We start from the raw sequence: 115343 nt of genomic DNA, 5'->3' as shown, positions 1-115343 counted from the left end.
TGCGCTTCTTCTACAGCAATCGCTAAGTTTTTCCAGTCCGCTAAAGCATTTTGCCCGCAGGATAAGCCGCGGGCAAAATATGATTTAACAGGATGAACAACAATCAACCCGCTGGCTGCGTTTGCACCGTATCTTCCACATCAGACGGTTTAATTCCAAGCAGCCACAACAACGGCCCTGCAATATAAATCGACGAATAGGTCGCGATAATAATTCCCAGCGCCATCATTACCGCAAAAGAACCGATATCCGCGCCGCCAAAAATATAAAGCGGGATCAGCGCGAGCAATGTCACCAGTGATGTCAGAATTGTACGGGACAAGGTCTGATTGATCGCCGCATCCATTAGCAGGCTGACCCGTGTTTGCGGATAGCGTCGCAGATTGTCACGAACACGGTCATAAACGACCACAGTATCATTGAGCGAATAGCCAATCACTGTGAGCAGTGCCGCAAGGCTCCACAGATTATACTCGAAGCGGAACAGGGCAAAAACGCCGATCATGATGACAATATCATGGGTCGTCGCCAGCACGGCACCAACAGCGAACTGCCAGCGGAACCGCAGCCACAGATAAGCAAATACGCCGATCAGAGCCAGCCCGAGTGCAGCATTGCCGATGCGGGACAGATGATCTGAAACAGTAGGCCCGACGACCTCGACACGTTGAAAATCATAATCCTGCTCGAACTCATCACGCAGTTTTACAACAACAGTCTGCTCGGCGTCATCTCCGGCATCCTGCGAGCCGATCAGCAATTCTGCAAGGTTTTCATTTTTACCCTGCACCACCCGCGCACCGTCAATATTCAGCTCTGTCAGGCGCAGGCGAATATCATTGAGATCAGCAGGCCCTTCACGCGATTGCAGCTCCACGGAAGAACCGCCATCAAAGTCGATACCGTAGTTCAGCCCCATCGTGAAATAGAGCACGAGTGCAGCGACACAGGCCGCAACGGAAATCGTTGCTGTAATTCCGCTCAGTTTCATAAAACTGATTTTGGTATTGGTCGGCACAAGCTTGAGCAGACGCGCCGGAATTGTTGTCGGTTTCGACTGGCGCACCCAAAGCGAAATCAGAAGGCGTGAGAATGTGTATGTTGTGAACAGTGAGGTCACAACACCGATCGTTACAATGATTGCAAATTCATAGAGCGGTCCGCTGCCGAACATCAGCAGTGCCAGCGCGGCAATCAGCGTGGTCAGATTGGCATCAATCACACAGCCTTTGGCACGGGAAAAACCGGATTCAATCGCCTGTACGACGGAATAACCGTTGCGGCGGTCCTCACGGATTTTCTCAAACAGCAGGATATTACTGTCAACGGCCATACCAATCGTCAAAACCAGACCGGCAATGGTTGCAAGCCCCACTGCAATGCCGAAGAAAGACACCACCGCAATCACCAGCATAACATTGACGCCAAGTGCAATCACCGCGATCAGGCCAAGCAGACCGTAAGACAGCACCATGAACAGCGCCACAACAACAAGCGCGCTTAAAGCAGTGATCAGGCCGTAACTGGTATAGTTCTGCCCAAGAGCAGATGCGATTGTACGTTCTTCAATCACCTGAACGGAAACAGGCAACGGACCGGAACGCAACACAACGCTGAGATTGCTCAGGGTTTCCAGATCAAAATCGCCGGTGATCTGCAAATTACCGGTAGCAATGGATTCACGAATACGCGGTGCAGAAACAATCTGATTATCAATGACAACAGCCAGAACCGAACCGATATTTTTCGTGGTAAAATCAGCGAGTTGTTTCTTACCATCCTCGGTCAGAGAAATTGTAATTACTGAATCCTGATTGGTATTCACCCCGACTTCCGCATCGGCGATATCCAGACCGCTCAGAACCGGTGCTTTTTTAACGATATAACCGACCGGCGGATCATCGAAGGAATAAATGACTTCGGAATCCTGCGGAACAAGCCCCTCCGCCAGCGGATCAGGCGTTGTCACTTCTTTCGCCTGCCGGAAATTGATATCCCCTTTCAGGCTCAGAAGGTCTTTAATCAGCTGCGCATCATAAACATCAGGCACTTCAGCGCGCACCTGATTTTTGTTCTGCACATTCATGCGGGCATTATCATAGCCAAGCTCAGTCAGGCGATCCGCCATAACTGCTGCCGTTTTATCCAGATCTGCCGAAGTCACCTTCGGCGATGACAGCACAACGCGCGTACCGCCCGTCAGATCAAGACCGGTAATGATCTGACCTTTCGGAAAGCCGGTTGGCAAACCGGACAATTGCTGTGCAGAAAAGAAATTAGGCAAAGCAAAGATAAAACCGGCCAGCACAACCAGCCAGATCAGTACCGATTTCCAGCGCGGGAAATAGAGCATCGGCAATCCATCCGTAAGTTATTAGTGTTGTTTCGCAACGCAGGTGCAAAACAGACAGAATCGAACTTTCCGGCAATGTTATGAGAATAATCGCTGAATAAAACACAGGGAAATCTGCATACACCGCCTCATTTTCTGATCTTATACGTGATTCGTACAAATCTCAGCATGGCTGCGCTGAACAGATTCAGATTTTCAAAATATGATGCTGTATTGCAGCACATGACATTCGTGTTTTCAAAAAATAAACGGCAATAAAAAAGCCCCGCATTGCGGGGCTTTTATAAGTCACAAGCAATAATGCTTACTTGTTTTTGTTATCAGCAACCGGTTCGCCACGGGTACGTACATCACCGATGGAAGAACGCAGAACGCGGATTTTAACGCCGTCGGCAATTTCTGCTTCCAGTTCGTTATCATCAATCACTTTGGTTACTTTAGCGAGAATGCCGCCACCGGTAACGATCGTGTCATTGCGACGAACATTACTCAGCATTTCTGCACGTTTTTTCATCTGAGTACGCTGCGGGCGGATAATCAGGAAATACATAACCACGAAAATCAGAATAAACGGCAGAATGCTCATCAGCATATCCGGACCGAAAGCACCGCCACCGGCGGCCTGAGCATAAGCAGGGGTTACGAACATAAAAGTGACTCCTCGTCAAACTGGTAACTGTCAGATGCCGGTTAGCTGCATAATTCCTTAAATTATAGAAGATCCAGGGAATTATGTAGCCGCCCCCTGCCATATTTCACAGGCAGAGCACCAAATTCATTCACTGCGCATTACAACGGTTATACGCTGTTATGCAACCATAGATGCAAATTCTTGCTTCACTTTACCAGTGTCGCCAATAGATTTTTCACTAATCCTTACGGGAATTTAAATTTATTTTTAAACCGTACCCGTGGGTACTGTTCAAACCAAATAATCTTGTTAAAGTCAGGCTCTGCTGAAAAGAAATCAAACAGGCATGAATATGAGCACGACTGAACAAATTCTGAGCGCTAAACTGGATCAGCTTCTGGCAGTTCTGGAGCGCATGGCACCACCTGCACCCAAGCCTTTACAGGCAGAACATGCCGACACTTTTGTCTGGGAGCCTTCCCGCCTTGAGCTGACACCTGTTAAAAAGGTCAATCGTATTGATCTCGGGCTTATTCGCGGTGTCGATCTGGTGCGCGATCAGCTGGTCAGCAACACAGAGCGTTTTGCGCGCGGACTCCCCGCCAATAATGTGCTGCTCTGGGGTGCACGCGGCATGGGCAAATCCTCTCTGGTCAAAGCCGCTCAGGCAACCGTTAATCAGACAAATACTCAGCAGAAGCCATTGAAACTGGTTGAAATTCATCGCGAAGATATCAACAGTCTGCCGGTTCTGATGAGCCTCATTAAAGACAGCGACTACCGCTTCATCCTGTTTTGTGACGATCTGTCCTTTGATCATGATGACACGTCTTACAAGTCTCTCAAGGCAGCGCTTGAAGGCGGCGTAGAAGGTCGTCCGGATAATGTGATTTTCTACGCCACATCCAACCGCCGCCATCTGATGCCGCGTGAAATGATTGACAATGAGCGCTCAAGCGCCATTAACCCGTCGGAAGCCATCGAGGAGAAAGTCTCACTCTCCGACCGCTTCGGCCTCTGGCTCGGCTTTCATAAATGCAATCAGGATGACTATCTGGCGATGGTTGACGGCTATGCTGCCCATTTCGGCTTCAGCTATCCTGTTGAAAAACTTCATGCAGAAGCACTGGAATGGTCAACGACCCGCGGCAACCGCTCGGGCCGTGTTGCATGGCAATATGTGCAGGATCTGGCCGGAAGGCTTGGCATTTCTCTCAATACATAAATAAAAAAGCCCGCTGTTTCATCAAAACAGCGGGCTTTTTCAAATTCTTATCTTCGCAATCAGGTTTCGAGATATTTCGACGGATTAACCGGCGTTGAATTTTTACGAACCTCAAAATGCAGCTTCGGTGCTTTGGCATTACCACTCATACCGGAGCGGGCAATCTCTTCGCCGCGGCGTACTTTCTGCCCGCGCTGCACATTAATCTTGCTGTTGTGACCATAGACAGTCACAAGACCGTTTTCATGGCGCACCAGAACCGTCTGGCCAAATTCCTTCAGACCATCACCGGCATAGATAACCACACCATTTTCGGCGGCCTTAACCGGCGTACCTTCCGGCACCATAATGTCGATACCGTCATTGACGGTTCCGCCGTCACGCTGACCAAAGCTGGTCAGAACCTTACCGCGAACCGGCCAGCGCATCTGCGAAATACCGGTTGCAGAAGGCGCCATAGCCACATCCTGCTCGGCGTCTTCAATCACCTTATTGCTCGCCTGCGGCGGAGTATATGGCTTCACACTGCCATCCGGCACCTGCTTTGCAGCAGCAGGCGGGGTGGAAGCTGTTTTAACTGTCGTATCAACCGCAGCCGGAACAGGCTTGGCAACAGCAGCAACCTGCGTTGCAGCAGCCGCAGCAGTCACCGGAATTACCAGAGACTGACCAACACGGATTGTACCGTCAGCCATACCGTTTGCCTGCTTGAGCGCAGCAGCCGTTACACCATTGCGCTGGGCAATCGCATGCAGCGTATCACCGCTCTGCACAGTGTAGCCACCGGTTGCGGCAGCAACTTTTGCCCCTGCACCGGCAACAGCATTATTCACTTTACTCGTTGCAGCCTGTTGAGCATTGGCAACAGCCTGTGTGCCGTTTGACTTCAGCTGACCGAGGGTCTGCGTACCACCATTGGTGGCAGCAGCAACCAGTGCACCGCCTGCGGCAGCTTTCACACCCGGAATTGTCAGCGTCTGCCCTGCCCGCAGCATGTTCGGGTCAGTAATATTATTGGCAGCCATCAGATCATTCGGCGACACATTAAACCGGCGCGCAACGCCGTAAAGTGTTTCACCCGGCTGCACCATCGCATTGTTAACCGAAGCAGTGGCTGCATTGGTCATCGTGCCGCCAGCCATTGCAACCTGCTGTGACGCCTGATCGCGAACCGACTGAACAGAGTTCTGAACATTATTCTGCACAACCTGTGCAGCACCCATCGGCGCGGCAGTGCCCACCGGCGGCAATTCATTACGCTGTACATTACCCGAAGCAACACGCTGCGTCGCAGGCATGACCGGATAATTATCCGCGCTGCTATTCTGCTGTGAAGACTGATTCTGTGACTGCATAATCGAGCGCTGATTATTCGTCGATCCAGTCGTAAGGCCATCCGTAAAGCGTGTCATATCTCCGCTACAGCCCGCGACCAGTCCTGCAAGCAGAATGACCGCGCTATGGCGCAGAAGACGCTCGGACGTATGATGCAAAACAGTTTTACGCATATTCAACCCGTCCATACCCGAAACTCTAAGTAGACTTATTAAAGCGCGTTAATGTTACCTGCTGGTTAAAATTGCTGTAAAAAAATTAAAAGATTCATCAAACGGATACCATATTCAATAAATCAGCCATATTTGATGGATGGCAACGCAAAATTCGGCTTAAAAATATGCCTACTGAAGCCCTGAGGGCGAAAAGAAGGACTGCTTCTCAAAGAAAAGCAGCCGAACCTTCAATAAATGGCTGATAGCGCACGGCCAGCAGATCTTCCCGCTCGAAGCGGCTGCCAACCTTGGCCATCCGGCACATAACCTGTTGACCATCCGCCTGCCCGACTGGCGCAATCAGCACCCCGTGCGTTGCCAGCAGATCAAGATATTGGCGCGGCATCGCGTCAGAAGCCAGCCAAACTATTATGCGGTCATAAGGACCACCGGCAACACCATGCCGTCCATCTGCATGTTTACAAACGACATTTTCAATTTTATGTGCCTGAAACTGGTTGCGGGCGGCCTCTGCCAATGTCTTGTAGCGCTCGATCGTCGTCACCCGTGCCGCAAGCCGTGCCATTACGGCAGCGGTGAAGCCTGAGCCTGAGCCGATTTCCAGAACACGATGTCCGGGCTCCAGCGATAAAGCCGCAAGAAAACGCGCCTGATCGTCAAGCCCTTCGATTGATTCGCCGCAAGGCAGCGGCAGCACACGATTGGTGTACGCAAAATCCTGATAGGCAGAATTGATAAAATGCTGGCGCGGCGTGGCTTCAATTGCCGCAAACAGGCGCTGATCATGCAAACCACGGCTGCGCATGCGCAACACAAAAGAAGCAAAACCCTCTTTACCGCTCATGCGGTATTTCCCCGTACTCGCCTGCATATGAATATTCATGAACCCTGCTCAAAGTCAGATTTATATATTATCAGGCAGCATCATCGTCGAAAATTGTAAATGCGGGGATAATGCTGGTGTAATCTTGGCAAATAAAAATGCCGGAAGCGTTTTCAGCCTCCGGCATAATAAGCTTACAGCCCGTTACAATCAGGCTTTTTCGATGCGGGTCATACCGCCCATATAAGGCACCAGAACCTCAGGAATAGTGATGCTGCCATCTTCTTCCTGATAATTTTCCATCACTGCAATCAGCGCACGGCCAACAGCAACACCGGAACCGTTCAGCGTATGCACGAAACGTGTCGCCTTTTCACCGGCAGGACGGTAACGCGCATTCATGCGGCGCCCCTGAAAATCACCGCAGACCGAGCAGCTGGAGATTTCGCGGAACGTATCCTGACCCGGCAACCATACTTCGATATCGTAAGTTTTCTGCGCACCAAAGCCCATATCGCCGGTGCAGAGTGTTACGGTGCGGAATGGCAGACCAAGGCGCTTCAGCACTTCTTCAGCACAACCGGTCATGCGTTCCAGCTCAGCTTCCGAGCTTTCCGCATCAGTTACCGATACCATTTCCACTTTCCAGAATTGGTGCTGACGCAGCATACCGCGTGTATCGCGACCGGCAGAACCAGCCTCCGAGCGGAAACAAGGTGTTAGCGCAGTCACACGCATTGGCAGTTCAGCCGTATCAACAATCTCGCCATTGACCAGATTGGTTAGCGGCACTTCCGCAGTCGGGATCAGCCAGCGGCCATCGGTCGTGCGGAACAGATCTTCCGAGAATTTCGGCAGCTGGCCTGTGCCATAAGCTGCTTCATCACGCACCATCAGCGGCACCATCGTTTCCGAATAACCATGCTCTGTGGTGTGCAGGTCGAGCATAAACTGGCCGAGCGCACGTTCCAGACGGGCAAGCGCACCTTTCAGCACGGTAAAGCGCGAACCGGACATGCGTGTTGCGCGCTCAAAATCCATCAGACCGAGCGCTTCGCCCAGTTCAAAATGTTCTTTAGGCGCAAAGCCATAATTGCGGATATTGCCGACACGGCGTGTCTCGACATTATCATTCTCGTCCTTACCGACAGGCACGCTGTCATAAGGCACATTCGGCAGGCTCGAGAGAACATCATTCAGCTCTTTATCGAGGCGACGTTCTTCTTCTTCCGCTTCAGTGAGGAAGGTTTTCAGTTCGGCAACTTCTGCTTTAATGCGCTCAGCAGTCGCCATATCTTTTTCAGCCATCGCTTTGCCGATCTCTTTCGAGGCGGCGTTGCGGCGCTCCTGCGCGACTTGTACCTTGGCAATATGCTGACGGCGGGCTTCATCCAGCGCCAACACATCGGAGGATACGGCAGAGGCTCCGCGCTTCTGCAGAGCAGCATCAAGAGCTTCAGGGTTTTCGCGTATCCATTTAATGTCCAGCATTGGAAGTACCGTTATTTTTTAGGTTCAGGTTCACCGTAATCATACAAGCAGTTACGGCAGGCTCTTATATCGCAACACGATCACAACTGATCCGCTGCAATGCATGAAAAGGCAGCATAAATGCTGCCTTCAATTTTTATCACATGATACGAAAATCAGGACGATTTTTGCTCATTGTCATCTTGTGGTGTCAGACTATTGAGAATTTCGGCCTGAGCGCGTTTCTTCTCAATCATTTGTGCCAGCCAGATCGAAATTTCGTAGAGCAGGATTGCCGGTATAGCAAGGCCGATCTGGCTTGCCGGATCCGGCGGTGTCAGCACTGCTGCCACCACAAAGGCAATAACAATCGCATATTTGCGTTTGTCGCGCAGACCCTGCGCCGTCACCAGTCCGACTTTGGCCATCAACGATGTCACAACCGGCAGCTGAAACACCAGACCAAAAGCAAAAATCAGCGTCATAATCAGGCTGAGATATTCCGACACTTTCGGCAGCAGCGAAATTTGCACTTCGCCATCCATGCCAGATTGCTGCATGGCAAGGAAGAACCACATCACCATCGGCGTGAAGAAGAAATAAACCAGCGCGCCGCCCAGCAAGAATAGCAAAGGTGAAGCAATCAGGAAAGGCAAAAATGCCATACGCTCGTGCTTATAAAGGCCCGGCGCCACGAACTTGTAAAGCTGCGCAGCGATCATAGGAAAGGCCAGAACCAGACCACCGAACATTGCCACTTTTACCTGCGTGAAAAAGAACTCCTGCGGCGCTGTATAGATCAATGCGGCTTTGCTGCGATCCATCCCCGCCCAGTCAAGCGCCCATTGATACGGCAGCACCAGCAGGTTGAAGAGATGCTTGGCAAAAGCAAAACACAGCACAAAGGCAAGGAAAAAGGCCACAATCGACCAGATCAGACGACGGCGCAGCTCGATGAGATGCTCAAGCAATGGCGCAGCGCTCTGGTCTATTTCATCCTGATCACTGCTCACTGGTCAGTTCCTGTCTTTTTTATCGTTTTTGCTGCGGCTTTTGCACGAGGCGCGGCAGCTTTTTTCGCTGCGGTTGGTTTTGCCGGTGCAGATTTCACCGCAGAATCGCTTTTCGCGGTTGTTTTCTTTACAGCAGGTTTTTCCGCGGTATCAGCCACAGATTTTGACACTCTTGGCTTCGCCGCTTTTTTCACCGGTTCTGCGGTGACGGGTTCGGCAACAGCAGCTGCAGGCTTCGTTGCAGCAGGTTGCGAAACCGGAGCTGCAGCTTTTGCCTCTTCATCTTTCATTTCCGAAAGATCAAGGGGGCTATCCATAGGAACGGCAGGCGTTTCTTCCGGTTTCGGAGATGAATTATTCAGGCTGGCACGCAAATCATCACCGGCACTACGCACCGGTTCAAAAATGTCGGTTACAGTCTTGCGCGGATCATATTGCTTTACGCCGTCAATTGTCTTTTTGACCTCGTCCAGCTCTGCTTCACGCATTGCTTCGTCAAAATGCGTGCGAAACTCGCTCGCAGTCGCACGCAGCTTTCCGGTTGCCTTGCCAAAAGCACGCAACATTTTCGGAAGATCCTTCGGGCCGACAACCACGATCATAACAACCGCAATGACCAGAAGTTCCGACCAGCCTATATCTAACATCGGCGTTCCATTTCACCACATATCCGCCCTGCTCCTGCCAATCAGCAGGAGCCTCTTTGTGCCGCACAACTGCGGCACAGGTCGGCAGGATTACCCGTGATTATAGTTTTGTCGTTTTTTTAGTCGGTTTGACCTGTTCGCCGGTCTCATTATCAATGGTCTTGGAAGAGGCAACATCTGTTTCTTCAGGTTCATTCATGCCCTGCTTGAAATTCTTGATGCCCTTGGCCACATCGCCCATCAGTTCCGGAATCTTACCGCGACCAAACAGCAGCAGCACAACCGCGAGTACGATAAGCCAGTGCCAGATCGAAAAACTACCCATCTTATATCCCCTAAATGCTCTCTCGGATTATGAATACCGGAGCAGGATTATCCAAATTCAGTCTCTATTTAAGCGCAATCACAGCATTGTTCAAACACAACCGGTGAAATTTCTCTTTGTTCTACAGCATAGTTTCAAAAATAAAAAACAATTATCCGATGAAACATTTATCTGACACCGATCCGGCACATCTGCCTGCCGCAACACCGCCGCTGCTTAAAGATTTACAACCACAGAATTATGACATTTTACGGGAAAACCGGTCATCACATATCAAAGCGGTTTATCTGTCTTCGTCATTTTCCACTTTCGGCATAAACAAGCCAAGTTCCTCGATATCACCGGCCGTCAGCGGGTCTTCATCCGCCAGCAGCTCATCCGGCCGCACACTCGGCACAGGCACGGAGAAATTTGACGGCAGACGGGCAGATAGCAGCCCTGCCCCGCGTAACTCATCCATTCCCGGCAAGTCGCGAATCTCCGGCAGTCCGAAATGGTCCAGAAAACTGTCTGTCGTACCATAGGTCACCGGACGACCCGGTGTACGTCTGCGGCCGCGCAACTTCACCCAGCCGGTTTCCATCAGCACATCCAATGTGCCTTTCGACGTTTCCACACCGCGAATATCTTCCATCTCAGCACGCGTTACCGGCTGATGATAGGCAACAATCGCCAGAACTTCGAGCGCAGCACGGGAAAGCTTTTTCTGTTTGACTTGATCACGGCTCATCAGAAAGCTTAAATCCGAAGCCGTGCGGAAAGCCCAGCCGTCGCCGGCTTTAATCAGATTAACACCGCGCAGACGATATTCGCCCTGCAACACTTTCAGCACCGGCAGCAGATCAACATCCAGCGGCAAACGCTCCAGCAGCATTTTCTCCGTCACCGGTTCAGAAGAAGCAAAAATAATCGCCTCCACCATGCGCACGACATCACCCAACGCCTCGCGGCTCAGCGCGGACACATTTGCATTATCAGACGTTACAGCCAGCGCTTCAGTTTCAGAAGCGGTTATAATCTCAGTCTCGCTCACGCTTCATCCTTGTTTTCATGATCTGCGCTCAGATCACCTGATACACTGCTCAGCGGCTTACGCTCGGCGGCACGCATAAAGAGTGGCGCGAAGGCTTCATTCTGGCGCAGCTCCATCCGCCCTTCACGCACCAGCTCCAGACTGGCGGCAAAAGAACTGGCGATTGCACTGGCACGATCTTCCGGCCGCGCAATATAATCCAGCAAAAATGCGTCGAGCGCCATCCAGTCCTGCAAGTCTCCGACCATGCGCACGAGAAGTACCCGCGCCTCTTTTAGCGACCAGACTGTGCGCTTGGCAATCTGCACATGAGATATCGCCTGTCTCTGGCGTTGCGAGGCGTAAGCATTGAGAAGATCGTAAAGCGATGCGCTATAAAGACTGGTCTTTTCCACCAGCACAGTTTCCGGCATCCCCCGCGCAAACACATCGCGCCCCAACCGGTCACGATTGACCAGCTTGCCTGCCGCATCGCGCATAGCCTCAAGCCGTTTGAGCCGGAATTGTAAAACGGAAGCCAGCTGTTCACCGGTTTCGCCATCCTCATCTTTGACCTTGGGGATCAGCAGGCGGGATTTGAGATAGGCCAGCCATGCCGCCATCACCAGATAGTCAGCTGCCAGTTCCAGTTTGCGGTCACGCGCCAGCTCAATGAATTTCAAATATTGCTCGGCAAGCGCCAGCACGGAAATCTGCGTCAGATCAACCTTCTGATTGCGTGCCAGATGCAGCAGCAAATCCATCGGCCCTTCAAAACCCTGCACATCCACATGCAGGGTCAGATCTTCAGCACTCTCCGGCGGGATGATCAGCGCCGTTTCAGACTGCCACAGATCATCCATCGGCACATCGGCCTTTGGTGTCTGTGTATTGTCAGCCTTATCAGCATCCTTAGCCATCAATTACGCCTGCCAGTCGTTTGATTAAAGTTTTAGGCAATCGCGCTTTCCGAAGGAAACAGCACCTCAAACTCCGCACGGATTGCTGATTCATGGCTCAAATCAGCTTCTCCTGCATAGACTTCTGCCAGTTCCGCCCGGCGCAGGCTTTCATCTTTCAGATCAGGAATAGCTGCGGCAACCGCAATGGTTTCTTCAAGTACACCGCTGCAATGCAACACAACATCACAACCGGCCTCAATAATATCACGGGCAATGTCATCCAGATTGCCGGACAGAGCCTTCATGGAAATATCATCGCTCATCAGTAAGCCGTCATAATCAAGCATATCACGGATGACACAATTGATAACCACCGGCGACAGAGTTGCAGGACGCTCCGGATCAAGCGCCTTATAAACAATATGCGCAGTCATTGCGGCCGGCAGATCATCCATCTGGCAGAACGGTACAAAATCACGGGCGCATAGTTCACTCAACGGTGCATCAACGCTCGGCAGCTCTTTATGGCTGTCGGCAAAAGCGCGGCCATGCCCCGGCATATGCTTCATCACCGGCAATACACCGCCTGCCATCAGCCCTTCAGCCACAGCATTGCCAAGCACGGCAACAATTTCTGGATCACTGGAATAGGCTCTGGAGCCGATAACATCATGCGCACCTTCAACAGGCACATCCAGCACCGGCAGACAGTTGGCATTAATACCTACGCTCATCAGGTCAAAAGCATGAAGGCGGCCAAGCAGCCATGCGGCGCGTGTACCTTTATCTTCATCCTGATTATAGAGCGCGCCAATCTGTGAGGCAGACGGATAATTTGGCACCAATGGCGGGCGCAGACGCTGAACACGGCCGCCCTCCTGATCAATGAAGATCAGTGTTTCATCACGGCCGGTCACTTCGCGTATCTGCTTTGTCAGCGCCCGCAGCTGTTCCACACTTTCAACATTGCGCGCAAACAGGATAAAGCCCCACGGGCGAACACGACGGAACAATTCCTGTTCCGCTTCGGTCAGCATGGTTCCGGCAAAACCTGTAATCATGGCTTTAAATGTCATTGCGGCAATGCTCCTCGCCTTCCTAAGGCATTTCGCAGGTCAATGGCTTCATTCAACATCTGCGATAATGTGACAAATCAAATACTGCTATCTGCATAACCCATAAAGAGAAAATGCGCTGCGTATTTTGAACATACACAGCGCATTTCATCATTACTCACATTTTATCAGATCAGAGTGTCGGGAAGCAGCTGCCACCGGCTGATTTCAGACGCTCGCAGAGCGCTGCAGCTTCAGCCTTGGTGCCGCCCGGAATACGAACACGGTAATAGGTTCCCTTACCCGCAATATCTGCCTTTTTGATATCAACACCACGACCACCGATAATATTGCCGTAGCGCGAACTCAGATTGGCATAGTTCTTTTGTGCCAGTTCTGCACTCGGCTGGGAGGCAACCTGAATAAACCACGTACCTGCCGGAACATTGGCCGAAACATTGGCTGCAGGCGCAACCGCACTGGCAACCTGTTGCTGTGCCTGATTCTGGGCCTGATTCTGAGCCGGACGTTCCACATTACCGACAACATTAACCGGCTGTTCCGCAGGACGTGACGGAACCACAGGTGCCGCTGTAACTTCACGCGGCTTCACCTGCTCACCGGATGCGGTAAAGCTCTGTGTCTGCACCACACGCGGTGCTGCTGCACTTTGCGCAGAAGGTGCCGGTGCATCAGCGCCCAAACGCTCAGGAACCGCACTCTGGCTGATCAAGCGGGAAGCCTCATCGAGCCCGGTATCAGTTACTGCTGCGTTATTATTTGCAGGCGTAGTGGCAGCCGGAGCTTCACCCGGTACGATTGTACCATCAGCCCGCACGACCATTGTCCGCACAGTGCGCGGCGTTACCAGTTCACGTTCACCGCTCTGAGCTGCATTATTGACCGCAGCAGGCGGCGTGGCTGTTACATTTTGCTCTTCAGACAACAAACGGTCTTCTTCGGCATCCTGTCCGGCCAAAAGACCAACATCAACCGGCTCTTCTCCCGTGTTGATCAGTGTCTTCTGCTCAGGGCTGGCAGGCTTGGTACCGGAAACCTGATCATAGACAGCCTTGTCCTGATTAGGCACAACGGCGCCACCCGGATTTTCCGGCTGCATTTTAACCGGCTGGCTGTCTGCGCGTAAGATTGCAGGCTCACCACCAACAACACCGCCGGATTTCAGCAGGTAATAACCACCACCCAGAACAATCAGAGCAGCAACTGCAACCGATGCCCAAAGCGCAGGCTTGCGCAGCGGGTTTTCTTCACGCGGGCGGGTATTTTCGAACTCTGCTTCATCACGGGCAAAATTGTCGGACAGATTATAGGTGTCAAAATCATTCGTCTGCGCACCTTGCGCAGCCCAATGATTGTAATAATCATCCTGACTGGCATTGCCTGCCGCATCTGTGCGGGTTTGCGTTGCAGAACTGCGCGTTGCGGCTCCTGCGACAGCAGCTGCAGCAAGACCGGCAGCAGCGCCTGCTGCCATACCAAATCCGGTATAAGCAGCTTCAGGCTCTGCTTTGGACGGAGCGTGATAATCGGCAAAATTGTCCTGCAGAATATTTTCAAACGCCTTGTCAGCTTCACTGGTTGAATCCGGTGCAGCTTCACTCACGCTGATCGTGCTGAAAATTTCAGCAAATTCTGATTCAAGACTGTTCAGCCCCGTTGCTTTAACGTCATCACCATAGCTGACATCAGGCAAATCAAGCGCCTGTGTCTGCTCAACCTTGTTTTCTGAAACGGTGACGGATTCAATTTCCGGAGCCGGCACGAAGGATTTCGGAGCAAAACTCTGAACAGGCTCATAAGCTGGCAGCTCTGGTAGTTCCGGCTCTTCAGGCAGTTCAAACGACAGTTCTTCTTCAACCGCAGCAAAATCATCTGATGGCTGCACATCTTCATCAAAGGAGAAATCAAAGTCATCATTACTGAAGAAATTATCTGAAACAGCAGTAGATTCAGCTTCATTTACAGGCGCAACATTGTAGCTTGCCGGAGTTACGGCATCTGTCACAACATCTGCATAACTGCTCACCACATGGTCAGCAGACGCAGCGGCCGGTGTGGCTGCACCAAAAGTATAAGATGAATAACCACGCACAGCATTATGTGCCAAAGGAGCGGCAGGCTCAGGAGTTAAAACCTGCTCTTCTGCAACATAGCTTTCCTCAGCCTTATAAAAATCATCACCGAAACCGAAGCTTTCAGTCTGCAGTTCATCTTCATAGGAAGCGGCGACCTCCGGCTGATAGTCTGATGCTGCCTCTGTTTCATTTGTGAAATCAGGCTGTGATTTAGCGCCGAACAAATCTGCAAATGAATTTCCGGAAGCTGCATCATCCGCATTATCCGTATTGTCTTCTTCCCAGTTTGAATGCGCCACAGCAGTGCGGTTCGGCAAATGGGTCAGATCAGGCGCGGCAAAAAACTCATCATCAATCTGGTCATAATCAGCTACAGGCGCGGCCTGTGAATAATCATGAGCCTGATCTGCTGCTGCATAAACATCGTGCGACACCTGCTCCTGCCCGTCAAAATCGGCAACAGCTGGCGCTATTTCTGATGCCGGAGCATCAAACAATGGTGCAAAATCTGTTTGCGAAACTGCGGGTTCATCATAAACCGCAGGCGCAGCAGTATATGCAGGCTCTTCATAGGAATAGGCTGATGGCTGAACTGGTGCCTCAACAGGCGCTTCATCATGCAGCAGGAAAGCCAATTCGTCTTCAAGGCTGATATCCGCCTGTGGCTGAACATGACTTACAGGGCTGTATTTTTCGCTTTCGGCAAACACATTATCATAGGTCTGCGCAACAAATTCCTGATTCGGCTCACGGCCAATATCGGAGAAATCAAAATCATCCGTATTCAATCCGGCAGGCTCAGCGTAAGCATCATTGCTCTGACGGGACAGATCATATTCGCTATCCGCTGCATTGTGATAAACAACAGCAGGCTCCTGCGGAGCAGGATCTGCCGCAAAATTCTGGTTCAGTTCACTTTCCAGCGAAGAGAAATAATCCTCATTTGCAGCCTGCAGCGGTTCAGAAAATGCAGCGTCCTGCGGCAAGTCTGAATAAGCTGCATAATAAGCGTCGTGAGTTTGCTCTGCCGCTTCCGGTGCTACGGTGTAGTCTGGAGCTTCCGCATAATATTGCGGCATTTCCTGCGCGAACGCTGCCTGCGGCTCTGCCACCTGCTCTGCCGGAGATTCAGGCTCAGCATAGGCACGCTGCAACGGCGCATAGCCTGTGAAGCGCGGCTCAACAGGTTGCTGTGAATAGCGGCTCTCGTTAGCAGCCTGACGAACAGGGCTCTGAACCTCATCCTGCAAAGCCTGATAAGCATCGTCACTATGTTCCGGCTCAACAGAAAATTCCGCCGCGAACTCAGCGTCAAAATCTGCCATCAATTCCCGCTCAAGACTGATCTCAGAAGATAAATCCGGTTCAGCCTGCGGTTCTTGTAAATTATTTTGGTCTGCACGTTCGTCAAAGCCAAAAATGCGCGACAATTCAAACAGCGGATCATTATCCCGCGCCGATTCGTCGCGAATATCACTGTGATTCTGATTGCGGCTCGTCACGCTACTGTCAGTCATGGCGTTTTCCTAATTTCAACTGGAGCGCCCGCCGACGTCTCCCTGATCATTGCTAATATAGCAAGGCAATGTGGGCAAAACTTGACAGTAGTTTCCTGCAAAAACGGCACGAAAACGCAGCAAATGCGCCTTTCGTGCCGGTCTTTCCCTGAAAGGTCGGGGCGGATATCTTAAACCGCCCTCACCTTATTCAGCGCATTTCTGTCGGAGCATCCGCGCCGATAATCGACAATCCGGACACCAAGACATCAGAAACAACCTGCACCAGCCCTAACCTGGCAAGTGACAAGTTTGTATCGTTAACCTTAATAAAACGTAAGTCCGGGTTCTCTGAGCCACGATTCCACTGCGAATGGAACGCGCTGGCGAGGTCATAGAGGTAAAATGCGAGCCTGTGCGGCTCCTGATGAATGGCCGCAGTCTCAATCAGACGCGGATATTCAGCAAGCTTACGTACCAGCGCCACTTCACTCTCATCGGTGAGCAGTGCCAGATGCTTCGCCAGTTCTTCACGCTCAAACTTTTCCAGACCAAGCTGTTCTCTCGCCTGACGGAAAACAGAATTCGTACGTGCGGATGCATATTGCACGTAGAATACCGGATTATCCTTGGACTGCTCAGTGACCTTGGCAAAGTCGAAATCCAGCGACGCATCATTCTTGCGGTAAAGCATCATGAAGCGCACAGCATCGGAACCAACTTCATCCACCACGTCACGCAGCGTAATGAACTGGCCTGAACGCTTGGACATACGTACCGGCTCGCCATCACGGAACAGTTTGACCATCTGGCAGATCAGCACTGTCAGCTCGGCCTTGCCCTCAGCAACAGCCTTAGCCACCGCTTCCAAACGCTTGATATAGCCGCCATGATCCGCGCCGAGGACATAGATCATTTCCTCAAAGCCACGGTCAAACTTGTTTTTGAAGTAAGCCACGTCAGCGGCAAAATATGTAAAGCTACCGTCGGATTTCACCAGCGCGCGATCCATGTCATCGCCGACTTCGGTCGAGCGCAGCAATGTCTGCTCACGGTCTTCCCAATCGTCCGGCAGCTGGCCTTTTGGCGGCGGCAGTTTGCCTTTATAGACATGGCCTTTCAGCGTCAGATCGTTGATCGCGGTGCGGATCAGCTTCGCATGGTCAGCATGCAGGCTGCGCTCTGAGAAAAACAGATCATGATGCACGTTGAGCGAGGCCAAATCATCACGGATCAGCGCCATCATCGCATCGATCGCGCGGTCTTTTACCAGTGGCTGCACTTCGTCTTCCGGCTTTTCCAGAAGTGCATTGCCGAATTCCTTGGCCAGAGCCTGACCAAGCGGAACCAAATAATCGCCCGGATACAGACCGGCCGGAATTTCACCAATATCTTCACCCAATGCTTCGCGGTAGCGCAGCATCACGGATTTGGCCACAACATCAATCTGCGCACCGGCATCATTGATGTAATATTCTTTGGTCACATCATAACCGGCAAATTTGAGCAGGTTCGCCAGCACATCGCCGACAACCGCGCCACGGCAATGGCCGACATGCATCGGGCCGGTCGGGTTTGCGGAAACATATTCCACATTGACCTTACGCTCACCGCCCATTTTTGAACGACCGTAATCGGTGCCTGTTGCCAGCATCACGCCAAGCTGACGCTGCCAGTAATCATCATTCAGACGCAGATTGATAAAGCCCGGGCCTGCCACATCAACAGAGGCGACATCAGCATCGCCCTTCAGCGCTTCGGCAATTTTTGCCGCCAGTTCACGCGGATTAGCGCCAACTGCCTTAGAGAGCACCATAGCCGCATTGGTGGAAATATCACCATGCGTTGCATCGCGCGGCGGCTCAACACCAACACGGGACACATCCAGCTCGCCACCGTCTTTGTCTTTTAAACCAAGATCTTGCAGTGTCTTTTTAATTTTAACATCGAAATCAGCAAAGATATTCATAATCTGTCCTGTCGGAACATAAAAAGCGGAAACCAGCCGCAATTCACATTCAATCAATTGAACGTCGTACAATTCTGAAGCATTTCACTTCGCAAATCGCACAGTCATTAATGGCAGTTTTGCAGCCCGTTTAAGCCAAGTCGGGCGTATGGTCAAACAATCGTCGGTGTTCACGCACGGCATAATTATCCGTCATGCCCGCTAGAAAATCCGCAATCTGACGCGCAAAGGCCGAAGTTTCGTTACCGGCAATCCCTGCCCGCCAGTCGGCAGGCATGGCATCCGGCGCCCGCATATAGGCATCAAACAGGTCTTTCACGACCTGCTCCGCATTTTTGCGGATCGGCACGACCTGCGCATTGAAATAGAGATTTTGGTAGAGAAACTTCTTGAGGGTTTTCTCGGCAACAGCCATTTCCGGCGAGAATCCGACCATCATCTCACTGGCCGCACGCACATCATTCACAGTTTGTGGATCAAACTTTTTGATCTGCTCCTGTGCATGGGAAATCACATCTTCCACCATACGCGTGATCTGTCTGCGCATCAGCTCATGGCCGCGGCGCACCGGATCAAGCTTCGGATAAAGGCGCTGCACTTCCTGCAGAATATCGCGTGTCAACGGCACTTCTTCCAGTTGCTCAAGGGTAAGCAGACCCGAACGCAGACCATCATCAATATCATGGGCATTATAGGCAATATCATCGGCAATAGCCGCGCATTGCGCCTCAAGACTCGCAAAGCCTGACAGCTCCAGATCAAAACGCTCATTATATTTGAGGATGGAACCCGGCACCGGTTCACCGTCTGAATAAGGGCCTGACAGCGGGCCGTTATGTTTGACCAGCCCCTCCAGCGTTTCCCATGACAGATTGAGGCCGTCGAATTCCGCATAGCGTTTTTCAAGCAGCGTCACGATACGCAAGGACTGCGCATTATGATCAAATCCGCCATAGTCCGCCATTTTCTCATTCAGCGCATCTTCGCCCGTATGACCGAACGGCGTATGGCCGAAATCATGCACCAGCGCCACGGCTTCCGCCAGATCTTCATCCAGCCGCAGCGCGCGCGCTAAAGCACGGGCAATCTGCGCCACCTCAATCGTATGGGTCAGCCTTGTGCGGTAATGATCGCCTTCATGCGCGATAAACACTTGTGTTTTGTGCTTTAATCGTCGGAAAGCGGTAGAATGGATAATGCGGTCACGGTCACGCTGATAAGGCGTGCGTGTTCGGCTCTCGGTCTCATGCACCAGGCGTCCGCGCGTTTGCGCCGGATCGCAGGCATAAGGAGCACGTTCACGATAACCGAAACCAATACTGTCCATCATTTTTCCTGTTATGGCTGAATTTATTCTAAAAATGCGAAATCATCTGCAACAGTTCACACCGCTGAAACGACTACATCATGCTGCAATACCACAATAACGGCGCAAAATAACAGGTTTGATACACGATGCATTATAAAACTTTATAGGCAATTGTGTTTGCAGCAGTGATTGCGCCCTCTGCCCTGCTGACCTATATTATAATCCTATCAACAGTATCCTGTGCGGAATTTGAACCGCTCAAGATTTTAGGGTGAAGAATATGACGGACATTTCCGTATCGGACTCCGCAGCAAAGCGGATTGTAAAAATTTTACAGAAACAAACCGACAAATCAGCCTTACGTATTTCGGTTGAAGGCGGCGGCTGCTCGGGTTTTTCCTATAAGTTCGATCTCGTCAGCGACAGCAATGACGATGATATGGTCATTGAAAAAGACGGCGCCAAAGTGCTGATCGACAGCATTTCCGTGCCTTATATTGACGGCTCGGTTATTGATTTCATCGACGACCTGATGGGGCAGTCCTTCCAGATCAACAATCCAAATGTCACATCTTCCTGTGGCTGCGGTGTCAGCTTCGCAATCTGATCAGTTTCTGCTCATCTTATAACTGCCGCACAGATTGATCTGCGGCAGAATTTATTTAAATTACATACGGGGATACGTCTTTGAAAATTGCCACATGGAATATCAACGGCGTCAAAGCGCGTATCGAAAATCTGCTGCATTGGTTGCAGGAATGCCAGCCTGACGTGGCTTGCCTTCAGGAAATCAAGTCCGTTGATGACCTGTTTCCCCGTTTAGAGATCGAAGCACTGGGATATCACGTTGAAACCCACGGCCAGAAAGGCTTCAACGGCGTTGCCATTCTCTCCAAGGTCTCACCGGTTGAGGTCAATCGCGGATTGCCCGGCGATGACAGTGATGAACAGGCTCGTTTCATTGAAGCCGTTTACACGACTGATAAAGGCGTGGTGCGTGTAGTTTCGCTCTATCTGCCGAACGGCAATCCGGTCGATACGGAAAAATACCCGTATAAGCTTGGCTGGATGCAGCGTCTTGAAGACTGGGCGAAGGATCGTCTGGAACTGGAAGAACCACTGGTGCTGGCTGGCGACTATAATATTATTCAACAACCGATTGATGCAAAACATCCTGAAAACTGGGTGAATGACGCGTTATTTCTGCCACAAAGCAGGCAGGCTTTCCGCCGCCTTGAAAATCTCGGCTTTTATGATGCTATCCGCAATGTCAGCGATGAGCAGATGTTTACATTCTGGGATTATCAGGCAGGTGCATGGCAGAAGAATAACGGCATACGCATCGACCATCTGATGCTTTCGCCGGAAGCGGCCAATATGCTTGAAGGTGCCGAAATTGAAAAACACACACGCGCATGGGATAAACCATCAGACCATGTGCCGGTTGTTATTCAGCTCGCCTGCTGACGATAAAATACGGTCACAACAGCCTTAAAAACTTGATATTTTAAACACTTAACGCCGATGGCTGAATCATTTCATGAGGCTTCGGCGTATGAAGGACTGATTGTCAGGCAATCAGTCACGGACAGACTTACGTTATTAATGCTGTCCCATAAGTGCAATAGCATTACGGCGATCGGCCTCACCGGCAACTGAAAACGCCTGCTCCTGCATGCTCCGGATCCATTCGCAATCCTGATCTGTGCAGCGTTCAAAGGCTGCTGTCAGCATTGCAAGTCCGCGAACAGTCTTACCGGCCTGAAACAGCATATTGCCAAGCATGGCCTGTGCGTTTGCATTGCCTTTTTTGGCTGACAGCTGAAACCAGCGCGCAGCCTGCGTTTTATTCTTCTCTACCCCGTCGCCCTTGAGCAGCATAGCACCCAGCTCATATTGCGCGGTAGGATCGCCGAAATTGGAGGCCGCCTGCACATAAAGATCACGCGCCATATCCGGATTGGAAGAGACAGGCGTGCCAGGAATGCCGCGTTTCATGTAGCGTGCCAGCTGCACCAGTGCACCAGCAACATAGGATTCATTTTGCGAACCCGGCTCAGCGCCTTCATGAACGATTTTCTCAAAAATTTTGTACGCTTCGTAGTCGTTTTCCGGAACCCCGTCGCCCTGAGCATACATGCTGGCCAGTTTCCAGTTCGCACCTGTGTGACCTTGATCTGCCGCATAACGCAGCGCTTTCAGCGCTTCATCTTTATGGCCGCTTTTAAAAGCAGACAGCCCGAATTTGAAAACCTCAAACGGATTGCTCTTCTTGTCAGCAGATTCCTGAATATCGAATGCAAAGGCGCTGCTGCAAACAACATACAGCGCAACACCAACACCACAGACTGAATAAGCGATTTTCTTAAACGACCCGATCACGACAGCATTCTTTCATTATCGTTTGCCAAAACAAGTTTGGTAAAGGACAAGTTAACAGGATGAGAAAAACTAGCCATTTTTTCAGGCAAGATTACGACCCGTGGTAAAGGCAGATCCGGCAGATAGTCTTCACAATATTCCATAGCTGCAGTCAGAGCGCAGAAACTTGCGCTAACCGCTGGAATTTTTTGAGAAAAACTATAATTCTGCAATGACTGACCTCAATAAGGGGCAAAGATTGTACCGTGTTTTTTCAAGACTGAACTTTGCCTGTTTACTATCGGTGCTCCGCATTTATGGCGGGAAATAGGCCAAGCTCGTCTGCTTGAACCTTAGCCTGCCTGAAAGCTAAATACTGTTACCTAAACAACACAAATTTACGCTGATATATAAACTTTCCCGCCCGAAAGCATAGGAAACACTGGATTCAGCGCACCATAGTTGTCAGCGCGTTGCCAAATATAGTTAAGCAAGTGATTATAAAGCAGCCATTCCAAGCAAGCGCATTTCAGACAAGCCGGTAGAAGCAGAATCGATTCTCTGCAATCCGGTCTTTGATTTAGGCCTGCATTTCCTCCGCATTTTTAATGCCGCGCTGAATACCCCTTTTCTTCATGACCGTGCTCTTTATAGTCCGGATCATGAAACCACCTGCTTCGGGGCGCAGACCTCACTCTTACAGACAACAGCCGCAGCGCCGCAGAAATCGCAGGCGCCATCGTGCGCCTTATTCCTTTTTGCGCCGGTCAGGCATTGCCGCCGCATTACTGCTCTTTGGTATCTATGCGGCTATGCAATATTTTATGCCGCAACGTATGGAAGCAGCTCTCAGCAATACGCCCCCGCGTCAAAGCAACGGAGCCACACCCACACAATTGAGCGGGCGCGGCAGCAGCCTGTATATCTATGACGGCGATACAATTGCCATACAGGGACAGCGCATTCGCCTGAAGGGGATGGATACTCCTGAGACGCAGCAAATTTGCCAACTGGGCGGTAAAGATTATGCCTGCGGACGCGCAGCGACGAACGAGCTGCGTAAATTGATTGGCAATCAGACGGTTACCTGCACAGCAGACGGCCGCGATCGCTACGACCGCATTCTGGCTTTTTGCAAAGCAGGAGAAACCGATCTGAACCGCACTCTGGTTGAACAAGGGTGGGCTGTGTCTTACGGGCTCTACCAACGCGAAGAAGCGGATGCCCGCAAGAACAAGCGCGGCCTGTGGGCGGGAGACTTTGAAAAGCCTGGGAAATGGCGGCAGATTAATCAGTCACGCACCAATGACCGCAACCGGAGCAATTAAAATATGGCATCCGCCTTGCGCGAACTTCAACAGCAAATAGACCAATGCACGATCTGCCGCGATCATCCACTCAACGGCAAGCCGCTTGAACATGAGCCCAATCCGGTCTGCATATCATCAGCCACAGCCAAAATTGCCATATGCGGTCAGGCACCGGGTATTCGCGTACACAACACAGGCATTCCGTTTAACGATCCTTCAGGCATACGCCTGCGCCAATGGCTGGATGTGACACCGGAGGAGTTTTACGATGCTGAGCGCTTCGCGATTATTCCTATGGGGTTTTGCTTTCCCGGTTATGACAAACACGGCGGTGATCTGCCACCGCGTCGCGAGTGCAAACTGACATGGCATGACCAGCTTTTTAAGCTGATGCCTCAGCTTAAACTGATTATTGCTATTGGCAGCTATGCCCAGAATTACCATTTAAGGCGCAACCCGACTTATCGTGATTATTTGCAGGCTCAGCAAAAACCGCTCAACATGACCGAGACAGTGATGAACTGGCGACGTTATATTGAGAGCAACCAGAATGACGGCCCTGCCGTTCTGCCACTCCCCCATCCGTCATGGCGAAACAGCGGCTGGCTCAACCGTAACCCGTGGTTTGAAAACGAACTTTTGCCTGCACTTCGTCAAAAAATTCGCCCCTTACTATCGAGATAAAAATAATTTCCAATAAAAATAAAATTCGTAGTATTTTATTCTTCGCGTTTATTCCCCAGCTCATCCATAAGGTATACAGTTTCAAAATTATGTTATTTGGCGCTTAATGTGAGGCAAAATGGACAGACTTGACAGAAAAATTCTCCGTCTGCTGCAGGAAGATGCAACGCTGGCAGTCGCAGATATTGCCAAAAAAGTTGGCCTCTCAACCACTCCATGCTGGCGCCGGATTCAGAAACTGGAAGAAGACGGCATCATTAAGCGCCGTGTGGCCGTGCTCGATCCGGTCAGAATTAATGCGCGGGTCACTGTTTTTGTATCCGTGCGCACCAGTTCACACAGCCATGAATGGCTGAAGCGCTTTGCCGAGGTTGTGCAGGAATTTCCGGAAGTCGTGGAATTTTACCGCATGAGCGGTGATGTGGATTATCTGCTGCGCGTTGTTGTACCCGACATTGCGGCCTATGACGCATTTTACAAACGACTGATCAGCAAGATTGAAATCCGCAACGTGTCGTCATCATTTGCTATGGAGCAAATCAAATACACGACAGAATTGCCGCTGGATTACATGATCCTTGATAAGGACGGCAATTAATTCAAAGCCAACGGCAATATAATAAGCGGCACCATCTCTTTTGAAAGACAGTGCCGCTCACAATACCGGCGACATAAAATACAACAAAATATAATTTATAAAAAAGACAACGGACATACCAGCATAACATACATCCCCCGACTGATTACTCAGTGAATATTATTTTCGATACAACAGTCACCAGTCTTTTAAAATTGTCTGCACCTCAGCAATGTCAGCATCATAAAAAACAACTGATAATGCACAACCGCAATTTCTTGCAGTATTTGCAAATAAAATACCCTGATTACGAAGTTTCTCTGAAAATGGATGCAAAAAATCCGGTCTGCTTGCGCAGCCGGATTTTTTATTATCAGCAATTATTTGCAGGTTCAGGAAACTGTGCGCCCGTTCATGCCAGCATCTTCGGCAGTCGCTGTGCCTGTGTGGCATTGTGCTGCGGTTTTCACAATTCCGGCAGCCAGTGCGGCACCAACACCGGAACCAAGGCTGATATTCAGATTGAGCAATGGCTGCTTGTCCATTTTTTCCAACAGCAGGCGATGGCCTTTTTCTGACGAAACATGAGAGAACAGGCAGTGATCAAGCGCCTCGCCGTTCATTGCCAGCAGAATTGCGGCAGCAGCACTGGCAACATAACCGTCGATCAGCACTGGAATTTTCTCTGCGCGTGCAGCCAGAAGTGCACCGGTGATAGCCGCCAGCTCACGACCACCAAGACGACGAAGAACTTCCAGCGGATCACGCAGCTGGCCGTCATTGAGAGCAACCGCCTTTTTCACTGCTGTGATTTTTGCAGCCAGAATACCTTCATCTTCACCGGCACCAAGGCTTACCCAGTCCTCAGCCTGACCTCCGAAGAGAGCAAGGCAAATTGCAGCAGCAATCGTTGTATTGCCAACGCCCATTTCGCCAATGCACAGCAGATCTGTACCGCCTGCAATTGCTTCCATGCCGAAAGCCATCGTGGCAGCGCAACTGCGTTCATCCATAGCGGCGCTCACGGTGATATCTTCTGTCGGATGTTCCAGCGCCAGATCAAAAACCTTGAGTCCCAGATCATTGGCAATGCAGATCTGATTAATAGGCGCGCCACCGGCAGCAAAATTATTGACCATATCCAGAGTCAAAGATTGCGGCTGAGAACTCACACCCTGCGCCAGAACACCGTGATTACCTGCAAAAATTGCCACCAGCGGACGCATGATCTGCGGCTTGGCCTTACCGCTCCATGCGGCCAGCCATTCGGCAATATCCTCAAGCTTTCCCAGAGAGCCGAGCGGCTTGCTCAGACGGGCTTCACGGTCACGAACTGCTTCACTTGCAAACTCGCTTAGCGACGGAAGCTGGCTGATCAGTTCACGAAAATCATCAAATGGCAGTCCGCTGGTACTCAATTTATCAATCCGTCTTTTAGTCGTATCGGGGGAAACTCATCTGCGCCTGCTATACGCCCTGCTCACAGTTTTTCAAAGTGCTGAAAAATGAAATTATTGTGCCCGCAAGCCAAAGCCTCCATATAAGAAGCAATAAAGCCCGCTTGGGCACGTTGTCCGACAGTTTCAGGAACAATAACTTCATGAACCGTTTATTCTGGCTGATTATCGCAGCGATTGCCATTCTTCTGCTCGTGCTGATCGTCAATGATCAGAGCGGCACCACGCTCGGCCTTGCCAATGATGATTTTGCCGATGCCGCCTATATGAGCATTTTCGGCGTTGTTGTTGCGGCTGGCCTGCTTGGCTCCGGTATTCCGCTCAATCATATGATGCGCAATATTGCGATCTGGGCAGTGATTATTCTCGGCCTCGTCACCGTCTATCAATACCAGTATGAGCTGACCAATATCGCCAATCGTGTCACCGCGGGGCTAATACCGGGTAATGCCATCAGCGGGAATAATGCCGATGGTACGGAAACAGTCAGCATAGGTCAGTCTGCCAACGGACATTTCGAGGTGAATGCACTGGTGAACGACCAGCGCGTGAATTTCATGGTGGATACCGGCGCCTCCACAATCGTGCTGACACAGGCCGATGCGGAAAAAGTCGGCATTGATATCAGCAGCCTCAGCTATACCAATCCTGTCAGCACAGCCAATGGCCGCACGATGGCGGCATCAGTACGCTTGCAGGAGGTTAAAATCGGCAATATCACCCGCCAGAACATACGCGCACTGGTCTCACAGGAAGGCCAGCTCAGCGGCAGCCTGTTAGGCATGAATTTTATGAACAGCCTGAGCGCCTATACTGTGCAGCGTGATCAGCTGATCCTGACCGACTGAAATTTGCTCCAAAACTGGACAGTTCAGCCTTTAAGCATTATGTCCGCCTGAAACTATCCGCTAAGAAGTCGCCGTAAAGAAGATCATTGTGACCAGACCAGAAAAACTCTATGCCGCTAAAACATTCTCCATCGCGCCAATGCTCGACTGGACGGACAGGCATTGCCGTTTTCTGCATCGACTGCTCACGCGGCACACTTTGCTCTACACGGAAATGGTAGTTGCTGATGCTGCCATCCACGGTAAACGCGATCGTCTGCTCGGCTTCTCTGAACAAGAACATCCGGTAGCCTTGCAGCTTGGCGGTTCTGATCCGGTGAAGCTCGCTGAAGCCGCTAAAATCGGCGAATCCTTCGGTTATGACGAGATCAATCTCAATGTCGGCTGCCCGTCAGACCGTGTGCAGTCTGGTGCTTTTGGCGCCTGTCTGATGCTGACACCCCAATTAGTGGCTGACTGCGTTGCGGCGATGAAACAGGCTGTAAAAATTCCTGTAACGGTGAAATGCCGTATCGGTGTGGACGATCAGGATCAGGAAGTGGCTCTGTCAGATCTCAGCCGCATGGTGATTGCTGAAGGTGCAGATGCACTCTGGGTACACGCCCGCAAAGCGTGGTTGCAGGGCCTATCGCCGAAAGAGAACCGTGATATCCCGCCACTGGATTATGATCGCGTTTATCGGTTGAAACAGGATTATCCGCAGTATTTTGTCGGCATAAACGGCGGTATTACCAGTATGGAAGAAACAGCTACCCATCTGCAACACACAGACGGCGTGATGATGGGCAGAACAGCTTATCACACACCAATGGTGCTACGTGACGTGGATCGCCTCGTCTATGGCGATGCAACCGCGCCTCTTTCAATGGAAGACGTGCTGGATATCATGTGTGATTATTCAGACCGGCATATTGCCGATGGCGACCGCCTCACCCATGTTTCGCGCCATATGGTAGGTCTGTTTCAAGGTCAGGCCGGCTCACGCCGCTGGCGGCAAATTCTCTCGACGGATGCTACGCGCAATGATGCGGACAGCAAGACAATCCGCAAAGCCTATCAGATAATGTGCGAAACCGCTGCCGAGGTGGAAGAAAACAACGCCGCCCGTGCGGAACAGGCGGCGGAATAGTTTTCAACTATTCTGCAAATATAAAGCGCAGACCTAATCTGGCTTATGGTGAGTCGAAAATTGTGCCTTTTGACAACCGGAGCGCAGCGTACTTATAGTACGTGAGCACCGGAAGTGCAAAAAGGTGCAATTTGCAGGCCACCAGAGGGCAGATTTAGCTGACTCTGGTGCCGGATCGCCAGACTGAACGTACCACCGGCACATCGTCAATGGCATGAACGCGCACGAGATCAGCACGCAGACCTTCTGCGATTGAGCCGCGATCTGTCATACCGACAGCTTTTGCCGGATTGGTGCTGACCATGCGGATAGCCTGCGGCAGATCAATATGTTCCACCACATGTGCAAGATTGAAAGCGCCCTGCAGCATGCTGAAAGGGATATAATCCGAAGAGATAATATCCAGATAGCCTTTTTCGGCCAGCTCCAATGCAGAGACGTTGCCGGAGTGAGAGCCGCCGCGCACCACATTCGGCCCGCCCATCATCACACCGATACCATTGGCATGAGACGCCGCCGCAGCTGCGACCGTTGTCGGAAACTCCGCAACTGAAACACCATGCGCTACAGATTCATCCACATGCGCTTCCGTCGCATCATCATGGCTGGCCAGCATAATGCCGTTTGCATGGCAATAATCAGCAATCAGTGCACGGTTCTTCGCAGAATTGCGCTGCGATTCACCAACACGACGATCACAATAGGCCTGATAATCGTCCTCACTGACTTTGTTCTTACGCATAAAATAGATGCGGTAGGATTCCATATCCGGAAACTGGCGCTGCCCCGGTGCATGGTCCATCAGGGATGCAAGACGCACACCTGATGCGCCGCGCAACTGCTCAAACGCACTCATACAATCATTGGAAGAAACTTCGCAACGCAGATGCAGATAATGCTCTGCCCGTAAGCGGCCACTGGTTTGCGCTGCCTGTAAGGCATCGGCCAGCAATAGCATGTCATCAATCACAACTTCACATTCACCGTCATGACCAACGCGCAACGCATCAAAAACCGTGGTAATCCCTGAAGCGGCGATCTGTGCATCATGCGCCTGAATTGCCGCCAGCGGGTTCCAGCGTACTTTCGGGCGCGGCGCATAATGGCCTTCCAGATGATCCGTATGCAGCTCCACCAGACCGGGGATCAGATAATCCCCTTCCATATCCTTACCAACTGCCGATTTTCCGGAATCAATCGCAGTAATCTTTCCGCCGCGCATCACAACAGTGCCATTGATGATTTCATCAGGAAGCACAATTCGCGCATTGGTCAGGATTGTTTCAGTCAGCATGGCTTTATCGGGAACAGACATCGTATCTTTTAACATGAAATCCTATTCAACCGCCGACAGACGTCAGTTGCTTTTCTGATTTGCTCTCTGGTTCATCTAATTCTGAAGCCACATTCTTTGCCGGAACCGGCTTGCCTGTAAAGGGGTGCAATGAGTGCACCTCAAAAGCTGCACCCGCTTCGGCTTCAGTAAACAGAGCCAGATTGTTAATTTTGACAGGCTCGTTCAGCACCGGCGCGAAAAACTCTTCCAGCACATTGCGAACATGCGCCTGCTTCTCCTCAGGTACCGCGCCGGTCAGCGTCATATGAAAGCGAAACTGCCCGAACACATAAGGATAGCCCCACTGGTCGAGATTGGCACGGTGGATAGCATCCATCTTTTCCGGCTTACGTTTAGCCAGTTCCTGCGCGTTAAGAGGCGCGCGGAAACGCTCGAAATGTACCACCACATCATTGGCGAGTTGCTGAAGCTCCGCGCAAGGCTCTGACGGCACCAGCGCAAAGAAAGGTCCGATCTGCGCCACTTTAAGCGGCGGCAGCTCCACAGCCTGATAGCCGGAGGCGAAATGCATCATGCAGGAGAGCAGATGATGCTCCTCGTAATCTTCATGCAGACGGAACGGCGCTTTTAGTGTCGCGTGGAAACCATAGCGCCGCGGCTCTTCGGTCAGTACACTGACCTCTTCAGGACTAACGGAACCAATCACCGGCGTGCGCACAACCATACCATTAAAGGCATTACGACCAAGCCAGTTTGCAGCCACCCGCAGCAGCGGATCATGAGCAGATGGTGTGAAATAAATTCCGTATCGCATAAAAGTCCCTTTTTCACAGGTTTACGAACCGGCATGTCTGACAGCGTCAAAGCAAGCTTTACCATAAGATGCCTGTTGATGCGGGCTCTATAACCCCACACTCCGCATCTATTATGACAATTCTCTGAAAAAACCGCCTGAGCATTCCAAAAGCATTAAAAAACACCGGCAGCATCTTTATAAAGCACTTTAAAAAACTACGCTAAATAAGTGTTTTTATAAAATCGCCGGACAGCAATCATAAGATAGGACGGAGAATAAGAAGTTCCATAGCTGCTAAAGATTTCAGGCGAAAACCGGATGGCAACAATCATAGATGCCATCCGTATAATGCAAAAAGCTGTCAGGCTTACAGGCCTAAACCGCCGATACAGACATATTTGGTGTCGAGATAATCCTCAATGCCCTGATGCCCGCCCTCTTTGCCAAGTCCTGATTCCTTTAAGCCTCCGAACGGAGCCTCAACGGTAGAAATCAGACCTTCATTCACGCCAACCAGACCATATTTCAGGCCTTCCATCACGCGGAAGGCGCGGCCAAGATCCTGCGTGTAGAAATAACAAGCGAGGCCATATTCGGTATTGTTGGCCTGCTCGATCACTTCTTCTTCGGTCTTGAATTTATAAACCGGTGCAACGGGGCCGAAAATTTCTTCCTTGGTGAAACGCATACGCGGCTTGGCATCGGCAATCACGGTCGGCTCGAAATAAGAACCACCCAGTGCATGTCGCTTACCACCGGTGACAATCCGTCCGCCTTTTTTCTCAGCATCGGCGATAAATTCTTCAACTTTCTCTACCGCATTCATATCAATCAGCGGGCCCTGCTGGGTACCGGCATCCAACCCGTTACCGACTTTAAGTTGCTCCACAGCTTCCGTGAATTTCTCAACAAAGCGGTTATAGATTTTGGACTGCACGAAAAACCGGTTGGTGCAGACGCAAGTTTGGCCGGAATTACGGAATTTGGCGGCAATCGCACCCGCAACCGCACGATCCAGATCAGCATCATCAAAGACGATAAACGGCGCATTACCGCCAAGTTCCATCGACACTTTTTTGACTGTACCGGCAGTCTGCTTCATCAGGAGCTTGCCGATTTCCGTCGATCCGGTGAAGGTCAGCTTGGCAATCTGCGGATTGCGGGTCAGTTCGCCACCGATTTCACTGGCAGAACCGGTGAGAATATTGACCACACCTGCCGGAATACCGGCTTCTTCACACAGCACACCCCATGCCAGACCGGAATATGGTGTCTGCGTTGCCGGTTTCACCACCACGGTGCAGCCGGTTGCCAGTGCAGGACCGATTTTGCGTGCCAGCATGGAAGACGGGAAGTTCCACGGCGTGATCGCCGCTACAACACCCACCGGCTCTTTGGTCACCATAATGCGACGGTCTGCCCAAGGAGACGGCACCACATCGCCATACATGCGTCGTGCCTCTTCCGCATACCACAGAATATAGGCCGCAGAGCTTGCCACTTCGCCTTTGGCTTCCGTCAGGGATTTGCCCTGCTCCAGTGTCAGCACTTCAGCCAGTGCATCCTGATTAGCCAGTATCAGATCATGCAATTTGCGCATTTTTTGCGAGCGCTCATTGGCCGTGGTCTTGCGCCACGTTTTAAAGGCTTGTGCAGCGGCTTCAATCGCGCGCGCAGTCTCTGCCTTGCCGGATTTTGGTATTGTGCCGATAATTTTATTTGTCGCCGGATTAATCACATCGATAGTCGCCTTGCTATCCGCAGCAACCCACTGACCATTAATCAGATTAGCCTGTTTGATAAACCGGCTGGTATTCGCATTCATAACTTCTCTCCTCACGACAATACATGCAATTTTCCTCATAACTGCATGCTTGTTTCCCTGTCAGATCAAGAGCTTTGGCACGGGCAATGTCAAGAGATCAGCGCGAAAAAGCGCCTCAGCCCCAAACTGCCTGTGCCAGAGCGATCCACATTGCCAGCGTCAGAGCAGAAGCGGCCGTAGCCAGCACCATCGAGGTTGATGACAGTCCCTGTCCCACACCGAATCGCGTGGCAATCAGATAAGAATTAACACCCGACGGCAGTGCCGCAGCGGTAATCGCAACCTTGGCCGTTAAAGGCGGCAGCCCAACCAGCCATGCCATAGCGAAAACCACAGCAGGCATCAGCATCAGCTTAAAAGACGCATTCACACCGGCGGCAATAACATTGCCGGAAATGCCAAATTTCTTCAGACCCATACCCATTGCAAACAGCGCCAAAGGCCCTGAGACATCTGCCAGCATCGAAATCAGCTGCATCGGCAATTGCGGAATGGAAAAACCTGAAAGACGTACCAGCCAGCCCGCAAGAATGCCGATGACCAGCGGATTACGCAGTAGAGATGTGATAAATTTAACCACTGTATCATAACGGCTGGTTTCACCGCTGATGATGCCGTCTTTGCGCAATGCCCATTCGTTCAGCATCAGCGATGCGGCCATCATCAGAGGCATGTGAATGCTGATAATCAGCGAGATAATCACCAGCCCCGCCTGCCCGTAAACACCGAGCATCAGCGGCATGCCGAGAAAGACCAGATTGGAGAAAGCACCGGTGACACCGGCCACCACGCCTGCCCGCCGGTCGCGGCCGAACATAAAGCGGATGCCGCAATGCGCAGCAGTCCATGCAACAATCACGCCGGTAAAATAGACCAGCCACAGTTCCCACGGATTGCTCGACTGAAAATCGGCTGTGATCATGGTGCGGAAAAGCAGCAGCGGCGTAGACACCACAAAAACAAAATCAGCAAGGCCGTCACCGGTCACATCGCTTAATATCTTCAGCCTTGCAAATATGTAGCCAAGCATAATGATGCTGAAGATAATTGTAATCGTGGCCGCGAGACCCATATTTCACCATACTTATCTGTAATGCCGCGAAGAAATGATGCTTCAAAAGCATTCGTGATTCCTGCGCAGATTTACAAATTTATTGTAAATCGCCAAACTCTTGCTGATTTCTTCATAAAGATGCGCAATATGAAAGATCAGTCAGAGCATATTCTGAAAACTGCGTAAGGGGTTTCAGAATATGTCTATATTCAAATTGATCACCGTTTTTATGCCTTGCTGTTGCAAAATGGTATAAGCGGATGATCTTCATATTCTCAGGGTCTTACTCTGAAGGGGAATATATCTTTCCCTTTTGAGCGAAAAACGCTAGACACGCCCTGATTAAACAACGTTGCCTGCTGGTTCGGGCCTGATACAAGGATTTTCAAATTGTCCTCAACATTTGACAAAGTAGCTGATATTATTGCTGAAACCAGCGAAATTGACCGCGCTTCCATTACCCCTGAAAGCCACACAATCGACGATCTGGGCATCGATAGCCTCGATTTCCTCGATATCGTTTTCGCGATTGATAAAGCTTTCGGCATCAAGATTCCTCTGGAACAGTGGACTCAGGAAGTAAACGAAGGCAAAGCCGATACTGAAGCTTACTTCGTTCTGAAGAATCTCTGCGCCAAAATCGACGAACTCGTCGCTGCCAAGCAGGCATAATTTAAGTTAAATTGACGCGCAGTGTGGAAAACAAACCATGCCGCGCGTCTTTTTACAGGCAGAGGCATATAACCGCGTGTTTTCTTAAACACGCAGTGCTTTATAACCGCGTATTTTCTTAAATACGCAGTGCTTTATAAATGTGATATTGATCACAAAACATTGATCGCCGCTTGATGCGGCTTTTGTCATTGATAAGTATGTTTCAGGGATAAATCTGTCTCTGACCTAATTATACCACTGTAAAATTCTGCCTTCGGGTAAATTACGACCGGAAATCAAGCGAGCAGTTCATGCACAGCAAAAAAGTTCTCATCACCGGCATCGGCCTCATCACCTCTCTGGGTGAAGGTGTGGAAGCCCATTGGTCAGCCCTTAACGGCGCGCAGACGCAGCCAAAGCTCGATACAGAGAATTTCGCTCCTTATACGGTTCACCCCTTAAGCGAAGTTGACTGGTCACAACAAATTCCAAAACGCTCCGACCAGCGCCAGATGGAAACATGGCAGCGCCTTGGCACTTATGCGGCAGGTCTTGCTTTGCAGGATGCCGGTATCAAAGAGAACGAAGCGCTTTGCTCCACAATGGATATGATCGTGAGCGCCGGTGGTGGTGAACGCGATATCAGCGTGGACACACAAATTCTCGACGCAGGTCGCGGTAATAATCAACCGGGTATTATGCTCAATGAAAAGCTCTCGACAGAATTGCGCCCGACGCTGTTTCTGGCGCAGCTTTCCAACCTGCTCGCCGGTAATATTTCGATTGTTCATAAAGTTACCGGCTCTTCGCGCACATTCATGGGCGAAGAGGGTTCCGGCATTTCCGCAGTAGAAACCGCAGCAGCCCGCATTCGTACCGGCCAGAGCACGCATGCGCTCGTTGGCGGTTCTTACAATGCGGAACATTTCGACATGCTGCTCGGCCATGAACTCGGCGGCTTCCTGAAGTCCGACGGCTGGGCTCCGGTCTGGTCGCGTGAAGGCTCGGCAGGCGGCGGCATGATCACCGGTTCCGGCGGTATCTTCCTCGTGCTCGAAGAAGCAGAACACGCTAAAGCCCGTGGTGCACGCGCCTATGGTGAAATCGCTTCCATTTCCAGCGGCCAGATCCGCCGCGCTAAGGAAGATCTTACCGCAGCTGTTTCCGCTCTGATTGAAGATAACGGCTTTGTTGTCTCCGGCGCTTCCGGCGCGCATCAGCCGACAGCCGCAGAAAAAGCAGCCTTGAACGCTAAAAAAGCAAATTATCGTGGCGTATCCGGCTTGTTCGGCCATATGCGTGAAGCACAGTTCCCTCTGGCTCTCGCGCTGGCTGCCCTCAGCGTCTGGAAGGGTGAAGCCTTTGCTCCGCTTAGCCATGATGAAGCAGCACATAGCGGTGCAATTGACCGCGCCACAGCACTGACCGTCGGAGCTACCCGCTCCGAAGGTGCAGCTATTATTGTTAAAGCTTGATCGGAGGTCACCATGTCAAAATTTACCGATCATCTCGGCCGTCCTTTAGTCGCTATCACCGGTGCCGGTGTTGTTTCCCCGTTGGGAACCGGCAAGGAAGATAACTGGAATGCGCTGACCAGCGGTCAGTCCGGCATTCATGAAATCAACCGCTTCCCGACCGACAATCTCAAAACCCGCATTGCCGGTACTGTGGACTTTCTGCCGGAAAGCACTGTTGGCGCATCTGCTCTGTCTGAAAAACTGGCACGTCTCGCCGGTGAAGAAGCCATTGCCCAGTCCGGCCTGTCTGTCTCAGATTTTGGCGGCGCGCTGTTTCTGGCCGCACCTCCGGTTGAACTCGACTGGAAAAGCCGTTTTGCACTGGATGCACTGGTGAAAAATCAGGGTGAGCCAAGCTATCAGCTGCTGCTGGAAGCCTGCCGCGCCAATCCGCGCATGAATGAATTCAACACCACGCAGTTCGGATACATCGCCGAGCGTCTGGCGGATATTTTCGGCACACGCGGCCTGCCGGTGACGATGTCCACCGCTTGTGCATCGGGTGCTACTGCTATTCAGTCTGGCGTGGAAGCCATCCGTCGTGGCGAGAGCGATCGTGTTCTGGCCATTGGTACTGACGGTTCTGTTTCCGCTGAAGCACTGATCCGCTTCTCGCTGCTGTCAGCTCTGTCCACCCAGAATGATCCGGCGCACAAGGCTTCCAAGCCGTTCAGCAAAGACCGTGACGGTTTTGCTATGGCTGAAGGCTCCGGCGCTCTGGTTATGGAATCGCTGGAAAGCGCTATCGCCCGTGGTGCAAAAGTTCTTGGCATTCTCAAAGGCTGCGGTGAAAAAGCGGATGATTTCCACCGCACCCGCTCCAGCCCTGATGCCTCACCGGCAATTGCCACAGTCCGCGCAGCACTCGACGATGCAGGCCTGACGATTGACGATATCAGCTATGTTAACGCCCACGGCACCTCGACACCGGAAAATGACAAGATGGAGTATCATACTCTGTCCTCCGTCTTCGGTGAACGCATCAGCTCTATCCCGGTCTCATCCAACAAGTCGATGATCGGCCATACGCTGACTGCTGCCGGTGCGATTGAAGCCGTGTTCTCGCTGCTGACCATTCAGACCGGCACACTGCCGCCGACTATCAATTACGACAATCCTGATCCGGCTATTCCGCTTGACGTGGTGCCGAATGTAAAACGGGATGCCAATGTTACCGCCATTCTGTCGAACTCTTTCGGCTTTGGCGGTCAGAATGCCAGCCTCGTGGTTGCAGCGCCGCTTTAAGCGGCTTTGCGCTCCCCGATCAGGCACTCAAAATAATAAGGATAAAATTACAACATGCGCGCATTACAGCTTCTCGATGACCGCCGCTTGGAAATCACCGATATCCCTGCTCCTGAAAAGCCGGGCTTTGGTGAAGTCACCGTCAATATTAAAGCGGTTGCCCTCAACCATATCGACGTATGGGGCTGGCGCGGTATGGCTTTTGCCAAACGTAAAATGCCGCTGGTCATCGGCGCGGAAGCTTCAGGCGTTGTCACCGCGATCGGTGAAGGCGTATCCAATGTGCTGCCAGGTCAGCTGGTTTCCATCTATGGCGCGCGCACCTGTGGTCTGTGTAAAGCCTGCCGCGAAGGCCGAGACAATCTTTGCGAACACGTCTCCGGCGTTCATGGCTTCCACCTTGATGGTTTTGCCTGTGAAGCGGTCAATCTGCCTGCACGTTTGCTGATCCCTGCACCTCCGGGCGTTGATGCAATCGGCGCGGCTGTTGCCCCTGTTACTTTCGGTACCGTTGAACATATGCTGTTCGACAATGCGAAATTGCAGCCGGGTGAAAGCATCCTCATTCAGGCCGGTGGCTCCGGTATTGGTACCGCTGCTATTCAGCTTGCCAAGAAAATGGGTTGCACTGTCTACACCACAGTTGGTTCGAACGATAAAATCGAAAAAGCCAAGGCGCTTGGTGCTGATCACGTTATCAACTACCGTGAAGACCGTTTTGAAGGTGTTATGCGCAAGCTCACCAAGAAAAAAGGCGTCGACGTGGTATTCGAGCATGTTGGGGCAGATACATGGGCTGGCTCCATGCTGTCGCTGAAGCGCGGCGGCCGTCTGGTAACCTGCGGCTCCACCTCCGGCGTTTCCACAAGCATGAACCTGATGATGTTGTTCCAGCAGCAGCTCAAACTGCTCGGCTCTTTCGGTTGCCGCATGGAAAACATGGCCGATGCCATGCAGAAAATGGCTCAGGGTATCGTCTCTCCGGTGATTGATACTGTGGTCGGCTTTGAAGATATCGACACAGCCCTGAAGCGCATGGAAACCCGTGACGTCTTCGGCAAAATCATTCTGAAAATTGACTGATAACGCCATTTCAATCTCTATATCATTGCAGCGCCCTGTGATTTGATGCACAGGACGCTGTAACTTTTTAAAGCGAAAGCTCTCTTGATGTTCAAACTGAAACTTCTTGCGTTCAAATATTGGCAGAAGCTGAAAGTTGCCAATTACTGGCTATGGGCGCAGGCAGTCTTCATTTTGCTTGCCCTGCTTCGCTTACTACCGGCCAAAGCCGCCATCCGGTTTTCCGCATGGACTGCCCGCAAGATCGGGCCGCTGACCTCGCGTCATAAAGTGGCGACACGCAATCTCACCAATGCCTATCCAGAGAAATCTCCGGCAGAGATTGAGGAAATTGCGCTGGAAATGTGGGACAGCATGGCGCGTTTGCTGGCTGAATATGTGTTTCTCGATGCGATCTTCGATTTTGACCCTGACGCCAAAGAGCCGGGTCTGGTTGAAGTACAGGGTGAAGAGATTTTCCGTCGTCTGCTCGACGAGAAAAAGCCACATATTTTCTTCACCGCGCATACGGGTAATTTTGAGCTTTTGCCGATTTGTGCGGCAACATTCGGCCTTAATGTTACCGCCCTTTTCCGCCCGCCGAACAATCCGTTTATCGCACGCAAAGTGCTGAAAGCCCGCCGCACCAATATGGGACATCTTGTGCCATCCAAGGCCGGCGCCGCATGGTCGCTGGCAGCTGTGCTGGGACAGGATGACAATGTGGGCATGCTGGTTGACCAGAAATTTGCCCGTGGCGTGCCAAGCACATTCTTCAATCTGCCGGTTAAAACCAACCCGCTGCTGGCCAAACTCGCGCGTCAATATGATTGCGATGTTTATCCGGCACGCTGCATCCGCCTGCCCGGTGGCCGCTACAGGCTGGAATTGTCGGAAGCAATGGAACTGCCGCGTGATGAAACCGGTCAGGTGGATATTGCCGCCACCGCCCAATTGCTCAACGATACGGTTGAAGGCTGGGTGCGGGAATATCCGGGACAATGGATGTGGTTTCACAAACGCTGGGGTTAATCCGTGTTGTTTTAACAAGCGCGGCTTCACGTAAACTTGTGTGCGGACGCCGGACATGCTAACCGCCTGCAAACGGAACAGAGCCTCGCTCAAGGCTTAGAAACAAGGATCTCCTCATGTCCCGCCCGATTATCATTGCACCTTCTATTCTCGCATCTGACTTTTCCAAACTTGGTCAGGAAATCAAAGATGTTGTGACTGCCGGTGCAGACTGGATTCATATCGATGTGATGGACGGGCATTTCGTACCGAATATCACTTTTGGTCCGGATGTGGTGAAGGCAATCCGCCCGCATACAGACGCTGTGTTTGACACCCATCTGATGATTGCACCTTGTGATCCTTATCTGGAAGCATTTGCCAAAGCCGGTTCTGATATCATCACCATTCATGCAGAGGCTGGCCCTCACCTGCACCGCTCGCTGCAGGCAATCCGTGCTTTGGGCAAAAAAGCCGGTATTGCAATCAATCCGGGTACCCCTGCCTCGGTGCTGGAAAATGTGATTGATGATGTTGATCTCATTCTGGCGATGACAGTTAATCCGGGTTTTGGTGGTCAGAAATTCATCACCTCCATGCTGCCGAAGATTGAACAACTCAATGCACTGATCGGCAACCGTCCGATTGATTTGCAAATTGACGGCGGTGTCACGGCAGAGAATGCCGGTGCTGCAGCCAAAGCCGGTGCGAATTCACTGGTAGCCGGTTCCTCCATTTATAAAGCCGGTAATCTTGAAGGTTACCGCGCCAATGTCGAGGCGATCCGCAAGGCTGCGGAACAAGGCCGCGCTTAATTGAGTTTTGACAGGCGGATAGCAATATCCGCCTGATTGCATTTACACTGCCGGTTTACCGGCTCTCCCGTCTACTACACTTTTAGGAAACGCACATGATCCCGCGCTATTCCCGCCCCGAAATGGTTGCCATCTGGTCGCCGGAAACTAAATTCCGCATCTGGTTCGAGATTGAAGCTCACGCCTGCGATGCGCTGGCTGAAATCGGCGTTATCCCGAAAGAATCCGCCAAAACCATCTGGGAAAAAGGCGGCGCGGCTAAATTTGACGTTGCCCGTATTGATGAGATCGAAGCTGTCACCAAACATGACGTGATCGCATTCCTCACCCATCTGGCTGAATTTGTCGGTCCTGATAGCCGTTTCATCCATCAGGGCATGACCTCTTCGGACGTTCTCGACACCTGCTTCAACGTACAGCTGATGCGTGCCAGCGACCTGCTGCTCGCCGATCTCGACAAGCTGCTGGCAGCGCTGAAAACCCGTGCCTTTGAGCACAAAGACACCATCACCATCGGCCGCAGCCACGGCATTCACGCGGAACCGATCACTTTCGGCGTTAAAATGGCGCTGGCCTATGCTGAATTTGAACGCTGCCGCGCCCGTCTGGTTGCTGCACGTGAAGAAATCGCAACCTGCGCCATCTCCGGTGCGGTTGGCACATTCGCCAATATTGATCCGCGCGTTGAAGAGCATGTTGCCAAGTCGCTGGGCATGAAAGCCGAGCCGGTTTCCACGCAGGTTATCCCGCGCGACCGTCATGCGATGTATTTCTCAGTTCTGGCAGTTATTGCATCTTCCGTTGAGCGCCTGTCGGTTGAAATCCGTCATTTGCAGCGTACTGAAGTGCTGGAAGCGGAAGAATATTTCTCACCGGGCCAGAAGGGCTCATCGGCAATGCCGCATAAGCGCAATCCTGTGCTGACAGAAAACCTGACCGGTCTTGCCCGTATGGTTCGCTCTATGGCGCTGCCTGCTATGGAAAATGTGGCTTTGTGGCATGAGCGCGATATTTCGCACTCTTCCGTTGAGCGCATGATCGGCCCTGATGCCACGATCACACTCGACTTCGCCCTCGCCCGTCTGACCGGCGTGATTGAGAAGCTGCTTGTTTATCCTGAAAACATGATGAACAACCTGAACAAGTTCCGTGGTCTCGTGCATTCGCAGCGCGTGCTGCTGGCTTTGACGCAGGCTGGCGTATCCCGTGAAGATTCTTACCGTCTCGTTCAGCGTAATGCGATGAAAGTCTGGGAACAGGGCAAAGACTTCCTCGAAGAACTGCTGGCTGATGCAGAAGTGCGCGCAGCACTCACTGAAGAGCAGATCCGCGAGAAATTTGACCTCGCTTACCACACCAAGCACATTGATACGATTTTCAACCGCGTATTCAAATAATCGAGCTTATACTCAAGCAATAAAAGCCCCGTCTGAAATTTCAGGCGGGGCTTTTTACATTTCGAAGCGTTAGTATCTGAATAAAAAAGCGGCAGACACCAGCGAAAATTGTAATTTGCGAGCATCGGAACGGAGCGTACTGATCGTACGTGAGTACCGAAGCACAGAAAATTGCCATTTGCAGCCAAGTCGGGCGACTTTTAGATCAGATACTCAGATTTTATTGACGCGGATTTCATTCCCCCACGGGTCTTCAATCACGCGGGTCATCACATCACGCGTATCACTGATCTGCACGAAAGACAGGCCACTGCGGTCAAGGTCACGTTTACCGGCACCAGCGCTCTGCCAGATATTATTGGCAATGTGGTGGTGATAACCGCCGGAAGACAGAAACACCGCCTTTGATCCGTATTTGGCAACAGTGTCGAAATCCAGCTGCTCATGCCACCAGTCATCCGCAGGCTGTATCTGGCCGACACGCAAATGCACATGGCCGACAACCGTCCCTTCCGGTGCTTTTGTCCATTCTGCCGGATCACTCTTCAGCTCCTGCAAAAGGCCATTCACATCCATAGCATCAGTCACCATATGCACCTGATCGCCGTTCCATTTCCAGGTATCCGGCGCACGGTCGGTATAAATCTCAATACCATTACCATCAGGATCAGTCAGATAAACCGCTTCACTCACCGCATGGTCAGAGGCACCGGCAACCGGTAACTGTTTGTCGATCGCACGTCTGATCCAGCGCGCCAGATCAGCACGTTCAGGCAGCAAAAAAGCTGTATGAAACAAACCGGCACTGCGCGGATCTTCAGGCTTCAGCGCTGAAGATTGCTCAATTTCCAGCAATTCCCGCCCGCCGGCGCCAAGAATAATCGAAGAGTCGCGACGTGCCATTTCGCGCAGACCGACAATGTTTTCATAATATTGCGCCAGCGTTTCAGCATCGCGTGATTTCAAACCAACGCGTTCAACATAAGCCGGACGTGTAACTGCAAATGGTAATTTACTCATCAAATTCATCCCCGTTCATGTACCGCGAAATAGTCTGCTGACATTTAAAACAGGCGTAGCGGTTACTCTCAGATAACCTATACATCGCTCTATCTCTGATAAGTTGCAATGCTCAGGCGAGCAAACACGCTGTTCACATTTTGAAGCACAATAGTTTGATTATCGCCTTAATTGTCCACATTGAGGAGACAGTTCAACACCCTGAAAAACCCGCACAAGCAATCAGAGTATACCCGAACTCAAGTATCTTCACTCTCTCTATTTTCAGCCAATAAAAAGCCCCGCTCTTGGCGGGGCACTGAAAAATTATGAGTGAGCGGTCAAGGGATTGCGTCTTGAGAAGCGAAGAAGACAAGCATCAAAGCGACCTTAAATTTGTGCGAAATCTGCTCTGACTGACCAAAATCCCCCTATTATTAAGGGCATTCCTGATCCCGTACAAAGCGAGCTTTTACAAAACCATGCAATATACCATCTTCATAAGAATAGCTGATCGGGCACCAGCGCTGTCCCCAAGGAATTGTTTTCGGACCACACTCGCCTTTAAGAGCCAGTACACCATAATTGTTTGCAGGAATTGAAATGACTATTCTGCTCTGTGCGGATGGTTTCGCACGCACATTCAACGCATCACCGGCTGCAACATTCACAACACGAAGACATCCTGGGCCTGTTGTTGCCTGCGCCGAAATCGGAAACGTAATGAGAGCCAAAGCAATCATGATGGATTTTGAATTCATACCTGACTTCCTGTGATCAATTATAGTCCGTTATTATAACATCCAAAAATGTACTGAGCCTGAACACATTCTGCTGAGGTCATGCCTTGCACTTAAATCAGCACTTTTGTTAAGTTTTAAAGATATCTGATTATCTCATTTGTTTACACTTTTGATACCTGAAGGTTATACGCCCCACCGTATCAAGATAAACAAAATATGATTGAGGTAAAATGTTAGGGCGTATTCTAAATGGTGTTGAGCGTAAATATCTGATCCGTGCCTGGTTAATTGGTGCTTGCTTTTTTGCTCTGATGGTAACGGTAGCACTTCAGGCTAAAAATGGTGCTCAGTTCGCCCCGCTTCTATATTTTGCAGTCTGCACGATCATGTTCCCCTTCTCAAAACTCGTCTGGGATGAGCTGAAAAACCTCATCATGGGTCAAAATATATTCTTTATGAATGCACTGATCCTGATGCTCCTGAAAGTCTTCATCAATGCGCTGCTATGGGGCTTTGCACCATTCGTAGCCATAATTGGTATCGGATATATCTGGTATCAGACAAAATCGAATGCTTGATAGCAATCTAAACAAAACAAAAAGGCAGCCTTTGAGCTGCCTTTTAAATGACCAAAAGCTATATTTCATTGCAAGGCCAGCCCCCTCAGGAACACGCGCAACCTGTAAAGCGGGAACATGGCGACAACGCATGAACTTGCCGTAATATACGAGCGGACATCGACAGAGATGACTGAACACGATACAAGAAAAGCCAACAAAGACATCTAGCGAAACAAGCTGCGAACAAACTTTACCTGCACCATAAAACCAAGTGCGGGAAGTGACGTAGCAAACAGAATGAAATTAATAGCTGAAAATGAAAGTTAAAGACGCAGATATTCTCATCATCCCCGGCTACACCAATTCGGGGCCTGATCACTGGCAGACACGCTGGGAGAACAAGCTCTCCACCGCACGCCGCGTTCAGCAGGCTGAGTGGTCAAAACCTGTCCGTGAAGACTGGGTAGCCTCGCTTATCAGGCATGTGGATGAAGCGACCAAGCCGGTTGTCCTCGTTGCCCATTCATTGGGTGTGCCCACTGCTGTTCATGCTATTCCGCAGATTAAGGACAAGGTGGCAGGTGCTTTCTTTGTTGCGCCGCCAGATGTACTGGATGAAACCATCCGCCCGAAACATCTGATGACCTTCGGCCCTTACCCGCGTGAACGCCTGCCGTTTCCGGCGATTACCATTGCCAGCCGCAATGACCCGTTTTCAAAATTTGAAGCTGCGGAAGATATTGCAGGCGCCTGGGGTTCACTGCTGATTGATGCCGGTGAAGCCGGTCATATCAACACGGAATCCGGTCACGGCCCTTGGCCTGAAGGTACAATGGTATTCACTCAGTTCTTGTCAAAACTCTGAGAACAAAAAAGCCGCCGGAAATTCCGGCGGCTTTTCATTTTCGTGTCACACCTCGTCCCACGCGTTCAGCATGGCAGAGGCACCGGCAGCCAGATATCCCCTATCTGAAGCCAGCGTTACAAAACTGAACCCCAAAGCCTGATAACGCTTGGCAAAGGCTGAATTCGGCGCATAAATTCCGGCAAGTTTGTTACTTGCTGCGGCCTTCTTGGCAATTTGCGTCAGCGGCTCAACAATGGCCTCAGAAAACGGATTGGCTTCGCGGCCATTGCTCCATGCGATGGAAAAATCCGCAGGCCCAACGAATACACCATCAATACCGCGCACAGCCAGAATAGCATCCAGCGCCTCAAATGCCGCACGGGTCTCAATCATAGCGAAGCTCAAAGTCTCCTGATTGGCAGCCAGTAAATAATCATTGGAACCGGGTTGGCCATAGCTGATTTCACTACGCAGCGGTCCCCATGAGCGCTCTCCGACTGGCGGGTATTTCATTGAAGCGGCAAAAGCTCTGGCTTCCTCCGCTGAATTGATCATCGGCGCAATCACCGCATTGGCACCAAAATCGAGCGCACGGCTGGCCGTATCAAACCGGCCGACAGGAATACGCACAATCACCGGCTTGCCTGCCGCTTTAACCGTGCCAATCCCCTGACAGATACTGCTTTCTGTATGCGAGCCATGCTGCATATCCATTGTCACCGCATCAAACCCCAGAGCGCTGATATTCTCCAGCAACAGCGGGTCGGAGATAGTGCTCCATGCGGAACGGATTGTTTCGCCGGAGCGCAGTCTGGCGGACAGAGAAGCGGATGAAGTCATGAATGCACCTGTGAATGACATAAATTCCGGATAGCTCAAGAACCCCGATCTTAGAGCGCAGCAGGAATTGCGTCTACAGCCTGCCACAGAAAATAAAATCGCCGTGCGAAACAATCCGCACGGCGATTCTCAAAATCAAACGTATCAATGCAAATGTCAGCCCAACTCAGCTAACGGCGCATATTACAGTTTTATTCTGCGCTGATTTGCTTGGCCGCTTCTTCCAGCAGATCCAGCAACTGCACGCGCAACTCCGCATCACTCACATTCACGGATGCTGCGTTAAAATCAGCCGTAACTTTACGGATAACATCCTCATCACCGGCTTCTTCAAAATCTGCACGCACAACTTCAGCCGCATAGGCCTGCGCATCTTCGCCCGATTTGCCGAGTTTTTCTGCCGCCCAAAGGCCAAGCAGCTTGTTGCGGCGAGCAACAGCGCGGAACCGCAAGTCTTCGTCATGGGCAAATTTCTTCTCAAATGTATTGCGACGTTCGTCCATTCCGCTCATAGGTCCCTCACATATCAAATTGTCGTTCAGATTATAATTGAGATTACAATTCCGGCATAGTCCCCAGCAAAATCACGCAGTTGTGAAGCACTGTAAACCGCATATAGGGCTGACTTTGTGACACAACCAGAGGCTGCGCACAGAAAAAGCATAAAACAATCACTGAAAAACAACATCGCGGCATAAAGGATGATTGTTAAAACCTGACATTTGCGCTAGGGAACGCAGACATTGCGGCTGCAGTGGCCGCATTATTGAAACATCGGGCCTGAAACAACAGGTAAGACAATTCGTCTCGAAACGGTCTCAGCAAACCCCAGAGGTTCCTAAACCCCATGAATCGACGCCGCCGTATTTACGAGGGCAAGGCCAAGATCCTTTACGAAGGACCGGAGCCAGGCACGCTCATTCAGTTTTTCAAAGATGACGCAACCGCTTTCAATGCCAAGAAGCATGAAGTGATTGATGGCAAGGGAGTGCTGAATAACCGCATTTCCGAATATATTTTCACGCAGCTGAACAAGATCGGTATTCCGACCCACTTCATCCGCCGTGTAAATATGCGCGAGCAGCTGATCAAAGAAGTCGAAATCATTCCGCTGGAAGTTGTCGTGCGCAATATTGCTGCCGGCTCGCTTGCCAAGCGTCTGGGGATTGAAGAAGGCACCGTTCTGCCGCGTTCAATCATCGAATTCTACTACAAAGCTGATGCGCTCGACGATCCTATGGTTTCCGAAGAGCATATCACAGCTTTCGGCTGGGCCAGCCCTGCGGAGCTTGATGATATTATGGCGCTTGCCATCCGTATCAACGACTTCCTCACCGGTCTGTTCCTCGGCGTCGGCATTCAGCTGGTCGATTTCAAGATCGAATGCGGCCGTCTGTTCGAAGGCGACATGATGCGTGTGGTTCTGGCAGATGAAATTTCGCCGGATTCAGCCCGCCTCTGGGATGTCGCGACGAATGAGAAAATGGACAAAGACCGTTTCCGCCGCGATATGGGCGGTCTGGTTGAGGCCTATCAGGAAGTGGCACGCCGTCTCGGCATTATGAACGAGAACGAGCCGCCACGCCCTACCGGCCCGACACTGGTCAAGTAACGTCATTTCAACCCGGGAGGTTTGCCGCTTTCCGGGTTGTGTATTTCAGGCAGTATCTTAACCGGATGTTGCACACTCCCTCTTAAAAAATACAGGATAACAAAGTGATTAAGGCACGCGTCACCGTCACACTGAAAAACGGCGTTCTCGACCCACAGGGTAAAGCTATTGTCGGCGCTCTTGGCAGCCTCGGCTTTGATGGCGTCAACTCTGTCCGTCAGGGCAAGGTTTTTGATGTTGTTCTCGATACCGCAGACAAGACAAAAGCTGAAGCAGAGCTGAAAGCCATGTGCGAAAAGCTTCTCGCCAATACGGTTATTGAAGATTACAGCTTCGACATCGCCTGATCTCTTTATTTTGGCGCCATAAAACGCCATATTTAAAAGAGCAATTAAAGCAGCTAAGGCAAAAGTGGAAACCCTCACGGGTAATCAGCGCACCGGCAGTTCACCGGACTGATTTTTTCCTGCTCCGTCTGTCTGAAACTGCGTTGGATTAAAAGAGAGTAATCTGCATTATGAAATCAGCAGTTATCCTTCTTCCCGGCCTGAATCGCGACCGCGACATGATCGCGGCGCTGACCAAAATCGGCGGCAAAGCACCGCAGACTGTATGGCAGACCGATACAGAAATTCCTGATGTTGACCTGATCGTCATTCCGGGCGGCTTTTCCTACGGTGATTACCTGCGCTGCGGTGCGATTGCCGCGCGTATGCCTGTGATGCAGGCGCTGCGCAAAAAGGCTGAAGCCGGCGTGCGCGTCATCGGTGTCTGCAACGGCTTCCAGATTCTGCTTGAAGCAGGTTTGCTGCCGGGTGCGCTGATGCGCAACACATCGCTGAAATTCGTTTGCCGCGAAGTCAAACTCGAAGTCGCTAACAATCAGACTTCGTTCACCCGTGGTTATGAACAAGGCCAGATCATCCGCAGCCCTGTAGCACATCATGACGGCAATTATTTTGCTGAAAGCGATGTTCTGAAGTCCATTGAAGATAATGGTCAGGTCGTATTCCGCTATGCGGAAGGCACCAATCCAAACGGCTCGATCAATGACATTGCCGGTATCACCAATGCACAAGGCAACGTGCTCGGCATGATGCCGCATCCGGAAAACCTTATTGAGCAGGCACATGGCGGCACAGACGGCCGTGCATTGTTTGCGTCGGCTCTGGATCGCCTCGCTTCGTAATCAAGTTCCGCCCGCATAGTGCTTTACGGTTATGCGGGCGCGCTTTTTGATTACTTCTTTGACAGGTCTCAGGTTTGTCTCAACAACAATCCTATGGTCTGATGACATCAGCATAACGGGAGGAAGTACTAATGAAGCTCTATAATAAGCCTTTATCACCTTACTGCGCCTTTATCCGCATTATTGCTGAGGTCAAAGACCTGCCGCTCAAACTGATCGATGCCCCTGCCGGACCACCGTTGCCGGAAAGCTTCCGTGAAATTTCACCGATGCGCCGTATTCCGGTTCTGGTTACCGGCTCCGGTGAAACCCTGTTTGAAGCCTCTGTCATTGCTGAATATCTGGAAGAGCGTTTTCCGGAAAAACCGATGATGCCTGCAGACCCTAAAGACCGGGCTCAGATTCGCATTATTATGCGTCTGCTTGATCTTGACGTGCTGCCTTCAATCATCCCTGTTTTGCTCGCAGGCCCTGCTTCGCTGCAATCTGCGGAAAAGACGGCTAAAATCTCAACCCATGTCCGCCATGCTTTGCAGACAGTTGAGGCGCGTATCTCCTCCGGCCCTTATGCGCTGGGTGAAGAAGTAACACTGGCTGATGCATGGCTTGCACCAACACGCTTCCTGCTGGAAAGCCTGCGCCACTTCCCCGGCTACGAGGCTATTCTGGAAGATTGCCCTAAGATCGAAGGCTACAAAGCCAATGCTGAAGGCATTCCGGAAATTGCTGCCGTATTGGGCGAGATGCAGGATGCCAGAAAAGCACTGGCGAAAGCCAGCTAAACCCTTGAAATATGCAAAGCCTGACAAGGAACTGTCAGGCTTTGCAATTGTTTAAATGCCATACCATCATTGCCCTGCGGAGCTTTGCCTTTAATGAAATTGACGCATGTAATTCTACTGGCACTGTCTGCAGGTGTTTTAAGCGGTTGTCTGGCTTCAAAAAAGCCTTCATCACCTGCTGCTGTTGCGGTCAGTCATTCCGCATTGGCAACTATGGAGCGCGTAGCGCTCGGTGCCAGACAATGCTGGTTTAAATCCGGTGACCCTCAGTTTCGTCAATATACGCTGGCGCCGGAACTGGTTTCCTACACCGGCCGCCCGCGCATTCTGGTCGTCCCTGCAAAGAACCCGAATGACCGGCCTTTGCTGGTTGTACAGGCAGAAGGCAATCCGGGACGGATGGAGCGTTTTGGCCCGTTAATGCAAAGCCCGCTTTCGGAACGCATTGAGCGCGATACAGCGCGCTGGGCTTCCGGACAAAAAAGCTGCTAACCGACTAAGCCAGCGAAGCTGGCGGCACATAAGAATTAAGCATCAAACCTATCACATATCCGAGCTCCGGCTCATAGATCAAAGAAGACAGCGACACCGATATGGACAGCAAAAAGTCAATCCGTAATGATTACCCGATCACACCGGAACTGATTGCCTCACACGGCCTCAAGCCCGACGAATACCAGCGCATTCTTGACCTGATCGGTCGTGAGCCAAGCTTTACGGAGCTGGGTATTTTCTCGGCGATGTGGAACGAGCATTGCTCGTATAAATCATCCAAGAAATGGCTGCGCACTCTGCCGACAACCGGCGCTCGCGTTATTCAGGGCCCGGGCGAAAATGCCGGTGTTGTTGATATTGATGACGGCGATTGCGTAGTTTTCAAAATGGAAAGCCACAACCACCCGTCTTATATCGAGCCTTATCAGGGCGCAGCCACCGGCGTTGGCGGCATTTTGCGTGACGTATTCACGATGGGTGCCCGTCCTGTTGCAGCCATGAATGCCCTGCGCTTCGGTGAGCCTGACCATCCGAAAACCCGCCACCTCGTATCCGGCGTTGTTTCAGGCGTTGGCGGCTACGGCAATGCCTTCGGCGTGCCTACTGTTGGCGGTGAAGTCGAATTTGATGCCCGTTATAACGGCAACATCCTCGTCAATGCTTTTGCTGCCGGTCTGGCAAAGTCCGATGCGATTTTCTATTCCAAGGCTGAAGGCGTTGGCCTGCCGGTCGTTTATCTCGGTGCAAAAACCGGTCGTGACGGCGTTGGCGGTGCAACAATGGCATCCGCTGAATTTGACGAATCGATTGATGAAAAGCGCCCTACTGTTCAGGTCGGCGATCCGTTCACCGAAAAATGCCTGCTTGAAGCCTGTCTTGAACTGATGGCTTCCGGCGCGGTTATCGCCATTCAGGATATGGGCGCTGCCGGTCTCACCTGCTCCGCCGTTGAAATGGGCGCCAAGGGCGATCTCGGCATTGAACTGAACCTCGACACTGTACCGGTGCGCGAAGAGCAGATGTCTGCCTATGAAATGATGCTCTCGGAAAGTCAGGAACGTATGCTGATGGTGCTGCGTCCTGAACAGGAAGCAGAAGCACAGGCGATCTTCAAAAAATGGGGTCTGGATTTTGCTATCGTTGGCAAAACCACCGATGATCTGCGTTTCCGCGTGTTCCATCAGGGCGAACAGGTTGCCGATCTGCCGATCAAAGAACTCGGCGATGAGGCTCCGGAATATGATCGTCCGTGGACACCGGCTGTTGCGCCAAAACCACTCGCTGCCGATGATGTACCGGCTGCCGATATTGCAGACAGCCTGATCATGCTGCTCAATTCTGCAAACGGTTCATCCCGCCGCTGGGTCTATGAACAATATGACACGCTGATTCAGGGCAACTCCCTGCAATTGCCGGGCGGTGATGCGGGTGTGATCCGCGTTGAAGGCCATGAAACCAAAGCTCTGGCTTTCTCGTCAGACGTTACTCCGCGCTATGTGGAAGCAGATCCGTTTGAAGGCGGCAAGCAGGCTGTAGCCGAATGCTGGCGCAACCTGATAGCAACCGGCGCAACACCGCTTGCATCAACAGACAACCTCAATTTCGGCAATCCTGAGCGTCCTGAAATCATGAGCCAGCTGGTTCATGCGATTAAGGGTATCGGCGAAGCCTGCCGCGTACTGGAATTCCCGATCGTTTCCGGCAACGTATCGCTTTACAACGAAACCAATGGTCAGGGCATTCTGCCGACACCAACCATCGGCGGCGTTGGCCTGATCAAAGATTGGTCGAAAATGGCACGCATCCGCTTTGCGGCTGAAGGCGAAGCCATTCTGCTGGCTGGCGCACCGGAAGGCTGGGGCACGCATATTGCCCAATCCGCCTATATGCGTGATGTGCATAACCGCACTGACGGCCCTGCTCCGCATGTTGATCTGGCGCATGAAAAAGCGACCGGTGACTTCGTTCGCAGCCTGATTGAAGATGGTCTGGTGACTGCCGTTCACGATTGCTCATCGGGCGGTCTGGCACAGGCTGTGGCTGAAATGGCAATCAAAGGTGAGATCGGCGCAACCATCAATGAACCGGCTGCACATAATCCTGTTCTCACTTTCTACGGTGAGGATCAGGGTCGCTATGTGCTGACAGTGACAGAGGGCAATTTGGCTCAGGTGCAGGCGCGCGCTGAAAAAGCAGGCGTTTCCGCACCAATGATCGGTCGCACCGGCGGTAAAGCTGTTATTCTCGGCTCTGCGAAGGCAGTGTCGGTTGAGCAGTTGCATCAGGCCTATGAATCATGGTTCCCTGACTATATGAACGGGGAAATCTAATACCGGTATTTATACCCGTTAATAAAAGAGCCTGCGTCTTGAAACACCGAGACGCAGGCTCCAATTTAAATGTGTATCCCAAAAAATCTGTAACGGCTTTTGGACAAGATACACGCCCAATCAAAGAATTAGAGCGAGCGCAGTGGATTAGCTTAGACGCGGCACGCTCTGATCAGAAAAAATGCTCTCGGAGGATTTTAATATGGCTATGGCACCTGGTGATATTGAAGACATGATCAAGGCAGGCATTCCCGGCGCTGTTGTCAGCATCCGCGACCTTGCCGGTGACGGTGATCATTACGCTGCCGAAGTCGTTGCGGAAGCCTTTCGCGGAAAGACCCGCGTTCAGCAGCATCAGATGGTTTATGACGCCCTCGGCGGCAATATGGGCGGCGTTCTGCACGCATTGGCATTGCAGACCCGCGCACCGGAATAACAATTCGTTGAGCCTGAGTGCAAAACATGCAATCAGGCTCACAAAACAACCTGCGGCAACAGGCGTTCTGGAAGATAGTTCCCATATCGCTTAAAAAGCAGCCGAAATTTAAAGCCTAACTCTGGCGGAATTTGTCCCGCCGGTTATGAAAGGATCCTCCCATGAGCGGTATCAACGCCCTGATCGAGAATGAAGTTAAAAGCAACGATGTTGTGCTTTTCATGAAAGGCACACCGGATTTCCCGCAATGCGGTTTCTCCGGTCAGGTTGTGCAGGTGCTGGATTATATCGGCGTCGATTATAAAGGCATCAATGTTCTGGCTTCGGATGAAATCCGTCAGGGCATCAAGGAATTTTCCAACTGGCCGACTATTCCTCAGCTCTATGTTAAGGGCGAGTTCATCGGCGGCTGTGATATCGTGCGCGAAATGTTTCAGGCCGGTGAATTGCAGGCTCTGATGACAGAAAAAGGCATTGCCACAAAGGCAGCCTGATCCGCATCAGCGACTACACAAAAACGTGATCACAGAAAAACGGCAGAGTTTCTGCCGTTTTTCTTTTTTTAAACTATTAAATAGAATTTAGCCGTCAGGTCAGATTGCGATCTTCGCAAATCCCTATATGTTGGCAACTGTCGGCCAATAAAATTGCTTCGTTAGAAAAATGAACTAAACAGCTTGCTTAAACAGCGATCAATTTTACCGATTTAAACATTTTCAAAAACCATTTATCTGCGGCACCGCCTTCACAAAGGTGCGTAATCCCGCTGCGAGTAAATGTCTCCCTGATGTTTCAGGCACAAGATTGCGAACGCCCCTGTATCCGGCTTTGAGGTTGCACGGCTTTCGCCCCTTATTGATGCGCAGATATTTAAATATTTCTGCGCTCCTGTTCCGAAATCATTCCAGCTTCCGGAACATCGCTTCAGTGTCCGGCCGAAGACAATATCGGCAGCAGATATTGTTACGACCAATCCTGCTGTTCACTGATCCGCAAATATATTTTTCCGGCAATGTTTCTGGCCGGATAAGGCATGACAACAAATGAAAAGTGAACTCCCCGCAGGTGTATCATCTGCATCCGGCAACCAAGCTTCTGATGGTTTCAAACTGTCGAAAGTGGAATTCATTGCCCTGATCGCTGCGCTGATGGCTATCAACGCGCTGGCGATTGACGTGATGCTGCCCGCGCTTTCCGAAATCGGCTCGTCGCTCGGGGTTCTCACCCCGAACCATCACCAATATGTCGTCACGGTCTACTTGTTCGGTTTTGCAGTCTCGCAACTCCTTTATGGCCCGATCAGTGACCGTTTCGGCCGTAAAAAGCCCTTACTCATCGGCATTGGTATCTATGTCGTCACGTCTCTGGCCTGTGTCTGGGTGCCGGAATTTAATATGCTGCTGGTCTTGCGCTTCCTGCAAGGCATCGGTGCAGCAGCTACCCGTGTGATGACCGTCTCCATTGTCCGTGACCGTTATTCCGGCCGCGCTATGGCTGAAATCATGTCGCTCGCCATGATGGTCTTTATGATCGTTCCGGTGATTGCACCGGCAACCGGTGAGGTCATTCTGATCTTCTCCGAATGGCATATGATTTTCGGCTTTATGGCTTTGTTTGCCTGTGTCATCGGCTTCTGGGCTTATTCCCGCATGCCGGAAACACTGGCACCGGAAAACCGGCGCCCTTTCACTGCCAAGTCCATTATCAGCGGCTTTGGCATCGTCATCGGCAACCGCGTGGCATTCTGCTACACGCTGGCCGCATCTTTTATGCTCGGCTCATTGTTCGGCTTCATTAACTCTGCCCAGCAGATTTATGTCGGAATTTATGACCTAGGCAGAGGCTTTCCGCTGGCTTTTGCCGCTGTTGCGGCTTTCATGGCACTGTCAGCCTTTCTGAATTCACGGATGGTCGGCCGCTTTGGCATGCGTCGTATTTCACAAGTGCTGCTGATTACCTTTATCAGCCTCAGCCTGCTGCTGTTCCTGCTGTCGGTTTTCTTTGAAGGGCCTGTGCCGTTTCCGATTTACATCGTGATTTTTGCACTGATCATGTTCTGCTTCGGCTCAATCGGTGGTAATTTCAATGCGCTGGCTATGGAGCCACTGGGGCAAGTCGCAGGCACAGCCTCATCCGTTCTCGGCTTCGTACAGTCACTGACAGGCGCAGCGATTGGTATGCTGATTGGCCAGTCCTTCAACGGAACAACCGTGCCAATGGCGCTTGGCTATTTCATTGTCGGTGCTATCGCGATGGTGTTTGTGCTGATTGCGGAACAGGGCAAACTATTCCGCGCGGTATCTCCTTCACCGCAGCATGTGGTTGAAAAATAAACCAAAGGAAAAGGCCGCATTTAGCGGCCTTTTTTTATTATTATCTCTGATTACTTCTGCCACAGCGCCTGTTTGATCGCCTGCCAGCTGTCTTTATCCGGTGCGATAATCAACCCGCCATCAACATGACCGGGCATATAGGCACTGCCGTCAAACCGCGCAGTATAACCACCGGCTTCCTGATGGATCAGATTTCCCGGCAGATGATCCCAAGGCATCAGCTTGTTATAGACCGCAAAATGCGCAGAACCGGTGGCGATCACGCGATATTCATGCGCTGCACAGCGATAGCCGAGATGCGAGAGAAACTTCGCCTGATTACCGGCAACCAGCGTGCGATCAGGTTCCGGCAGATATTGCCAAGACACACAGCCGGTCATTTCCTTGAGCGCCGGTGCTTTAGCAACTTGCACTTTGTGCTCACTGCCGTCGGCACGACGGATATAGCTCCCTGCGCCTTTAACGCCGATCAGCCAGTCACGCCCCATCGGATCATAAATAATACCGGCAACTGTCTCGCCCTTGATATTCACGGACAGCATGACACCAAACAGTGGCACACCGGATGCGAAATTGAATGTGCCATCCACCGGATCAATGGTGAAAGCCAAATCAGCAGAATTCAGACCATCCAACAGCGCCGGATTATCACTGCATGCTTCTTCACCAACAATCATCGCACCGGCAAAGCGCTCACGCAGAGCCGCTGTAATCACCTTTTCCGAATTCACATCAGCTTCAGTCACCAGATCAGCGGCAGAGGTTTTCTGACGGATATCACAGCTATCCAGTCTGCGAAAACGCGGCAGAATTTCAGTATCAGCGGTCGAGCTGAGCAAATCGGCCAGCCAGTTAATCTCATGATGATCGAACATAGTCTGCTTCCGTTATTCTTCTGAGGAGGAGGATAGTTCCGGTGCTACGAGCGACGCGAAATCAAAAATCTTACGATCCAGCAAATGGCTCGGGCGCACATTGGCCAGCGCGCGGATCATCGTATCTTTACGACCCGGCATACGCTTTTCAATATCGGTCAGCATCGCCTTCATCATATTGCGTTGCAGGCCGTCCTGACTGCCGCACAGATCACAAGGGATGATCGGGAATTCCATTGCTGAAGCAAACTTTGCCAGATCATCTTCTGCCGCATAGGCAAGCGGGCGCAGTACCAGCAGATCACCTTCATCATTCAGCAGTTTCGGCGGCATCGATGCCAGACGACCACCATGAAAGAGGTTCATAAAGAAAGTTTCTAGAATATCCTCGCGGTGATGACCGAGAACCAGCGCCGAGCAGCCCTCTTCACGCGCAACACGGTAGAGATTACCGCGACGCAGACGGGAGCAAAGCGCGCAATAGGTTTGAGTTTCCGGCACCTTATCCGTCACGATCGAATAGGTATCCTGATATTCAATGCGATGCTCGATCTGATTTTTGATCAGATAATCCGGCAGGATATGTTTCGGAAAATTCGGCTGCCCCTGATCCAGATTGCAGGCAAGCAATTCCACCGGCAGGAGACCGCGCCATTTCAAATCCAGCAGCAGCGCCAGAAGGCCATAGGAATCTTTACCCCCAGATAGCGCCACCAACCAACGGTCGCCCGGGCGCACCATTGCGAAATCATCCATCGCCTGACGGGTCTGGCGCAGCAAGCGTTTACGAAGCTTGTTAAAGCCGACAGAAGACGGGACATTGCGGAACAGCGGATGACAACCCTCACCGCTCATATCCTCGTCACTCATCGAGGCATAATCATCCAGTTCCTGACTGATATCAGAAACCGGCGCAGGCTTAGCTGCATTGTCCTGCAAGTCTGAACCCGCATCACCGTTCAGGGCTGTGTCGTGAATATTCATAAATATCTCTGCTGCAAAAACTGCTGTTAGAGCATCGAATAAAGCGAACTGCCCCTGTTCGCAACCAAGAAGCGGCCTCACAGCCGCCTCTCGATCATAAATTTCATTCAGAGTGTCTGTTATACTTCTTCATCACCTCAATCAGGCGATCATGAGGGAGTGCGTATGAGATATTATCATCGCGTCCTTTCATGGTTTCCGCAGCAATCATCGCATTGATAATCGCCTCTTCGGTTGCCAGTGCAGTAGCATGAATGAGCGGATCCATTTTATTATTGGAAACCATTTCCATTTTGGTGGTTTCTTCACGGCTGAAAGCATCGGGATTAGCCGTTGAGAAAGCAATAAAAATATCACCGCTACCATTCGCGCCAAAACCGCCAACGCGACCAAGACCAACAGAAACACGGCGTGTCAGCCGCTTAAGCTGATGCGGAAGCAGTGGTGCATCGGTTGCTACAACCACGATAATCGAGCCGCTTTCCTCACGCGTCCATGACGTATCCTGCATCAACTCGGTGATTTCCGCACCAACAGGAACACCGGCGATCATCAGATCCTGACGTCTGCCGAAATTGCCCTGCACCAGCACGCCGACAGTATACCCGCCCTCTTCATCATTCAGTTTCCGCGAAGATGTGCCCGTACCGCCTTTAAAATGGAACAGGTTCATACCGGTACCGCCGCCGACATTGCCTTCAGCAATTTTACCGCCTGTGGCATTATCCAGCGCGACATAGACATGCTCTTTTTTCACATGCATGCCGTTGATATCATTCAGGATACCGTCCCATGTTTCAGCTACCACCGGCAGCAGCCAGTAAAGGTCTTTGAAATGCGGGCCAGTCAGATCATTATCAATCAGCCATGAAACAACGGAATCCCGCACCACACCGACGCTATGGGTGTTGGTGATGGCAATCGGCCCTTCCAGAAAGCCGCTTTCCTCGATCCATGTCGTGCCGGTCATCTCGCCATTGCCATTGAAAGATGTCCAGCCGGCAAAGACCGGATTGAATGTCTTTCCGCGCGGCAGAATGGCAGTCACCCCCGTGCGCGCAGGCCCTTTACCGGTTTCGAGCTTACCCTCACCCTCAATAATCGTCGAGTAACCGACGGTCACGCCTTCAACATCGGTGATAGCGTTATTCGGACCGGTTTTCCCTGTGAAAGGAATACCCAGATCGCGTGCGCGCGGTTTATGCGATGTGCTTGTCATTAAAACTATTTCCATATTCTGCAATCAGCGCAATTTCAGAACAAGCAGGAGCCGCCTCCGTCCAAAATTACGCTTAACAAAAGAAACTCTGTTCCTTTGTTTTGATCCATGAGAACCCTCCGTGGCGATATTTTTAATGCTCCCCGATACCACCGCGCGCATATAAGCATCGCAATTTTGTCAGCGCAATCGCTTTCATCCCGCCATTACCGGCAGGTTTATTTCGTCATCATAATGCGGGGGGAGATAGGTAACGGCTCATCTGCCGAAAAAACAGGTTTTATGAAACAAATAAAAACATACAAAAATGCCCTGCCGCTCACTTATTTTGGCGCGCAGGGCTTTTGATTGGGGTTCATCCCATTTTGCCGGTAGTCATTCGCCGGCAAGCGATCAGAAGGCTGCCCTAAAGGCAGAGTATCTGCAGAAATGATAGATTGTTGCTCTTTCAGTAAAACCACACTTCAACTTTCATTTGTGATAGTCGGCTCTGAACCGCAGATATAGCATTCAGCTATAATTTCCAGAACCATTCCACTTTCAACAAATCCAATATCATGGTTGTTTATCGCACGAAGCGGATAAACCGGCAGATATTTTCATTGATCATTCTATTCGTACTATCATTGCAGACAGCCGTTATAGAAATCCGGTAGCTTCAGAAAAAACACTAGTTTTCGACGGTGTGATACCGTCATGCATAGTCAGGTGGACTCATCCTTATATTCCTCCTGTTTGCGCGCGGAACAGTATAAGTTCCTGTCTGGGCTTGCGCCCGTCTTCAGCATTTTCGGGGTTTTCACCCTTTCCTCCGCTGGTGCTGAAGATAGGTTTAGTGTGCCCCCGAGAGCGCTTGTCGTCAACTCACAGCTCTTCACATTATATTACATCGCAATTGTACCAACTTAGCCAAAAACTTGTTTTCGTCCTTACTACAAAAATCTGACTGGACTTAGGTTCATATTTTGTTCTATAAACTCTCCAAAATTGTGAGATGATTTTTTGAACAAGCCGTTGTGAAAGTCATTTCCATAAATCTGGTACAATTCCGGTCAATATTGAGATTGAGCAGGACGCACCTATATAACTGTCAGAGTTTCGGTGGCTGACAATTTGTAATCCTGCCCTTCTCTCAATTTCCGGATAGAAACTGTTCCGCACCAACCGCAGGCTGTATGCTGATGAGCGATCAAAAATTTATCTCCATTCGCGGCGCACGCGAACACAATCTTAAAAATGTCGACATCGACCTGCCCCGGGACAAGCTTATTGTTATGACCGGCCTTTCCGGCTCGGGTAAATCATCGCTCGCGTTTGATACAATCTATGCTGAAGGTCAGCGCCGCTATGTAGAAAGCCTTTCAGCCTATGCGCGTCAGTTTCTGGAAATGATGCAGAAGCCGGATGTTGACCAGATTGACGGTCTGTCACCGGCGATTTCTATTGAACAGAAAACCACCAGCCGCAATCCGCGTTCGACTGTGGGAACTGTTACCGAGATTTACGACTATTTGCGCCTGCTCTATGCCCGCGTTGGTATTCCTTACTCACCGGCCACCGGCCTGCCGATTGAAAGCCAGACCGTCAGCCAGATGGTTGACCGGATCATGGCTTTTGAAGAAGGTACCCGCCTTTATATCATGGCGCCGATTGTACGCGGCCGTAAGGGCGAATATCGTAAAGAGCTGGCAGAGTTGCAGAAAAAAGGCTTCCAGCGCGTCAAGATTGACGGTGTTTTCTATGAAATAGCTGATGCACCTGCACTGGACAAGAAATACAAACACGACATTGATGTGGTTGTCGACCGCGTTGTTGTGCGCCCTGATCTGGCCTCACGTTTGGCAGACAGCCTTGAAACCTGTCTGCAACTGGCAGAAGGTCTGGCGATTGCAGAATTTGCCGACAAGCCCCTGCCTCCGGAAGAAACCGCAGCAGACAGCGTCAACAAATCCAAGAACGACACCCACGAGCGCGTGCTGTTCTCAGAGAAATTCGCCTGCCCTGTCTCCGGCTTTACTATTGCCGAGATTGAGCCGCGCCTGTTCTCCTTCAACAATCCGTTTGGTGCCTGCCCGACCTGTGACGGCCTTGGCTCACAGCAAGCGATTGACCCGAACCTGATTGTGCCGGATGAAGCCCTGCGCATGAAAGACGGAGCAATTGCACCTTGGGCAAAATCCTCCTCGCCATATTACAATCAGACGCTGGAAGCACTGGGCAAGGCCTATGGCTTCAAGCTGGCAGATAAATGGCAGGATCTGAGCGAGGAAGCGCAAAAAGCTGTGCTTCATGGCACGAAAGGCAAGGAAATCACCTTTGTCTATAAAGACGGCTCGCGCTCATACGAAACCACCAAGACATTTGAAGGCGTCATTCCCAATCTACAACGCCGCTGGAAAGAAACAGATTCCAACTGGTCGCGTGAAGAGATTGAACGCTATATGTCGGCCACGCCTTGCCCGTCTTGCGCAGGCTATCGCCTGAAGCCGGAAGCATTGGCGGTAAAAGTCGGCATGATGCATATCGGCCAGCTGACGGAAATGTCGATCCGCAATGCTGACCAGTGGTTCAGCACGATTGATCAGCAGTTCAATGACAAGCAGAATGAAATTGCCGCACGTATCCTGAAAGAAATCCGTGAGCGCCTGCGCTTTCTCAACGATGTCGGGCTGGATTATCTGTCACTGTCACGTAATTCCGGCACGCTTTCCGGTGGTGAGAGCCAGCGTATTCGTCTGGCCTCGCAGATCGGCTCCGGCCTGACCGGCGTTCTCTATGTGCTTGATGAACCTTCTATCGGTCTGCATCAGCGCGACAATGCACGCCTGCTGGATACGCTGCGCCACCTGCGCGATCTCGGTAATACAGTGATTGTGGTTGAGCATGATGAGGATGCAATCCTCACTGCCGATTATGTGGTTGATATTGGTCCGGCAGCTGGTGTTCATGGCGGTCAGATTATTGCTAAGGGCACACCGTCCGAAGTGATAAACAATCCAAATTCGATCACTGGCAAATATCTGTCGGGCGCTTTGCAGGTTATGGTTCCGGCTGAACGTCGTAAAATCACCAAATCAAAGCGAATTAAAGTTGTCGGCGCGCGCGCCAACAATCTGAAAAATGTAACCGGTGAAATTCCACTTGGTACTTTCACAGCTGTTACTGGTGTATCCGGCGGCGGCAAGTCCACCTTCCTGATTGAAACGCTTTACAAGGCTGCATCGCGCAAAATCATGGGATCACGCGAGCATCCGGCAGAGCATGACCGGATTGAAGGTCTGGAACTGCTCGACAAGGTGATTGATATTGATCAGTCACCAATCGGTCGCACGCCGCGCTCCAATCCGGCAACCTATACCGGCGCATTCACTCCAATCCGCGACTGGTTTGCCGGTCTGCCGGAAGCCAAGGCGCGCGGTTATCAGCCTGGCCGCTTCTCTTTCAACGTCAAAGGCGGTCGCTGTGAGGCCTGTCAGGGTGACGGTGTTATCAAGATTGAGATGCACTTCCTGCCGGATGTTTACGTGACTTGTGATGTGTGTAACGGCAAACGCTACAACCGTGAAACATTGGAAGTTTTGTTTAAAGGCAAGAGCATCGCCGATGTTCTTGATATGACGGTTGAAGAAGGTGTGGAATTCTTCTCTGCGGTGCCAAGCATCCGCGACAAGATGGAAACGCTGCATCGTGTTGGCCTTGGCTATATCAAAATCGGCCAACAGGCGACCACGCTTTCCGGTGGTGAAGCGCAACGTGTCAAGCTCGCCAAGGAACTGTCACGCCGCGCAACCGGTAAAACGCTTTATATTCTTGATGAGCCAACAACCGGCTTGCATTTCCACGACGTTGCCAAACTGCTGGAAGTACTGCACGAGCTGGTCGATCAGGGCAATACGGTTGCCGTAATCGAGCACAATCTCGAAGTTATCAAAACTGCGGATTGGGTGCTGGATCTGGGTCCTGAAGGTGGTGACGGTGGCGGTGAGATTGTTGCGGCAGGACGTCCGGAAGATATTGTTACTGAGCCACGCTCTTATACCGGTCACTTCCTGAAAGAACTTCTGGAACGTCGACCGGACAATAAGACACTCGCAGCCGAATAAAATAAAACGCCGTCTGATTTCAACAGGCGGCGTTTTTATTGATAAGTGCAGGCGTTAAAAGCCGTCTTGTCTGGAGCATATCCGGTTTATCTCGAATTATAGGAAATACTCTATCTATTTATTTTTGGCGTATCTTATCCGAAAACCGGTTCCCGCTTTTCGGGATATGCTCTAATTGTGAAGCAGCCGATCTTGCTCCAGCTTTGCCCAAACCTTCAAGATCAGCTCCGGCATATCTTCTGCTATCATTCCAACTGGCGCTGTCTCAGCAAAACAATTGGCCGTTTCAGCATGAATCCACGCAGCAGCACAGGAAGCCTCAAATGCCGGCATGCCTTGTGCACATAGCCCTGCAATAATACCGGTCAGCACATCACCGGAGCCAGCAGTTGCCAGTAATGCAGTGCCGTTGCTATTAATTGCTGCACGGCCATCCGGTGCAGCAATCACGGTATCCGGCCCTTTATTAATCACAATGCAATGACTGAGCTTTGCTGCCTGCCGCGCTTTTTCAACTTTGCCCGCAGCACCATCAACCTGCTCACCAAACAAGCGCTGAAACTCTCCCTCATGCGGCGTCAGAACAACCGCACAATCTGACTGTTCTGCCGCTGAAAATAACATTTGCGACTGGTCTTTAAATGCTGTGATACCATCCGCATCAATGACCAGATATTTCAATGCAGCTTCATCATTGGCATCTGCCAACAATGCACAAATGAGTTCTCGCGCCCTTGGCAAATCACCAAAGGCAGGCCCCAGAACTGCCGCTTTGACTTTTCGCACTCTGATGAAACGTAATATGTCAGCCGTCTCACCCAAAGCATGCAGCATCGTGCCCGTCAGATGTGCGGCATGCACAGACAAAGCATCATGTGGTGCAATCATCGTCACCAGCCCTGCACCGCTGCGTGCGGCAGCTGCGGCACTCAGGCGCGCCGCACCGGTTGAGAGCATTCCGCCAGAAAATACAGCAACATGCCCGCGTGTGAATTTATGGGCATTGGTCTGTGTGACAGGGAGAACATCACGCCAGAGCTCCGGCCTGTTTTCATAAAGGCACACAGATATTGTTCTAAGCACCGATGGTTCAATACCGATATCGCAGACATGAACGTCCCCGCAAAATGCGCGGCCAGGCTGCAATAAATGTCCGGGCTTTTTACGAAAAAAGGTTACCGTATGTTCCGCCTGCACGGCGATGCCCATCACCTGCCCTGTCAGCCCTGATACACCGCTTGGCAGATCAATTGCACAGACTGATTTACCGGATTGATTAAGTGCATCAATACAATCTGCAATCGCGCCGGTAATATCGCGCGCCAATCCTGCCCCGTAGAATGCATCAATAATCAGATCAAATTCCAGCGGATCAAACTTCGACAATGGCAGCGTATCACCGCCCTCTGCACGATAATCATCCAGTGCCTGACGGGCATCTGTATAATCATGAGGCGGCAAATCGAAGAAGCAATATGTCTGCCTGCCCGATTGCCGGTAAAGGCGGGCAACAACATATCCGTCACCACCATTATTGCCGTGGCCGCACAATACAGCAATTCGCAATGCTTCAGGCCAAAGCCTCATACATTCCTTATACACCGCCTGACCGGCACTCTGCATCAGATCATAGCTATCTATGCCACCCGCAATAGTAATCCGGTCAGCCTGCCCCATCTCATCCGGCGTCAATAATTCCATATCAGGCTCCTGCGAGAATGCTTCACCGTCTCACTCATGCTTATTTGATACGCATTCTGCCTAAATTTTAGGCAGAATAAAGCTACCTGTCATTTTCATCCCTGCTGATTTTTCGTGCAAACGCAGAACAGATACATTCTTAGGCGAAATCTTCGCATATTTTTAGGGTCTTTAAAAACATGTCTTTTTATTTTCTGTAGAAATAACTCAAGTATTTCAAGTGACTGAGTTCACGCTCGGTAACCGGAATTCTGTTGCCGCATTAATAATTATAAAATTTTACTCTTTAAAACATTCAATGCATATTTTGGCATGATTTATGCTTATCATACAGCAAGGCCCATGCAAGGCTCAGAAATAAACGGAGGCAGCATTCTGATGAAAAAAATCGAAGCTATCATTAAGCCTTTCAAACTTGATGAAGTCAAAGAAGCGCTTCAGGACGTCGGCCTGCAAGGCATCACCGTTCTTGAGGCTAAAGGTTTTGGCCGGCAAAAAGGCCATACAGAGCTGTATCGCGGCGCTGAATATGTTGTTGATTTTTTGCCAAAGGTCAAAATCGAAGTCGTGCTCGCCGATGATGCAGTAGATGCCGCAGTAGAAGCCATCCGCAAAGCCGCACAAACCGGCCGTATCGGCGATGGTAAAATCTTTATCTCCAGTGTTGAAGAAGTGATCCGCATACGTACCGGTGAAACCGGTCCTGACGCTATCTGACTGTAAATGCTTTACCGGTTATCCGGTCTGAATTTTCTGCTTAACGTCGTTCAATAGGAAAACTGCATATGACGACCGCCCATGACATTCTGAAACTGATTTCTGACAACGACGTAAAATTCGTTGATCTGCGCTTCACCGACCCTAAAGGCAAGCTGCACCATGTGACTATGGATGTGGGTATGGTTGATGAAGAAATGTTTGCTGACGGCGTTATGTTCGACGCCTCCTCCATCGGCGGCTGGAAAGCCATCAATGAATCCGACATGGTTCTGATGCCGGATCCGGCTTCCGCTCACATGGACCCGTTCTTTGCAGCGTCCACTCTGGTTCTGCTTTGCGATATTCTCGATCCTGTTACCGGCGAAAACTACAACCGCGATCCGCGCGGCACCGCTAAAAAAGCAGAAGCCTATGTGAAGTCGCTCGGTATCGGCGATACAGTATTCATCGGCCCTGAAGCTGAATTCTTCATCTTCGACGATGTAAAATACAAAAACGATCCTTACAACACAGGCTTCAAGCTGGATTCCAGCGAGCTGCCATCCAATGATGACACTGACTACGATACCGGCAATATGGGGCACCGTCCGCGCGTTAAAGGCGGTTATTTCCCTGTACCGCCAATCGACAGCTGTCAGGATATGCGCTCGGAAATGCTCACAGTTCTGTCCGAAATGGGCGTAACCGTTGAAAAGCATCACCATGAAGTTGCAGCCGCTCAGCACGAACTCGGCGTGAAGTTCGACACGCTCGTCGCTAATGCCGACAAGATGCAGCTCTTCAAATATGTGGTTCACCAGACTGCAAATGCCTATGGTAAGACCGCAACCTTCATGCCAAAGCCAATCTTTGGTGACAATGGTTCGGGTATGCATGTTCACGTATCGATCTGGAAAGACGGCAAGCCGACTTTCGCAGGCAATGAATATGCCGGCCTGTCAGAAAGCTGCCTGTTCTTCATCGGCGGCGTGATCAAACATGCCAAAGCACTGAATGCCTTCACCAACCCATCAACCAACTCTTATAAGCGTCTGGTTCCGGGTTACGAAGCCCCTGTTCTGCTGGCTTATTCCGCCCGCAACCGCTCGGCCTCCTGCCGTATTCCATTTGGCAACTCGCCAAAATCAAAGCGTCTGGAAGTCCGCTTCCCTGATCCGACAGCAAACCCATACTATTGCTTTGCTGCCATTCTGATGGCTGGTCTTGACGGTATCAAGAACAAGATCCATCCGGGCCAGGCAATGGATAAAGATCTTTATGATCTGCCAGCCAAAGAACTGAAGAAGATCCCAACCGTTTGCGGTTCTCTGCGTGAAGCGCTCCAGAGCCTCGACAAAGATCGCGCCTTCCTCAAAGCTGGCGACGTGTTCAGCGATGACCAGATCGACAGCTTCATTGAGCTGAAAATGCAGGAAGTTATGCGCTTTGAAATGGCTCCGCATCCGATTGAGTTCGACATGTATTACTCCTGCTAATACATTCTCCCGATGAAAAACCCCGCCAGTGGCGGGGTTTTTTATTTACCTGAATCTAAACAGAAGCTTATCGCCACAAACCATTGATAAAATTAAATCTTATAGAAACAACATTATAAAAAAAGCCGCATCAGCATTACTGATACGGCTTTAATTTCAAAATAGTTCAGAGGTTTTACAGCGCTTTAACCAGCGCATCAGCGGCGCGGATTTCCTTCTCGCGCCATGCGCGGCGTGCCTGCGCCTCTTCATCATCGCCCCACTGCTCAATCGTCCAGTCCTCATCAACGTGCGCGGCTTTCCAAGCGGTATCCACGTCAACTGCACCTTTAAACAGTGCCAGACCGGTGATTGCCGAGCCACAAAGCGTGGTCATTACATGCAGAGCCGCCAGCGCAACCGGATCAGACACCAGTCGCAAATGCGCGCCAAATGCAGCGAGCGCCTCACGCGGCTGCGCCACATGCATCAGTCCTTCAGTCACCTCAAAGGAAGCACCAAGAGTTGCCGCCCAGTCGAGCAGCGGGTCCCAGTTTTCACGCTGACGTTCCACCAGTTCTTTCGGGCTGTCTGCGCGATAGCAAAGCAAATCGGAGCCCGCAAAGCGCAGGATTTCTTCCAGCACGGCCTGCGTTTCCGCAGCAACACCATCAATGGCCGTATTGACCAGACGGGTGGCAGGCATATCTTTCGGATCAATATTGGTCGTCTGACGGGCAAATTCTTCTGCAATGATCTGCGCCGCAGCCTCAGTTGGCAGCACCAGCTTGTTGCGCAGGGGTGTATTCACCAGCTTGCCATCGAGCAGAACAGCAAAGCCGCCGCCATCATAAGCACCGACAGACACGTCCTTGTAAAAACGCTTCGGCAAAGGTGTCAGCATCTGCTTTTGTGCCCGGATAACCGGATCAGGGTCTGACAACATCGCCTCGTGATCGAGCCGCGCCTGTTCAATATCTTCAAGAATGTTGCGCATAATATTTCCTAATTATTCCGCCTCAAAGCCTCTGTCCCTGCGATCAGCAACCGAGCTTTGTCAGCAAATCCAGCGGATACTGCAAAATCACAGCGGCTCCCGCCTCGCTTAATCTTTCGGGCTTGTGATAGCCCCAATTCACACCGATAGCAGTGGCACCGGCACTGCCTGCCATCATCATATCGTAAGTTGTGTCACCGATTACAAAGGTCTGCGACACATCGCAACCCGTCTCGTGGCAACATTCCAGCACCATTGCCGGATGCGGCTTGGACGGGCAGTCGTCTGCGCAGCGTGATACATGGAAATATGGCTCAAAGCCATGCCGCTCCATGACAGAACGCACACCACGGCGGGATTTGCCCGTGACCATGCCTAGCAATATATCATCCTGCACAGCCAGCGCATCAATCAACCCGGCAATGCCTTCATAAAGCGGCTCGTCGAAACCCGCCTCCTGCCGTATGACCGTGAACTGCTTTTTATACTGCTCGGTCAGATGCTCAACCTCGGCACCCATCGCAATACCTGAAATCTGCGAAATCGCCAGATTAAGCGTCAGGCCGATAATCTCCTGTGTCTCGCTTAATTCCGGCACACGCAGACCTGCATTGGCAAATGTTTCTGCTATACAGCGATGAATAACGCCGCCACTATTAACCAGCGTTCCGTCACAATCAAACAGCACCAGTTTCATGATGTGGCTTTTTCCTGCATCGTCTTACTCAGCTCTGCATTTCGGGTATCAAACTGCAGAGCAGCTTTGCGCACAGCAACGCGCTGTGCATAATTTGCAATAAATAACCCGCCTGCGATCAGACCAAGAGCCGCAAACAATTTCCAGCTCATCGGCTCGCCCAGCACAAATCCGCTCAGCATCACCCCGAAAGCAGGGATCAGCAGCGCGAAATTCGACAGTGCCGAGGCCGGATAACGGCGGATCATCCAGAACCACAAAGGATAGGTGAAAGCGACAATAAAGGCCGACTGAAACACAAAGGCCGCATAGGTCAGCAATGTCGGATCGCGCACTGCATCGCCCAGCATGGGTGCAAATGGCAGTGGCACAATAGCGGCAATCAGCAATTGATAGAGCAGTGTTTTTTCCGGCGCGGCATCATTCAAAGTGGTCTTTTTAATAACCAGCGTTGTTGCCGCCCAGAAAACACTGGAGATCAGGCACAGAATATCGCCGTAAATCGCATTCTCACCCGGCATCGACAATTCATCGGACAGAACCAGCACCACACCACTAAAGGCAACAACCATGCCCAGCACGGTTAGCGGCCGCATACGCTCACCCAGTAGAAAATGCGCGCCGATCGCTACCCAGAACGGCATTGTATTCATCATCAGCGTGGAGCGGCCAGCACTGGTGAAGTCCAGCCCCGCAAAAATCAACACGAATTCAAGGCCGAACAGCACACCTATTACCAGTCCGGGGATAAGTGTTTTGTCTTTTTCAAACAGAGCGATACCGCGAAGGCGGCACCACAGAAACACAAGGAAGCCGCCGACAAAAGAGCGCGCAGCGGCCATATACATCGGGTTAACCCCCTGATTGCCGATTTTAATAGCAACCTGATTCATACCCCAGCTGATGCAGATAAACAGCATCAACGCCACACCCATACTATCTATGGTTGAGCGACGCTCATAGCCAGTCACCAGCCGCCCTGTTGCTGACGTTGCGCTCCCTGTCGTACTGCTCATTTCAGCCCCCGCTTAAAACATATTCCGGACTGTATTAATCAGCCTTACTTTCAGAATACGCAGCAATCATCAGTCCTGTTCTGCATCCGCGTCGAAACCAAGCAGGTTCCACGACTGCACCATATGCGGTGGCAATGGTGCCGAAACATCAATGATGCCACCGCCGCCCGGATTAGGAATGCGGATGCGCCGTGCATGAAGATGCAGACGGTTCTGCACACCGCCCGGGAAATCCCAATTGATATCAGCATCAAAATATTTCGGATCACCGATAATCGGATGCCCCAGATGCAGCATATGGATACGCAACTGGTGGGTACGACCAGTATAAGGCTCTAATTCCAGCCATGACAGGTTTTGTCCTGCTGTTTCCAGCACGCGGTAGAAAGACACTGCGTGATCGGAATCCGGCTCACCATGCTGGCAAACACGCATACGATCGCCATCCGGCGTGCTGTCTTTTACCAGCCATGTGGAGATTTTGTTCTCACGCTTACGCGGTACGCCTTTGACCAGTGCCCAATAGGTTTTCTTGGTATCGCGCTCACGGAAAGCTTTGGTCAGCGCCTGTGCGGCACTACGGGTTTTCGCAACCACCAGAACACCGGATGTATCACGGTCGAGACGGTGCACAAGACGCGGTTTCTCACCACGTTTATTGCGCCATGCTTCAAGCATCGAATCGACACTGCGCACCACACCGGAACCACCCTGCACTGCCAAACCGGACGGCTTGTTAAAAACATAGACTTTCTCATTCTCAAAAATCAGCATTTTCTTGAGAACGTCACCATCATCCTGATTACGGATCGTTTTGCCGGTCAGCGGTGTATTGTCATTTTTCTCATCAAGGCCAAGCGGCGGAATACGCACAGCCTGCCCCGCCTGCAAACGGCTGTCAGCTTTCGCCCGACCACCATCCACACGGATCTGACCGGAGCGCAGCAGCTTTTGCAAATGGCCGAAGCCAAGCCCCGGAAAATGCACTTTGAACCAGCGATCAAGGCGCATGCCTGTTTCGTCTGCATCTACGGTTTTAAGTTCTACGCCAGCCATATTATATTTATTCCGCTAAAATTTGGGGCACAATCACGGCGGCAAATTTTAATGCCTGCCGTACAGCCTATATACTCTGAAATAAGCTCCTAGAGCATTTCGCAGCTAAAGGGAAACATTAGATAGCGCCAATGCGTATGAGACTATATTTTCTGCACCTGAAGCCGTTCGAAGGCGACCTTTTTCCGCTTATGGCCGCAGCGACCGAAATCTCTTTATGAAAATGCCACAAAACACTGATTTTTCACCAAATATTTAAATCCATTAAATTTCCTGAACAGAATGAAAAACAGTATTCTTTCAATACCTTAATCACAAAGATCACAGCAGGTTACAAGCCGTTGTAATTTATGGTCAGTTTCGCACTTAAATTGCCACTTATGAACACCAATTTTCATTGCAGTTTCAGGCAATCAGGATCATGTTCCCGCTGCCGCTAAACATCTGTTTTTCAAACCGCGATCTGACCGGCGGGTATAATTCAGTCAGACTTTTATACCGGAGTGGCCAGTGTCTATTGTGCGCGTTTACTGGAGATCCCTGCAATATCTCTCCGCTGAGAAAACAGCGACAGCACTCATCGTGCTGGCAAATATTGCACTTGGTGTGATCACCATTTTCGAACCCGTCCTGTTTGGTCGGGTCATTGATGCTATTTCACAAAAGACCGTCATTATTCCGACCCTCGCACTCTGGGCAGGTCTTGGCGTATTCAACATTATTGCTGTTGTGCTGGTCGCCCGTGGCGCTGACCGGCTGGCGCACAAACGTCGTCTCGGCGTGCTGACCAAATCCTATGAAGGCATCATCACCATGCCGCTGGCATGGCACCAGCAGCGCGGCACTTCCAATGCGTTGCACACACTGATCCGTGCAACGGATACGCTGTTCACACTGTGGCTGGAATTCATGCGCAACCACCTGACCACGATTGTGGCACTGGCTGTGCTGATCCCGACTGCGCTGAGCATGGATACACGCCTGACACTGGTACTGATGGTTCTCGGTGCAATTTATGTGATGATCGGACAGTTGGTTATTCAGAAAACCAAAGATGGTCAGGCTGCCGTTGAGCGCCATCATCACAAGGTTTTTGAACATATCAGCGATACAATCGGCAATATCTCCGTATTACAGAGCTATAACCGCATAAGCTCGGAATCCGCTGCTTTGCGTGAATATGCTGCGACACTGGAAAAAACCCAGCGTCCGGTGCTGAACTGGTGGGCACTGGCCAGCGGTCTTAACCGTATGGCTTCCACCATCTCAATGGTTATTGTGCTGCTGATCGGTGCCTATCTGGTATCCAAAGGCCAGCTGCGCGTGGGTGAAGTGATTACCTTTATCGGTTTTGCGCAGCTGATGATCGGCCGTCTTGACCAGATTAGCAACTTCATCAACCAGACCGCCTCTTCGCGTGCAAAACTGGAAGAGTTCTTCGCAATGGAAGATGCTGTGGCTGTGCATGAAGAACCGCAATCTGCCAATGATCTGAAAAATGTGCAGGGTGAAGTTGTCTTCGACAAAGTGACCTATGAATTCCGCAACTCCGGTCAGGGCGTCTATGATATTTCATTCACAGCCAAAGCTGGTCAGACCGTGGCGATTGTCGGCCCGACAGGTGCCGGTAAAACCACGCTGATCAATCTGTTGCAGCGCGTTTACGATCCCGTTGCAGGTCACATCACCATTGACGGTACAGATACCCGCAGCGTCAGCCGCTCTTCTCTACGCAAAGCTATGGCGACTGTGTTTCAGGATGCCGGTATGTTCAACCGTTCGATTGAGGATAATATCCGTATCGGTGCGGAAGATGCGACCAATGAAGAAGTGCATGCCGCTGCAAAAGCTGCTGCTGCCCATGAATTCATTCTGGCGAAAAGCGAAGGCTATGACACTGTTGCCGGTGAACGCGGTTCGCAGCTTTCCGGTGGTGAGCGTCAGCGTCTGGCGATTGCACGCGCTATCCTCAAAGATGCACCAATTCTGGTGCTTGATGAGGCAACCTCTGCGCTCGACGTAGAAACTGAAGGCATGGTCAAACAGGCTATTGATGACCTGAGTTCAGACCGCACAACCTTTATCATCGCGCACCGTCTCTCGACTGTCCGCAATGCTGATCTGGTGCTGTTTCTGGATAAAGGCCACATCATTGAAAGCGGCAGCTTCAATGAACTGGCAGCCAAAGGCGGTCGTTTTGCCTCGCTGCTGCGTGCAGGCGGCCTGATGGCCGAGCAGGCTGATCTGACAGATGACATTGATGAAAACAGCAATGTCACGCGCTTCCCGTCAAAGGCCTCCGCATAAAGCGCAATGAATCTAAAAATGATAAAACCCAGCTAACTGCTGGGTTTTATTGTATTATAAGAGATTATCTCTGATTACGTTCAGTTCGTAATTTCGCCCAATAATCGAGACGTTTACGAATTTCCCGCTCAAATCCACGCTCCGGCGGATTGTAATATTGCTGACGCCCCATCTTCTCAGGGAAATAATCCTGCCCTGAAAACGCATCCGGCTCATCGTGGTCATAACGGTAGCCGTCATTATAGCCTTCATCACGCATCAGCTTGGTCGGAGCGTTGAGAATATGCTTTGGCGGAAGCAAGGAGCCATTTTCTCTGGCAGCGCTTCTGGCGGCTTTATAAGCCAAATAAACGCCATTAGACTTCGGTGCGGTCGCCAGATAGACGCACGCCTGCGCCAGTGCCAATTCCCCTTCCGGCGAGCCTAGATAATCATAGGCATCCTTGGCGGCATTACAAATCACCAGAGCCTGCGGATCGGCAAGACCAATATCTTCAACCGCCATGCGCACCAACCGCCGTCCCAGATAAAGCGGGTCTTCACCTGCATCAAACATGCGGCTGAGATAATAGAGCGCCGCATCGGGATCAGAGCCGCGCACGGATTTATGCAAAGCCGAGATCAGATTGTAATGCCCGTCCTGCCCTTTGTCATAGACCGGCGCACGGCGTTGCACGATATCCTGCAATTGCTCGGCGGTAAAAATCTCTTGCGGCCTTGCCGCACGCCAGACTTCTTCAGCCAAAGTCAGAGCTGCACGACCATCACCATCCGCCATGCGCACCAGACTAGCGCGAGCATCCGCATCAAGCGGAAGCGGTTTCTGCTCCACCTCTTCCGCTCTGGCGAGCAAAGTGGTGATACTATTCTCATCATGCGGCTTAAATGTCAGCACCCGCGCACGGGACAGAAGAGCGGCATTAAGTTCAAATGACGGGTTTTCGGTCGTCGCACCGATCAGCACAACTGTTCCGTCCTCCATCACAGGCAGAAAGCTATCCTGCTGCGCACGGTTGAATCGATGAATCTCGTCGACAAAAAGCAAGGTCTGGCGACCAGACATACGCCGCGCCCGCGCAGTTTCAAAAACTTTTTTAAGATCGGCAACACCGGAGAAAATCGCCGATATCTGCTCAAAGGCAAGCTCCGTATGCCCAGCCAGCAAACGTGCAATTGTCGTCTTGCCAGTACCGGGCGGGCCCCAAAAAATCATCGAGCCAAGACTACCCGCAGCAATCATACGTGAGAGAATGCCCTGCTCGCCGGTAAGATGCTCCTGCCCTGTTACTTCGCTAAGGTCACGCGGACGTAAGCGATCGGCGAGCGGACGATTACGATCAGCTAAAGGATCAGACGCAGATGAAAATAAATCACTCATAGCAACAGGCCGGATTGCTTTCGCAAACCGGCCTCCCCGTTTCAATCATGCACAAGCGGTTTCAGAAAAATAAGATTCTCCCTCACCCGACTGTGATAAAAATCAGCGAACAAACTGACGGTAAATTACACCATCCCGTTCAATATCCAAACGCCATAATGCACTGCGTCCGGCAGAAAGAACAGCCAGCAGATCATCCACATTGGCAATCGCTGTACCATTCACACCGCGCACAATGTCACCAGCCTTCAAATTCATCGCCTGTGCAGGTGTGCTGTTTTTCACACCACTGATCACCACACCACGCGTTGTCGGGGCAAGACCGGATTTGCGTGCCAGTTCCGGTGTAATATTCTGCACCTGAGCGCCTGCCAGCGGATTACGGCCAGTCACTTCACGCGCCGGCACTTCTTTTGGCGGCTGCGCCAGTTTGAGCGCAACATCACGGGATTTGCCGTCATTCAGAACAGTCAGCTGTACGGTTTTGCCAATACCCGCTGTCGATACGCGATAGGCCAGCGCATCCGGATTATCGACCTTCACGCCGTCAATCGCGGTAATCACATCACCAACTTTAATACCGGCTTCTGCCGCAGGGCCTTTTTCAGCCAGATCTGTAATCAGCGCACCAGAAGGCTGTTTCAAGCCAAGACCGGCAGCAATATCCGGTGTAATAGCTTGAAAAGTTGCACCAACAAACGGGCGTTCAAATTTATCGCTGCCGCTTTCAGCCGATTTCACCACTGCTGAAACCATATTCGACGGAATAGCAAAGCCGATACCGACAGAACCGCCACTGCGCGAATAAATCGCCGTATTGATACCAATCAGATTGCCGTTCATATCAATCAACGCGCCGCCGGAATTGCCCGGATTAATCGCCGCATCCGTCTGAATGAAGAAATCAAAATCCGATACACCCACCTGTGTACGCGACTGAGCAGAAACAATACCGCTGGTCACAGTCTGTCCGACACCGAAAGGATTACCGATGGCCAGCACCAGATCGCCTACTTCTACCTTGTCGGAATCCGCCAGTTTAACCGTCGGCAGCTGCTCTTTGACATCAATCTTCAGAATAGCCAGATCGGTCGTCACATCATTGAGCAGCAGTTTTGAGGAGAACTCACGACCATCAGCCAAAGCGACTTTAATATCATCCGCTCCGTCAATAACATGATTATTGGTCACGATCAGGCCGGAACTATCAACAATCACACCGGAACCCAGCGACTGCTCGAAGCGCGGCTTGTTCGGACGCATCTGGCCACCGAAAAACTGCTCAAAAAACGGATCACCGGCGAATGGCGAGCGCTGCTGCACCTTGCGGCCGGCATAAACATTCACCACCGCACCGGACGTTGATTTCACCAGCGGGGCATAGGAAAGCTGAATATCGCTATGAGACTGCGGCACCTGTTTTTCAGCTACCGCAGGCGTGCTGACTGCAGGTGCAAAAACTGAAACTGCACCCGCTGCGATAACACCGGTGAGCAAAACCGCCAGACCAGCCTTGTAAATTTTTCCGAGACGACCTGACGCGTTGCTTGGGTCATTTTGCTGATGTGAAGCCATATCTTTATCCCACTTTTCCCGAAACCGACTATCTGAGCTGAATATAGGCCGCAAAATAAGCAGGAAAAGAGGCGAACTCACAAACTTAAAATTAAATTATTGTAATAGAACAATCTCTTAGAGAGTTTTCAACGAGATTTAAAAGCGATTTAAATGCAGAGTTTTGCCTGAAAATAAAAAAGGGGCCGTGAGGCCCCTTAATTTATACAACCTGTTTAAAACAGATTATGCAGCTTCTGCTTCAGCAGCTTCTGCTTCAACGCGTGCGAGATCCGCAGCGCCTTTAGCAGTGATGTCACGTTCTACGAACTCAACAACAGCCATAGGAGCATTATCACCGAAGCGATAGCCTGCCTTCATAATACGGATGTAGCCGCCGTGACGATCAGCATAACGGGTTGCCAGAACGTCAAACAGTTTCTGTACCAGCTGCACGTCGCGGATAGCCGAAATGGCCTGACGACGGGCATGCAGATCACCGCGTTTGCCGAGAGTGATAAGCTTCTCAACAATCGGACGGATTTCCTTTGCCTTAGGCAAAGTGGTAACGATCTGTTCGTGTTCGATCAGCGATGCGGCCATATTGGCGAACATTGCCTTACGGTGGCTTGCAGTCCGGTTCAGCTTACGGAGTGTCTTTCCGTGGCGCATGAGCCTTCTCCTTTAAAATCTATCTTCCGGTCGCAACCGGTCTCAATATTGATCTTCGTAGCGCTTAGCGAGATCTTCGATATTTTCCGGCGGCCAGGTCGGGATTTCCATACCAAGATGGAGTCCCATCGACGCCAGAACTTCTTTGATTTCGTTCAGCGACTTGCGGCCGAAATTCGGAGTCCGCAGCATTTCGGCTTCTGTCTTTTGGATCAGATCGCCGATGTAAACGATATTATCGTTCTTCAGGCAGTTTGCCGAACGAACAGACAGTTCCAGTTCATCCACTTTCTTAAGCAGAGCCGGATTGAATGCGAGTTCTGCAACCTGTTCCTGCGGAGCTTCCTTCTGCGGCTCGTCAAAGTTGACGAAGATCGCAAGCTGGTCCTGAAGAATACGGGCTGCATAAGCAACTGCATCTTCACCAGTGACAGAGCCGTTGGTCTCAACATTGAGGATCAGCTTGTCATAATCGAGAACCTGTCCCTCACGGGTGTTTTCGATTTTGTAGGAAACTTTACGTACCGGTGAATAGAGGCTATCAACCGGAATAAGTCCGATCGGAGCATCTTCAGCGCGGTTACGGTCAGCAGGCACATAGCCCTTGCCCGTATTGACAGTGAATTCCATGCGGATTTCAGCGCCCTCATCGAGGGTGCAGATGACGTGGTCCGGATTAAGGACTTCAACATCACCAACCGTCTGGATATCGCCAGCCGTTACGACGCCTGGTCCTTCCTTGCGGACGACCATGCGCTTAGGTCCATCGCCTTCCATGCGGATAGCGATTTCTTTAACATTCAGTACGATATCGGTTACGTCTTCACGCACGCCGTTGATCGACGAGAATTCATGCAGAACGCCGTCAATCTGAACAGCAGTCACCGCAGCACCGCGCAACGAAGAAAGAAGAACGCGACGCAGCGCGTTACCCAATGTCAGACCATAACCGCGTTCAAGCGGTTCAGCCACAACAGTGATCTTGTTCTTCGAGCCCTGGGAAACGAAATCAACCTTATTAGGCTTGATCAGTTCCTGCCAGTTTTTCTGAATCATGTGCTTTCCTTTAATCTAGCTTTGCCACTATCCAATCGTGGCAACAGAGAGTGGAAACCACGAAAGACCTGAACAAAATGTTCCGGCCCTTGCGGCGGTGGACTGATTAGACGCGACGCTTCTTGCGTGGACGGCAACCATTGTGCGGGATTGGTGTCACATCACGGATAGAAGTGATGGTGAAACCTGCAGCCTGCAGAGCGCGAAGCGCTGATTCACGACCGGAACCCGGACCGCAAACTTCAACTTCCAGCGAACGCATGCCGTGTTCCTGAGCCTTCTTGGCGCAATCTTCAGCAGCAATCTGAGCAGCAAAAGGAGTCGATTTACGCGAACCCTTGAAGCCCTGTGCACCTGCTGAAGACCAGGCAATTGCATTGCCCTGAGCGTCAGTGATGGTGATCATGGTGTTGTTGAATGTCGAGTTGACGTGAGCCACACCCGAGGAAATATTTTTACGTTCGCGACGACGAACGCGACCGGCTTCTTTAGCCATAACTAGTCCTTCCAATTGATCTCTACACCGCCGTAGTACCAGCGGCTACACCGACATAAGACAGGCTTTTAAGATCTGCCCATGTCTGGATCTGTTTATTGACCCTTTTCAGAGCCAAACTTTTAAGACGCTCCGAAAACGGAGCATAATCCGCGCTTTTCTCTGACCTGCCTACGAAAGACGGTAAAGAGAAAAGCAAATACCGGAGCCGTTTTAGCAAACAGCTCCGGCATCCGCAGATTACTTCTTCTTACCGGCGATTGCCTTTGCAGGACCCTTACGGGTACGAGCATTGGTATGGGTACGCTGACCGCGAACCGGCAGGGAGCGACGATGACGCAGACCGCGGTAGCAGCCCAGATCCATCAGACGCTTGATGTTCATCGAAACTTCGCGGCGCAGATCACCTTCAACGCGGTAATCACGGTCAATGGTTTCACGGATCTGCAGAACTTCAGCATCTGTCAGCTGGTTTACACGGCGATCAAGCGCAATGCCGACCTTTTCCATGATTTCAGCAGCAAATTTAGGGCCAATACCGTGAATATACTGAAGTGCAATGATTGCACGTTTATTCGTTGGAATGTTTACGCCAGCAATACGTGCCATGCGCTTTCTCCTGTATGAACCGCATGATAACGAGCCGCATCGGCCGTTTATAAATCATACGGTAGTTTAAAATATTACAGCGACGGCACAAACCGCTTTACAACTGTAATGAGCTCTACCGAACGCTATCTGCATCTGTCTGCAGGTTACCCTGCAAGGCCATTGGCTGATAACACGTCCGAAATCCAAGAGATCCACCAGTCCATTTAACTGCACCGGATCTGTTCTCTATGCCTGCACCGAACCACCGGATACAGACAGCATAAAAATGAACGAAACCGGCATGACCGGTTCCGCTCATCTGAATTAAGCGAATTGTCGCTGTCTTTGACGGAATCGTGAGGAAAAGTCAACCTCAAACACCGCCAAGCTACAAATGCTTACTGTTCCGTTAAGATAGCTCAACCAAACAGCACTTCCCGTGGATCAGGCAGGAAGCAGGATTTTTTCAATTTCAGCGGTTACGTCAGCCATAGGAGCCATGCCGTCAACCAGCTTCAATTCACCGGTGCCTGCATAATAGTCAGACAACGGTGCGGTTTTTTCGCGATATTCAACCAGACGCTTAACAAAAGCCTCAGGATTATCATCTGAACGGACGGTACCGCCGGCAGCAATGGTTTCAGCAACACGGTTTTCCATGCGCTTTACCAGAGCCGTTTCATCAACCTTCAGCTCAATAACAGCATCCAGTTCAGCATGCTTTTCTTTCAGCATACCTGTCAGAGCCTGCGCCTGAGGTACAGTACGCGGATATCCGTCAAGAATGAAACCGCCTGCACAATCCGGCTGGTCAATGCGATCAGAAACAATCGCATTAACAATTTCGTCCGAGACCAGTTGACCTGCATCCATAACTGCTTTGGCACGCTTGCCAATTTCAGTCTGTGCGGCAACCGCCGCACGGAGCATATCACCGGTTGAAAGCTGAGGAATGGCATATTTCTCGGTGAGAATTTTTGCCTGTGTTCCCTTGCCTGCGCCCGGAGGCCCTAAAAGTATGAGTCTCATCTCGCCCGTCTTCCCCCACGAAGTTTGGATTTTTTGATCAGCCCTTCATATTGATGAGCAATGAGATGACCCTGAATTTGCGCAACTGTATCCAGTGTTACGTTGACAACAATAAGCAGAGACGTACCACCGAGATAGAAAGGCACACCGGCAGCTGAAATCAGGAACTCAGGTACAAGACAAACGATCACGATATAAATAGCGCCAACCACTGTGATACGGGTCAGTACATAATCAATATATTCAGCGGTACGTTCGCCCGGACGAATGCCCGGAATAAAGCCTGAATGCTTCTTCAGCTGATCTGCAGTGTCTTTAGGGTTAAAGACGATCGCGGTATAGAAGAAGCAGAAGAATGCCATCAACGCCGCATACAGGAACATATAGATCGGCTGACCATGTCCCAGAGCCGCCAGCAAAGTGCTTCCCCATGCAGGCATGCTTTCTGTATTTGCGAAACCGGCAACAGTTGCAGGCAGCAAAAGCAGTGAGGATGCAAAGATCGGAGGAATAACACCGGCAGTGTTAAGCTTCAGCGGCAGATGCGAAGTTTCGCCCTGCGCCATACGGTTACCCACCTGACGCTTCGGATACTGAATCAGAAGGCGACGCTGAGCGCGCTCAACGAATACGATAATCGCAATCAGAGCAATCGCCAGCAGGATCACAGCAAGGATCAGCGCTGTTGACAATGCACCTGTACGGCCGAGTTCCAGAGTACCGGAGATAGCCTGCGGAAGGTTCGCAACGATACCGGCAAAGATGATCAGCGAAATACCGTTACCGATACCGCGCGCAGTAATCTGCTCACCAAGCCACATCAAGAACATTGTACCGCCGACAAGTGTAATCACCGAGGTAACGCGGAAGAACAGGCCCGGATCAGTCACAATGCCACTACCGGATTCAAGACCGACAGAAATTGCATAGGCCTGCACAAGCGCCAGAAGCACTGTACCGTAGCGTGTATACTGGTTGATAACTTTACGCCCGGCTTCGCCCTCTTTCTTCAGCGCTTCAAGTGAAGGCACCACAGAGGTCATAAGCTGTACGATAATCGATGCCGAAATATACGGCATGATACCCAACGCAAAAATCGCCATACGGGCTACAGCACCGCCGGCGAACATGTTGAATAGTCCCAGCACGCCCTGACTGTGCTGCTGGAACGACTGGGCCAGCGCGTCAGGATTAATGCCCGGCAAAGGAATATATGTACCGAAACGATACACAAGCAGAGCCCCGAGCGTAAACCAAATACGCTTCTTGAGCTCAGTCGCCTTCGAGAAGGCTGAAAAATTCAAATTGGATGCAAGCTGTTCAGCAGCCGATGCCATGAGATTACTCCGGTCTGTCGCACGTCAGAATCTGACGCCCCTCCCCAGATATGCCCATAGACAACAAGGCGCAAGTGGGCACATGAAATCAATAGGCATAAAGTTGAAAACGGCGGCACTAAGGCCGCCGTCTTAAAGATATTTCTGAGGTCTTATTCGGCAGAAGCGGCTTCAGGTAATTTTACCGAACCGCCAGCTTTTTCGATCTTCTCGATCGCAACCTTAGAAGCACCCGCAGCTTCAATCACCAGCTTAGCTGTGATTTCGCCGTCGGAAACAACGCGGAAACCATCCAGAGCGCGACGGATAATACCGGCAGCGATCAGTGTTTCAGCGGTAACAGATGCTTTTGCATCCAGCTTACCGGCATCAACAGCTTCCTGAATGCGACCAACCGACACAACATTGAACTTCTTAGCGAAGATGTTGTTAAAACCGCGCTTTGGCAAGCGACGGTAGATTGGCATCTGGCCGCCTTCAAAACCGTTGATAGCCACGCCGGAACGGGACTTCTGCCCCTTCACACCGCGACCACCGGTCTTGCCGGAGCCGGAACCGATACCGCGACCAACGCGTTTACGGGCTTTAGTTGCACCTGGGTTTTCACGCAGATCATTAAGTTTCATGATAATTCTCCTGCGCTATGATTAAGCTTCGTCCACAACGCGGACGAGGTGCGCAACCTTGGCAATCATACCACGAACGGAAGGTGTATCTTCCAGTGTGCTGCGGCGGCGCATTTTATTAAGACCGAGACCAACGAGCGTAGCGCGCTGTTCTTTCGGACGACGAATTGGGCTACCAATCTGTTCAACGGTAACCGTTTTGCCTTTAGTCGAAGACATAACTTTGTTCCTTAAGTCCTGGCGAGCCTTGCGGCCCTCCCCAATGGTTACTCTTCACCACCGACAACGTCCTGACGACGTGCCTGCAGAGTCGAATACTTGATACCGCGCTGTGCAGCGATATCTTTCGGGTGCATCTGATGCTTCAGAGCATCAAAGGTTGCACGCACCATGTTATATGGATTTGATGAGCCAAGGGACTTGGCTACAACGTCATGAACGCCGAGGGTTTCGAAAACCGCACGCATTGGACCACCAGCAATGATACCCTTACCGGCAGGAGCCGAACGCAAGAGAACCTTACCAGCACCATGACGGCCCTGAACATCGTGATGCAAAGTGCGGCCTGAGCGCAGCGGAACAAAAATCATGTCGCGCTTAGCAGCTTCAGTGGCCTTACGAATTGCTTCAGGCACTTCGCGGGCTTTACCATGTCCAAAGCCAACGCGGCCCTTCTGGTCACCAACAACAACCAGAGCAGCAAAGCCGAAGCGACGACCGCCCTTAACAACTTTAGCAACGCGGTTGATGTGAACCAGCTTATCAACGAATTCGCTATCGCGCTCTTCGCGACCGCGGTCATCGCGATTACGTTCTTTCTGTGCCATTTCCTAATTCCTTTTTCTTTTCCGGAAGCACAATTGAAACATTAACAAGACATTAAGTCTGAAAATGCACAAATAGACACCCATAGCTCAGTCTCTGATAAATCAGACACCGATGCCAGAGCGTCTTACCATCAATGCAATCAACGACAAACGTCTCTTGCGACTATGATGTGTAGTTTAGCTTACAGCGTCTAGTGTGAGTCACTTAAGCCTCACGAGGCTGTAATACAGAAAAAATGTCGTCAAATGCAAGCACCTGACGACATTTTTTATTTTATTAGAAGCTGAGACCAGCTTCGCGTGCTGCGTCTGCAAGAGCTTTCACACGGCCGTGGAAAATATATGAACCACGGTCGAAGACAACTTCTGCTACGCCAGCAGCTGCGGCTCGTTCTGCAACCAGCTTGCCAACTGCAGCAGCAGCTGCAGTGTCTGCGCCAGTCTTCAGGGAGCCTTTCAGCTCGCCTTCAAGAGTGGAAGCAGCAGCAACAGTGTGACCACGTACATCATCGATAATCTGTGCATAGATATTCTTTGATGTACGATGTACGCTCAAGCGCAGGCGGCCATTCGAAACAGCTTTGAGCTGACGACGAACGCGTGCAGCACGGCGCTGAATAGTTTGTTTCGGCGTTGCCATAACACGTGTTCCTTATTTCTTCTTACCGGCCTTGCGGACGATAACTTCACCGGCATAACGAACGCCCTTACCTTTATAAGGCTCTGGCGAACGGTATTCACGGATCTCGGCAGCAACCTGACCAACAACCTGCTTATCAATACCAGAGATAACGATTTCCGTTGGCTTTGGTGTTGCAACAGTGATGCCAGCTGGAACATCGTAGATGACTTCATGGCTGAAACCCAGCGAAAGCTGAAGATTCTTACCCTGCATAGCCGCACGATAACCAACGCCGGTAATTTCAAGCTTCTTTTCGAAGCCATCTTTAACACCGGTGAAGATGTTGCTGATCATGGTACGGGCCATGCCCCATTTAGCGCGAGCGTCTTTCGACTCCGACAGAGGAGTAACGCTAATAGCGCCCTCTTCCATCTTTACGCTTACTTCTTGACTTACAACGAACTGAAGTTCGCCTTTAGTGCCTTTGGCAATAACAGTCTGACCATCAACGCTGGCGGTCACGCCTGCCGGAACCGGCACGGGTTTTTTACCGATACGAGACATTGTTAACCCTGTCCGTTTCTATGTTCACCACTCAGCCACATCAGAAGATGCGGCAGAGCAGCTCACCACCAACGTTTTGCTCACGAGCCTGATGATCTGCCATCACACCCTTAGGGGTGGAAAGGATGGAGATACCCAGGCCGTTAGCGACTTGAGGAATCGACTTTACCGAAACGTAAACGCGACGGCCCGGCTTTGAAACACGGGTCAATTCACGGATGACAGGTGCACCCTCGTAATATTTCAGTTCGATTTCGATTTCGGATTTACCGTTATCGAAGTCAGTCTGTGTGTATCCGCGGATGTAACCTTCAGCCTGCAATACATCCAGCACGCGAGCGCGCAGCTTGGAAGCAGGTGTGGAAAGCTTGGTCTTTTTACGACCAAGCGCGTTGCGGATGCGGGTCAGCATATCGCCGATAGGATCTGACATAGTCATGTAATAACTCCCTTACCAGCTCGACTTTACGATGCCTGGCACCTGACCGAGCGAACCCAGCTGGCGCAACGCAATACGTGACATACGAAGCTTGCGGTAGAAACCGCGTGGACGTCCGGATACTTCGCAACGGTTGCGAATACGAACCTTAGAGGAGTTACGTGGCATCTCAGCCAGCTGAATGGTAGCGCGAAAACGCTCATCCAGAGGCAGGGACTGATCCATAACAATTGCCTTCAAACGTGCACGCTTAACAGCATGACGCTTAACCAACTTTTCGCGGCGCTTGTTGTTTTCGACTGCGCTAGTCTTGGCCATTTTTGATTACCTCGCTACGCTTGTCGTTACTGGCGGAACGGGAAGTTGAAGGCGCGCAGAAGAGCGCGGGCTTCATCATCCGTCGGTGCAGTCGTGCAAACGATGATGTCCATGCCCCAGATCTGATCAACTTTATCGTAGTTGATTTCTGGAAACACGATGTGTTCCTTGATACCCATGGCGAAGTTGCCACGACCGTCAAAGCTTTTAGGATTCAGACCGCGAAAGTCGCGAACGCGCGGAAGCGCAATCGTGATCAGACGATCCAAAAATTCGTACATACGCTCACCACGCAGGGTGACTTTCGTACCGATCGGCATATCTTCACGGAGTTTGAAGGTAGCGATCGAATTACGTGCACGGGTGACAACAGCTTTCTGACCGGCGATCTGCGCCAGGTCTTCAGCAGCGCGTGCAGGCTTCTTAGAATCTGCAGTTGCTTCGCCAACACCCATATTGATTACAACTTTGGAAACGCGTGGAATCTGCATTTCGTTGCTGTATTTGAACTCTTCAAGAAGAGCTTTACGGATTGTATCCTTATAAAGCGTCTTGAAGCGTGGTTCACTCTTTGCTTCAGCCATCGATCGACTCTCCGGAACGTTTTGCTACGCGTACCTTCTTGCCGTCCTTTTCGACGAAACCAACGCGTGTTGGTTTACCGTCTTTAGGATCAGCAATCGCCAGGTTCGACAAGTGGATTGCGGCTTCTTTCGAAATAATGCCGGCTTCCTGTGTCTGTGTCTGGCGCTGATGACGCTTAACAATATTGATACCGCTTACGAAAGCCTGATCTTCTTTCGGCGAGACCTTGATCACTTCACCGGTACGGCCCTTGTCCTTACCGGCAAGCACAACAACGCGGTCGCCTTTGCGAATCTTTTGCATCGTCGAACTTCCCTTACAGAACTTCTGGAGCCAGCGAGATGATCTTCATGTGGCTCTTAGCGCGAAGTTCACGCGGAACCGGTCCGAAGATACGTGTGCCGATAGGCTCTTTTTTGTTATCAATCAAAACAGCGGCATTGTTATCAAAACGGATAACGCTACCATCTGCGCGACGAATGTCCTTGGCTGTGCGAACCACAACCGCCTTCATTACGTCACCCTTTTTAACGCGGCCACGAGGAATCGCTTCCTTGATGGACACCACAATGATGTCACCAACGGAAGCGTATTTCCGTTTCGAGCCGCCCAGCACCTTGATGCACATGACACGACGTGCGCCGGAGTTATCCGCCACGTCGAGGTTTGTTTGCATCTGAATCATGACTGGCCGCCTTCTTATCTCTCAGCTGGTTAAGGGCTCATGCCCTACCTAAGCTGCGTGTTTAATGTTAGCCCGTTAATTAGTTCGCGAGAACTACCCAACGTTTGTCTTTCGAAATCGGAGCAGATTCCTGAATAGAAACCTGATCCCCAACCTTGAACTGGTTGTTCGCGTCGTGAGCTTTGTACTTCTTAGACTGACGAATAATCTTCTGAAGCAGTGGATGCGCGAAACGACGCTCCACTTTAACAACGACAGTTTTGTCGTTCTTGTCGCTAACGACAACGCCCTGCAGAATGCGTTTAGGCATTATTAAATTCCTTATGCCTTACTTTCGGCCGCCTTCTGGCGGGCAATAGTCTTAATACGTGCGATGTCGCGGCGAACCTGCTTCACACGTGCGGTTTTTTCTAACTGACCGGTGGCTTTCTGAAAGCGCAGGTTAAACTGCTCTTTCTTCAATCCACCCAACTGATCAGTCAGCTGGTCGAGGCTTTTGGCCCGGATGTCTGCGGCTTTCATAGCTGTCTCTCTTATTCAGCGATGCGTTGAATGAAACGCGTCTTGATCGGCAGCTTGGCTGCTCCGAGTCTGAGCGCTTCACGTGCCACATCTTCAGGTACGCCGTCAAGCTCAAACATAACACGACCTGGTGCTACGCGGCATGCCCAGTAGTCCACTGAACCCTTACCTTTACCCATACGGACTTCGGTAGGCTTAGAAGTTACTGGCAGATCCGGGAAGATCCGGATCCATACACGACCGGCACGTTTCATGTGACGGGTAATGGCGCGGCGAGCGGCTTCGATCTGACGTGCGGTAACGCGTTCAGGCTCGACTGCCTTCAGACCGAAAGCACCGAAGTTCAGATCCGTACCGCCCTTGGATTCACCGTGAATACGGCCCTTGAACTGCTTACGGAACTTTGTGCGCTTAGGCTGCAACATTGTTCTCTACTCCAATATTCTAACCGAAAACGCTTAAAATTAAGCGTTTTCGCGGCGGCGGTTTGACTGCGGACCCTGAGCGTCGCTCTCAATCGCACGACGTTCAGAAGCCATTGGGTCATGCTCAAGGATTTCGCCCTTGAATACCCAAACCTTCACGCCGCAGATACCGTAAGCGGTCTGTGCTTCGGCTGTGCCGTAGTCAATATCAGCACGCAGAGTGTGAAGCGGAACGCGACCTTCACGGTACCATTCCATACGTGCAATTTCTGCACCGCCAAGACGACCCGAACAATTAATACGGATGCCTTCTGCGCCGAGACGCATTGCGGACTGAACAGCACGCTTCATAGCGCGACGGAATGCCACACGGCGTTCCAGCTGCTGAGTGATCGACTGAGCAATCAGAGTAGCATCAACTTCTGGCTTACGAACTTCAACAATGTTGAGAACTGCGTCAGAATTGGTCATATCGGACAGCTTCTTGCGAAGCTTTTCGATATCTGCACCCTTTTTACCGATAATGATGCCCGGACGAGCCGAGTGAATGGTCACACGGCACTTCTTGTGCGGACGTTCAATCACGATTTTGGAGATCGCAGCCTGCTTGAGTTCTTCAGTCAGGTATTTGCGGATCTTCAGATCTTCATGAAGCAGTTTACCGTATTCCCCGGTATTCGCGTACCAACGCGAATCCCAGGTACGGTTAATGCCCAGACGAAGACCGATCGGATTAATCTTCTGGCCCATTATGCGGCCTCCCCTTTTTCGGCGACTTCGCGGACAACGATGGTCAGGTGAGAGAACGGACGTTCAATCCGGCTCGCCTTACCACGGCCACGCACATGAAAGCGCTTCATGACGATCGACTTGCCAACAGAAGCTTCCGCGACGATCAAAGCATCAACATCGAGGTCGTGATTGTTTTCTGCGTTGGCGATTGCCGATTCAAGCGTCTTCTTAACTGTTTCTGCAATGCGCTTGCGCGAAAATGACAGATCAGCAAGTGCCGCGTTAACTTTCTTGCCGCGGATCAATGCCGCGACAAGGTTAAGTTTCTGCGGGCTAACGCGAATCGTGCGGGCGACGGCTTTCGCCTCGTTATCCTTAAGCTGGCGCGGAGCCTTGGCCTTGCCCATACTTACTTCCTCTTCGCTTTCTTGTCCGCACCGTGACCGTAATAGGTACGGGTTGGAGCGAATTCACCGAACTTGTGTCCGACCATTTCTTCGGAGATAGACACAGGAATGTGTTTATTACCGTTGTATACACCAAAGGTCAGGCCAACAAACTGCGGCAAGATTGTGGAGCGACGGCTCCAGATCTTGATGACTTCATTACGACCGCCGGAGCGTACCTTCTCAGCCTTCTTGAGAAGATAGCCGTCAACAAACGGTCCTTTCCAAACTGAACGAGCCACTTTAGACTACCTCTCTTATTTCTTACGCTGATGACGCGAGCGAGCGATGAATTTATCTGTCGCCTTGTTCGAGCGTGTCTTCTTGCCCTTCGTAGGTTTACCCCACGGAGTAACAGGATGACGACCACCCGAAGTACGACCTTCACCACCACCGTGCGGGTGATCAACCGGGTTCATAGCAACGCCGCGTACGTGTGGACGCTTACCGCGCCATACGGAACGACCGGCTTTACCGTCGTTGATGTTGCCATGATCCGGATTGGATACGGCACCAACAGTTGCCAGACAGCCCGAATGTACCAGACGCTGTTCACCAGAGTTCAGGCGAAGAATTGCCATACCCTGATCGCGGCCTACGAGCTGCGCATAAGTACCGGCAGAACGAGCGATCTGACCGCCCTTGCCTGGCTTCATTTCCACATTGTGGATAATGGTACCAACCGGCATCGCACCGAGTGGCATCGCGTTACCTGGCTTAACGTCAACCTGTGCGCCGGAGATAACCTTGTCACCAACAGCAAGACGCTGTGGTGCAATGATGTAGCTCAGCTCACCGTCTTCGTAGCGGATCAGCGCGATGAATGCGGTACGGTTTGGATCGTATTCAAGACGCTCAACAGTAGCGGACACATCGTGTTTCGTACGCTTGAAATCAATGAAGCGATACGTACGCTTGTGACCACCGCCCTGAAAGCGAACAGTGATACGACCGGTGTTGTTACGACCGCCCTTTTTAGTCAAACCCTGGGTCAATGCTTTGACCGGCTTGCCTTTGAAGAGCTCCGAACGATCCACGATGACCAGCTGACGCTGGCTCGGAGTGATCGGATTAAAGTGCTTGAGTGCCATTGTCTTTACTCCACGGCCTCTCAGAGACCAGTCGAAACGTCGATGCTCTGGCCTTCAGCCAAAGTTACGATCGCTTTCTTGACATCGCTCTGGCGCCCAACAATACCGCGGAACCGCTTCACTTTGCCTTTACGCACAGTGGTGTTCACAGCTGTAACTTTCACGCCGAAGAGCGCTTCTACTGCAGCTTTGATCTCTGGTTTCGTGGCCTTGCGGGCTACGTTAAAGACGATCTGGTTAAATTCGGAAACCATAGTCGACTTTTCGGTAATGACCGGGCTAACGATCACATCATAGTGACGAAGATCTGTCATTTGAAACGCTCCTCGAGGGCTTCGACAGCCGCCTTGGAAAGGACGAGCTTGCCACGGCGAAGAATGTCGTAAACGTTGATGCCCTGTACCGGCAGCACATCAATATTTGGAATATTGGATGCAGCAAGTTTGAAGTTGGCGTCGATTTCCGAACCACCGATCAGCAGTGCGTTTTCCAGACCGAGATTAGCAAACTGGGTTACCAGCAGCTTGGTCTTGGCTTCTGCAGCTGCCAGATCATCGATGATGATCAGATCAGAGGCTTTAACCTTAGCCGAAAGGGCGTGACGCAGAGCCAAAGCGCGAACCTTCTTAGGAAGATCATGCTCATGGCTGCGCGATACTGGACCGTGAGCCTTACCACCGCCACGGAACTGAGGTGCGCGAGCGGAATGGTGACGAGCGCGGCCCGTTCCCTTCTGCTTGTACATCTTAGCACCGGTACGGGAGACTTCACCACGGGTCAGGGTCTGGTGGGTACCCTGCTGACGGCGAGCGAGCTGCCAAAGGACAACGCGCTGAAGGATGTCATCGCGCGGCTCCAGACCGAAGATTTCTTCGGAAAGCTGCACTTTACCGGCATCCTTGCCTTCAAGTGTTGTAATTGTGAGATCCATTATTCGGCTCCCTCAGTCGCTGAGGTTTCTGCAACCGCAGCAGCTTCACCCTTAGCTTGGCGCAGGCCAGCTGGCTTAGGAGCATTTTCCGGCAGCGATACTTTTACAGCATCACGAACATAGATCCATGCACCCTTGGAACCAGGAACAGCACCGCGAACAAGGATCAGGCCGCGATCGAGGTCGGTAGAAACGACTTCGATGTTCTGCGTGGTTACACGGGTCTGACCCATGTGACCGGCCATTTTCTTGCCTTTGAATACTTTACCCGGATCCTGACGCTGACCGGTCGAACCATGGGCACGGTGCGATACCGAGTTACCATGAGTTGCGCGGCCGCCGCCGAAGTTGTGACGTTTCATAACACCGGCAAAACCTTTACCGATTGTTGTACCTGTAACGTCAACTTTTTGACCGGCTACAAAATGCTCGGCAGTGATTTCCACGCCTACATCCAGAAGATTATCTTCTGAAACGCGGAACTCAGCTACTTTCGCCTTCGGTTCAACTTCAGCCTTCGCGAAGTGACCGCGCAGAGCCTTGGTCGTATTTTTCACCTTGGCCAATCCTACGCCAAGCTGTACGGCTGTATAGCCGTTTTTCTCTACTGTGCGCTGAGCTACAACGTGGCAGTTCTCCATGCGGAGTACTGTCACCGGTACATGCTCGCCAGCGTCTGTATAAACGCGGGTCATGCCCAGCTTTTGTGCAATAACACCTGAACGCATCGGTTCGTTCCTTCCGTCCTCAAGCCTTACAGCTTGATCTCGACATCAACACCAGCCGACAGATCCAGCTTCATAAGCGCATCAACTGTCTGTGGGGTTGGGTCAACGATATCGAGAAGACGCTTGTGCGTGCGCATCTCGAATTGCTCGCGGCTTTTCTTATCGATATGCGGCGACCGGTTTACTGTGAACTTTTCGATCCGTGTTGGCAGAGGGATCGGTCCGCGCACATTGGCACCGGTACGCTTGGCAGTCGACACGATTTCCCGCGTCGAAGCGTCAAGGATCCGATGATCAAACGCCTTAAGGCGAATGCGGATGTTTTGACCGTTCATTTGATCTGTTCCTTGTTACGCGGGACGTTCAGCACTGAGATAAATCTCTGTGCCAAACGCCCCTGCACAAATCTATTATTCGATGATCGAAGCGACGATACCTGCACCAACGGTGCGGCCACCTTCGCGGATCGCGAAACGGAGTTTTTCTTCCATAGCGATCGGCACGATCAATGCAACATCAACTGTTACGTTGTCGCCCGGCATAACCATTTCCACGCCTTCTGGCAAGGTCACAATACCGGTTACGTCAGTTGTACGGAAATAAAACTGCGGACGGTAGTTTGTGAAGAATGGTGTATGACGGCCACCTTCGTCTTTGGTCAGAATATAAGCTTCTGCCTTGAACTTGGTGTGTGGCTTAACCGAACCTGGCTTGCAGAGAACCTGACCACGTTCAACGTCGTCACGACCTACACCGCGAACCAGTGCGCCGATGTTATCGCCAGCCTGGCCCTGATCGAGCAGCTTGCGGAACATTTCAACGCCGGTAACAGTTGTCTTGCCGGTAGCTTTGATACCAACGATTTCAACTTCTTCACCAACTTTAACGATACCGCGCTCTACACGACCGGTAACAACTGTACCGCGGCCGGAGATCGAGAACACGTCTTCGATTGGCATCAGGAACGGCTGATCAACAGGACGTTCTGGAGTTGGAATGTAAGCATCAACAGCAGCCATCAGTTCACGAACTGCGTCTTCGCCGATAACTTTGTTTGAATCTTCCAGAGCTGCCAGAGCCGAACCCTTAACAACTGGAATATCATCGCCTGGGAAGTCGTATTTCGAAAGAAGTTCGCGAACTTCCATTTCTACGAGTTCGAGCAGCTCAGCATCGTCAACCTGATCAACTTTGTTCAGGAACACAACGATTGCAGGCACACCAACCTGACGAGCGAGCAGAATGTGCTCACGGGTCTGTGGCATCGGGCCGTCAGCAGCGTTAACAACCAGGATCGCGCCGTCCATCTGCGCAGCACCGGTGATCATGTTCTTCACATAGTCAGCGTGACCTGGGCAGTCAACGTGTGCGTAGTGGCGGTTTTCTGTTTCATATTCAACGTGCGAAGTCGAAATGGTGATACCGCGTGCTTTTTCTTCAGGGGCGTTATCGATCTGGTCGTAAGCCTTGAAGTCACCAAAGAATTTGGTGATAGCAGCAGTCAACGAGGTCTTACCATGGTCAACGTGACCGATAGTGCCGATATTGACGTGCGGTTTATTACGTTCAAATTTGCTCTTTGCCATCTGAGCTCTCCATCAATTTAGCCTGCTCAGGCATTCTATTTTAACGAGCGTAAGCCAAAAGGCTTACGCAAACTTCTTCTGAATTTCTGCGGCGACCGCAGCCGGAACCGGCTCATAATGGTCGAACTGCATGGTGTACTGGGCACGACCCTGAGACATCGAACGCAGGTTGTTCACATAACCAAACATGCTGGCGAGTGGAACATTTGCATTGACGACGGTGGCAATACCACGGGCTTCGGTACCGGAAATCTGACCACGACGGGAATTCAGATCGCCAATAACGTCACCGACATAATCCTCAGGTGTCACGACTTCGACCTTCATGATCGGTTCGAGCAACTGAGCGCCGGCTTTCTGAGCGCCTTCACGGAATGCTGCACGGGCAGCAATTTCGAAGGCCAGAACAGACGAGTCAACATCGTGGTATGCACCATCGATAAGGGTCGCCTTGACACCGAGCATAGGGAAGCCGGCCAGAGGACCTGCACCCATAACACTTTCGATACCCTTCTGAACGCCCGGGATGTATTCCTTAGGAACAGCACCACCAACGATCTTGGATTCGAAGATGAAATCATCGCCTTCATGCGGCTCGAATACGATCTTAACACGAGCGAACTGACCAGAACCACCGGACTGTTTCTTATGTGTGTAGTCGATTTCTGCCTGACGGGTGATGCTTTCACGATAGGCAACCTGTGGCTGACCAACGTTAGCTTCAACCTTGAATTCACGACGCATACGGTCAACCAGAATGTCGAGGTGAAGTTCACCCATACCGGCAATAATGGTCTGACCGGATTCTTCGTCCGACTTAACGCGGAATGAAGGATCTTCAGCAGCCAGACGGTTCAGGGCAATACCCATCTTTTCCTGGTCAGCTTTGGTCTTTGGTTCAATCGCGATTTCGATAACCGGCTCAGGGAATTCCATACGTTCCAGAATAACAGGCTTCAGCGGATCGCAGAGCGTGTCACCGGTCGTTGTTTCCTTCAGACCAGCCAAAGCAACGATATCGCCAGCAAATGCTTCTTCGATATCTTCGCGGGAGTTGGAATGCATCTGCAGCATACGGCCGATACGTTCGCGCTTACCTTTAACGGTGTTTTCCAGGGAAATACCCTTGGTCATCTTACCGGAATAGATACGGGCGAATGTCAGCGAGCCAACAAACGGATCGTTCATGATCTTAAATGCAAGCATCGAAAGCGGTGCTTCATCTGAAGATTCACGAGTTGTTTCTGTTTCCGTCTTAACATCGATGCCCTTAATCGCAGGCACTTCAACAGGAGACGGCAGATAAGCAACAACTGCATCGAGCAGAGGCTGAATACCACGGTTCTTAAACGCAGTACCGCACAGAACTGGATGGAACTGAACAGCAATTGTACCCTTACGGATCAGAGCGCGCAGCTCGTCATTGTTTGGATATTTGCCTTCCAGATAAGCTTCCATTGCAGCTTCGTCAGCTTCAACAGCAAGCTCAATCAGCTTCTCGCGGTATTCTTCAGCTTTAGCCTGAAGATCAGCAGGAATTTCTTTTTCTTCTGCTGCCGCACCGATTGTACCATCCCAGACGTATGCCTTCATCTCGATGAGATCAACAACGCCCTGGAATTCGTTTTCGGCACCGATTGGCAGCTGAACGCAAAGAGCCTGCGCACCAAGACGCGAAGCAACCATTTCTACGCAACGGTAGAAGTCAGCACCGATCTTGTCCATTTTATTGACAAAGACCATACGCGGTACGTGGTATTTTTCAGCCTGACGCCATACGGTTTCAGTCTGTGGCTCTACACCGGCGTTAGCATCGAGAAGTGCAATCGCACCATCGAGAACGCGCAGGGAACGCTCAACTTCAATCGTGAAGTCAACGTGACCTGGAGTATCGATGATGTTGAAGCGACGCTTCTTGCCATCCTGACCCTGCCAGAATGTGGTAGTCGCAGCAGAGGTAATGGTAATACCACGTTCCTGCTCCTGCTCCATCCAGTCCATTGTGGAGGCGCCGTCGTGTGTTTCACCGATTTTATGGTTCTTACCTGTATAGAACAGGATACGTTCAGTCATCGTCGTCTTACCGGCGTCGATGTGAGCCATAATACCGAAATTTCGGTAGTCTTCGATTTTATATTCGCGGGCCATAATATTTGCTCTTTGAATAGAGTTCGACGATTACCAGCGGTAATGCGAGAATGCGCGGTTGGCTTCAGCCATACGATGCGTATCTTCACGCTTCTTAACAGCAGAACCACGATTGTTTGCAGCATCAAGCAATTCGCCGGACAGACGATCAATCATCGTTGTTTCATTGCGGTTGCGAGCAGCATTGATCAGCCAGCGGATCGCCAACGCCTGACGACGATCAGGGCGAACATCAACAGGAACCTGATAAGTCGCACCACCAACACGGCGTGAGCGCACTTCCACGTGTGGCGCAACATTGTCGAGCGCCTGATGGAACATTACCAGACCATCCTGCTTGGCTTTCGCCTCAACAGAGTCCAGAGCGCCATATACGATGGACTCTGCAACAGATTTTTTACCATGAAGCATGATTGCATTCATGAATTTTGTCACAACCAGATCACCAAACTTAGGATCCGGATTGATTTCACGCTTTTCAGCACTATGACGACGGGACATATAAGTCTCTTTAATTACATCGGGCTCAACTCGCCTGAGGATCAGACGGCCGGTATCCCCGGAAAATTATTACTTAGGACGCTTAGCACCATACAGCGAACGACGCTGTTTACGGTTCTTAACACCCTGGGTATCGAGCACACCACGGATGATGTGATAGCGAACACCCGGCAAATCCTTGACGCGGCCGCCACGGATCATAACAACGGAGTGCTCCTGAAGGTTATGACCTTCACCCGGAATATAACCAATAACTTCAAAGCCGTTGGTCAGACGAATCTTTGCTACTTTACGCAGCGCCGAGTTCGGCTTTTTCGGGGTCGTTGTATAAACGCGGGTACATACACCGCGCTTCTGAGGGTTTGCCTGCAGAGCAGGAACCTTATTACGCTTAACCTGCGCCTGGCGCGGTTTGCGGATCAGCTGGTTTACGGTAGGCATTGAACCTTCCTCTACTAAATTAACTCGTATCAATCGCCCAAAAGGGCCGTTTTTACCTTAATGCGCATGCACAAAATCGGACACAATGCCAACGCTAGCGCTGGCATGCCCGAACAAAAGCAGAGGAAGTTACCTTCATGCGAACGGCAATTACATTTTAGATCGTAAAACGAACCCTGTTTGAGACAAACTCCAGAACTTGTCGCTCCGGAATAGCCAGCCTCACATCGGCTCAGATGATGTGCTGATACGCTGATAAGGGCAGTTCGTCAAGACCGACGGCGGAGTTTTCTGATTTATGACAGTTAAATCGGGAATTTACCCTTTATAAACGGGTAAATTTGCCTCAAAGGGTGCCGGTTGTAATGTTAATCACATAAAATACCGGCAGAATCCTTATCCGACTGTCCTTTTTGCAGATTATCTTTTATGCAGACAGTCTGATTCAGCCGTTTCAGGCCCTGATGCAGGGCGAGCTTAACCGGAAATTAAGGAATACCCCGTGTCAGACACCAATCCCGATTCGAATGAAGTGTTTCTCATTATTGCTGATGCATGGAAAGAGGGCGAGAGCGATCCCGTCAATGTCCACATCCTTTTGAAGTCAGAACCGGAAGAAGATGTCATTCAGGCAACGCTTGAAATTCTGGCCAATGAAGGTTTTGCTGAAGCCGAAATTACTGAAATCGGTACTCTGACCGAGCAGCCGGAAGAAGAACCATATTTGAGCGGCTACAATACCGCCCTCTCCGGTCAGGTTGCCATGATTGAATTCGACGGCTCCCACGAAGATGATGATGAAGACGAAGAATAATCTTCTCTTCCATGATTTATTAAAAACGCCGCTTTATGCGGCGTTTTTTATGGACACATCAAGTCGCCCTGCCCGCTTACAAAAAAGGCCACCCGAAGGTGGCCTTTTTTAAATTTTATAAAGAACGGATTATTCCGCTGCGTTGTTGGTCATATCAACCAGCATTGCATTTGCAGCATCTGCACCGGAAGTTTTGCGGCGCTCGTCAATGATCAGATCATCGCGGGCAGTCGCAATACGACGGATCTGGCTCATCATACCGCCGGTACCGGCAGGGATCAGACGACCCACAATCACGTTTTCCTTCAGACCCTGCAGCGTATCCATCTTACCGGCAACTGCCGCTTCAGTCAGAACGCGGGTTGTTTCCTGGAAGGAAGCTGCCGAGATGAAGGAAGGTGTCTGCAACGATGCCTTCGTGATACCGAGCAGAACCGGCAGACCTTCAGCAGGTTTCTTGCCATCTTCAACCAGACGATCATTAATTTCGTCAAGTTCAATACGGTCAACATGATCGCCCGGAATATAGGTGCTGTCACCTGAATCCGTGATCTCAACCTTCTGCAGCATCTGACGAACGATAACTTCAATATGCTTGTCGTTGATCGTCACACCCTGCAAACGATAAACTTCCTGAATTTCGTTCACGAGGTAAGAAGCAAGTGCTTCCACGCCCTTGATCGCCAGAATGTCATGCGGCGCAGGATTACCGTCGAGAATATAGTCACCCTTTTCGATCGCATCGCCTTCCTGAAGATGGAAAGGCTTACCTTTAGGGATCAGATATTCAACCGGCTCCAGATTGTGGTCATTCGGTTCAATAATAATGCGGCGCTTGTTCTTGTAGTCGCGACCGAAACGGATTGTACCATCAACTTCAGCGATGATAGCGTGATCCTTCGGACGACGGGCTTCGAACAGTTCAGCAACGCGTGGCAGACCACCGGTGATGTCCTTGGTCTTCGCGCTTTCCATAGGCAAACGGGCAATCACGTCACCGACGCGAACCGTTGCACCCGGCTCAACCGAAAGAATGGTTTCAACGGAGAGCTGGAAGCGGGCTTCACCACCCTTGGACAGTTTCATGATCTTGCCGTTCTTGTCTTTAACAACGAGAGCAGGCTTCAGATCCGAACCGCGCGGGGTCGAACGCCAGTCAATAACAACGCGCTTGGTGATACCGGTGGATTCATCGGTGTTTTCAGCAACCGACAGACCGTCAACCATATCTTCGAACTCAATCACACCTTCAACTTCGGTGATGATCGGACGGGTATACGGATCCCACTCGGCCAGACGCTGACCGCGCTTCACACCATCACCGTCATCGACGAACAGGCGCGAACCATAGGTTACGCGATGGCTTGCACGTTCTTTACCGGAAGCATCCATGATGAGAACGGCCATGTTACGGCCCATTACCACCAGATGACCGTCAGTATTGCGAACCACATTGCGGTTACGCAGAGCAACGGTACCTTCATAAGAAGCTTCGAGGTACGAACTATCAACAACCTGCGCTGTACCACCAAGGTGGAACGTACGCATGGTCAGCTGAGTACCAGGCTCACCGATCGACTGCGCAGCGATAACGCCGACAGCTTCACCTTTGTTCACCGGAGTACCGCGTGCAAGGTCACGACCATAGCACTTGCCGCACACGCCGGAGCGGGTGAGACAGGTCAGAGCCGAACGAATACGAACGGTCTGGATACCAGCTTTTTCGATCACTTCCACATGACGTTCTTCGATCATGTCGCCGGAAGCAACAATCACTTCACCCGTTGCCGGATGATTGATGTCGTCGAGAGCAACGCGACCCAGAATACGCATGCCGAGCGAGGCAACGATCTGACCGGCATCAACGATCGGGTTCATCGTCAGACCAACGGTTGCACCGCAATCTGGCTCAGAAATAATCGCATCCTGCGCAACGTCAACAAGACGGCGTGTCAGATAACCGGAGTTAGCGGTTTTCAGAGCCGTATCAGCCAGACCCTTACGGGCACCGTGTGTCGAGTTGAAGTACTCGTTCACGGTCAGACCTTCTTTAAAGTTCGAGATAATCGGTGTTTCGATAATCTCACCAGAAGGCTTGGCCATCAGACCACGCATACCGCCGAGCTGACGCATCTGCGATGGCGAACCACGGGCACCGGAGTGCGACATCATGTAGATGGAGTTCATCTGCTTCTGACGACCGGTTTCCGGATCGAATTCAACAGCCTTAATGCGGGCCATCATTTCGTCGGCGATCTTGTCAGTCGCTTTACCCCAGGCATCAACAACCTTGTTGTACTTTTCGCCCTGAGTGATCAGACCGTCATTGTACTGCTGTTCATATTCCTTGGCCAATGCTTCTGTGTCAGCAACGATTTTCGCCTTGGCATCAGGAATGACCATGTCATCCTTACCAAAGGAAATACCGGCACGGCAGGCATGGGCAAAGCCGAGCTGCATCACGCGGTCACAGAAAATCACTGTCTCTTTCTGTCCGCAATGGCGATAAACCAGATCGATCATCTTGGAGATGTTCTTCTTGGTCATTTCCTGATTGCAGATGTCGAAAGGAACATTGACGTTCTTCGGCAGCAATTCACCGAGGATCAGACGGCCAGGCGTTGTATCAAAGATTTTCGATACAGGTTTGCCTTCCGCATCAACAGATTTGAAGCGGCCTTTGATCTTGGTGTGCAGCGTAACGGCCTTGGTTTCCAGCGCATGCTGCAATTCGCCCATATCGGCGAAAGTCATGCCCTGACCAGGTTCGTTTTCAGCAACGATCGACAGGTAGTAGAGGCCGAGAACCATATCCTGCGACGGCACGATGATCGGAAGACCGTTTGCCGGATGCAGAATGTTGTTGGTCGACATCATCAGAACACGTGCTTCCAACTGCGCTTCAAGCGACAGCGGCACGTGAACAGCCATCTGGTCACCGTCAAAGTCAGCGTTGAACGCTGTACAAACGAGCGGGTGCAGCTGGATTGCCTTACCTTCGATCAGGGTAGGTTCGAAAGCCTGAATACCAAGACGGTGCAGCGTCGGCGCGCGGTTAAGCAGAACCGGATGCTCGCGGATAACCTCATCAAGGATATCCCAAACTTCCGGACGTTCTTTTTCAACCAGCTTCTTCGCCTGTTTAACAGTCGAGGAGAAACCTTTTGCGTCAAGGCGTGCATAGATAAACGGCTTGAACAGTTCCAGAGCCATTTTCTTCGGCAGACCGCACTGGTGCAGTTTCAGCTCAGGACCGGTCACGATAACCGAACGACCGGAATAGTCGACGCGTTTACCGAGAAGGTTCTGACGGAAACGACCCTGCTTACCTTTCAGCATATCCGAAAGCGACTTCAGCGGACGCTTATTCGCACCGGTAATGGTACGACCACGACGGCCGTTGTCGAACAGTGCGTCAACAGCTTCCTGCAACATACGCTTTTCGTTACGGATAATGATGCCAGGCGCACGAAGCTCCATCAGGCGCTTCAGACGGTTGTTACGGTTGATCACACGACGGTAAAGGTCGTTCAGATCGGATGTCGCAAAGCGACCGCCATCCAGCGGCACCAGAGGGCGCAGATCCGGCGGGATCACCGGAACGATCTTCATGATCATCCACTCAGGACGGTTGCCGGATTCCATGAAGTTCTCAACGATCTTGAGACGCTTCATCAGTTTCTTGGTCTTCAGTTCCGAAGTGGTTTCGGCCAGATCAGTGCGCAGCTGCACAGCAATCTTTTCGAGTTCCATCGTCGCCAGAAGATCATAAATCGCTTCCGCACCGATCAGCGCTGTGAACTGGTCTTCACCGAATTCATCAACAGCAATCATATATTCTTCTTCTGAAAGCAGCTGATGCTCTTTCAGGGAAGTCAGACCAGGTTCGGTAACAATGTAGTTTTCGAAATACAGAACGCGCTCAATATCCTTCAGCGTCATATCGAGCAAAGTACCGATACGCGAAGGCAGAGATTTCAAAAACCAGATATGGGCAACAGGAGCAGCCAGTTCGATATGGCCCATGCGCTCACGACGTACGCGTGACAGTGTGACTTCAACGCCGCACTTTTCGCAGATGATGCCTTTATATTTCATGCGCTTGTACTTACCGCACAGGCACTCATAGTCCTTGATCGGGCCGAAGATACGGGCACAGAACAGACCATCGCGTTCAGGTTTGAACGTACGGTAGTTGATCGTTTCTGGCTTTTTGATCTCGCCGTATGACCAGGAAAGAATCTTCTCAGGGGAGGCAATCGAAATCCGGATGGAATCGAAAGTCTGCGCCGGAGCCTGAGGATTGAAAAGATTCATGACCTCTTGGTTCATGCCGTTCTCCTTCGGGCATAACACTTTCAGAAAGTTGGCCTACTTTCTATAAAAGCATCATGCGTTTGAATCTATAAACAGAGCGGTGTTGTGGTGCAGCATAAAGCCCAAGGCACCCTGACACTCTCCGGGGCATCCGCCCTCTTCCGCAACGGTCAGGCAGAAACGCCTCTAACCGCCATAATTTCAAAACATACTGCCAAATAATGGCAATAATGGCGTGGCGCGGAAACCCGCGTCACGCCTGTTGTTTTTACTCTGCTGCGTCAGGCAGCTCTGTCGGCGCTACGAGGTCGCGTGTATCGTCAAGCTCGACATTCAGACCAAGCGAACGCATTTCCTTCACGAGAACGTTAAAGCTCTCAGGAATACCCGCTTCGAATGTGTCGTCGCCGCGCACAATCGCTTCATAAACCTTGGTACGACCTGCCACGTCATCAGACTTGATGGTGAGCATTTCCTGCAGCGTGTAAGCTGCACCATAGGCTTCGAGCGCCCAGACTTCCATTTCACCAAAGCGCTGACCACCGAACTGCGCCTTACCACCCAGCGGCTGCTGTGTGACGAGCGAGTAAGGTCCGATCGAACGGGCGTGGATCTTATCATCGACAAGGTGGTGCAGTTTGAGCATGTAAATATAGCCCATTGTCACCTGACGATCAAAAGGTTCGCCTGTACGTCCGTCATAGAGCGTCGACTGGCCCGAAGTTGCCAGACCTGCATCAGCAAGCATCGCATTGATGTCTGCTTCAACAGCACCGTCAAAGACCGGCGTTGCAATCGACACACCGCGCTTCACCTGATCAGCAAGCATGAGGACACTGTCGTCATCATAAGAGCGAACCGGTTCGTTACGGTCGTTGTCCGGATAGATATGCTCCAGAGTGTCACGCAGCGGCTGGATATTAGCGGTCTCTTTATAGACCTCGATCAGTTCCCCGATCTTCTTACCCATGCCGGAACATGCCCAGCCCAGATGTGTTTCAAGAATCTGACCCACGTTCATACGGGACGGCACACCCAGAGGGTTGAGCACGATATCCGCATGTGTGCCATCTTCAAGGAACGGCATATCTTCAACTGGCAGAATGCGGGAAACCACACCCTTGTTGCCGTGACGGCCGGCCATCTTGTCGCCTGGCTGGATCTTGCGCTTAACAGCAACAAAGACCTTAACCATCTTCATGACGCCCGGAGCCATTTCGTCGCCGCGCTGAACCTTTTCGACCTTATCCATGAAGCGTGTTTCAAGCAGCTTCTTCGAGGCGTCGTACTGGTTGCGCAGAGCTTCGAGTTCGCTCTGGCTCTTTTCGTCTTCAACGGCAAACTGCCACCACTGGGAACGCGGATATTCAGTCAGGATGTCGCGGTTAACAGCAACGCCCTTCTTGAAGCCCTTAGGACCAGCAGCAGTAATCTTACCTTCCAGCATATCTGCCAGACGACCATAGGTATTACGGTCAAGGATAGACTGTTCGTCGTCGCGGTCTTTCGCCAGGCGTTCGATTTCTTCGCGCTCAATCGCCATTGCGCGTTCGTCTTTTTCAACGCCGTGGCGGTTGAATACACGAACTTCAACAACTGTACCGTATGTTCCCGGAGGCATACGCATTGAGGTATCACGAACGTCAGAAGCCTTCTCACCAAAGATAGCGCGCAGAAGCTTTTCTTCCGGCGTCATCGGGCTTTCACCCTTTGGTGTGATCTTACCGACGAGGATATCGCCTGGATGAACTTCCGCACCGATGTAAACAATACCGGCTTCGTCGAGGTTCTTCAGTGCTTCTTCCGAAACGTTCGGAATATCACGGGTGATTTCCTCAGGTCCGAGCTTGGTATCACGCGCAGCAACTTCGAATTCTTCGATATGGATCGAAGTGAACACGTCATCCGACACGATCTTTTCAGACAGCAGGATAGAGTCTTCGTAGTTGTAGCCGTTCCAAGGCATGAACGCGACAAGCACGTTACGGCCAAGAGCCAGATCGCCCAGATCAGTTGACGGACCATCAGCAATGATGTCGCCCTTGCCTACTTTATCACCGACGCGCACAAGCGGACGCTGATTGATGCAGGTGCTCTGGTTGGAGCGCTGGAACTTCATCAGGCGATAGATATCAACACCGGACTTCGACGGATCGAGGTCTTCAGTTGCACGGATAACGATACGTGTCGCATCCACCTGATCAACGATACCGCCGCGGCGTGCACCGATAGCAGCACCGGAGTCGCGGGCAACAATCGCTTCCATACCGGTACCGACAAACGGCGCTTCTGCACGTACCAGAGGCACGGCCTGACGCTGCATGTTCGAGCCCATGAGAGCGCGGTTGGCGTCGTCGTTTTCCAGGAACGGAATAAGCGCAGCAGCAACAGAAACTAGCTGCTTCGGCGAAACGTCCATCAGATCCACGTTTTCACGCGGCGCCATCAGAACTTCACCCGAATGTCGGGAAATTACGAATTCTTCAACGAACTCGCCATTCGCACCGATTTCAGCATTGGCCTGAGCAACGTAGTGCTTGGCTTCTTCCATAGCGGAAAGATAAACGACTTCATTGGTGATCTTGCCGTCGATAATTTTACGGTAAGGGCTTTCAATGAAACCATATTTGTTGACACGCGCAAAGGTTGCGAGCGAGTTGATCAGACCGATATTCGGACCTTCCGGTGTTTCAATCGGGCAGATACGGCCGTAATGGGTCGGATGAACGTCGCGGACTTCAAAGCCTGCGCGTTCACGGGTCAGACCACCAGGTCCGAGAGCCGACAGACGACGTTTATGGGTAATTTCAGACAGTGGATTGGTCTGATCCATAAACTGTGACAGCTGCGAAGAACCGAAGAATTCACGAACAGCGGCAGCTGCCGGCTTCGCATTGATCAGATCCTGCGGCATGACGGTATCGATTTCGATCGAGGACATACGTTCCTTGATCGCACGTTCCATACGCAGCAGACCGACGCGGTACTGATTTTCCATCAGCTCGCCAACGGAACGCACACGACGGTTGCCGAGATTGTCGATATCGTCGATTTCGCCCTTGCCGTCACGAAGCTCTACGAGCGTCTTGATAACAGCAAGAATATCATCTTTACGCAGAACGCGAACAGTATCTTCCGCGTCGAGGTCAAGACGCATATTCATCTTAACACGACCAACGGCCGACAGATCATAACGCTCGGAATCAAACAGCAGCGATTCAAACATCGCTTCTGCGGAATCCATTGTCGGCGGCTCACCCGGGCGCATAACGCGATAGATATCGAACAGCGCATCCTGACGGGACTGATTCTTGTCAGCAGCCAGCGTATTGCGGATATAAGCACCCACATTCACATGGTCGATATCAAGAATATGAATCTCGTTGCCACCGGTTTCGAGCAGAATCTTGAGAGTCTTCTCATCAATTTCATCACCGGCTTCGAGATAAATCTCACCGGTTGCGTAATTGACGATATCTTCAGCAAGGTAAGAACCGAGCAGATCATCATTAGTCGCGCGGATCGCTTTGACGCCCTTCTCCGCGATCTGCTTGGCAGCGCGCGCAGTCAGCTTACGACCGCTTTCAGCCACAACTTCACCGGTATCAGCATCGAGCATATCGCCGATGATCTTCATACCCTTGAAGCGTTCAACTGAGAACGGAATACGCCAATTTTCGCCGTCACGTGTATAAGCAACAGCGTTATAGAATGTCGAAAGAATTTCTTCGCCATCCATGCCCAGCGCCATCAACAGCGATGTGGCAGGCAATTTACGGCGACGATCGATACGGGCGTATACGATATCCTTGGCATCGAATTCGATATCGAGCCATGAACCGCGATACGGGATCACGCGCGCAGCAAACAGAAGTTTGCCGGATGAATGAGTCTTGCCCTTATCGTGATCGAAGAACACACCAGGTGAACGGTGCATCTGCGAAACGATAACACGCTCCGTACCATTGACAATAAAGGTACCGTTGTCAGTCATGAGCGGCATATCGCCCATGTAGACATCCTGTTCCTTGATGTCTTTGATCGACTTGGCGCCTGTATCTTCGTCAATATCAAAAACGATAAGACGCAGCGTTACTTTCAGCGGTGCTGAATAGGTCAGATCACGCTGGCGGCACTCATCCACATCGAACTTTGGCGCGTCGAATTCGTACTTGACAAATTCGAGCATAGAGGCCCCGGAAAAATCCGAGATCGGAAACACCGACTTAAAAACAGCCTGCAAACCTTCGTCAGGACGTCCACCCTTCGGTTCAGCGACCATAAGGAATTGGTCATAGGATGCCTTCTGAACCTCAATGAGGTTCGGCATCTGGGCGACTTCTGGAATCTTGCCGAAAAATTTGCGTACGCGCTTACGACCGTTAAAAGAGTGGGTCTGAGCCATCGTCGCTCCTCGTTCTGTGCCTTACGGCGTTCTGAGCCCGTGGACATACCAGGGCCTGTTGTTTGCCGCCTTGCGACGGTCCTATGAACGGGTCAAAACCCGTTTCCTGACAGCTGCTCTTCTGTCAGGAAAAGGGTTTGTAACCGCTTGAACTATAAAATCTGCCAATGATCATGAAAGACATATACAGTCCATTATGCTATCCGTTTTTGTTTGTCACCTAAAATCAGATGCTTACAAAAAACTTCCGCTTACAAAGCGGAAAACGGCGGGCTGCAAAGCCCGCCGATCACTCAAATTACTTGAGTTCAACCTTAGCGCCAGCTGCTTCGAGCTGAGCTTTGATTTTTTCTGCTTCGTCTTTAGTCGCGGCTTCTTTAACAGCCTTAGGTGCGCCTTCAACGAGGTCCTTAGCTTCTTTCAGGCCGAGACCTGTCAGTGCGCGAACTTCTTTGATCACGTTGATCTTGTTTGCGCCGCCTTCAACGAGGATAACGTCGAATTCAGTCTTTTCTTCAGCAGCAGCAGCTGGAGCACCAGCAGCAGCAGCAGCAGCTACAGGAGCAGCAGCGGATACGCCCCACTTTTCTTCGAGAAGCTTGGACAGCTCTGCAGCTTCCAGAACAGTCAATGCGGACAGGTCGTCAACGATCTTTGCGAGATCAGCCATGGTATATTCCTTTAATTAAGGTTTGAACTGTTATAACAGCGAGAACGGCCTTACGCCGCTTCGTTCTTCCGGGCATGTGCGCCAATAACGCGAGCAATTTGACCTGCTGGCGCGCTTGTGAGCACAGCGAGACGGGTGGCTGGTGTCTGAACCATACCAACCAGCTTGGCGCGCAGTTCGTCGAGGGATGGCAGGGAAGCAAGAGCTTTCACGCCTTCTGCATCAAGAACTGTCGAACCCATAGAACCGCCGAGAATGACAAGCTTGTCATTCGCTTTAGCGAATTCTACCGCTACTTTCGGAGCTGCAATTGGATCAACTGCATAGGCAATTACTGTCTGTCCAGTGAACAGATTAGAAATACCTTCTGACTCCGTGCCCTGAAGAGCGATTTTGGCAAGACGGTTCTTCGCGACTTTAACGGCGCCGCCTGCTGCACTAACTTTCAAGCGAAGATCGCTCATCTGTGCAACAGTGAGACCGCTATAGTGGGCCACAACGACCGAGCCGGACTCTTTGAAAGTGCCGTTCAGCCAAGTGACAAATTCGCGCTTTTCCGCTTTTTCCACTGTCTCTCTCCAGTTGGTAAGAATGCACAGGAGCATCCTCACCGGGTTGCCTTTGCCGGATAGCGTGTAAGAAGTGCTATCCAACATACGAGGTTCCTGTCCCCTGCCCCTTCCCTGCAAAGCAGGTCCGGTCAAGGCAACTACGGTTCAAACCCTAAACACAGTATGCACTGTCAAAATAAGGTCATTCCACGTCTCATGCAGGTTCAAAAGAATTAAGGCGAACCACCCGCAATCTCGGACAGGATACCGGAATTTGACTTCCGGTGATCCGGGCCCAAAGGCCCCGGAAACTTTTTAAAGATTTAATGCTGTGATTTCTCGAACAGCGTTAAATCAGGCTTTTACAGATTTATTCTGTAAATGCAAATCAGGCGATTTTAACGCTTGAAGGCTCGACTTTAACGCCAACGCCCATTGTCGAAGAAACCGCAACGCGCTTCAGGTATTCACCCTTTGCACCAGCTGGCTTGGCTTTGAGAACTGCATCTGCGAAAGCGCGGATGTTTTCTTCCAGAGCCTTAACTTCGAACGAAGCTTTACCAATACCTGCATGAATGATACCGGCTTTTTCAACGCGGAATTCAACAGCGCCGCCCTTGGAAGCCTTAACGGCACCAGCTACGTCAACTGTTACAGTACCAACTTTAGGGTTTGGCATCATGCCGCGAGGACCGAGAACCTTACCCAGACGACCAACGAGTGGCATCATGTCAGGGGTAGCAATGCAGCGATCGAAATCGATATTGCCGGCATTGATGGTTTCGAACAGGTCTTCCGCACCAACGATATCCGCACCGGCTTTCTTAGCTTCTTCAGCTTTGTCACCACGGGCAAATACAGCAACGCGAACAGTACGGCCTGTACCGTTTGGCAGATTAACAACGCCACGAACCATCTGATCCGCATGGCGAGGATCAACACCAAGATTCAGAGCTACTTCGATGGTTTCATCGAACTTAGCAACCGCGCGTTCCTTTACGAGACCAAGAGCTGTGCCCAGGTCGTAAAGTTTCATAGGCTCTACGCCTTCACGGATCTTAGCGACACGCTTTGAAATTTTCGTCATCGTATCAGCCTTCTACCTTAAGGCCCATCGAGCGGGCGGAGCCTTCAACCATGCGCATTGCTGCTTCGATATCTGACGCGTTCAGATCTTTCATCTTCGCTTCAGCAATTTCACGAACTTTGTCACGTGAAATCGTACCGGCAACAACTTTACCTGGCTCTTTCGAACCGGACTTCAGGTTGGCAGCTTTTTTAAGGAAGTAGCTTACAGGTGGAGTCTTCATCACGAAGGTGAAAGACTTATCCTGATAATATGTGATCACGACTGGAACAGGCGAACCTTTTTCCAGTTCCTGCGTAGCAGCATTAAATGCCTTACAGAATTCCATGATGTTAATACCGCGCTGACCCAGAGCCGGACCAATTGGCGGCGATGGAGTTGCGGAGGCTGCGGAAACCTGAAGTTTCAGCTGGCCAGCAATTTTTTTAGCCATTACTATCTGCCTTTATTCTTACCCCTCAGGGTAAAGTTACAATGCCACAGAGGCACTATTGAACCGCTATATAATATAGCGTTGCAGCGGGTGGTGCGGTTGACAGAGCGGCTAAGCCTGCGCCCCTTCCACCCATTTGCGCCGCTAAAGCGGCACACTGACCCGAAGGCCAGCTTGATCAGAGTTTTTCAACCTGACCAAAATCCAGATCAACAGGCGTTGCACGACCAAAAATCGAGACCTCGACTTTAAGGCGCGAACGATCCTCATCAACTTCCTGAACAATACCGTTGAAGGAAGCAAACGGACCATCAGAAACGCGTACAGACTCACCCACTTCAAACGAAATTGAAGCACGCGGACGCTCAACACCGTCCTGCACCTGAGACAGAATCTGATCAACTTCACGATCACTGATCGGAACCGGCTTTGACTCTGTACCAAGGAAACCTGTTACACGCGGCGTATTCTTAATCAGATGATAGACATCATCTGTCAGATTGGCGCGAACCAGAACATAACCAGGGAAAAACTTGCGCTCAGCGTCAACCTTACGGCCGCGGCGCACTTCCACGATCTTTTCTGTAGGAACCAGAATTTTTTCAAAAAGATGAAACAGACCCTTCTGCTTCGCCTTCTCTTCGATTGCCTCAGCAACCTTTTTTTCGAAATTCGAATATGCGTGTACGATATACCAACGCGCAGTCATTATGCTTCTCCCGTATAGCTCACGCCAACCAAACCTATGTTAACGTCCGAGACCCAGAAGCAATTCAACGCCATAAGCCATCAGCTGATCCGCAACAAAGAAAAAGAGCGCCGCCAGAAAAGCCATGATAACGACCATAACAGTTGAAATCACGGTCTCACGCCGGGTTGGCCACGTTACTTTAGCCGCCTCGGCACGAACCTGACGGAAAAACGTAATCGGATTAGTTTTGGACGCCATTTGCCACTCTGCGCTTGTATTAAAATTAATCCCAATCAAAACAAGCTATTAAGAATGCATTAATCAGAAAGAACTCACAAGATTACGGCACGTCGGACGATAACTCAATCCCACGCACCGTTATTGAATGCCCTTACATAGAGCCGATTCCTTAAAAACACAAGCCCATATGCTAAGATATGATAAATTCCGTGTATTACATGGCGGAATTGACAGCCGCCCTGCCCTGAATTGCAAACAGGTCAACGATAAAACAGCGCTATATCAGATCCGCTGCAAGACCGCTCTATGTATCACATAAAACCATCTTACATACAAAAACGGCGCCACACAAGATGTGTGACGCCGCCTTAAAATGGCAGGGGCAGCAGGGCTCGAACCCGCGACCTACGGTTTTGGAGACCGTCGCTCTACCAACTGAGCTATACCCCTGTATTATCGCCTGAGCGATACAAGGCTGGCTACCCAGCCTTGTTAAATCTTTATTATTCGATGATCGAAGCGACGATACCTGCACCAACGGTGCGGCCACCTTCGCGGATCGCGAAACGGAGTTTTTCTTCCATAGCGATCGGCACGATCAATGCAACATCAACTGTTACGTTGTCGCCCGGCATAACCATTTCCACGCCTTCTGGCAAGGTCACAATACCGGTTACGTCAGTTGTACGGAAATAAAACTGCGGACGGTAGTTTGTGAAGAACGGTGTATGACGGCCACCTTCGTCTTTGGTCAGAATATAAGCTTCTGCCTTGAACTTGGTGTGTGGCTTAACCGAACCTGGCTTGCAGAGAACCTGACCACGTTCAACGTCGTCACGACCTACACCGCGAACCAGTGCGCCGATGTTGTCGCCAGCCTGGCCCTGATCGAGCAGCTTGCGGAACATTTCAACGCCGGTAACAGTTGTCTTGCCGGTAGCTTTGATACCAACGATTTCAACTTCTTCACCAACTTTAACGATACCGCGCTCTACACGACCGGTAACAACTGTACCGCGGCCGGAGATCGAGAACACGTCTTCGATTGGCATCAGGAACGGCTGATCAACAGGACGTTCTGGAGTTGGAATGTAAGCATCAACAGCAGCCATCAGTTCACGAACTGCGTCTTCGCCGATTACTTTGTTTGAATCTTCCAGAGCTGCCAGAGCCGAACCCTTAACAACTGGAATATCATCGCCTGGGAAATCGTATTTCGAAAGAAGTTCGCGAACTTCCATTTCTACGAGTTCGAGCAGCTCAGCATCGTCAACCTGATCAACTTTGTTCAGGAACACAACGATTGCAGGCACACCAACCTGACGAGCGAGCAGGATGTGCTCACGGGTCTGCGGCATCGGGCCGTCAGCAGCGTTAACAACCAGGATCGCGCCATCCATCTGCGCAGCACCGGTGATCATGTTCTTCACATAGTCAGCGTGACCTGGGCAGTCAACGTGTGCGTAGTGGCGGTTTTCTGTTTCATATTCAACGTGCGAAGTCGAAATAGTGATACCGCGTGCTTTTTCTTCAGGGGCGTTATCGATCTGGTCGTAAGCCTTGAAGTCACCAAAGAATTTGGTGATAGCAGCAGTCAACGAGGTCTTACCGTGGTCAACGTGACCGATAGTGCCGATATTGACGTGCGGTTTATTACGTTCAAATTTGCTCTTTGCCATCGCTGTCGCTCTCTTTCACCACAACGCATATTTTCACGCGCTGCAACAATTTTAAATGCTATATAACCTACCCTAAGGCAACTTACCCAGGATATTGTACAGTAGAACTAAGCTCCAACCCTCTCGGCTTGAAGCTTATTGAACTCGCTTTTGACTTAAGCTTTTTAAAGCCAGCCAAATTACCCTACACGCCATACCGCTCTGAAATATCTGGAGCGGGTAGCGGGAATCGAACCCGCGTATTCAGCTTGGAAGGCTGCTGCTCTACCATTGAGCTATACCCGCGCACTCAAAACTCATGCTCTGGCAGTGGTGGAGGAGGTTGGTTTCGAACCAACGTAGGCTAAGCCAGCGGATTTACAGTCCGCCCCCTTTAACCACTCGGGCACTCCTCCAGAAACTCACTGCAAGCAGAGTTGAGCGACTAGGCATTCCGTTCACTGTGACCCCGTAGCGCTTGGCTCGTTTGTCGCTGTGAACGAGGCGGGTTATGCCGATAAGACCCTGATAAGTCAACAGCTCTTTTTGAAAAAAATGCATAAAATTTTCACAGGCTTATCAATCATCCACAATATAGGGCTTTTCCGGTGGTCTTTTTTCGCATCACGAAACTTTCCTGCCTGTGAATAAGGAAAGATGCTACCTTGAAGACAGGAAAATCGGTATAGAGCGCTCATGAAAGATAAAAAATCGTCACCGGACTCATCCGGCTCCTCCACCGGCACACCTAAAGATTCGCATTATGCGCGTCTGCGGCGCCAGTTTCGTGATCAAAAATCCGGCGGCAGCGAACAAAATTCGCAGCCATACCGTCAGGATAACCGTTTCGACAGACGTAAATCTGTCAAAGGCAGTCCGGCAGAGGATGGAATCATCCGTCTTTATGGCCTGCACACAGTAAAAGCAGCGATTGAAAATCCGCGTCGCCGTATTTTCCGTATGCTTGTTACTAAAAATGCTCTGGCACGCCTTGAACTGGATGATGCAACGCTTGCCCGCCTCACCCCTGAAATGGTTGAGCCGCGGGATATTGATGCGCTGACCGGTTCAGATGCAGTTCATCAGGGCGTTCTGATTGAAACTGCAGCTCTGAAACCGCGTAAATTGCAGGATCTTAAAGAAGGTCGCCTGCTTTTGATTCTGGATCAGGTGACTGATCCGCATAATGTCGGCGCTATTTTGCGTTCCGCTGTTGCCTTTGGTGCTGATGCGATCATCACAACCTCACGGCACAGCCCGCAGGAATCAGGTGTATTGGCAAAATCCGCTTCCGGTGCGCTGGAAATGATTGACCAGATCGAAGTGCGCAACCTTGCTGAAGCGATTCAGGAGCTGCATGAACTCGGGTACATGACCATCGGCCTCGATTCGGAAGGCCCGCTGGAAATGGAACAAACGCTCAAGGGCAACAAAGTTGCGCTTGTTCTGGGAGCAGAAGGCAAAGGCTTGCGTCAAAAAACACGCGAAACAGTCAATGCACTGGCACGTCTTGATATGCCGGGCGCGATTAAATCGCTGAATGTCTCGAATGCCGCAGCCATTTCGCTTTATGCTGCGCAGCGTTTTTTGAGCAAATAACACTCTTTTAAAAAAAGCCCCGCACTTTGATGATTCAAGGTGCGGGGCTTTTTTTGTTTTTATGCATAGAATCATCGCATCGAAGCAGTGTGAGACATCAATATGCGAACGGCCGGCAGCATCAAACTGTGCCGCTTTTATGTGACACGCGCTAATTGTCAGGCTGTTGCAATATACTGAATCATTTCCGCGGTTTCCTGCTCGGCCTGCTCAATACGACGCTTCACAACGTCACCGATCGAAATAATACCAACAAGTTCTCCCGATTCATCAACAACCGGCAGATGCCGGAAGCGGTGTCGGGTCATCATTTCCATCACGTAATGAACCGTATCATGCGGACTGCAATGCAGAACCTTCGTGGTCATGGTTTTAGAAACCGGCATTTGTAAAGCCTGAATACCGTGATTGGCGCAGGCACGCACAATATCCCGCTCAGAAAGAATTCCTGTATATTTCCCCGCGCCTTCATCCACCAGCAATGCACCAATACGGTGCGCTGAGAGCTGTTTTGCTGCCGTTTCCAGATCTGCATCAGCTTTGACAGTGTAAACATCACTGCCTTTTTGCTCCAGAATTGCTCGTACAGTCATTATTTCCTCCCGATAAAAACGCCAAACCATCTATCGCGCCTGAAAACAGGAGCGTTTATGACATCAGGACGGTTTACCGGCATGGGAAAGCGCTGAGATTATATATTGTTGCTGACACAAGCCGGAACCAGACCAGAAACCATTGATTCAGAATAACACAAATCAGATAAAATCATAAATTAATCGCATCAGGAGCGATCACGTAACAACAGTGCGATTCCGAAAAATCCGGCAACAAAGCCACCGATATGTGCTTCCCAGGCAATACCCGAAAGCTCGCCCGGCGCAGTTGCATAAAGGCCGGTAATCACATTGATAATCAGCCAGAAGCCGACAAATGTGAGCACAGTCCGGTTTTGAAAGGTTTGCAAAACAGAGAGAAGCGGCCCGCCAAAAGCCGGAATTTGCCGCCCTGCCCTGGAATAATATGTTACGCGGCGAAAACCAAAACGGGCAGCCGCGCCCATCATGCCGGAAATAGCGCCGGAAGCCCCGACCAGCGGGATATTACTGTCAGGATAAAGCGCATAATGCGTAAAGGCCGCTATAACGGCCGTAAGCAGCCAGAAAAGCAGAAACTTTCGCGTTCCGATACGCCCTGCCAGCGGAGAGCCGAAAGCAGCAAACCAGACGCTGTTGACCGCCAGATGCGCAAATCCGCCATGCATGAATGAATATGTTAATGCTGTGAGCCACGCGAATGGATCACCAAAGCCGCCTCCGAGACTGAAGCGTTGCGGAATAAAAGCAAAATTCAGCATGAACCAGACATATTGGCCGTCATTCAGCAGATAAGACTGAATGAGATAAACCGCCACACAAATACCGATCAGGGCCACAACAACAGGCGGAATATTAAATACCGGCTGGGAGCCGCCACGCCCGTGCTGATCATCTGCATGAGATTCGTTTACCGGTTGCTGCATTCTGTCCTCATAGAGATTTGTGTAATGTTTTCATGATGCAGCTGTCGCGGTCAGCGCATATGGAACCTGTTCAGAATTATGTTTGGGACAGGAACACAGCCAAATCAAGACAAGAAAAAACCGCCTGTCAGACAGGCGGCGAACGGACAATGCAAGTCCGGACTTAAATTCTGGAGTTCAAGCATCAGAAGCAATGAGCAGTTTCCACTAAAATGCTCGCAACTTTTGCGTAAAAGTATCTAAACATACTTAATTGATTAATGCAATCTAAGCAAAGCGTTAACCATAAATTTTATTGTTCGTGGATGTTCTGGTCTCAAACATGGCTTGTTTACATTCATCTGCGCATATTATTGCCATCAACCGGATGCAGGGAAGCACAACAGTCATCACCATGACTGACGCTTTTATATCGGGTGACAAAAATTAAAAAGTGTTTCGCGTAAATGGTGTTTCAATCTGAAAGACAGATACGCGCACTATGTTAAACGGATTTCAGCATTTATTGGTGGAAATCCCCCAACAGTACGGGCTCAGAAAAGACGAGGATAGCAGCCACATCATGAAACATGATTGGACGGCCGATCTGCTCACATATTGGGACAGGTTGCGCGGAACCCGCGCGGCGCCGGATCGTCGTGACATCAGCCCGCGTGATCTGGGCGGCAAGCTTCCGAATATTTTCATCCTGCGCGGCGATCATGAAGCGAGCGCCACGACAGCTAATCCTGACAGCACCGGCATTCCTCAGCCAAAACAATGGCAGTTCAGGCTGGCAGGAACCCGTCTTTGCACGATTTATGGCAGAGAATTACGCAATACCCGCTTTTTATCTCTCTGGCATGATGATGTACGCTTGTGGCTTGCGGAGCAGTTACACCTGTCCGGACTTGATTACCGGCCCTTGCGTCTGGAACATACCGGACTGACGCTGACTGAAAAAGCCTGCCATTTTGAATCCTTATTATTGCCATTGCACGAGGCGGATGGTTCGCTCGCATGGATCGGCAGCATGGTTCCTCTGGATCAGCCGCTTTGGCTTGGCAGCGACCCGCTGATCAGCAATCACATGGGATTGCGCAGCGAAACAACCCCATCTGCCGCTCAGGAAGATATAGCGCCTGCAACAAAAGGCATGAAATCTGTGCTACAGGTTCTATTGGACCGTCATCATGAACTTATGCCGAGCACAGAGAATTCATTCGCTGTGGCCGAGGCTACCGTCCCTTCTATAAATATAAAGAGCAAACTTGAAGGTGCCGGCGTCGCTGATACCGCTTTTGCCAGAGCTTTACTGCCTCAGATTGAGGCATTACTTCCGGCAGCACGCACCTCTGAACCAACAATCCATCATGCTATCCGCCCTGCCCCTGCAACAGGATCGGCACCACTTACAGTTGCTGATCTCATCAAAAGTATACATCCGGCAGCACCAAAACCCGAATCCGCACCATCGGTACAAAAAGCAGCTCATTTGAAGCTGATCACCGGCGGGAAAGACAAAAATTAACGTGCCAGCTCAGTATATGCGTGAATTCATTGCTATAAAATTCTTATTCCCAGATAATTACTCACAAGAAACACTATAAAACCAAGCTTTTAGTAGCGTGCTAGCAAAAATTATTATAGCATGATAAGTGCCGGTGATGGGGATAGCGCCGGCTTTCGTATTTATAAAATCGTCCAGAGGCACATTTCAGCAATATGTCGGCAGCAACACCTCCATCTTCGCACGCGTCAGGATTAATGCCTGCAAAGACAACGGAGCACTCCGATGCCCCTGTCAGACTGACTTTGAAATCCCCGCTCAATGGTCGTTTTATGCGTGCGGACGGCAGTGAATATGCCTGTGCATTATGGCGAATTTCCACAAACAACGCTGACCTCAGCCTGACAAACGATAGCATTGCCATCAATTCTGATGATCATATTATTGCATATATTGACGGTGTCGGGCGTTTAGAAGGGGCTGTCATCAGCACCCAGCGCGATGAGTTCACGCTGCAGTTGCAACATACGCCGCACCAGAAAAACAAACTTGCTGCCAAAATAGACTGGCTCAGCAAAAACAGCAGCCAGCAGCAACCGGAACAAAGACGCCACACGCGTCATACACCGGCACGCACTGAAGCCGTGTTAACGCTCGATGACGGCTCAACCCATGCATGCAAAATTCTTGATCTGTCACTTTCCGGCGCGGCAGTTGTAACGGCTCTGCGCCCGCCGCTGCGCAGCATCGTCACTCTTGGCAATACTCAGGCCAAAGTCATGCGCCATTTCGATGATGGTATCGGTATTGAATTTCTGGTTCTGCAAACCGACCTGCCAAAAGACTAGAACCGTCACAATCAATCACATTCATAGTTCTGCTCTGAGTTTTTTACTCTTGGCATGCTCGCAGGCGTTAATTACGTCCGTTTAATTGCGCCATGCTCCGGAGCCTTGTCTTTCATCATACCTTCGAAATGTTCCAAGTTGAGCATTATCGGCTCGAACCGTCTTATTCCGCGCGTATCACGCTTCGTCAGCCATAGTCTGACATCCGGGTTTTCCTGTTTATTTTGATTCTGCACTGGCAAATGCCGCTTATAAAAGCGGCGAGCAGTCAGTCACGCCTTTAATTCCGGCAATATTTGCGTTTATAAAAACACGCATTCATCTTTATAGTTATCAAAGCCTGAAATAATTTTTCGCTCAATTTCCTGCCTGCGGAACAGCTAGGTAAATATAAGCTTATCCGTAACATTGTCCCTTACACTGCATATTAACCAGCGCCTGTGGACAAGCCCCCGATTTCAACCTGCCATTAACCGCAAAACACTCTGTTAACCTCAAGGTTTCACACAAAGGAAACCTGCATGAATTTTGCGTATAGCAAGTCCTAATTTTCGTTAAAACATTGATTTTACAAGCAGTTAAGGTTTACAAATTTTCACCTCTGCGTTTACTTTGTCTTATTCATATCCCTTTGGATACTGTCAATGTCTCGATGCCAAGGTGCTCTCAACAAGGAGCGTCACAATGTATAACAAGACAGCACATAAAAAGAGTGCGCGCGGCACAACAGCAAAGCATAAGCTGGCTACCGCAACTCTGCTGCTTACACTGACAGTTTTAGTAACCATTTTCAGTGGCACAACGACAAGTCAGGCTGCTCAGCCGTGGATGCAGACAGAGGGCCGCACAACCCAGCCTGTCGGTCACTATGATTTCTGCAAACAATATAAAAAAGAATGCAGCCAGACCAGCCGCACAGAAGCTCCGCTGCAACTCACTAAAGACTTGTGGGCTAAGATCATTCAGGTCAACGCACAGGTGAATACAGCCATTCTGCCACGCACAGACATGGAAATGTGGGGCAAGGAAGAGGTTTGGTCTTACCCAACACAGTCCGGCATCCAATACGGCGATTGCGAAGACTATGTATTGCTGAAGCGCCGTATGCTGATCAATGCAGGATTTCCGGTCAATACACTACTGATTACAGTTGTGCGCCAGCAGAATGGTGAAGGCCACGCCGTCTTAACAGTGCGTACAGATCGCGGTGATTTCATTCTCGATAATCTGGAAGACAGTGTCAAAATCTGGAATCAGACCAGCTACACTTATCTCAAGCGCCAGTCAGCACGTCACAGCGGTCAGTGGGTCGATATCCGTCATGCGCCTGAACTTCTGATCAGCAGCATCGCAACCTCCGCTCTCGGCAATTAAGCAGCTTACAGAAAGAGAATTACGGCGCTATCTCCAGACCACGCTGATAGCGTCTGCCATTAGCCACATAGTTTTGTGCAGATACCCGCAATTTTTCAATTTGCTCTGGTGTCAGCTCGCGCAATACCCGCGCCGGAGAACCGACAA

General features: G+C 51.0%; 110 protein-coding genes, 3 tRNA genes and 2 pseudogenes (1 of these 115 cut by a window edge). 35 read left to right on the top strand and 80 right to left on the bottom strand.

The genetic code is table 11. From position 1 onward, the window contains the following. Nucleotides 1–103: 103 nt before the first annotated feature. Entirely contained in the window at nt 104–2353 is a 2250-nt protein-coding gene (gene secD, locus P8H26_RS01100) for a protein translocase subunit SecD (protein WP_289631001.1), read from the bottom strand. Between the two features lie 304 nt (nt 2354–2657). Then, nucleotides 2658–3002, bottom strand: a complete 345-nt coding sequence (yajC, locus tag P8H26_RS01095; protein WP_289631000.1) for a preprotein translocase subunit YajC — start codon at nt 3000–3002, stop codon at nt 2658–2660. A 334-nt stretch (nt 3003–3336) separates the two neighbouring features. On the opposite strand from yajC, the gene P8H26_RS01090 reads away from it, so the two are divergent. Further along, nucleotides 3337–4209: an ATP-binding protein gene (locus tag P8H26_RS01090; protein WP_289630999.1), complete on the top strand. Its 873-nt coding sequence runs from the start codon at nt 3337–3339 to the stop codon at nt 4207–4209. A gap of 59 nt (nt 4210–4268) precedes the next feature. On the opposite strand, the gene P8H26_RS01085 is transcribed toward P8H26_RS01090, so the two are convergent. The 12 genes from P8H26_RS01085 to P8H26_RS01030 form a co-directional block, all read right to left on the bottom strand. After that, nucleotides 4269–5507: a LysM peptidoglycan-binding domain-containing protein gene (locus tag P8H26_RS01085; RefSeq protein ID WP_374708201.1), complete on the bottom strand. Its 1239-nt coding sequence runs from the start codon at nt 5505–5507 to the stop codon at nt 4269–4271. 418 nt (nt 5508–5925) lie between these two features. Continuing rightward, nucleotides 5926–6564 (bottom strand): protein-L-isoaspartate(D-aspartate) O-methyltransferase, encoded by a 639-nt coding sequence (locus tag P8H26_RS01080; protein WP_289630997.1) that lies wholly within the window; start codon nt 6562–6564, stop codon nt 5926–5928. Between the two features lie 189 nt (nt 6565–6753). Beyond that, nucleotides 6754–8034, bottom strand: a complete 1281-nt coding sequence (serS, locus tag P8H26_RS01075) for a serine--tRNA ligase (RefSeq protein WP_289630996.1) — start codon at nt 8032–8034, stop codon at nt 6754–6756. Between the two features lie 155 nt (nt 8035–8189). Further along, nucleotides 8190–9026, bottom strand: a complete 837-nt coding sequence (gene tatC / locus P8H26_RS01070; RefSeq protein WP_289630995.1) for a twin-arginine translocase subunit TatC — start codon at nt 9024–9026, stop codon at nt 8190–8192. Further along, on the bottom strand, nt 9023–9673 hold the full coding sequence (gene tatB, locus P8H26_RS01065) for a Sec-independent protein translocase protein TatB (RefSeq protein WP_289630994.1): 651 nt from the start codon (nt 9671–9673) through the stop codon (nt 9023–9025). The genes tatC and tatB overlap by 4 nt, the downstream gene beginning before the upstream one ends. Before the next feature lie 100 nt (nt 9674–9773). After that, nucleotides 9774–9998 (bottom strand): twin-arginine translocase TatA/TatE family subunit, encoded by a 225-nt coding sequence (locus P8H26_RS01060; protein ID WP_022711486.1) that lies wholly within the window; start codon nt 9996–9998, stop codon nt 9774–9776. Nucleotides 9999–10281: 283 nt separating this feature from the next. After that, complete coding sequence (gene scpB, locus P8H26_RS01055) at nt 10282–10962, bottom strand: SMC-Scp complex subunit ScpB (protein WP_374708200.1); 681 nt, start codon at nt 10960–10962, stop codon at nt 10282–10284. 65 nt (nt 10963–11027) lie between these two features. After that, nucleotides 11028–11933, bottom strand: coding sequence for a ScpA family protein (locus P8H26_RS01050; protein ID WP_374708194.1), 906 nt, complete (start codon nt 11931–11933; stop codon nt 11028–11030). Nucleotides 11934–11962: 29 nt separating this feature from the next. Then, nucleotides 11963–12988: a beta-N-acetylhexosaminidase gene (gene nagZ / locus P8H26_RS01045; protein WP_289630993.1), complete on the bottom strand. Its 1026-nt coding sequence runs from the start codon at nt 12986–12988 to the stop codon at nt 11963–11965. A gap of 172 nt (nt 12989–13160) precedes the next feature. Next, nucleotides 13161–16580 (bottom strand): SPOR domain-containing protein, encoded by a 3420-nt coding sequence (locus P8H26_RS01040; protein ID WP_289630992.1) that lies wholly within the window; start codon nt 16578–16580, stop codon nt 13161–13163. A 190-nt stretch (nt 16581–16770) separates the two neighbouring features. Continuing rightward, a complete protein-coding gene (gene argS, locus P8H26_RS01035; RefSeq protein WP_289630991.1) occupies nt 16771–18528 on the bottom strand; it encodes an arginine--tRNA ligase in 1758 nt (585 codons plus the stop codon). Between the two features lie 130 nt (nt 18529–18658). Then, complete coding sequence (locus tag P8H26_RS01030) at nt 18659–19858, bottom strand: deoxyguanosinetriphosphate triphosphohydrolase (protein ID WP_289630990.1); 1200 nt, start codon at nt 19856–19858, stop codon at nt 18659–18661. 259 nt (nt 19859–20117) lie between these two features. On the opposite strand from P8H26_RS01030, the gene erpA reads away from it, so the two are divergent. Continuing rightward, on the top strand, nt 20118–20444 hold the full coding sequence (gene erpA, locus P8H26_RS01025) for an iron-sulfur cluster insertion protein ErpA (protein WP_289630989.1): 327 nt from the start codon (nt 20118–20120) through the stop codon (nt 20442–20444). Nucleotides 20445–20524: 80 nt separating this feature from the next. After that, nucleotides 20525–21304: an exodeoxyribonuclease III gene (gene xth / locus P8H26_RS01020; RefSeq protein ID WP_289630988.1), complete on the top strand. Its 780-nt coding sequence runs from the start codon at nt 20525–20527 to the stop codon at nt 21302–21304. A 135-nt stretch (nt 21305–21439) separates the two neighbouring features. On the opposite strand, the gene P8H26_RS01015 is transcribed toward xth, so the two are convergent. Continuing rightward, nucleotides 21440–22198, bottom strand: coding sequence for a tetratricopeptide repeat protein (locus tag P8H26_RS01015; protein WP_289631220.1), 759 nt, complete (start codon nt 22196–22198; stop codon nt 21440–21442). 662 nt (nt 22199–22860) lie between these two features. On the opposite strand from P8H26_RS01015, the gene P8H26_RS01010 reads away from it, so the two are divergent. The 3 genes from P8H26_RS01010 to P8H26_RS01000 all read left to right on the top strand — a co-directional run bounded on the left by P8H26_RS01010 (nt 22861) and on the right by P8H26_RS01000 (nt 24790). Further along, a complete protein-coding gene (locus P8H26_RS01010; RefSeq protein WP_289630987.1) occupies nt 22861–23526 on the top strand; it encodes a thermonuclease family protein in 666 nt (221 codons plus the stop codon). A gap of 3 nt (nt 23527–23529) precedes the next feature. Continuing rightward, on the top strand, nt 23530–24192 hold the full coding sequence (locus tag P8H26_RS01005) for a uracil-DNA glycosylase family protein (RefSeq protein WP_289630986.1): 663 nt from the start codon (nt 23530–23532) through the stop codon (nt 24190–24192). A gap of 118 nt (nt 24193–24310) precedes the next feature. Beyond that, the gene (locus P8H26_RS01000; protein WP_289630985.1) at nt 24311–24790 is read left to right on the top strand and encodes an Lrp/AsnC family transcriptional regulator; all 480 of its coding nucleotides are present in this window, start codon (nt 24311–24313) and stop codon (nt 24788–24790) included. Nucleotides 24791–25161: 371 nt separating this feature from the next. Here P8H26_RS01000 and cobT read toward each other — a convergent pair whose 3' ends face one another. Further along, nucleotides 25162–26187, bottom strand: coding sequence for a nicotinate-nucleotide--dimethylbenzimidazole phosphoribosyltransferase (gene cobT / locus P8H26_RS00995; RefSeq protein WP_289630984.1), 1026 nt, complete (start codon nt 26185–26187; stop codon nt 25162–25164). Between the two features lie 182 nt (nt 26188–26369). Here cobT and P8H26_RS00990 point away from each other — a divergent pair, with 182 nt between their 5' ends. After that, on the top strand, nt 26370–27074 hold the full coding sequence (locus P8H26_RS00990) for a TIGR02281 family clan AA aspartic protease (protein WP_289630983.1): 705 nt from the start codon (nt 26370–26372) through the stop codon (nt 27072–27074). Nucleotides 27075–27162: 88 nt separating this feature from the next. Continuing rightward, the gene (gene dusA / locus P8H26_RS00985) at nt 27163–28203 is read left to right on the top strand and encodes a tRNA dihydrouridine(20/20a) synthase DusA (RefSeq protein WP_289630982.1); all 1041 of its coding nucleotides are present in this window, start codon (nt 27163–27165) and stop codon (nt 28201–28203) included. Nucleotides 28204–28357: 154 nt separating this feature from the next. Here the strand turns inward: dusA and P8H26_RS00980 are convergent, their stop codons facing one another. The 4 genes from P8H26_RS00980 to P8H26_RS00965 all read right to left on the bottom strand — a co-directional run bounded on the left by P8H26_RS00980 (nt 28358) and on the right by P8H26_RS00965 (nt 33193). Then, nucleotides 28358–29497 (bottom strand): alpha-D-ribose 1-methylphosphonate 5-triphosphate diphosphatase, encoded by a 1140-nt coding sequence (locus P8H26_RS00980; RefSeq protein WP_289631219.1) that lies wholly within the window; start codon nt 29495–29497, stop codon nt 28358–28360. A gap of 46 nt (nt 29498–29543) precedes the next feature. Next, nucleotides 29544–30314 (bottom strand): DUF1045 domain-containing protein, encoded by a 771-nt coding sequence (locus tag P8H26_RS00975; protein ID WP_289630981.1) that lies wholly within the window; start codon nt 30312–30314, stop codon nt 29544–29546. Between the two features lie 349 nt (nt 30315–30663). After that, the gene (locus tag P8H26_RS00970) at nt 30664–32121 is read right to left on the bottom strand and encodes an NAD-dependent succinate-semialdehyde dehydrogenase (protein WP_289630980.1); all 1458 of its coding nucleotides are present in this window, start codon (nt 32119–32121) and stop codon (nt 30664–30666) included. 115 nt (nt 32122–32236) lie between these two features. After that, nucleotides 32237–33193, bottom strand: coding sequence for an AEC family transporter (locus P8H26_RS00965; protein ID WP_289630979.1), 957 nt, complete (start codon nt 33191–33193; stop codon nt 32237–32239). Between the two features lie 372 nt (nt 33194–33565). Between P8H26_RS00965 and P8H26_RS00960 the strand changes: the two genes are divergently transcribed. The 7 genes from P8H26_RS00960 to purB all read left to right on the top strand — a co-directional run bounded on the left by P8H26_RS00960 (nt 33566) and on the right by purB (nt 40876). Further along, complete coding sequence (locus P8H26_RS00960; protein ID WP_113944948.1) at nt 33566–33847, top strand: acyl carrier protein; 282 nt, start codon at nt 33566–33568, stop codon at nt 33845–33847. A 293-nt stretch (nt 33848–34140) separates the two neighbouring features. Further along, a complete protein-coding gene (locus P8H26_RS00955; RefSeq protein WP_289630978.1) occupies nt 34141–35304 on the top strand; it encodes a beta-ketoacyl-ACP synthase in 1164 nt (387 codons plus the stop codon). Nucleotides 35305–35316: 12 nt separating this feature from the next. Next, complete coding sequence (locus P8H26_RS00950) at nt 35317–36591, top strand: beta-ketoacyl-ACP synthase (RefSeq protein ID WP_289630977.1); 1275 nt, start codon at nt 35317–35319, stop codon at nt 36589–36591. A gap of 54 nt (nt 36592–36645) precedes the next feature. After that, nucleotides 36646–37674, top strand: coding sequence for a zinc-binding dehydrogenase (locus P8H26_RS00945; RefSeq protein WP_289630976.1), 1029 nt, complete (start codon nt 36646–36648; stop codon nt 37672–37674). Nucleotides 37675–37758: 84 nt separating this feature from the next. Next, the gene (locus P8H26_RS00940; protein WP_289630975.1) at nt 37759–38685 is read left to right on the top strand and encodes a lipid A biosynthesis lauroyl acyltransferase; all 927 of its coding nucleotides are present in this window, start codon (nt 37759–37761) and stop codon (nt 38683–38685) included. A gap of 116 nt (nt 38686–38801) precedes the next feature. Further along, nucleotides 38802–39479 carry a ribulose-phosphate 3-epimerase gene (gene rpe / locus P8H26_RS00935; RefSeq protein WP_289630974.1) on the top strand — a complete coding sequence of 226 codons (678 nt, stop codon included), beginning with the start codon at nt 38802–38804 and terminating at the stop codon, nt 39477–39479. Nucleotides 39480–39574: 95 nt separating this feature from the next. After that, the gene (gene purB, locus P8H26_RS00930) at nt 39575–40876 is read left to right on the top strand and encodes an adenylosuccinate lyase (RefSeq protein WP_289630973.1); all 1302 of its coding nucleotides are present in this window, start codon (nt 39575–39577) and stop codon (nt 40874–40876) included. Between the two features lie 213 nt (nt 40877–41089). On the opposite strand, the pseudogene P8H26_RS00925 reads toward purB, so the two are convergent. After that, nucleotides 41090–41887 (bottom strand): annotated as a pseudogene (locus P8H26_RS00925) (VOC family protein); the annotation flags it as partial. Between the two features lie 425 nt (nt 41888–42312). Then, complete coding sequence (locus P8H26_RS00920; RefSeq protein WP_289630972.1) at nt 42313–42636, bottom strand: hypothetical protein; 324 nt, start codon at nt 42634–42636, stop codon at nt 42313–42315. Nucleotides 42637–42848: 212 nt separating this feature from the next. On the opposite strand from P8H26_RS00920, the gene P8H26_RS00915 reads away from it, so the two are divergent. Beyond that, the gene (locus tag P8H26_RS00915; RefSeq protein WP_289630971.1) at nt 42849–43196 is read left to right on the top strand and encodes a hypothetical protein; all 348 of its coding nucleotides are present in this window, start codon (nt 42849–42851) and stop codon (nt 43194–43196) included. Between the two features lie 298 nt (nt 43197–43494). Then, on the top strand, nt 43495–44043 hold the full coding sequence (locus tag P8H26_RS00910; protein WP_289630970.1) for an alpha/beta hydrolase: 549 nt from the start codon (nt 43495–43497) through the stop codon (nt 44041–44043). A gap of 45 nt (nt 44044–44088) precedes the next feature. Here the strand turns inward: P8H26_RS00910 and P8H26_RS00905 are convergent, their stop codons facing one another. Both P8H26_RS00905 and P8H26_RS00900 read right to left on the bottom strand, forming a co-directional pair. Then, entirely contained in the window at nt 44089–44865 is a 777-nt protein-coding gene (locus tag P8H26_RS00905) for an HpcH/HpaI aldolase/citrate lyase family protein (protein ID WP_289630969.1), read from the bottom strand. A gap of 191 nt (nt 44866–45056) precedes the next feature. Further along, a complete protein-coding gene (locus P8H26_RS00900; protein WP_289630968.1) occupies nt 45057–45377 on the bottom strand; it encodes a DUF1476 domain-containing protein in 321 nt (106 codons plus the stop codon). Nucleotides 45378–45712: 335 nt separating this feature from the next. Here P8H26_RS00900 and purC point away from each other — a divergent pair, with 335 nt between their 5' ends. The 9 genes from purC to P8H26_RS00855 all read left to right on the top strand — a co-directional run bounded on the left by purC (nt 45713) and on the right by P8H26_RS00855 (nt 54042). Next, nucleotides 45713–46477: a phosphoribosylaminoimidazolesuccinocarboxamide synthase gene (gene purC / locus P8H26_RS00895; RefSeq protein WP_289630967.1), complete on the top strand. Its 765-nt coding sequence runs from the start codon at nt 45713–45715 to the stop codon at nt 46475–46477. A gap of 104 nt (nt 46478–46581) precedes the next feature. Next, on the top strand, nt 46582–46824 hold the full coding sequence (gene purS / locus P8H26_RS00890; RefSeq protein WP_289630966.1) for a phosphoribosylformylglycinamidine synthase subunit PurS: 243 nt from the start codon (nt 46582–46584) through the stop codon (nt 46822–46824). Between the two features lie 170 nt (nt 46825–46994). Then, nucleotides 46995–47666 carry a phosphoribosylformylglycinamidine synthase subunit PurQ gene (gene purQ / locus P8H26_RS00885; protein WP_289630965.1) on the top strand — a complete coding sequence of 224 codons (672 nt, stop codon included), beginning with the start codon at nt 46995–46997 and terminating at the stop codon, nt 47664–47666. A 131-nt stretch (nt 47667–47797) separates the two neighbouring features. Beyond that, nucleotides 47798–48448, top strand: coding sequence for a glutathione S-transferase family protein (locus tag P8H26_RS00880; protein WP_289630964.1), 651 nt, complete (start codon nt 47798–47800; stop codon nt 48446–48448). 93 nt (nt 48449–48541) lie between these two features. Continuing rightward, the gene (locus tag P8H26_RS00875; RefSeq protein ID WP_289630963.1) at nt 48542–48940 is read left to right on the top strand and encodes a hypothetical protein; all 399 of its coding nucleotides are present in this window, start codon (nt 48542–48544) and stop codon (nt 48938–48940) included. 101 nt (nt 48941–49041) lie between these two features. Beyond that, nucleotides 49042–51273 carry a phosphoribosylformylglycinamidine synthase subunit PurL gene (gene purL / locus P8H26_RS00870; protein ID WP_289630962.1) on the top strand — a complete coding sequence of 744 codons (2232 nt, stop codon included), beginning with the start codon at nt 49042–49044 and terminating at the stop codon, nt 51271–51273. A gap of 202 nt (nt 51274–51475) precedes the next feature. After that, nucleotides 51476–51709: a BolA/IbaG family iron-sulfur metabolism protein gene (locus tag P8H26_RS00865; RefSeq protein ID WP_022711527.1), complete on the top strand. Its 234-nt coding sequence runs from the start codon at nt 51476–51478 to the stop codon at nt 51707–51709. 161 nt (nt 51710–51870) lie between these two features. Beyond that, on the top strand, nt 51871–52203 hold the full coding sequence (grxD, locus tag P8H26_RS00860; protein ID WP_289630961.1) for a Grx4 family monothiol glutaredoxin: 333 nt from the start codon (nt 51871–51873) through the stop codon (nt 52201–52203). Nucleotides 52204–52818: 615 nt separating this feature from the next. Beyond that, nucleotides 52819–54042 (top strand): multidrug effflux MFS transporter, encoded by a 1224-nt coding sequence (locus P8H26_RS00855; RefSeq protein WP_289631218.1) that lies wholly within the window; start codon nt 52819–52821, stop codon nt 54040–54042. A gap of 50 nt (nt 54043–54092) precedes the next feature. Here the strand turns inward: P8H26_RS00855 and P8H26_RS00850 are convergent, their stop codons facing one another. The 3 genes from P8H26_RS00850 to P8H26_RS00840 all read right to left on the bottom strand — a co-directional run bounded on the left by P8H26_RS00850 (nt 54093) and on the right by P8H26_RS00840 (nt 57120). After that, complete coding sequence (locus tag P8H26_RS00850; protein ID WP_289630960.1) at nt 54093–54917, bottom strand: inositol monophosphatase family protein; 825 nt, start codon at nt 54915–54917, stop codon at nt 54093–54095. Nucleotides 54918–54929: 12 nt separating this feature from the next. Next, nucleotides 54930–55787, bottom strand: coding sequence for a tRNA 2-thiocytidine(32) synthetase TtcA (gene ttcA / locus P8H26_RS00845; RefSeq protein ID WP_289631217.1), 858 nt, complete (start codon nt 55785–55787; stop codon nt 54930–54932). Nucleotides 55788–56004: 217 nt separating this feature from the next. Further along, nucleotides 56005–57120, bottom strand: coding sequence for a P1 family peptidase (locus P8H26_RS00840; RefSeq protein ID WP_289630959.1), 1116 nt, complete (start codon nt 57118–57120; stop codon nt 56005–56007). A 1181-nt stretch (nt 57121–58301) separates the two neighbouring features. Here P8H26_RS00840 and uvrA point away from each other — a divergent pair. Then, nucleotides 58302–61223 carry an excinuclease ABC subunit UvrA gene (gene uvrA / locus P8H26_RS00835; protein WP_289630958.1) on the top strand — a complete coding sequence of 974 codons (2922 nt, stop codon included), beginning with the start codon at nt 58302–58304 and terminating at the stop codon, nt 61221–61223. Between the two features lie 171 nt (nt 61224–61394). Here the strand turns inward: uvrA and P8H26_RS00830 are convergent, their stop codons facing one another. Beyond that, nucleotides 61395–62924 carry an NAD(P)H-hydrate dehydratase gene (locus tag P8H26_RS00830; protein WP_289630957.1) on the bottom strand — a complete coding sequence of 510 codons (1530 nt, stop codon included), beginning with the start codon at nt 62922–62924 and terminating at the stop codon, nt 61395–61397. Between the two features lie 378 nt (nt 62925–63302). Here P8H26_RS00830 and P8H26_RS00825 point away from each other — a divergent pair, with 378 nt between their 5' ends. After that, complete coding sequence (locus P8H26_RS00825; protein WP_028233793.1) at nt 63303–63641, top strand: P-II family nitrogen regulator; 339 nt, start codon at nt 63303–63305, stop codon at nt 63639–63641. A gap of 68 nt (nt 63642–63709) precedes the next feature. Further along, on the top strand, nt 63710–65119 hold the full coding sequence (gene glnA / locus P8H26_RS00820; protein ID WP_289630956.1) for a type I glutamate--ammonia ligase: 1410 nt from the start codon (nt 63710–63712) through the stop codon (nt 65117–65119). A gap of 175 nt (nt 65120–65294) precedes the next feature. Here glnA and P8H26_RS00815 read toward each other — a convergent pair whose 3' ends face one another. The 4 genes and pseudogenes from P8H26_RS00815 to P8H26_RS00800 all read right to left on the bottom strand — a co-directional run bounded on the left by P8H26_RS00815 (nt 65295) and on the right by P8H26_RS00800 (nt 68864). After that, complete coding sequence (locus P8H26_RS00815) at nt 65295–66095, bottom strand: ATP12 family chaperone protein (RefSeq protein WP_289630955.1); 801 nt, start codon at nt 66093–66095, stop codon at nt 65295–65297. Nucleotides 66096–66138: 43 nt separating this feature from the next. Beyond that, on the bottom strand, nt 66139–66792 hold the full coding sequence (locus P8H26_RS00810) for an HAD-IA family hydrolase (RefSeq protein ID WP_289630954.1): 654 nt from the start codon (nt 66790–66792) through the stop codon (nt 66139–66141). A 74-nt stretch (nt 66793–66866) separates the two neighbouring features. Then, nucleotides 66867–67727: pseudogene (locus tag P8H26_RS00805) on the bottom strand (DMT family transporter); the annotation flags it as partial. A 150-nt stretch (nt 67728–67877) separates the two neighbouring features. Beyond that, nucleotides 67878–68864, bottom strand: a complete 987-nt coding sequence (locus P8H26_RS00800) for an RluA family pseudouridine synthase (protein WP_289630953.1) — start codon at nt 68862–68864, stop codon at nt 67878–67880. Between the two features lie 510 nt (nt 68865–69374). Between P8H26_RS00800 and P8H26_RS00795 the strand changes: the two genes are divergently transcribed. Next, a complete protein-coding gene (locus tag P8H26_RS00795) occupies nt 69375–71171 on the top strand; it encodes a glucan ABC transporter ATP-binding protein/ permease (protein WP_289630952.1) in 1797 nt (598 codons plus the stop codon). A 64-nt stretch (nt 71172–71235) separates the two neighbouring features. Here the strand turns inward: P8H26_RS00795 and P8H26_RS00790 are convergent, their stop codons facing one another. The 33 genes from P8H26_RS00790 to rpsL form a co-directional block, all read right to left on the bottom strand. Beyond that, complete coding sequence (locus P8H26_RS00790) at nt 71236–72549, bottom strand: replication-associated recombination protein A (RefSeq protein WP_289630951.1); 1314 nt, start codon at nt 72547–72549, stop codon at nt 71236–71238. A gap of 102 nt (nt 72550–72651) precedes the next feature. Then, a complete protein-coding gene (locus P8H26_RS00785; protein ID WP_289630950.1) occupies nt 72652–74124 on the bottom strand; it encodes a DegQ family serine endoprotease in 1473 nt (490 codons plus the stop codon). Between the two features lie 225 nt (nt 74125–74349). Continuing rightward, nucleotides 74350–74775, bottom strand: coding sequence for a 50S ribosomal protein L17 (gene rplQ / locus P8H26_RS00780; RefSeq protein WP_289630949.1), 426 nt, complete (start codon nt 74773–74775; stop codon nt 74350–74352). A gap of 42 nt (nt 74776–74817) precedes the next feature. Beyond that, a complete protein-coding gene (locus P8H26_RS00775) occupies nt 74818–75831 on the bottom strand; it encodes a DNA-directed RNA polymerase subunit alpha (RefSeq protein ID WP_289387225.1) in 1014 nt (337 codons plus the stop codon). A 106-nt stretch (nt 75832–75937) separates the two neighbouring features. Further along, nucleotides 75938–76327, bottom strand: coding sequence for a 30S ribosomal protein S11 (gene rpsK / locus P8H26_RS00770; protein ID WP_289387224.1), 390 nt, complete (start codon nt 76325–76327; stop codon nt 75938–75940). Nucleotides 76328–76567: 240 nt separating this feature from the next. After that, on the bottom strand, nt 76568–76936 hold the full coding sequence (gene rpsM, locus P8H26_RS00765; protein WP_022710961.1) for a 30S ribosomal protein S13: 369 nt from the start codon (nt 76934–76936) through the stop codon (nt 76568–76570). A gap of 426 nt (nt 76937–77362) precedes the next feature. Continuing rightward, complete coding sequence (locus P8H26_RS00760) at nt 77363–77947, bottom strand: adenylate kinase (protein ID WP_289630948.1); 585 nt, start codon at nt 77945–77947, stop codon at nt 77363–77365. Then, on the bottom strand, nt 77944–79284 hold the full coding sequence (gene secY, locus P8H26_RS00755) for a preprotein translocase subunit SecY (RefSeq protein WP_289630947.1): 1341 nt from the start codon (nt 79282–79284) through the stop codon (nt 77944–77946). Before secY ends, P8H26_RS00760 begins: the two co-directional genes overlap by 4 nt. 152 nt (nt 79285–79436) lie before the next feature. Continuing rightward, the gene (gene rplO / locus P8H26_RS00750; protein WP_289630946.1) at nt 79437–79910 is read right to left on the bottom strand and encodes a 50S ribosomal protein L15; all 474 of its coding nucleotides are present in this window, start codon (nt 79908–79910) and stop codon (nt 79437–79439) included. A 21-nt stretch (nt 79911–79931) separates the two neighbouring features. Then, nucleotides 79932–80129: a 50S ribosomal protein L30 gene (gene rpmD, locus P8H26_RS00745; protein WP_022710956.1), complete on the bottom strand. Its 198-nt coding sequence runs from the start codon at nt 80127–80129 to the stop codon at nt 79932–79934. Between the two features lie 47 nt (nt 80130–80176). Then, the gene (rpsE, locus tag P8H26_RS00740) at nt 80177–80737 is read right to left on the bottom strand and encodes a 30S ribosomal protein S5 (protein WP_289630945.1); all 561 of its coding nucleotides are present in this window, start codon (nt 80735–80737) and stop codon (nt 80177–80179) included. 277 nt (nt 80738–81014) lie between these two features. Next, nucleotides 81015–81377, bottom strand: a complete 363-nt coding sequence (gene rplR / locus P8H26_RS00735; RefSeq protein WP_289630944.1) for a 50S ribosomal protein L18 — start codon at nt 81375–81377, stop codon at nt 81015–81017. Nucleotides 81378–81389: 12 nt separating this feature from the next. Next, complete coding sequence (gene rplF / locus P8H26_RS00730) at nt 81390–81923, bottom strand: 50S ribosomal protein L6 (RefSeq protein ID WP_289630943.1); 534 nt, start codon at nt 81921–81923, stop codon at nt 81390–81392. Nucleotides 81924–81963: 40 nt separating this feature from the next. Beyond that, the gene (rpsH, locus tag P8H26_RS00725; RefSeq protein WP_289387217.1) at nt 81964–82362 is read right to left on the bottom strand and encodes a 30S ribosomal protein S8; all 399 of its coding nucleotides are present in this window, start codon (nt 82360–82362) and stop codon (nt 81964–81966) included. 12 nt (nt 82363–82374) lie between these two features. Continuing rightward, the gene (rpsN, locus tag P8H26_RS00720) at nt 82375–82680 is read right to left on the bottom strand and encodes a 30S ribosomal protein S14 (protein WP_289387216.1); all 306 of its coding nucleotides are present in this window, start codon (nt 82678–82680) and stop codon (nt 82375–82377) included. A gap of 26 nt (nt 82681–82706) precedes the next feature. Further along, entirely contained in the window at nt 82707–83264 is a 558-nt protein-coding gene (gene rplE / locus P8H26_RS00715; protein ID WP_289630942.1) for a 50S ribosomal protein L5, read from the bottom strand. Continuing rightward, complete coding sequence (rplX, locus tag P8H26_RS00710; RefSeq protein ID WP_289630941.1) at nt 83257–83568, bottom strand: 50S ribosomal protein L24; 312 nt, start codon at nt 83566–83568, stop codon at nt 83257–83259. The genes rplE and rplX overlap by 8 nt, the downstream gene beginning before the upstream one ends. A gap of 13 nt (nt 83569–83581) precedes the next feature. Further along, nucleotides 83582–83950 carry a 50S ribosomal protein L14 gene (gene rplN / locus P8H26_RS00705; protein WP_113944906.1) on the bottom strand — a complete coding sequence of 123 codons (369 nt, stop codon included), beginning with the start codon at nt 83948–83950 and terminating at the stop codon, nt 83582–83584. Nucleotides 83951–84029: 79 nt separating this feature from the next. Beyond that, nucleotides 84030–84260 (bottom strand): 30S ribosomal protein S17, encoded by a 231-nt coding sequence (gene rpsQ, locus P8H26_RS00700; RefSeq protein ID WP_289630940.1) that lies wholly within the window; start codon nt 84258–84260, stop codon nt 84030–84032. Nucleotides 84261–84271: 11 nt separating this feature from the next. Beyond that, nucleotides 84272–84472 (bottom strand): 50S ribosomal protein L29, encoded by a 201-nt coding sequence (rpmC, locus tag P8H26_RS00695; RefSeq protein ID WP_122005278.1) that lies wholly within the window; start codon nt 84470–84472, stop codon nt 84272–84274. Between the two features lie 11 nt (nt 84473–84483). Further along, nucleotides 84484–84897 (bottom strand): 50S ribosomal protein L16, encoded by a 414-nt coding sequence (gene rplP, locus P8H26_RS00690; protein ID WP_022710945.1) that lies wholly within the window; start codon nt 84895–84897, stop codon nt 84484–84486. A gap of 39 nt (nt 84898–84936) precedes the next feature. Next, nucleotides 84937–85647, bottom strand: a complete 711-nt coding sequence (gene rpsC, locus P8H26_RS00685) for a 30S ribosomal protein S3 (RefSeq protein WP_289630939.1) — start codon at nt 85645–85647, stop codon at nt 84937–84939. Then, nucleotides 85647–86036, bottom strand: coding sequence for a 50S ribosomal protein L22 (gene rplV, locus P8H26_RS00680; protein ID WP_022710943.1), 390 nt, complete (start codon nt 86034–86036; stop codon nt 85647–85649). The genes rpsC and rplV overlap by 1 nt, the downstream gene beginning before the upstream one ends. A 2-nt stretch (nt 86037–86038) precedes the next feature. Further along, the gene (gene rpsS / locus P8H26_RS00675; RefSeq protein WP_289630938.1) at nt 86039–86317 is read right to left on the bottom strand and encodes a 30S ribosomal protein S19; all 279 of its coding nucleotides are present in this window, start codon (nt 86315–86317) and stop codon (nt 86039–86041) included. A 15-nt stretch (nt 86318–86332) separates the two neighbouring features. Beyond that, nucleotides 86333–87166 carry a 50S ribosomal protein L2 gene (gene rplB, locus P8H26_RS00670; protein WP_289630937.1) on the bottom strand — a complete coding sequence of 278 codons (834 nt, stop codon included), beginning with the start codon at nt 87164–87166 and terminating at the stop codon, nt 86333–86335. A gap of 20 nt (nt 87167–87186) precedes the next feature. Then, a complete protein-coding gene (locus P8H26_RS00665; protein ID WP_022710940.1) occupies nt 87187–87480 on the bottom strand; it encodes a 50S ribosomal protein L23 in 294 nt (97 codons plus the stop codon). After that, entirely contained in the window at nt 87477–88097 is a 621-nt protein-coding gene (rplD, locus tag P8H26_RS00660; RefSeq protein WP_289630936.1) for a 50S ribosomal protein L4, read from the bottom strand. Before rplD ends, P8H26_RS00665 begins: the two co-directional genes overlap by 4 nt. Further along, the gene (gene rplC / locus P8H26_RS00655; RefSeq protein WP_289630935.1) at nt 88097–88825 is read right to left on the bottom strand and encodes a 50S ribosomal protein L3; all 729 of its coding nucleotides are present in this window, start codon (nt 88823–88825) and stop codon (nt 88097–88099) included. Before rplC ends, rplD begins: the two co-directional genes overlap by 1 nt. Before the next feature lie 26 nt (nt 88826–88851). Next, the gene (gene rpsJ, locus P8H26_RS00650; protein WP_002964363.1) at nt 88852–89160 is read right to left on the bottom strand and encodes a 30S ribosomal protein S10; all 309 of its coding nucleotides are present in this window, start codon (nt 89158–89160) and stop codon (nt 88852–88854) included. A 75-nt stretch (nt 89161–89235) separates the two neighbouring features. Next, nucleotides 89236–90411 carry an elongation factor Tu gene (tuf, locus tag P8H26_RS00645; RefSeq protein WP_289630925.1) on the bottom strand — a complete coding sequence of 392 codons (1176 nt, stop codon included), beginning with the start codon at nt 90409–90411 and terminating at the stop codon, nt 89236–89238. A gap of 63 nt (nt 90412–90474) precedes the next feature. Continuing rightward, complete coding sequence (gene fusA / locus P8H26_RS00640) at nt 90475–92559, bottom strand: elongation factor G (protein WP_289630934.1); 2085 nt, start codon at nt 92557–92559, stop codon at nt 90475–90477. A gap of 30 nt (nt 92560–92589) precedes the next feature. Further along, a complete protein-coding gene (gene rpsG / locus P8H26_RS00635; RefSeq protein ID WP_022709962.1) occupies nt 92590–93060 on the bottom strand; it encodes a 30S ribosomal protein S7 in 471 nt (156 codons plus the stop codon). A gap of 69 nt (nt 93061–93129) precedes the next feature. Beyond that, the gene (gene rpsL, locus P8H26_RS00630) at nt 93130–93501 is read right to left on the bottom strand and encodes a 30S ribosomal protein S12 (RefSeq protein ID WP_022709963.1); all 372 of its coding nucleotides are present in this window, start codon (nt 93499–93501) and stop codon (nt 93130–93132) included. A gap of 502 nt (nt 93502–94003) precedes the next feature. Here rpsL and P8H26_RS00625 point away from each other — a divergent pair. Then, nucleotides 94004–94315, top strand: a complete 312-nt coding sequence (locus P8H26_RS00625; protein WP_289630933.1) for a hypothetical protein — start codon at nt 94004–94006, stop codon at nt 94313–94315. Nucleotides 94316–94444: 129 nt separating this feature from the next. Here P8H26_RS00625 and rpoC read toward each other — a convergent pair whose 3' ends face one another. The 12 genes from rpoC to P8H26_RS00565 all read right to left on the bottom strand — a co-directional run bounded on the left by rpoC (nt 94445) and on the right by P8H26_RS00565 (nt 108783). Next, nucleotides 94445–98647 (bottom strand): DNA-directed RNA polymerase subunit beta', encoded by a 4203-nt coding sequence (gene rpoC / locus P8H26_RS00620; RefSeq protein WP_289630932.1) that lies wholly within the window; start codon nt 98645–98647, stop codon nt 94445–94447. A gap of 253 nt (nt 98648–98900) precedes the next feature. Continuing rightward, on the bottom strand, nt 98901–103037 hold the full coding sequence (gene rpoB / locus P8H26_RS00615; RefSeq protein ID WP_289630931.1) for a DNA-directed RNA polymerase subunit beta: 4137 nt from the start codon (nt 103035–103037) through the stop codon (nt 98901–98903). 298 nt (nt 103038–103335) lie between these two features. Beyond that, nucleotides 103336–103707: a 50S ribosomal protein L7/L12 gene (rplL, locus tag P8H26_RS00610; protein WP_289630930.1), complete on the bottom strand. Its 372-nt coding sequence runs from the start codon at nt 103705–103707 to the stop codon at nt 103336–103338. 50 nt (nt 103708–103757) lie between these two features. Continuing rightward, a complete protein-coding gene (rplJ, locus tag P8H26_RS00605; protein ID WP_289631215.1) occupies nt 103758–104276 on the bottom strand; it encodes a 50S ribosomal protein L10 in 519 nt (172 codons plus the stop codon). Nucleotides 104277–104646: 370 nt separating this feature from the next. Beyond that, complete coding sequence (rplA, locus tag P8H26_RS00600; RefSeq protein WP_289630929.1) at nt 104647–105345, bottom strand: 50S ribosomal protein L1; 699 nt, start codon at nt 105343–105345, stop codon at nt 104647–104649. Nucleotides 105346–105349: 4 nt separating this feature from the next. Further along, nucleotides 105350–105778, bottom strand: a complete 429-nt coding sequence (gene rplK / locus P8H26_RS00595) for a 50S ribosomal protein L11 (protein WP_289630928.1) — start codon at nt 105776–105778, stop codon at nt 105350–105352. Nucleotides 105779–105956: 178 nt separating this feature from the next. Next, on the bottom strand, nt 105957–106487 hold the full coding sequence (gene nusG, locus P8H26_RS00590; protein WP_289630927.1) for a transcription termination/antitermination protein NusG: 531 nt from the start codon (nt 106485–106487) through the stop codon (nt 105957–105959). A gap of 39 nt (nt 106488–106526) precedes the next feature. Continuing rightward, complete coding sequence (gene secE, locus P8H26_RS00585; protein ID WP_289630926.1) at nt 106527–106727, bottom strand: preprotein translocase subunit SecE; 201 nt, start codon at nt 106725–106727, stop codon at nt 106527–106529. A 356-nt stretch (nt 106728–107083) separates the two neighbouring features. Then, nucleotides 107084–107159: transfer RNA gene (locus tag P8H26_RS00580), tRNA-Trp, on the bottom strand. Between the two features lie 53 nt (nt 107160–107212). After that, nucleotides 107213–108388 carry an elongation factor Tu gene (gene tuf / locus P8H26_RS00575; RefSeq protein ID WP_289630925.1) on the bottom strand — a complete coding sequence of 392 codons (1176 nt, stop codon included), beginning with the start codon at nt 108386–108388 and terminating at the stop codon, nt 107213–107215. A 211-nt stretch (nt 108389–108599) separates the two neighbouring features. After that, a tRNA-Gly gene (locus P8H26_RS00570) sits at nt 108600–108673 on the bottom strand. Between the two features lie 25 nt (nt 108674–108698). Continuing rightward, nucleotides 108699–108783 (bottom strand) — tRNA-Tyr (locus P8H26_RS00565). 280 nt (nt 108784–109063) lie between these two features. Here P8H26_RS00565 and rlmB point away from each other — a divergent pair. Beyond that, the gene (gene rlmB, locus P8H26_RS00560; RefSeq protein ID WP_289630924.1) at nt 109064–109966 is read left to right on the top strand and encodes a 23S rRNA (guanosine(2251)-2'-O)-methyltransferase RlmB; all 903 of its coding nucleotides are present in this window, start codon (nt 109064–109066) and stop codon (nt 109964–109966) included. A 158-nt stretch (nt 109967–110124) separates the two neighbouring features. On the opposite strand, the gene P8H26_RS00555 is transcribed toward rlmB, so the two are convergent. Further along, nucleotides 110125–110559 carry a CBS domain-containing protein gene (locus P8H26_RS00555; RefSeq protein WP_289630923.1) on the bottom strand — a complete coding sequence of 145 codons (435 nt, stop codon included), beginning with the start codon at nt 110557–110559 and terminating at the stop codon, nt 110125–110127. A 188-nt stretch (nt 110560–110747) separates the two neighbouring features. Beyond that, nucleotides 110748–111485, bottom strand: coding sequence for a rhomboid family intramembrane serine protease (locus P8H26_RS00550; RefSeq protein WP_289630922.1), 738 nt, complete (start codon nt 111483–111485; stop codon nt 110748–110750). Nucleotides 111486–112047: 562 nt separating this feature from the next. On the opposite strand from P8H26_RS00550, the gene P8H26_RS00545 reads away from it, so the two are divergent. The 3 genes from P8H26_RS00545 to P8H26_RS00535 all read left to right on the top strand — a co-directional run bounded on the left by P8H26_RS00545 (nt 112048) and on the right by P8H26_RS00535 (nt 115196). Beyond that, a complete protein-coding gene (locus P8H26_RS00545) occupies nt 112048–112995 on the top strand; it encodes a PAS domain-containing protein (protein ID WP_289630921.1) in 948 nt (315 codons plus the stop codon). A 236-nt stretch (nt 112996–113231) separates the two neighbouring features. Further along, complete coding sequence (locus tag P8H26_RS00540) at nt 113232–113822, top strand: PilZ domain-containing protein (protein WP_289630920.1); 591 nt, start codon at nt 113232–113234, stop codon at nt 113820–113822. Between the two features lie 828 nt (nt 113823–114650). Beyond that, a complete protein-coding gene (locus P8H26_RS00535; RefSeq protein ID WP_289631214.1) occupies nt 114651–115196 on the top strand; it encodes a transglutaminase-like cysteine peptidase in 546 nt (181 codons plus the stop codon). A gap of 19 nt (nt 115197–115215) precedes the next feature. On the opposite strand, the gene P8H26_RS00530 is transcribed toward P8H26_RS00535, so the two are convergent. Further along, a protein-coding gene (locus tag P8H26_RS00530) for a gamma carbonic anhydrase family protein (protein WP_289630919.1) crosses the window boundary here: on the bottom strand, nt 115216–115343 show its final stretch. Its footprint extends 403 nt past the window's final position; only the last 128 of its 531 coding nucleotides appear in the window; its start codon lies off the right edge, out of view — the gene reads right to left on this strand; it ends in the stop codon at nt 115216–115218.

This window comes from Pseudochrobactrum sp. sp1633 (assembly GCF_030376605.1).
In the GTDB taxonomy this organism is placed as follows: Bacteria; Pseudomonadota; Alphaproteobacteria; order Rhizobiales; family Rhizobiaceae; genus Pseudochrobactrum.
Note: the sequence above shows the minus strand (reverse complement) of the source record. Positions and strands in the feature narration are given on the sequence as shown.

Bases quoted from the DNA above. Each gene is read 5' to 3' on its own strand.
- serS (WP_289630996.1), bottom strand. From the start codon at position 8,034: ATGCTGGACATTAAATGGATACGCGAAAACCCTGAAGCTCTTGATGCT.
- P8H26_RS00905 (WP_289630969.1), bottom strand. From the start codon at position 44,865: ATGACTTCATCCGCTTCTCTGTCCGCCAGACTGCGCTCCGGCGAAACA.
- rpmD (WP_022710956.1), bottom strand. From the start codon at position 80,129: ATGTCTTCGACTAAAGGCAAAACGGTTACCGTTGAACAGATTGGTAGC.
- nagZ (WP_289630993.1), bottom strand. From the start codon at position 12,988: ATGACATTTAAAGCCATGATTACAGGTTTTGCCGGAACCATGCTGACC.
- P8H26_RS01000 (WP_289630985.1), top strand. From the start codon at position 24,311: ATGGACAGACTTGACAGAAAAATTCTCCGTCTGCTGCAGGAAGATGCA.
- rplA (WP_289630929.1), bottom strand. From the start codon at position 105,345: ATGACGAAAATTTCAAAGCGTGTCGCTAAGATCCGTGAAGGCGTAGAG.
- P8H26_RS01010 (WP_289630987.1), top strand. From the start codon at position 22,861: ATGAAACCACCTGCTTCGGGGCGCAGACCTCACTCTTACAGACAACAG.
- P8H26_RS00850 (WP_289630960.1), bottom strand. From the start codon at position 54,917: ATGTTCGATCATCATGAGATTAACTGGCTGGCCGATTTGCTCAGCTCG.
- rpsL (WP_022709963.1), bottom strand. From the start codon at position 93,501: ATGCCTACCGTAAACCAGCTGATCCGCAAACCGCGCCAGGCGCAGGTT.
- P8H26_RS00950 (WP_289630977.1), top strand. From the start codon at position 35,317: ATGTCAAAATTTACCGATCATCTCGGCCGTCCTTTAGTCGCTATCACC.
- rplE (WP_289630942.1), bottom strand. From the start codon at position 83,264: ATGGCTGAAGCAAAGAGTGAACCACGCTTCAAGACGCTTTATAAGGAT.
- rpe (WP_289630974.1), top strand. From the start codon at position 38,802: ATGTCCCGCCCGATTATCATTGCACCTTCTATTCTCGCATCTGACTTT.
- yajC (WP_289631000.1), bottom strand. From the start codon at position 3,002: ATGTTCGTAACCCCTGCTTATGCTCAGGCCGCCGGTGGCGGTGCTTTC.
- rplX (WP_289630941.1), bottom strand. From the start codon at position 83,568: ATGCAAAAGATTCGCAAAGGCGACCGCGTTGTTGTGCTTGCCGGTAAG.
- rpsC (WP_289630939.1), bottom strand. From the start codon at position 85,647: ATGGGCCAGAAGATTAATCCGATCGGTCTTCGTCTGGGCATTAACCGT.
- P8H26_RS00900 (WP_289630968.1), bottom strand. From the start codon at position 45,377: ATGAGCGGAATGGACGAACGTCGCAATACATTTGAGAAGAAATTTGCC.
- rpoB (WP_289630931.1), bottom strand. From the start codon at position 103,037: ATGGCTCAGACCCACTCTTTTAACGGTCGTAAGCGCGTACGCAAATTT.
- P8H26_RS00965 (WP_289630979.1), bottom strand. From the start codon at position 33,193: ATGGGTCTCGCGGCCACGATTACAATTATCTTCAGCATCATTATGCTT.
- rplD (WP_289630936.1), bottom strand. From the start codon at position 88,097: ATGGATCTCACAATTACAACACTTGAAGGCAAGGATGCCGGTAAAGTG.
- nusG (WP_289630927.1), bottom strand. From the start codon at position 106,487: ATGACTGCGCGTTGGTATATCGTACACGCATATTCGAATTTCGAAAAA.
- P8H26_RS00830 (WP_289630957.1), bottom strand. From the start codon at position 62,924: ATGGAATTATTGACGCCGGATGAGATGGGGCAGGCTGACCGGATTACT.
- rpsG (WP_022709962.1), bottom strand. From the start codon at position 93,060: ATGTCCCGTCGTCATAGTGCTGAAAAGCGTGAAATCAATCCGGATCCT.
- rpmC (WP_122005278.1), bottom strand. From the start codon at position 84,472: ATGAAAGCCGCAGACATCCGGGCCAAAAGCCTCGACCAGCTGACTGAT.
- rplR (WP_289630944.1), bottom strand. From the start codon at position 81,377: ATGGCAACGCCGAAACAAACTATTCAGCGCCGTGCTGCACGCGTTCGT.
- rplP (WP_022710945.1), bottom strand. From the start codon at position 84,897: ATGTTGCAGCCTAAGCGCACAAAGTTCCGTAAGCAGTTCAAGGGCCGT.
- secY (WP_289630947.1), bottom strand. From the start codon at position 79,284: ATGGCATCGGCTGCTGAACAGCTTGCATCCAATTTGAATTTTTCAGCC.
- P8H26_RS00865 (WP_022711527.1), top strand. From the start codon at position 51,476: ATGGCTATGGCACCTGGTGATATTGAAGACATGATCAAGGCAGGCATT.
- P8H26_RS00980 (WP_289631219.1), bottom strand. From the start codon at position 29,497: ATGCTGACTGAAACAATCCTGACCAATGCGCGAATTGTGCTTCCTGAT.
- P8H26_RS00880 (WP_289630964.1), top strand. From the start codon at position 47,798: ATGAAGCTCTATAATAAGCCTTTATCACCTTACTGCGCCTTTATCCGC.
- P8H26_RS01040 (WP_289630992.1), bottom strand. From the start codon at position 16,580: ATGACTGACAGTAGCGTGACGAGCCGCAATCAGAATCACAGTGATATT.
- rplV (WP_022710943.1), bottom strand. From the start codon at position 86,036: ATGGGCAAGGCCAAGGCTCCGCGCCAGCTTAAGGATAACGAGGCGAAA.
- P8H26_RS00990 (WP_289630983.1), top strand. From the start codon at position 26,370: ATGAACCGTTTATTCTGGCTGATTATCGCAGCGATTGCCATTCTTCTG.
- P8H26_RS00665 (WP_022710940.1), bottom strand. From the start codon at position 87,480: ATGACAGATCTTCGTCACTATGATGTGATCGTTAGCCCGGTCATTACC.
- P8H26_RS00815 (WP_289630955.1), bottom strand. From the start codon at position 66,095: ATGCGCAACATTCTTGAAGATATTGAACAGGCGCGGCTCGATCACGAG.
- glnA (WP_289630956.1), top strand. From the start codon at position 63,710: ATGACGACCGCCCATGACATTCTGAAACTGATTTCTGACAACGACGTA.
- P8H26_RS00975 (WP_289630981.1), bottom strand. From the start codon at position 30,314: ATGCGATACGGAATTTATTTCACACCATCTGCTCATGATCCGCTGCTG.
- erpA (WP_289630989.1), top strand. From the start codon at position 20,118: ATGACGGACATTTCCGTATCGGACTCCGCAGCAAAGCGGATTGTAAAA.
- P8H26_RS00790 (WP_289630951.1), bottom strand. From the start codon at position 72,549: ATGAGTGATTTATTTTCATCTGCGTCTGATCCTTTAGCTGATCGTAAT.
- P8H26_RS00875 (WP_289630963.1), top strand. From the start codon at position 48,542: ATGAAATTGACGCATGTAATTCTACTGGCACTGTCTGCAGGTGTTTTA.
- tuf (WP_289630925.1), bottom strand. From the start codon at position 108,388: ATGGCAAAGAGCAAATTTGAACGTAATAAACCGCACGTCAATATCGGC.
- P8H26_RS00920 (WP_289630972.1), bottom strand. From the start codon at position 42,636: ATGAATTCAAAATCCATCATGATTGCTTTGGCTCTCATTACGTTTCCG.
- rpsJ (WP_002964363.1), bottom strand. From the start codon at position 89,160: ATGAACGGTCAAAACATCCGCATTCGCCTTAAGGCGTTTGATCATCGG.
- rplL (WP_289630930.1), bottom strand. From the start codon at position 103,707: ATGGCTGATCTCGCAAAGATCGTTGACGACCTGTCCGCATTGACTGTT.
- P8H26_RS00915 (WP_289630971.1), top strand. From the start codon at position 42,849: ATGTTAGGGCGTATTCTAAATGGTGTTGAGCGTAAATATCTGATCCGT.
- purQ (WP_289630965.1), top strand. From the start codon at position 46,995: ATGAAATCAGCAGTTATCCTTCTTCCCGGCCTGAATCGCGACCGCGAC.
- rplB (WP_289630937.1), bottom strand. From the start codon at position 87,166: ATGGCACTCAAGCACTTTAATCCGATCACTCCGAGCCAGCGTCAGCTG.
- tuf (WP_289630925.1), bottom strand. From the start codon at position 90,411: ATGGCAAAGAGCAAATTTGAACGTAATAAACCGCACGTCAATATCGGC.
- rpsE (WP_289630945.1), bottom strand. From the start codon at position 80,737: ATGGCACAGAAAGAACGTAATCGCGATGACCGCGGTCGCGAAGAGCGC.
- rplN (WP_113944906.1), bottom strand. From the start codon at position 83,950: ATGATTCAGATGCAAACAAACCTCGACGTGGCGGATAACTCCGGCGCA.
- rplC (WP_289630935.1), bottom strand. From the start codon at position 88,825: ATGCGTTCAGGTGTTATTGCACAAAAGCTGGGCATGACCCGCGTTTAT.
- rpsK (WP_289387224.1), bottom strand. From the start codon at position 76,327: ATGGCTAAAGAAGCCGGTCGCGTTCGTCGTCGCGAACGTAAAAATATT.
- rpsH (WP_289387217.1), bottom strand. From the start codon at position 82,362: ATGACTATGTCAGATCCTATCGGCGATATGCTGACCCGCATCCGCAAC.
- P8H26_RS00825 (WP_028233793.1), top strand. From the start codon at position 63,303: ATGAAAAAAATCGAAGCTATCATTAAGCCTTTCAAACTTGATGAAGTC.
- P8H26_RS00785 (WP_289630950.1), bottom strand. From the start codon at position 74,124: ATGGCTTCACATCAGCAAAATGACCCAAGCAACGCGTCAGGTCGTCTC.
- purB (WP_289630973.1), top strand. From the start codon at position 39,575: ATGATCCCGCGCTATTCCCGCCCCGAAATGGTTGCCATCTGGTCGCCG.
- P8H26_RS01090 (WP_289630999.1), top strand. From the start codon at position 3,337: ATGAGCACGACTGAACAAATTCTGAGCGCTAAACTGGATCAGCTTCTG.
- rpsM (WP_022710961.1), bottom strand. From the start codon at position 76,936: ATGGCACGTATTGCTGGCGTAAACATTCCAACGAATAAACGTGCAATC.
- P8H26_RS00840 (WP_289630959.1), bottom strand. From the start codon at position 57,120: ATGACAAGCACATCGCATAAACCGCGCGCACGCGATCTGGGTATTCCT.
- secE (WP_289630926.1), bottom strand. From the start codon at position 106,727: ATGGCGTCCAAAACTAATCCGATTACGTTTTTCCGTCAGGTTCGTGCC.
- P8H26_RS01085 (WP_374708201.1), bottom strand. From the start codon at position 5,507: ATGCCTGCGACGCAGCGTGTTGCTTCGGGTAATGTACAGCGTAATGAA.
- P8H26_RS00545 (WP_289630921.1), top strand. From the start codon at position 112,048: ATGAAACATGATTGGACGGCCGATCTGCTCACATATTGGGACAGGTTG.
- rplK (WP_289630928.1), bottom strand. From the start codon at position 105,778: ATGGCTAAAAAAATTGCTGGCCAGCTGAAACTTCAGGTTTCCGCAGCC.
- P8H26_RS00555 (WP_289630923.1), bottom strand. From the start codon at position 110,559: ATGACTGTACGAGCAATTCTGGAGCAAAAAGGCAGTGATGTTTACACT.
- P8H26_RS00810 (WP_289630954.1), bottom strand. From the start codon at position 66,792: ATGAAACTGGTGCTGTTTGATTGTGACGGAACGCTGGTTAATAGTGGC.
- tatB (WP_289630994.1), bottom strand. From the start codon at position 9,673: ATGTTAGATATAGGCTGGTCGGAACTTCTGGTCATTGCGGTTGTTATG.
- grxD (WP_289630961.1), top strand. From the start codon at position 51,871: ATGAGCGGTATCAACGCCCTGATCGAGAATGAAGTTAAAAGCAACGAT.
- purL (WP_289630962.1), top strand. From the start codon at position 49,042: ATGGACAGCAAAAAGTCAATCCGTAATGATTACCCGATCACACCGGAA.
- rplF (WP_289630943.1), bottom strand. From the start codon at position 81,923: ATGTCTCGTATCGGTAAAAAACCCGTGCCGGTTCCGGCAGGCGTGACC.
- uvrA (WP_289630958.1), top strand. From the start codon at position 58,302: ATGAGCGATCAAAAATTTATCTCCATTCGCGGCGCACGCGAACACAAT.
- P8H26_RS00535 (WP_289631214.1), top strand. From the start codon at position 114,651: ATGCAGACAGAGGGCCGCACAACCCAGCCTGTCGGTCACTATGATTTC.
- P8H26_RS00910 (WP_289630970.1), top strand. From the start codon at position 43,495: ATGAAAGTTAAAGACGCAGATATTCTCATCATCCCCGGCTACACCAAT.
- rpoC (WP_289630932.1), bottom strand. From the start codon at position 98,647: ATGAACCAAGAGGTCATGAATCTTTTCAATCCTCAGGCTCCGGCGCAG.
- P8H26_RS00775 (WP_289387225.1), bottom strand. From the start codon at position 75,831: ATGATTCAGAAAAACTGGCAGGAACTGATCAAGCCTAATAAGGTTGAT.
- P8H26_RS00550 (WP_289630922.1), bottom strand. From the start codon at position 111,485: ATGCAGCAACCGGTAAACGAATCTCATGCAGATGATCAGCACGGGCGT.
- rplO (WP_289630946.1), bottom strand. From the start codon at position 79,910: ATGAAACTTAATGATCTGCGTGAAAACCCAGGTGCAACTAAAGCCCGT.
- P8H26_RS00800 (WP_289630953.1), bottom strand. From the start codon at position 68,864: ATGGCTGGCGTAGAACTTAAAACCGTAGATGCAGACGAAACAGGCATG.
- rpsQ (WP_289630940.1), bottom strand. From the start codon at position 84,260: ATGCCTAAACGCATTCTGCAGGGCGTTGTCGTTAGCGACAAGAACGAC.
- P8H26_RS00955 (WP_289630978.1), top strand. From the start codon at position 34,141: ATGCACAGCAAAAAAGTTCTCATCACCGGCATCGGCCTCATCACCTCT.
- P8H26_RS01060 (WP_022711486.1), bottom strand. From the start codon at position 9,998: ATGGGTAGTTTTTCGATCTGGCACTGGCTTATCGTACTCGCGGTTGTG.
- rplQ (WP_289630949.1), bottom strand. From the start codon at position 74,775: ATGCGCCACGGAAAGACACTCCGTAAGCTGAACCGGACTGCAAGCCAC.
- argS (WP_289630991.1), bottom strand. From the start codon at position 18,528: ATGAATATCTTTGCTGATTTCGATGTTAAAATTAAAAAGACACTGCAA.
- P8H26_RS01080 (WP_289630997.1), bottom strand. From the start codon at position 6,564: ATGAGCGGTAAAGAGGGTTTTGCTTCTTTTGTGTTGCGCATGCGCAGC.
- P8H26_RS01030 (WP_289630990.1), bottom strand. From the start codon at position 19,858: ATGATGGACAGTATTGGTTTCGGTTATCGTGAACGTGCTCCTTATGCC.
- P8H26_RS00760 (WP_289630948.1), bottom strand. From the start codon at position 77,947: ATGAGACTCATACTTTTAGGGCCTCCGGGCGCAGGCAAGGGAACACAG.
- fusA (WP_289630934.1), bottom strand. From the start codon at position 92,559: ATGGCCCGCGAATATAAAATCGAAGACTACCGAAATTTCGGTATTATG.
- P8H26_RS01005 (WP_289630986.1), top strand. From the start codon at position 23,530: ATGGCATCCGCCTTGCGCGAACTTCAACAGCAAATAGACCAATGCACG.
- rlmB (WP_289630924.1), top strand. From the start codon at position 109,064: ATGAAAGATAAAAAATCGTCACCGGACTCATCCGGCTCCTCCACCGGC.
- P8H26_RS00970 (WP_289630980.1), bottom strand. From the start codon at position 32,121: ATGAATGCGAATACCAGCCGGTTTATCAAACAGGCTAATCTGATTAAT.
- P8H26_RS00540 (WP_289630920.1), top strand. From the start codon at position 113,232: ATGCCTGCAAAGACAACGGAGCACTCCGATGCCCCTGTCAGACTGACT.
- ttcA (WP_289631217.1), bottom strand. From the start codon at position 55,787: ATGAGTGACGAGGATATGAGCGGTGAGGGTTGTCATCCGCTGTTCCGC.
- P8H26_RS00945 (WP_289630976.1), top strand. From the start codon at position 36,646: ATGCGCGCATTACAGCTTCTCGATGACCGCCGCTTGGAAATCACCGAT.
- rpsN (WP_289387216.1), bottom strand. From the start codon at position 82,680: ATGGCCAAGACTAGCGCAGTCGAAAACAACAAGCGCCGCGAAAAGTTG.
- purC (WP_289630967.1), top strand. From the start codon at position 45,713: ATGAATCGACGCCGCCGTATTTACGAGGGCAAGGCCAAGATCCTTTAC.
- secD (WP_289631001.1), bottom strand. From the start codon at position 2,353: ATGCTCTATTTCCCGCGCTGGAAATCGGTACTGATCTGGCTGGTTGTG.